At 62.9% G+C, this 110,742-nt stretch carries 115 protein-coding genes and 3 tRNA genes (1 of these 118 only partly in view); 50 read left to right on the top strand and 68 right to left on the bottom strand.

Annotated features, from left to right (window positions below):
- The 6 genes from FGK64_RS00580 to FGK64_RS00555 all read right to left on the bottom strand — a co-directional run.
- Positions 1-1,559 carry the 5' portion of a Hint domain-containing protein gene (locus FGK64_RS00580; RefSeq protein ID WP_138861871.1) on the bottom strand. It extends 19 nt beyond the left edge of the window, so 1,559 of the gene's 1,578 nt are visible here — the first part of the coding sequence; it begins with the start codon at positions 1,557-1,559; its stop codon lies off the left edge, out of view.
- A 168-nt stretch (positions 1,560-1,727) separates the two neighbouring features.
- A complete protein-coding gene (gene mmsB / locus FGK64_RS00575) occupies positions 1,728-2,603 on the bottom strand; it encodes a 3-hydroxyisobutyrate dehydrogenase (protein WP_138861870.1) in 876 nt (291 codons plus the stop codon).
- 12 nt (positions 2,604-2,615) lie between these two features.
- Positions 2,616-3,650 carry an enoyl-CoA hydratase/isomerase family protein gene (locus FGK64_RS00570; RefSeq protein WP_138861869.1) on the bottom strand — a complete coding sequence of 345 codons (1,035 nt, stop codon included), beginning with the start codon at positions 3,648-3,650 and terminating at the stop codon, positions 2,616-2,618.
- On the bottom strand, positions 3,647-4,789 hold the full coding sequence (locus FGK64_RS00565; protein ID WP_138861868.1) for an acyl-CoA dehydrogenase family protein: 1,143 nt from the start codon (positions 4,787-4,789) through the stop codon (positions 3,647-3,649). The genes FGK64_RS00570 and FGK64_RS00565 overlap by 4 nt, the downstream gene beginning before the upstream one ends.
- Positions 4,790-4,983: 194 nt before the next feature.
- Positions 4,984-6,114: a leishmanolysin-related zinc metalloendopeptidase gene (locus FGK64_RS00560; RefSeq protein ID WP_138861867.1), complete on the bottom strand. Its 1,131-nt coding sequence runs from the start codon at positions 6,112-6,114 to the stop codon at positions 4,984-4,986.
- 124 nt (positions 6,115-6,238) lie between these two features.
- Positions 6,239-6,892, bottom strand: a complete 654-nt coding sequence (locus tag FGK64_RS00555; RefSeq protein ID WP_138861866.1) for a hypothetical protein — start codon at positions 6,890-6,892, stop codon at positions 6,239-6,241.
- Between the two features lie 549 nt (positions 6,893-7,441).
- Between FGK64_RS00555 and FGK64_RS00550 the strand changes: the two genes are divergently transcribed.
- On the top strand, positions 7,442-8,083 hold the full coding sequence (locus FGK64_RS00550; RefSeq protein WP_171053933.1) for a VPLPA-CTERM sorting domain-containing protein: 642 nt from the start codon (positions 7,442-7,444) through the stop codon (positions 8,081-8,083).
- 299 nt (positions 8,084-8,382) lie between these two features.
- Positions 8,383-9,063: a VPLPA-CTERM sorting domain-containing protein gene (locus FGK64_RS00545; protein WP_138861864.1), complete on the top strand. Its 681-nt coding sequence runs from the start codon at positions 8,383-8,385 to the stop codon at positions 9,061-9,063.
- Positions 9,064-9,185: 122 nt separating this feature from the next.
- Here FGK64_RS00545 and FGK64_RS00540 read toward each other — a convergent pair whose 3' ends face one another.
- Positions 9,186-10,685, bottom strand: coding sequence for a CoA-acylating methylmalonate-semialdehyde dehydrogenase (locus tag FGK64_RS00540; RefSeq protein WP_138861863.1), 1,500 nt, complete (start codon positions 10,683-10,685; stop codon positions 9,186-9,188).
- A 110-nt stretch (positions 10,686-10,795) separates the two neighbouring features.
- Between FGK64_RS00540 and FGK64_RS00535 the strand changes: the two genes are divergently transcribed.
- From FGK64_RS00535 to coaD, 3 genes are all read left to right on the top strand, one after another.
- Positions 10,796-11,695 (top strand): LysR family transcriptional regulator, encoded by a 900-nt coding sequence (locus FGK64_RS00535; protein WP_138861862.1) that lies wholly within the window; start codon positions 10,796-10,798, stop codon positions 11,693-11,695.
- Positions 11,696-11,767: 72 nt separating this feature from the next.
- Positions 11,768-12,205 (top strand): CBS domain-containing protein, encoded by a 438-nt coding sequence (locus FGK64_RS00530; protein WP_138861861.1) that lies wholly within the window; start codon positions 11,768-11,770, stop codon positions 12,203-12,205.
- Between the two features lie 77 nt (positions 12,206-12,282).
- On the top strand, positions 12,283-12,780 hold the full coding sequence (coaD, locus tag FGK64_RS00525) for a pantetheine-phosphate adenylyltransferase (protein ID WP_138861860.1): 498 nt from the start codon (positions 12,283-12,285) through the stop codon (positions 12,778-12,780).
- An 83-nt stretch (positions 12,781-12,863) separates the two neighbouring features.
- Here coaD and FGK64_RS22095 read toward each other — a convergent pair whose 3' ends face one another.
- Positions 12,864-13,007: a hypothetical protein gene (locus FGK64_RS22095; RefSeq protein WP_171053932.1), complete on the bottom strand. Its 144-nt coding sequence runs from the start codon at positions 13,005-13,007 to the stop codon at positions 12,864-12,866.
- A gap of 91 nt (positions 13,008-13,098) precedes the next feature.
- A complete protein-coding gene (gene gap, locus FGK64_RS00520; RefSeq protein ID WP_138861859.1) occupies positions 13,099-14,100 on the bottom strand; it encodes a type I glyceraldehyde-3-phosphate dehydrogenase in 1,002 nt (333 codons plus the stop codon).
- A gap of 182 nt (positions 14,101-14,282) precedes the next feature.
- On the opposite strand from gap, the gene FGK64_RS00515 reads away from it, so the two are divergent.
- Positions 14,283-15,257, top strand: coding sequence for a DUF808 domain-containing protein (locus tag FGK64_RS00515; RefSeq protein WP_138861858.1), 975 nt, complete (start codon positions 14,283-14,285; stop codon positions 15,255-15,257).
- Positions 15,258-15,302: 45 nt separating this feature from the next.
- Here FGK64_RS00515 and FGK64_RS22425 read toward each other — a convergent pair whose 3' ends face one another.
- On the bottom strand, positions 15,303-16,715 hold the full coding sequence (locus tag FGK64_RS22425; RefSeq protein WP_138861857.1) for a VPLPA-CTERM sorting domain-containing protein: 1,413 nt from the start codon (positions 16,713-16,715) through the stop codon (positions 15,303-15,305).
- A gap of 151 nt (positions 16,716-16,866) precedes the next feature.
- Positions 16,867-18,885, bottom strand: coding sequence for a transketolase (tkt, locus tag FGK64_RS00505; protein WP_138861856.1), 2,019 nt, complete (start codon positions 18,883-18,885; stop codon positions 16,867-16,869).
- A 262-nt stretch (positions 18,886-19,147) separates the two neighbouring features.
- Between tkt and FGK64_RS00500 the strand changes: the two genes are divergently transcribed.
- Together FGK64_RS00500 and FGK64_RS00495 are read left to right on the top strand one after the other, a co-directional pair.
- Positions 19,148-19,690: a hypothetical protein gene (locus tag FGK64_RS00500; protein ID WP_138861855.1), complete on the top strand. Its 543-nt coding sequence runs from the start codon at positions 19,148-19,150 to the stop codon at positions 19,688-19,690.
- Positions 19,690-20,091 carry a cell division protein ZapA gene (locus tag FGK64_RS00495; protein WP_138863017.1) on the top strand — a complete coding sequence of 134 codons (402 nt, stop codon included), beginning with the start codon at positions 19,690-19,692 and terminating at the stop codon, positions 20,089-20,091. The genes FGK64_RS00500 and FGK64_RS00495 overlap by 1 nt, the downstream gene beginning before the upstream one ends.
- Positions 20,092-20,251: 160 nt before the next feature.
- On the opposite strand, the gene grxD is transcribed toward FGK64_RS00495, so the two are convergent.
- From grxD to FGK64_RS00475, 4 genes are all read right to left on the bottom strand, one after another.
- Positions 20,252-20,623, bottom strand: coding sequence for a Grx4 family monothiol glutaredoxin (gene grxD / locus FGK64_RS00490; protein WP_138861854.1), 372 nt, complete (start codon positions 20,621-20,623; stop codon positions 20,252-20,254).
- A 91-nt stretch (positions 20,624-20,714) separates the two neighbouring features.
- Positions 20,715-20,957, bottom strand: coding sequence for a BolA/IbaG family iron-sulfur metabolism protein (locus tag FGK64_RS00485; protein ID WP_138861853.1), 243 nt, complete (start codon positions 20,955-20,957; stop codon positions 20,715-20,717).
- 107 nt (positions 20,958-21,064) lie between these two features.
- Positions 21,065-21,844 carry an exodeoxyribonuclease III gene (xth, locus tag FGK64_RS00480; RefSeq protein WP_138861852.1) on the bottom strand — a complete coding sequence of 260 codons (780 nt, stop codon included), beginning with the start codon at positions 21,842-21,844 and terminating at the stop codon, positions 21,065-21,067.
- Positions 21,845-21,918: 74 nt separating this feature from the next.
- Positions 21,919-22,242 carry a HesB/IscA family protein gene (locus FGK64_RS00475; RefSeq protein ID WP_138861851.1) on the bottom strand — a complete coding sequence of 108 codons (324 nt, stop codon included), beginning with the start codon at positions 22,240-22,242 and terminating at the stop codon, positions 21,919-21,921.
- A gap of 82 nt (positions 22,243-22,324) precedes the next feature.
- On the opposite strand from FGK64_RS00475, the gene FGK64_RS00470 reads away from it, so the two are divergent.
- The 8 genes from FGK64_RS00470 to FGK64_RS00435 all read left to right on the top strand — a co-directional run bounded on the left by FGK64_RS00470 (position 22,325) and on the right by FGK64_RS00435 (position 30,989).
- Positions 22,325-23,491: a deoxyguanosinetriphosphate triphosphohydrolase gene (locus FGK64_RS00470; protein ID WP_138861850.1), complete on the top strand. Its 1,167-nt coding sequence runs from the start codon at positions 22,325-22,327 to the stop codon at positions 23,489-23,491.
- Between the two features lie 60 nt (positions 23,492-23,551).
- On the top strand, positions 23,552-25,402 hold the full coding sequence (locus tag FGK64_RS00465; RefSeq protein WP_138861849.1) for a cation:proton antiporter: 1,851 nt from the start codon (positions 23,552-23,554) through the stop codon (positions 25,400-25,402).
- 53 nt (positions 25,403-25,455) lie between these two features.
- Positions 25,456-27,201 (top strand): arginine--tRNA ligase, encoded by a 1,746-nt coding sequence (argS, locus tag FGK64_RS00460; protein ID WP_138861848.1) that lies wholly within the window; start codon positions 25,456-25,458, stop codon positions 27,199-27,201.
- A gap of 83 nt (positions 27,202-27,284) precedes the next feature.
- Positions 27,285-28,262 carry an SPOR domain-containing protein gene (locus FGK64_RS00455; RefSeq protein ID WP_138861847.1) on the top strand — a complete coding sequence of 326 codons (978 nt, stop codon included), beginning with the start codon at positions 27,285-27,287 and terminating at the stop codon, positions 28,260-28,262.
- Between the two features lie 10 nt (positions 28,263-28,272).
- Positions 28,273-29,277, top strand: coding sequence for a beta-N-acetylhexosaminidase (gene nagZ / locus FGK64_RS00450; RefSeq protein ID WP_138861846.1), 1,005 nt, complete (start codon positions 28,273-28,275; stop codon positions 29,275-29,277).
- Positions 29,270-30,061, top strand: coding sequence for a segregation and condensation protein A (locus FGK64_RS00445; RefSeq protein ID WP_138861845.1), 792 nt, complete (start codon positions 29,270-29,272; stop codon positions 30,059-30,061). Before nagZ ends, FGK64_RS00445 begins: the two co-directional genes overlap by 8 nt.
- A gap of 2 nt (positions 30,062-30,063) precedes the next feature.
- Positions 30,064-30,723 (top strand): SMC-Scp complex subunit ScpB, encoded by a 660-nt coding sequence (gene scpB, locus FGK64_RS00440; protein ID WP_138861844.1) that lies wholly within the window; start codon positions 30,064-30,066, stop codon positions 30,721-30,723.
- Between the two features lie 23 nt (positions 30,724-30,746).
- Positions 30,747-30,989 (top strand): hypothetical protein, encoded by a 243-nt coding sequence (locus FGK64_RS00435; RefSeq protein WP_138861843.1) that lies wholly within the window; start codon positions 30,747-30,749, stop codon positions 30,987-30,989.
- Positions 30,990-31,143: 154 nt separating this feature from the next.
- Here FGK64_RS00435 and FGK64_RS00430 read toward each other — a convergent pair whose 3' ends face one another.
- The 9 genes from FGK64_RS00430 to FGK64_RS00390 all read right to left on the bottom strand — a co-directional run bounded on the left by FGK64_RS00430 (position 31,144) and on the right by FGK64_RS00390 (position 37,689).
- Positions 31,144-31,761, bottom strand: a complete 618-nt coding sequence (locus tag FGK64_RS00430) for a DUF1236 domain-containing protein (protein ID WP_246057639.1) — start codon at positions 31,759-31,761, stop codon at positions 31,144-31,146.
- Between the two features lie 134 nt (positions 31,762-31,895).
- A complete protein-coding gene (locus FGK64_RS00425) occupies positions 31,896-32,975 on the bottom strand; it encodes a 2'-deoxycytidine 5'-triphosphate deaminase (RefSeq protein WP_138861842.1) in 1,080 nt (359 codons plus the stop codon).
- A 52-nt stretch (positions 32,976-33,027) separates the two neighbouring features.
- Positions 33,028-33,104 (bottom strand) — tRNA-Pro (locus tag FGK64_RS00420).
- An 82-nt stretch (positions 33,105-33,186) separates the two neighbouring features.
- On the bottom strand, positions 33,187-34,194 hold the full coding sequence (locus FGK64_RS00415) for a MerR family transcriptional regulator (RefSeq protein WP_138861841.1): 1,008 nt from the start codon (positions 34,192-34,194) through the stop codon (positions 33,187-33,189).
- An 11-nt stretch (positions 34,195-34,205) separates the two neighbouring features.
- On the bottom strand, positions 34,206-34,508 hold the full coding sequence (gene ihfA, locus FGK64_RS00410) for an integration host factor subunit alpha (RefSeq protein ID WP_138861840.1): 303 nt from the start codon (positions 34,506-34,508) through the stop codon (positions 34,206-34,208).
- Positions 34,509-34,608: 100 nt separating this feature from the next.
- Positions 34,609-35,580: a beta-ketoacyl-ACP synthase III gene (locus FGK64_RS00405; RefSeq protein WP_138861839.1), complete on the bottom strand. Its 972-nt coding sequence runs from the start codon at positions 35,578-35,580 to the stop codon at positions 34,609-34,611.
- Positions 35,577-36,713, bottom strand: a complete 1,137-nt coding sequence (gene plsX / locus FGK64_RS00400; RefSeq protein ID WP_138861838.1) for a phosphate acyltransferase PlsX — start codon at positions 36,711-36,713, stop codon at positions 35,577-35,579. The genes FGK64_RS00405 and plsX overlap by 4 nt, the downstream gene beginning before the upstream one ends.
- A 20-nt stretch (positions 36,714-36,733) precedes the next feature.
- Positions 36,734-36,940 carry a 50S ribosomal protein L32 gene (gene rpmF / locus FGK64_RS00395; RefSeq protein ID WP_138861837.1) on the bottom strand — a complete coding sequence of 69 codons (207 nt, stop codon included), beginning with the start codon at positions 36,938-36,940 and terminating at the stop codon, positions 36,734-36,736.
- A 212-nt stretch (positions 36,941-37,152) separates the two neighbouring features.
- Positions 37,153-37,689: a YceD family protein gene (locus FGK64_RS00390; RefSeq protein WP_138861836.1), complete on the bottom strand. Its 537-nt coding sequence runs from the start codon at positions 37,687-37,689 to the stop codon at positions 37,153-37,155.
- A 114-nt stretch (positions 37,690-37,803) separates the two neighbouring features.
- Here FGK64_RS00390 and FGK64_RS00385 point away from each other — a divergent pair, with 114 nt between their 5' ends.
- The 3 genes from FGK64_RS00385 (at position 37,804) to FGK64_RS00375 (ending at position 40,931) form a co-directional block, all read left to right on the top strand.
- Positions 37,804-38,241 carry an outer membrane protein assembly factor BamE gene (locus FGK64_RS00385; protein ID WP_246057638.1) on the top strand — a complete coding sequence of 146 codons (438 nt, stop codon included), beginning with the start codon at positions 37,804-37,806 and terminating at the stop codon, positions 38,239-38,241.
- An 86-nt stretch (positions 38,242-38,327) separates the two neighbouring features.
- Positions 38,328-39,062 (top strand): GNAT family N-acyltransferase, encoded by a 735-nt coding sequence (locus tag FGK64_RS00380; RefSeq protein ID WP_138861835.1) that lies wholly within the window; start codon positions 38,328-38,330, stop codon positions 39,060-39,062.
- A gap of 57 nt (positions 39,063-39,119) precedes the next feature.
- Positions 39,120-40,931: an ABC-F family ATP-binding cassette domain-containing protein gene (locus FGK64_RS00375; protein ID WP_138861834.1), complete on the top strand. Its 1,812-nt coding sequence runs from the start codon at positions 39,120-39,122 to the stop codon at positions 40,929-40,931.
- A gap of 2 nt (positions 40,932-40,933) precedes the next feature.
- Here FGK64_RS00375 and FGK64_RS00370 read toward each other — a convergent pair whose 3' ends face one another.
- The 3 genes from FGK64_RS00370 to tyrS all read right to left on the bottom strand — a co-directional run bounded on the left by FGK64_RS00370 (position 40,934) and on the right by tyrS (position 44,015).
- A complete protein-coding gene (locus FGK64_RS00370) occupies positions 40,934-41,527 on the bottom strand; it encodes a hypothetical protein (protein WP_138861833.1) in 594 nt (197 codons plus the stop codon).
- A 60-nt stretch (positions 41,528-41,587) separates the two neighbouring features.
- Complete coding sequence (locus tag FGK64_RS00365; RefSeq protein WP_246057637.1) at positions 41,588-42,463, bottom strand: GNAT family N-acetyltransferase; 876 nt, start codon at positions 42,461-42,463, stop codon at positions 41,588-41,590.
- Between the two features lie 301 nt (positions 42,464-42,764).
- A complete protein-coding gene (gene tyrS, locus FGK64_RS00360) occupies positions 42,765-44,015 on the bottom strand; it encodes a tyrosine--tRNA ligase (protein WP_138861831.1) in 1,251 nt (416 codons plus the stop codon).
- A 63-nt stretch (positions 44,016-44,078) separates the two neighbouring features.
- Here tyrS and FGK64_RS00355 point away from each other — a divergent pair, with 63 nt between their 5' ends.
- Together FGK64_RS00355 and FGK64_RS00350 are read left to right on the top strand one after the other, a co-directional pair.
- On the top strand, positions 44,079-45,206 hold the full coding sequence (locus FGK64_RS00355) for an anhydro-N-acetylmuramic acid kinase (RefSeq protein WP_138861830.1): 1,128 nt from the start codon (positions 44,079-44,081) through the stop codon (positions 45,204-45,206).
- Between the two features lie 108 nt (positions 45,207-45,314).
- On the top strand, positions 45,315-46,733 hold the full coding sequence (locus FGK64_RS00350) for a protein adenylyltransferase SelO (protein WP_138861829.1): 1,419 nt from the start codon (positions 45,315-45,317) through the stop codon (positions 46,731-46,733).
- On the opposite strand, the gene FGK64_RS00345 is transcribed toward FGK64_RS00350, so the two are convergent.
- From FGK64_RS00345 to gltX, 4 genes are all read right to left on the bottom strand, one after another.
- Positions 46,730-47,614 carry a DMT family transporter gene (locus FGK64_RS00345; protein ID WP_138861828.1) on the bottom strand — a complete coding sequence of 295 codons (885 nt, stop codon included), beginning with the start codon at positions 47,612-47,614 and terminating at the stop codon, positions 46,730-46,732. The two genes, FGK64_RS00350 and FGK64_RS00345, sit on opposite strands and share 4 nt — an antisense overlap.
- 43 nt (positions 47,615-47,657) lie before the next feature.
- Positions 47,658-48,620: a calcium-binding protein gene (locus FGK64_RS00340; protein ID WP_171053931.1), complete on the bottom strand. Its 963-nt coding sequence runs from the start codon at positions 48,618-48,620 to the stop codon at positions 47,658-47,660.
- A 176-nt stretch (positions 48,621-48,796) separates the two neighbouring features.
- A complete protein-coding gene (gene gltA, locus FGK64_RS00335) occupies positions 48,797-50,092 on the bottom strand; it encodes a citrate synthase (protein ID WP_138861826.1) in 1,296 nt (431 codons plus the stop codon).
- Between the two features lie 110 nt (positions 50,093-50,202).
- Positions 50,203-51,600: a glutamate--tRNA ligase gene (gene gltX, locus FGK64_RS00330; RefSeq protein WP_138861825.1), complete on the bottom strand. Its 1,398-nt coding sequence runs from the start codon at positions 51,598-51,600 to the stop codon at positions 50,203-50,205.
- Between the two features lie 91 nt (positions 51,601-51,691).
- On the opposite strand from gltX, the gene FGK64_RS00325 reads away from it, so the two are divergent.
- The gene (locus FGK64_RS00325; protein WP_138863014.1) at positions 51,692-53,746 is read left to right on the top strand and encodes a ComEC/Rec2 family competence protein; all 2,055 of its coding nucleotides are present in this window, start codon (positions 51,692-51,694) and stop codon (positions 53,744-53,746) included.
- On the opposite strand, the gene lexA is transcribed toward FGK64_RS00325, so the two are convergent.
- The 7 genes from lexA to FGK64_RS00290 all read right to left on the bottom strand — a co-directional run bounded on the left by lexA (position 53,740) and on the right by FGK64_RS00290 (position 59,268).
- Positions 53,740-54,432 carry a transcriptional repressor LexA gene (gene lexA, locus FGK64_RS00320; RefSeq protein ID WP_138861824.1) on the bottom strand — a complete coding sequence of 231 codons (693 nt, stop codon included), beginning with the start codon at positions 54,430-54,432 and terminating at the stop codon, positions 53,740-53,742. The two genes, FGK64_RS00325 and lexA, sit on opposite strands and share 7 nt — an antisense overlap.
- A gap of 94 nt (positions 54,433-54,526) precedes the next feature.
- A complete protein-coding gene (locus FGK64_RS00315; protein WP_138861823.1) occupies positions 54,527-55,699 on the bottom strand; it encodes a molybdopterin molybdotransferase MoeA in 1,173 nt (390 codons plus the stop codon).
- Positions 55,700-55,708: 9 nt separating this feature from the next.
- On the bottom strand, positions 55,709-56,182 hold the full coding sequence (moaC, locus tag FGK64_RS00310; RefSeq protein WP_138861822.1) for a cyclic pyranopterin monophosphate synthase MoaC: 474 nt from the start codon (positions 56,180-56,182) through the stop codon (positions 55,709-55,711).
- Positions 56,182-56,994, bottom strand: a complete 813-nt coding sequence (trpC, locus tag FGK64_RS00305) for an indole-3-glycerol phosphate synthase TrpC (RefSeq protein ID WP_138861821.1) — start codon at positions 56,992-56,994, stop codon at positions 56,182-56,184. The genes moaC and trpC overlap by 1 nt, the downstream gene beginning before the upstream one ends.
- Positions 56,991-57,668 carry a uracil-DNA glycosylase gene (locus FGK64_RS00300; protein WP_138861820.1) on the bottom strand — a complete coding sequence of 226 codons (678 nt, stop codon included), beginning with the start codon at positions 57,666-57,668 and terminating at the stop codon, positions 56,991-56,993. Before FGK64_RS00300 ends, trpC begins: the two co-directional genes overlap by 4 nt.
- Positions 57,665-58,690: an anthranilate phosphoribosyltransferase gene (trpD, locus tag FGK64_RS00295; protein ID WP_138861819.1), complete on the bottom strand. Its 1,026-nt coding sequence runs from the start codon at positions 58,688-58,690 to the stop codon at positions 57,665-57,667. The genes FGK64_RS00300 and trpD overlap by 4 nt, the downstream gene beginning before the upstream one ends.
- Entirely contained in the window at positions 58,687-59,268 is a 582-nt protein-coding gene (locus FGK64_RS00290) for an anthranilate synthase component II (protein WP_138861818.1), read from the bottom strand. Before FGK64_RS00290 ends, trpD begins: the two co-directional genes overlap by 4 nt.
- Before the next feature lie 199 nt (positions 59,269-59,467).
- Between FGK64_RS00290 and FGK64_RS00285 the strand changes: the two genes are divergently transcribed.
- On the top strand, positions 59,468-61,267 hold the full coding sequence (locus FGK64_RS00285) for a divergent polysaccharide deacetylase family protein (protein ID WP_246057635.1): 1,800 nt from the start codon (positions 59,468-59,470) through the stop codon (positions 61,265-61,267).
- A gap of 145 nt (positions 61,268-61,412) precedes the next feature.
- Here the strand turns inward: FGK64_RS00285 and FGK64_RS00280 are convergent, their stop codons facing one another.
- From FGK64_RS00280 to FGK64_RS00260, 5 genes are all read right to left on the bottom strand, one after another.
- Positions 61,413-62,198 carry a glycoside hydrolase family 25 protein gene (locus FGK64_RS00280; protein WP_138861817.1) on the bottom strand — a complete coding sequence of 262 codons (786 nt, stop codon included), beginning with the start codon at positions 62,196-62,198 and terminating at the stop codon, positions 61,413-61,415.
- 72 nt (positions 62,199-62,270) lie between these two features.
- Positions 62,271-63,782 carry an anthranilate synthase component I gene (gene trpE / locus FGK64_RS00275; RefSeq protein ID WP_138861816.1) on the bottom strand — a complete coding sequence of 504 codons (1,512 nt, stop codon included), beginning with the start codon at positions 63,780-63,782 and terminating at the stop codon, positions 62,271-62,273.
- A gap of 10 nt (positions 63,783-63,792) precedes the next feature.
- Positions 63,793-65,637: a peptidylprolyl isomerase gene (locus FGK64_RS00270; protein ID WP_138861815.1), complete on the bottom strand. Its 1,845-nt coding sequence runs from the start codon at positions 65,635-65,637 to the stop codon at positions 63,793-63,795.
- A 97-nt stretch (positions 65,638-65,734) separates the two neighbouring features.
- Positions 65,735-66,907: an aminotransferase gene (locus tag FGK64_RS00265; RefSeq protein WP_138861814.1), complete on the bottom strand. Its 1,173-nt coding sequence runs from the start codon at positions 66,905-66,907 to the stop codon at positions 65,735-65,737.
- Between the two features lie 68 nt (positions 66,908-66,975).
- Entirely contained in the window at positions 66,976-67,572 is a 597-nt protein-coding gene (locus tag FGK64_RS00260) for a TetR/AcrR family transcriptional regulator (protein ID WP_138861813.1), read from the bottom strand.
- Positions 67,573-67,625: 53 nt separating this feature from the next.
- Between FGK64_RS00260 and FGK64_RS00255 the strand changes: the two genes are divergently transcribed.
- Complete coding sequence (locus FGK64_RS00255) at positions 67,626-68,069, top strand: VOC family protein (RefSeq protein WP_138861812.1); 444 nt, start codon at positions 67,626-67,628, stop codon at positions 68,067-68,069.
- Positions 68,070-68,076: 7 nt separating this feature from the next.
- Here FGK64_RS00255 and gpt read toward each other — a convergent pair whose 3' ends face one another.
- Positions 68,077-68,580, bottom strand: a complete 504-nt coding sequence (gpt, locus tag FGK64_RS00250) for a xanthine phosphoribosyltransferase (RefSeq protein WP_138861811.1) — start codon at positions 68,578-68,580, stop codon at positions 68,077-68,079.
- Between the two features lie 111 nt (positions 68,581-68,691).
- Here gpt and FGK64_RS00245 point away from each other — a divergent pair, with 111 nt between their 5' ends.
- Positions 68,692-69,204 carry an SRPBCC family protein gene (locus tag FGK64_RS00245; protein ID WP_138861810.1) on the top strand — a complete coding sequence of 171 codons (513 nt, stop codon included), beginning with the start codon at positions 68,692-68,694 and terminating at the stop codon, positions 69,202-69,204.
- A gap of 32 nt (positions 69,205-69,236) precedes the next feature.
- Here the strand turns inward: FGK64_RS00245 and fabI are convergent, their stop codons facing one another.
- Complete coding sequence (fabI, locus tag FGK64_RS00240; protein ID WP_138861809.1) at positions 69,237-70,043, bottom strand: enoyl-ACP reductase FabI; 807 nt, start codon at positions 70,041-70,043, stop codon at positions 69,237-69,239.
- A gap of 139 nt (positions 70,044-70,182) precedes the next feature.
- Here fabI and pdxH point away from each other — a divergent pair, with 139 nt between their 5' ends.
- The 4 genes from pdxH (at position 70,183) to FGK64_RS00220 (ending at position 72,036) form a co-directional block, all read left to right on the top strand.
- A complete protein-coding gene (gene pdxH, locus FGK64_RS00235; RefSeq protein ID WP_138861808.1) occupies positions 70,183-70,788 on the top strand; it encodes a pyridoxamine 5'-phosphate oxidase in 606 nt (201 codons plus the stop codon).
- 123 nt (positions 70,789-70,911) lie between these two features.
- Positions 70,912-71,448 carry a cold-shock protein gene (locus FGK64_RS00230; protein WP_138861807.1) on the top strand — a complete coding sequence of 179 codons (537 nt, stop codon included), beginning with the start codon at positions 70,912-70,914 and terminating at the stop codon, positions 71,446-71,448.
- The gene (locus FGK64_RS00225) at positions 71,445-71,915 is read left to right on the top strand and encodes a DUF192 domain-containing protein (protein WP_138861806.1); all 471 of its coding nucleotides are present in this window, start codon (positions 71,445-71,447) and stop codon (positions 71,913-71,915) included. The genes FGK64_RS00230 and FGK64_RS00225 overlap by 4 nt, the downstream gene beginning before the upstream one ends.
- A 44-nt stretch (positions 71,916-71,959) precedes the next feature.
- Positions 71,960-72,036 (top strand) — tRNA-Pro (locus tag FGK64_RS00220).
- A 183-nt stretch (positions 72,037-72,219) separates the two neighbouring features.
- Here FGK64_RS00220 and FGK64_RS22420 read toward each other — a convergent pair.
- A complete protein-coding gene (locus FGK64_RS22420; RefSeq protein WP_246057634.1) occupies positions 72,220-74,022 on the bottom strand; it encodes a calcium-binding protein in 1,803 nt (600 codons plus the stop codon).
- Between the two features lie 183 nt (positions 74,023-74,205).
- Here FGK64_RS22420 and FGK64_RS00210 point away from each other — a divergent pair, with 183 nt between their 5' ends.
- Positions 74,206-75,939, top strand: a complete 1,734-nt coding sequence (locus FGK64_RS00210; RefSeq protein ID WP_138861805.1) for an alpha/beta fold hydrolase — start codon at positions 74,206-74,208, stop codon at positions 75,937-75,939.
- Between the two features lie 65 nt (positions 75,940-76,004).
- On the opposite strand, the gene FGK64_RS00205 is transcribed toward FGK64_RS00210, so the two are convergent.
- Positions 76,005-76,379: a hypothetical protein gene (locus FGK64_RS00205; protein WP_138861804.1), complete on the bottom strand. Its 375-nt coding sequence runs from the start codon at positions 76,377-76,379 to the stop codon at positions 76,005-76,007.
- Positions 76,380-76,973: 594 nt separating this feature from the next.
- Between FGK64_RS00205 and FGK64_RS00200 the strand changes: the two genes are divergently transcribed.
- Positions 76,974-80,642 carry a vitamin B12-dependent ribonucleotide reductase gene (locus FGK64_RS00200; RefSeq protein WP_138861803.1) on the top strand — a complete coding sequence of 1,223 codons (3,669 nt, stop codon included), beginning with the start codon at positions 76,974-76,976 and terminating at the stop codon, positions 80,640-80,642.
- A gap of 372 nt (positions 80,643-81,014) precedes the next feature.
- Positions 81,015-81,974 (top strand): calcium-binding protein, encoded by a 960-nt coding sequence (locus FGK64_RS00195; protein WP_138861802.1) that lies wholly within the window; start codon positions 81,015-81,017, stop codon positions 81,972-81,974.
- 42 nt (positions 81,975-82,016) lie between these two features.
- On the opposite strand, the gene FGK64_RS00190 is transcribed toward FGK64_RS00195, so the two are convergent.
- Entirely contained in the window at positions 82,017-82,544 is a 528-nt protein-coding gene (locus FGK64_RS00190) for an RNA polymerase sigma factor (RefSeq protein WP_171053928.1), read from the bottom strand.
- Between the two features lie 263 nt (positions 82,545-82,807).
- Here FGK64_RS00190 and FGK64_RS00185 point away from each other — a divergent pair, with 263 nt between their 5' ends.
- On the top strand, positions 82,808-83,050 hold the full coding sequence (locus tag FGK64_RS00185) for an EF-hand domain-containing protein (protein ID WP_138861800.1): 243 nt from the start codon (positions 82,808-82,810) through the stop codon (positions 83,048-83,050).
- 103 nt (positions 83,051-83,153) lie between these two features.
- Here FGK64_RS00185 and FGK64_RS00180 read toward each other — a convergent pair whose 3' ends face one another.
- Complete coding sequence (locus FGK64_RS00180; protein ID WP_138861799.1) at positions 83,154-84,347, bottom strand: pyridoxal phosphate-dependent aminotransferase; 1,194 nt, start codon at positions 84,345-84,347, stop codon at positions 83,154-83,156.
- Between the two features lie 323 nt (positions 84,348-84,670).
- Between FGK64_RS00180 and cysS the strand changes: the two genes are divergently transcribed.
- From cysS to FGK64_RS00165, 3 genes are all read left to right on the top strand, one after another.
- On the top strand, positions 84,671-86,035 hold the full coding sequence (gene cysS, locus FGK64_RS00175; protein WP_138861798.1) for a cysteine--tRNA ligase: 1,365 nt from the start codon (positions 84,671-84,673) through the stop codon (positions 86,033-86,035).
- A gap of 105 nt (positions 86,036-86,140) precedes the next feature.
- Positions 86,141-87,760 carry a citramalate synthase gene (gene cimA / locus FGK64_RS00170; protein WP_138861797.1) on the top strand — a complete coding sequence of 540 codons (1,620 nt, stop codon included), beginning with the start codon at positions 86,141-86,143 and terminating at the stop codon, positions 87,758-87,760.
- A gap of 26 nt (positions 87,761-87,786) precedes the next feature.
- The gene (locus tag FGK64_RS00165) at positions 87,787-88,563 is read left to right on the top strand and encodes a squalene/phytoene synthase family protein (RefSeq protein ID WP_138861796.1); all 777 of its coding nucleotides are present in this window, start codon (positions 87,787-87,789) and stop codon (positions 88,561-88,563) included.
- Between the two features lie 79 nt (positions 88,564-88,642).
- On the opposite strand, the gene FGK64_RS00160 is transcribed toward FGK64_RS00165, so the two are convergent.
- Positions 88,643-89,884 carry an MFS transporter gene (locus tag FGK64_RS00160; protein ID WP_138861795.1) on the bottom strand — a complete coding sequence of 414 codons (1,242 nt, stop codon included), beginning with the start codon at positions 89,882-89,884 and terminating at the stop codon, positions 88,643-88,645.
- Positions 89,885-89,961: 77 nt separating this feature from the next.
- Here FGK64_RS00160 and FGK64_RS00155 point away from each other — a divergent pair, with 77 nt between their 5' ends.
- The 4 genes from FGK64_RS00155 to FGK64_RS00140 are packed head-to-tail and all read left to right on the top strand — an operon-like array spanning position 89,962 to position 92,356.
- Positions 89,962-90,729: a cobalt-precorrin-6A reductase gene (locus FGK64_RS00155; protein ID WP_171053927.1), complete on the top strand. Its 768-nt coding sequence runs from the start codon at positions 89,962-89,964 to the stop codon at positions 90,727-90,729.
- Entirely contained in the window at positions 90,726-91,358 is a 633-nt protein-coding gene (locus FGK64_RS00150) for a DNA-3-methyladenine glycosylase family protein (RefSeq protein WP_138863011.1), read from the top strand. The genes FGK64_RS00155 and FGK64_RS00150 overlap by 4 nt, the downstream gene beginning before the upstream one ends.
- Positions 91,355-92,020, top strand: a complete 666-nt coding sequence (locus FGK64_RS00145) for an alpha/beta hydrolase (protein ID WP_138861793.1) — start codon at positions 91,355-91,357, stop codon at positions 92,018-92,020. Before FGK64_RS00150 ends, FGK64_RS00145 begins: the two co-directional genes overlap by 4 nt.
- 36 nt (positions 92,021-92,056) lie before the next feature.
- On the top strand, positions 92,057-92,356 hold the full coding sequence (locus tag FGK64_RS00140; RefSeq protein ID WP_138861792.1) for a putative quinol monooxygenase: 300 nt from the start codon (positions 92,057-92,059) through the stop codon (positions 92,354-92,356).
- On the opposite strand, the gene FGK64_RS00135 is transcribed toward FGK64_RS00140, so the two are convergent.
- Positions 92,353-92,913, bottom strand: coding sequence for a pseudouridine synthase (locus FGK64_RS00135; protein WP_138861791.1), 561 nt, complete (start codon positions 92,911-92,913; stop codon positions 92,353-92,355). The genes FGK64_RS00140 and FGK64_RS00135 overlap by 4 nt on opposite strands.
- A gap of 255 nt (positions 92,914-93,168) precedes the next feature.
- Between FGK64_RS00135 and FGK64_RS00130 the strand changes: the two genes are divergently transcribed.
- Positions 93,169-93,753, top strand: a complete 585-nt coding sequence (locus FGK64_RS00130) for an HNH endonuclease (RefSeq protein ID WP_138863010.1) — start codon at positions 93,169-93,171, stop codon at positions 93,751-93,753.
- A 62-nt stretch (positions 93,754-93,815) separates the two neighbouring features.
- Here the strand turns inward: FGK64_RS00130 and rocF are convergent, their stop codons facing one another.
- Genes rocF through FGK64_RS00115 form a run of 3 tightly spaced genes read right to left on the bottom strand, consistent with a single transcriptional unit; the run spans position 93,816 to position 95,835 of the window.
- The gene (rocF, locus tag FGK64_RS00125) at positions 93,816-94,742 is read right to left on the bottom strand and encodes an arginase (protein WP_138861790.1); all 927 of its coding nucleotides are present in this window, start codon (positions 94,740-94,742) and stop codon (positions 93,816-93,818) included.
- Positions 94,743-94,798: 56 nt separating this feature from the next.
- Positions 94,799-95,260: a disulfide bond formation protein B gene (locus FGK64_RS00120; protein WP_138861789.1), complete on the bottom strand. Its 462-nt coding sequence runs from the start codon at positions 95,258-95,260 to the stop codon at positions 94,799-94,801.
- On the bottom strand, positions 95,257-95,835 hold the full coding sequence (locus FGK64_RS00115; RefSeq protein ID WP_138861788.1) for a YqaA family protein: 579 nt from the start codon (positions 95,833-95,835) through the stop codon (positions 95,257-95,259). The genes FGK64_RS00120 and FGK64_RS00115 overlap by 4 nt, the downstream gene beginning before the upstream one ends.
- A gap of 134 nt (positions 95,836-95,969) precedes the next feature.
- Between FGK64_RS00115 and FGK64_RS00110 the strand changes: the two genes are divergently transcribed.
- Positions 95,970-96,053: transfer RNA gene (locus FGK64_RS00110), tRNA-Leu, on the top strand.
- A gap of 77 nt (positions 96,054-96,130) precedes the next feature.
- On the opposite strand, the gene FGK64_RS00105 is transcribed toward FGK64_RS00110, so the two are convergent.
- The 11 genes from FGK64_RS00105 to FGK64_RS00060 form a co-directional block, all read right to left on the bottom strand.
- Positions 96,131-97,174 (bottom strand): tyrosine-type recombinase/integrase, encoded by a 1,044-nt coding sequence (locus tag FGK64_RS00105; RefSeq protein ID WP_138861787.1) that lies wholly within the window; start codon positions 97,172-97,174, stop codon positions 96,131-96,133.
- Positions 97,171-97,377, bottom strand: a complete 207-nt coding sequence (locus tag FGK64_RS00100) for a helix-turn-helix transcriptional regulator (protein WP_138861786.1) — start codon at positions 97,375-97,377, stop codon at positions 97,171-97,173. The genes FGK64_RS00105 and FGK64_RS00100 overlap by 4 nt, the downstream gene beginning before the upstream one ends.
- Positions 97,374-97,574 carry a DNA replication initiation control protein YabA gene (locus FGK64_RS00095; RefSeq protein WP_138861785.1) on the bottom strand — a complete coding sequence of 67 codons (201 nt, stop codon included), beginning with the start codon at positions 97,572-97,574 and terminating at the stop codon, positions 97,374-97,376. Before FGK64_RS00095 ends, FGK64_RS00100 begins: the two co-directional genes overlap by 4 nt.
- Positions 97,575-97,610: 36 nt before the next feature.
- Complete coding sequence (locus FGK64_RS00090) at positions 97,611-97,802, bottom strand: hypothetical protein (protein WP_138861784.1); 192 nt, start codon at positions 97,800-97,802, stop codon at positions 97,611-97,613.
- A gap of 101 nt (positions 97,803-97,903) precedes the next feature.
- Positions 97,904-99,760 carry a ParB/RepB/Spo0J family partition protein gene (locus tag FGK64_RS00085; RefSeq protein WP_138861783.1) on the bottom strand — a complete coding sequence of 619 codons (1,857 nt, stop codon included), beginning with the start codon at positions 99,758-99,760 and terminating at the stop codon, positions 97,904-97,906.
- Positions 99,757-100,071 carry a hypothetical protein gene (locus FGK64_RS00080; RefSeq protein WP_138861782.1) on the bottom strand — a complete coding sequence of 105 codons (315 nt, stop codon included), beginning with the start codon at positions 100,069-100,071 and terminating at the stop codon, positions 99,757-99,759. Before FGK64_RS00080 ends, FGK64_RS00085 begins: the two co-directional genes overlap by 4 nt.
- Entirely contained in the window at positions 100,068-100,223 is a 156-nt protein-coding gene (locus FGK64_RS22090) for a hypothetical protein (protein WP_171053926.1), read from the bottom strand. Before FGK64_RS22090 ends, FGK64_RS00080 begins: the two co-directional genes overlap by 4 nt.
- Positions 100,220-100,501 carry a hypothetical protein gene (locus FGK64_RS00075; protein ID WP_138861781.1) on the bottom strand — a complete coding sequence of 94 codons (282 nt, stop codon included), beginning with the start codon at positions 100,499-100,501 and terminating at the stop codon, positions 100,220-100,222. Before FGK64_RS00075 ends, FGK64_RS22090 begins: the two co-directional genes overlap by 4 nt.
- Complete coding sequence (locus tag FGK64_RS00070) at positions 100,498-100,707, bottom strand: hypothetical protein (protein ID WP_138861780.1); 210 nt, start codon at positions 100,705-100,707, stop codon at positions 100,498-100,500. Before FGK64_RS00070 ends, FGK64_RS00075 begins: the two co-directional genes overlap by 4 nt.
- A gap of 263 nt (positions 100,708-100,970) precedes the next feature.
- Positions 100,971-101,300: a helix-turn-helix domain-containing protein gene (locus FGK64_RS00065; protein ID WP_138861779.1), complete on the bottom strand. Its 330-nt coding sequence runs from the start codon at positions 101,298-101,300 to the stop codon at positions 100,971-100,973.
- A complete protein-coding gene (locus tag FGK64_RS00060; protein WP_138861778.1) occupies positions 101,261-101,917 on the bottom strand; it encodes a hypothetical protein in 657 nt (218 codons plus the stop codon). The genes FGK64_RS00065 and FGK64_RS00060 overlap by 40 nt, the downstream gene beginning before the upstream one ends.
- Before the next feature lie 54 nt (positions 101,918-101,971).
- Here FGK64_RS00060 and FGK64_RS00055 point away from each other — a divergent pair, with 54 nt between their 5' ends.
- Entirely contained in the window at positions 101,972-102,430 is a 459-nt protein-coding gene (locus FGK64_RS00055) for a hypothetical protein (protein ID WP_138861777.1), read from the top strand.
- Positions 102,431-102,468: 38 nt separating this feature from the next.
- On the opposite strand, the gene FGK64_RS00050 is transcribed toward FGK64_RS00055, so the two are convergent.
- Entirely contained in the window at positions 102,469-102,693 is a 225-nt protein-coding gene (locus tag FGK64_RS00050) for a hypothetical protein (protein ID WP_171053925.1), read from the bottom strand.
- 625 nt (positions 102,694-103,318) lie between these two features.
- Entirely contained in the window at positions 103,319-103,804 is a 486-nt protein-coding gene (locus FGK64_RS00045; RefSeq protein ID WP_138861775.1) for a hypothetical protein, read from the bottom strand.
- Positions 103,805-104,137: 333 nt separating this feature from the next.
- Here FGK64_RS00045 and FGK64_RS00040 point away from each other — a divergent pair, with 333 nt between their 5' ends.
- From FGK64_RS00040 to FGK64_RS00015, 6 genes are all read left to right on the top strand, one after another.
- On the top strand, positions 104,138-104,809 hold the full coding sequence (locus FGK64_RS00040; RefSeq protein WP_138861774.1) for a helix-turn-helix domain-containing protein: 672 nt from the start codon (positions 104,138-104,140) through the stop codon (positions 104,807-104,809).
- A gap of 55 nt (positions 104,810-104,864) precedes the next feature.
- Positions 104,865-105,431, top strand: coding sequence for a hypothetical protein (locus FGK64_RS00035; RefSeq protein WP_138861773.1), 567 nt, complete (start codon positions 104,865-104,867; stop codon positions 105,429-105,431).
- On the top strand, positions 105,428-106,084 hold the full coding sequence (locus tag FGK64_RS00030) for a hypothetical protein (RefSeq protein ID WP_138861772.1): 657 nt from the start codon (positions 105,428-105,430) through the stop codon (positions 106,082-106,084). The genes FGK64_RS00035 and FGK64_RS00030 overlap by 4 nt, the downstream gene beginning before the upstream one ends.
- A gap of 187 nt (positions 106,085-106,271) precedes the next feature.
- Entirely contained in the window at positions 106,272-107,618 is a 1,347-nt protein-coding gene (locus FGK64_RS00025; protein ID WP_210236529.1) for a DUF3696 domain-containing protein, read from the top strand.
- Positions 107,615-108,109, top strand: coding sequence for a hypothetical protein (locus tag FGK64_RS00020; RefSeq protein WP_138861770.1), 495 nt, complete (start codon positions 107,615-107,617; stop codon positions 108,107-108,109). The genes FGK64_RS00025 and FGK64_RS00020 overlap by 4 nt, the downstream gene beginning before the upstream one ends.
- Positions 108,110-108,460: 351 nt before the next feature.
- A complete protein-coding gene (locus tag FGK64_RS00015) occupies positions 108,461-109,279 on the top strand; it encodes a hypothetical protein (RefSeq protein ID WP_138861769.1) in 819 nt (272 codons plus the stop codon).
- A 479-nt stretch (positions 109,280-109,758) separates the two neighbouring features.
- Here FGK64_RS00015 and FGK64_RS00010 read toward each other — a convergent pair whose 3' ends face one another.
- The gene (locus tag FGK64_RS00010; protein WP_171053924.1) at positions 109,759-110,208 is read right to left on the bottom strand and encodes an SRPBCC family protein; all 450 of its coding nucleotides are present in this window, start codon (positions 110,206-110,208) and stop codon (positions 109,759-109,761) included.
- 260 nt (positions 110,209-110,468) lie between these two features.
- Here FGK64_RS00010 and FGK64_RS00005 point away from each other — a divergent pair.
- Positions 110,469-110,742, top strand: a 274-nt coding sequence (locus tag FGK64_RS00005) for an HNH endonuclease (protein WP_138861767.1), incomplete at its 3' end; no start/stop codon positions are given.

Genomic DNA, 110,742 nt, shown 5'->3' with positions numbered 1-110,742 from the left:
ATGAGCGGAGCGCATTCCCTTCGTTTCAGAATGGGACGCGCCGCAGGGCCGTATCCGGCGCCGACAGCGTCCATCTGGGGAAACAGGCGGAGGATTTCGGCCTGTGTTGCCGCGTCGAACCCCGGCAAAGTGCAAGGGCCGGGCAGATAGCTTTCGGCGGCGACTCCGTTCGCGATCACGATCTGATGGCGGTCGAACAGCAGGTGGAAATACGTCACCTCGACCATATCGTTGACGCGAATAATGGTGTCGTCATTCACCAGATCGACCGCTTTGACCAGAACTTCGGAGGTGCCATACAGCAGCTCGGCCCAGGCGTTTGCCAGAAGTATCCGATGCTGAGGAGATACCAGCAGATCGCGACGGGCACCGAACTGCCCGGCGCATAGTCGCACCGGTCGGAATTCGCCCGTAGCGGCCACCCGGCGCGATCCGATCCATCGGATCGGCTGAGGCGCCCCATCATGCAAGGTCACGCTCATTCCGCGTTCAAGATGTTCAATAGGTACCGGGCCATATGGCGTGTCGATCAACGTGCCCTTGGTGAAACAGGGAATCTGGGTGATTTCTACAAGCCCGGTGTCGGTGTTGCCGCTTTGATCCTCGACCGAGTAGTTGAAATAGACCGTTTCGCCGTCGCTGTCGGATTGCACGGTCAAGGTGCCGTCAGGGTTCAACGTGATGATCTGGCCCGAACCCAGCGTGACACTATCGCCCGCGCTGACGGGAACGCCCTGAATGTGGGTGATGGTCAGCGCACCACCGCTGGACATATCGTTCGACAGAACATCAAGTGTTTTGGTGTCGTTGGTGCCCAATTCGATTTCATCGTCGCGCGCCACGATGTTCGACTGTATCGAACCACCTGCGATCAGCAGGTTGGTGTCATAATTGGAATCGCCCACATCAGCGACGCCGATTTTAAGCGTGTTGACCTCTCCTGACTTGACGGGGGCAACAAAGGTTAGCGTGACGGTGAACCCGTCCATCTCGGTGTTGTAGGCATCCTTGGTGTTGTCGAAATACAGGTTGTCGGTCACGCCGCCGTTGATGTTCCCGATCGAGGCCGAACCATCGCCGATTGATACTTCGGCTTGTACCCCATTGATCCAGACGCCGATCACATCGTTGAAATTCGAGGCAATATATTCGGGGTATTCCTCGGAGCTCAGCACAAAGTCGATCGTCATCAGATCGCCCTGGGGTACGAATTCGATCTCTAGGAACGAGGCGTCGTAGGTCTGGGTGCCGGCCAGCGAATTGAAATCGGCGTCGTTGTCGACACCTTGCGTATTCGTCGAAGTACTGGCCGAGGTGTTGGTGTTTGTCGAGCCGTCGGAGTTGGTGAAATCTGTTGCCCGGCCAGTTGACAGGATCACCCCGGTGTCGCCCGGTGTGGCCTCTGCCGAGACGGTGTCACCGTTGGAATAGGTGCCGGAAGATCGGGTATCGCCAGAATAGCTGGCACCAAGAATGGTCATGCCGCCGCCAAAGATGGTCTGTGCCATCTGCAGCGCGCTGGCATTCGTATCGATAGGTAGCTCGGTTGCCGTGGGCATGGGGTTCTCCGACGTCGCACACGAAGTGCCAGCTGTCGGGATGCCCGGTTTGTCCGGTAAATTTTCGCAAAATTCCGGGTAACTTTAGGGCAAATTGTCTAGGCCTGCCAAAATCTTGCCTTGGATCACGGTAGAGTGGGGCGGCCACAGGGGCCGCCCGTTGGGCTATCACGCGTCGCGCGTGCGCTTTTCGAACCGGGGCAGCATGGCGCTGAAATCCATGCCTGCACCGTTCTCGCTTTCGACGAATTGTGCGTAAAGCGCCTGTGCCAGTGCACCCATCGGCGTGTCGGCATCGGCGCTTTCGGCGGCCTGTTGCGACAGGCGCAGGTCTTTCAGCATCAGATCGGCCGCGAAACCCGGTTTATAGCCGTTGTCGGCCGGGCTTTGCGGGCCAACGCCGGGGGCAGGGCAATAGGCGTTCATCGTCCAGGAATAGCCGGAAGAGGTACTGACCACGTCGAACATCTTCTGCCGGTCAAGGCCCAGCTTGTCGGCAAGCGCAAAGGCCTCGCAGGTGGCGATCATGGTGACGCCAAGGATCATGTTGTTGCAGATCTTGGCAGCTTGGCCTGCGCCTGACTCGCCGCAATGCACGGCTTTCTGGCCCATGATCTCGAACAGCGGCTCGGCCCGGGCAAACCCGGCATCCGACCCGCCCGCCATGAAGGTCAGCGTTCCGGCCGAGGCGCCACCAATGCCGCCCGACACCGGGGCATCCACCGCCAGCAACCCGGCATCCTGCGCCATCTCGGCCACGGCGCGTGCGCTGTCGACATCCACGGTCGAACAATCGACGAAACAGGCGCCGGGGCGCATCGAGGGGATGATGTCGGCCGCCACGGCGCGCAGGATCGCACCATTCGGCAGCATGGTGATGACCACATCCTGATCGATCACCGCGGCGGCGGCGGTATCGACGGTTTCAACGCCATCCACGCTGACCCCGGCGGTGTCAAAGCCCTTTACGTTATGGCCTGCCGCCGCAAGGTTCGCCGCCATCGGCGCACCCATGTTTCCAAGTCCGATGAATCCGATGTTCATGTCTGCTCCTCCTCAGGCGTCAAATGTCAGCTCGTCCGCATCCAGCGGGGCAAGCATGGCCGCAATGTCTTGGTCCGTCACGTCACCCAGCGCGTGGCGCCAAGTTGGGCTGCGGTCCTTGTCGATGATCTGGGCGCGGATGCCTTCCAGGAAATCGCCCTGTTGCATCGACCGCCACGTAAAGCGGTATTCCTGTTTCAGCGCATCCTGCATCGCGGGGCCGTCGCTTTGCAAGTGGCGCAGGATGGCGAGCGTTCCGGCCATGGAAATGGGCGAGCTGCGGTCCATCGCTTTCAGCGCGCTGGTAGCCAGGTCGCTGTCGGACGCGGCCAGCGCGGCGCGGATGGCCTCGACGCTGTCATGGGCGAAGAGGGTGTCGATTTCGGGCCGGGTATCGGCGAACGGGTCGCTCACCGGCTGCGCGGCGGCGGCCAGCGTGCCGGTATCGCCATCTGCCTCAAGCTCGGCAATCAGAGAAGCCCAATTTTCACGCGCGATCAGGTGGTCGGCAAAGCCTGCCGCAATCGCCTGGGGCGCGTCCATCCGGTGCCCGGTCAGGCCAAGCCAGGCGCCCAGTTGCCCGGGCGCGCAGGCCAGCAGGTAGGTGCCGCCCACGTCGGGCACCAGTCCGATGCCGCATTCGGGCATCGCCATGCGGGTGCTGTCATCGACGACCCGGTGCGCGGCATGGCAGCCGATCCCGACGCCGCCGCCCATCGTGAAGCCTTGCATGAAGCTGACAACCGGCTTGGGATAGGCCCGAATCCGCGCGTTCATGCGGTATTCGTCGCGCCAGAAATCGCGGGCGTGGTCAAAATTGCCCGCCTTGCCCGCGTGATACAGGTCGGCAATGTCGCCGCCTGCGCAGAACGCCTTGTCGCCTTCGGCGTCGAAGATGACACAAGCGACACCGTCGTCTGTGGCCCACTCCTTCAACGCGGCGTCGATTTGCAGAGCCATGTCATGGCTGAGCGCATTCAGCGCCTTCGGCCGGGTCAGGGTGATGCGCCCGGCGCGGCCTGCTTTGCGTATGCTGATATCGCTCATCGGTCGGCCAGCATGTAGCGCGCGGTGATCATACGCATGATTTCATTGGTTCCTTCGAGTATTTCGTGCACCCGCAGATCGCGCACCAATTTCTCGATCCCGTAATCGGCCAGATAGCCATAGCCGCCATGCAGTTGCAGGCACTGGTTCACGATGCGCGAACCCGCCTCGGTCACGAATTTCTTGGCCATGGCGCAGAATTTCGTGGCATCGGGCGCGCCCTGGTCCACCTTCCACGCCGCCTGCCGCAGGAAGACGCGGGCGGCCTGCAATTCAATCTCCAGATCGGCCAGGCGGAATTGCAGCGCCTGGAACTGGTCGATGCTTTGGCCAAAGGCCTTGCGCTCGCCCATGTAAGCCAGCGTCTTGGTCAGCGCGGCCTGCGCGGCCCCCAGCGAACAGGCCGCGATGTTCAACCGCCCGCCATCCAGCCCGATCATCGCATATTTGAACCCGTCACCCTCGGTGCCGATCAGGTTGGCGCCGGGCACGGCGCAATCGTCGAACTGCACCTGCGAGGTCGGCTGACTGCGCCAGCCCATCTTGTCTTCATAGGCGCCAAAGCTCAGCCCCGGGCTGCCTGCTTCAACAAGCAGGGTCGAAATGCCCTTGGGCCCGTCATCGCCGGTGCGCACCATGCAGACGTAGGCATCGGAATAATTCCCGCCCGAGATGAACGCCTTGGTGCCGTTCAGCGCGTAACCTTCGTTGGTGCGTGTCGCGCGCGCCTTCAGCGCCGCCGCGTCCGAGCCCGAGCCCGGTTCGGTCAGGCAATAGGACAGCACGGTTTCCATCGACACGGCCTTGCCCAGCACGCGCGATTTCAACTCGTCGCTGCCAAAGCTGTCGATCATGCGGGCGCACATATTGTGGATCGACAGGAAGGCTGCGACCGACGGGCAGGCCATCGAGAGCGCCTCGAACACCAATGTCGCGTCCAGCCGCGACAACCCCGCGCCGCCCGACTCTTCGCTGACGTACAGCCCGCCAAACCCCAATTCGCCAACTTCTGGCCAGAAATCCTTGGGGATGGTGCCCTGCGCCTCCCATGTGCGGGCGTTGGGCGCGATGCGATCCTCGCCAAAGGCGCGGGCCATGTCGAAAATGGCTTGCTGTTCCTCGCTCAGTGCAAAGTCCACTGGCTATCCTCCCCTTGTTCGGCGCTCGCGAACCGGCGCGATGCCGGTCCGGGCCTGAATTGAACATGCGTTAAATTTTAGCGCCTTGGGGGAGGGTCACAACCTGCATTTCTGCAAAACGGGGATGCATGGGCAGGGGAAACGGCAAAGGGGCGCCGATGGGCGCCCCTTCAACCGTGCGATTGCGTGTCTGTTTATGCGACGAAGTAATTCTCGGCGTCGAAGATGGTGTCGTACCCCATGTCTTCCAGCGCCGCGATCGTCATATCCGAGACGTGGTTGTTCGACGGGTAAAGCGAAGGGGTCATCACCTCGCGCGTAAAGGTCGAATGGTCCCAGTGTGACCCGTCACTGGCCAGCAGAACCCCAAGAGCCGATCCCGGATCGTTTGCTGCCGCTTCGGGGAACAGCGTGTTATAGGCCAGCGTGGCGTTTTCGCCGGTAAAGCGGGTCTGGCCGTTGATGGTTTGCACAAGGCCCTGTTCCTGCCATGTGGTGCCAAAGCCAAGGGCGTGCAGCATCTCGTGGAACACGACATCATGGAAGATTTCGCTATCGGCGCTGTTATAGGCGTCTGACGTGTCGATCCGCAGGAACCCGTTGCTGGGCAGGAAGGTGCCCGGGCGTTCTGTCAGCGTGCCGCCGATTCCCAGATAGCCGCCCGATCCGTCGATGCTGTTCGCAATCGCCAGCAGGTGGAAATCATCGACTCCGTTGTAAGACGGCAGATCGGACAGGATGATATCGCTGAGGTCTTCGGCCACATCTTTGACGACCGATTTCATGGCTTCGGTCCAGTCGCCGGTGAACTCGATGGTCATGTTGAAGCCATCGGGATTGTCCATGCCGCTGACATAGACGTTCGGCTCGGTCGAACCGGGATTGGTTTCGCCACCCGTGTCGGTTCCGCCCGTGTCGGTCCCGCCGGTATCCGTGCCGCCCGTGTCTGTTCCGCCGGTATCAGAACCACCTGTATCCGTTCCGCCGGTATCCGTGCCACCGGTATCGGTGTCGGGTTCGTCCGGTGTCTTGTCCTTGCGGCCCTTGCCCTTTGTTGTCGTGGTGGTGCCGTCTGTGCTGCCACTGTCGGAATTCCCACCGCCTTTTCCGGCGGGGCGGGCATAGGCCAGGTCATCCGGGTCAACGACTACGTCCCCGATGATGATATCATCGACGACCGGCTGTTGCAGAAGCGCGCTCTTGGGGCTTGCGTGGGCTGGTCCGTCACCAAAAAAGCTGTCGATCAGCGCCTTGTCGAATCCGTTGGGTAGCAGGTCAGCCTCTCCGCCAAAGGCGGAGTTGCCAAAAAACTTTGCTTTCTTCATTCCTGAGATACTCGCTCGATTGCCGTGCCCCCGGCCGGGGCTTTCTATGGCACGTGTTTTTGGCAAAAAAAGGGCGCCCTGCAAGGACGCCCTTCTTAAAATTCAAATCAAAGCGAGGTTTCGCCTAGGCGCGCTTCTTGAAGCGACGCACTGCAACGCCAAGGCCAAGGGCCGACAGCAGCAGCGGCAGACCAGCCGGAACCGGAACCACGTTCACGCCGGGGCCACAGATTTCGGTGGTCGGATCGCACGAACCGCGGCCGTAGAGCGACACGTGGCTGATGCCACGCGGATTCGTGTTGCCAAACAGCATAGATTTCCATTCGCCGCTGGCACCATCGATCACGTACCCGACCTGCGCGGACGGGTCCGTGTTACGGTCTTGACCGGCTTTGAAGACCAGCACGAACTCCGAGTACATCTGGGTTACGGCGTTCGAGAACACTTCCCAGCTGCCGGTCAGCGGGTTGTTTGACGTTCCGCTGAACGTGTCGCCAGTGATTTTGAAGTTGCTGCCAGTGCCGTACGGATCAACTTTGCCAAGATCAACCCAGTCGGCATGGCCGTCGAAGTTGGTCGCATTGAACTCGTTGATGTCGTTCGACACGTTGCCATCAGTGCCCGTCAGCACGAAGCACGCGCTGGTGTTGGTCACATAGTCGGTCACGTCAGGCGAGAAGCTCGAGCAGCTTGTCGCGGCCGGTGCCGCCATTGCAGCCGTACCTGCGAAAAATGTTACCGCGCCAAAAGCGACTGCGGCGAGGGTAGTCTTCAACATAATAATAGTCCCCCTTTCTGAGGGTAACACAAGACAGCCAGTCAATCCGGCCACGGTTTACCACGGAACTTATACGTCGAATGTTTGGAAAATTCAATCTGGCGTTAAGGAAGGTGAACACAAATTATGGCTGAAAGGTGGCGAAATCTATGTGCGAAGCGGCGCTATCATTCGTTTTGGCGTAGTAATTGCGCGCGGACACGCCCTAAGGTTGTGTTTGGCGCGTCATGTGCGACCCCGACGTGATTCGGGGGTAAAGAAAGCAAGCTGCAATCATGGCGAGAGTGTGGCGTAAATCCGCTCATTTTCCGGTGGTGACGGTGCTGTTTAATTGGTTGACGTTGCGTCACTTGAAACTTTATCCGGTTTTGCGGGTTCGTGCAATTGCTGCCGTAATTTCAAGTGCTTAAGTCATATTTGCTTGCCGGTGCAACATGGCCCGCAACGCTGGGTTGAAGGCCCAGTCTCGCGATTTTGATCCAAATGCATAGAGTGAGGTCAGGGTCCGGACATTTCGATCGGGCTATGTGCATGTACAAGGTGGGACACATGATCAATTTGAAAATATCTGCATTGGCTGGCGCGTTGGCCATTGGCCTGGCGTCTATGGCTTCGGCGGCGTCCGTGACGTTCAACTTCGCCGACAAGGATCGCACCAAGACACCGTCGATCGAGATGACCGACGCCAGCGGTCTGAAGCTGACGACGACCGCTGCGCGCTACTCGTACCTCAGCGGCAACTACATCGATCGCAACCTGGGCGGCAAGGTAAAGACGGACAAAGACGCCGGTCTCAGCGTGCTGACTGGCAGCAACGACAGCCATTGGATCGACGGCGGCGGCACCTACAACGACGTGGCTGTTCTGACCTTCTCGAAAAACGTCGAGGTCAAGAGCCTTCTGCTTTACGGGTGGGACAGCGGTGACAAGCTTGGCTTCAGCACTGATTTCACCAAAGCTGGCCCCGGCGGTTGGGTCTCTTACGGTGGGTCGCTGCCCTCCGTGGGCGAATCCAGCGTTTTCTACCTGTGGTCGCACTATGACTCGAAAGTGGAATTCAAGCTGAAGGCGATCACGGTCGAATATGAAGAGTCGACCAACCAGACCCCCGTACCGCTGCCGGCGTCGGGCGTTCTGTTGCTGGGCGCTCTGGGTGGGGCTGCTGCGCTGCGCCGTCGCCGCAAAGCCTGAGTCCTATCTCCTACGATTTGAAAAGGCGGCCCGTGTGGCCGCCTTTTTTCGTCTGAGTCGCAGCGAAAAGCTGGGCGACTTTGTGTCAAAGTTTCGTGTATGGCGACAGTTCGGGCGCTAACGCGAAACTGTTGTGGCGATTTATCCACAGATCCGTGTGGATTTCCCCAAAAAGCCGGTATTTTCAACCTGACGTTTAGTAAATTGCAGGTTGGCCTTGCTGCGGTTCGCGTGAAAGTGGTAAAAATATGTCCAATTGGTGACGAAGACCTTGGTATTGAGTTCGGAAGGACAATCAAATGAAGAACCTCATCGCGGCAGCGGCTCTGGCTGCGGTTTCAGCGGTTACCGGCACAGCGGCCTCCGCAGCCTACATCAGCTTTTCGCAGGATCGTGGCTGGACCACTGGTGGCCTGAGCTTCGGTAACGGCACGCAAAGCGTGACCGTCTCGTCGGGCGTCGTTGGCGCACAGGGCATGATCACCGCAGGCGGGAACATCCGCAGCTACGCGGGCCACGGCCTTGCAATCTGCTCGGGCGTTCTGGGCAACGGCTGCTCGGGCGACGCGCACTACATCGACGGCAACGGCGCGAAGGAAGCGGCGGTTCTGGATTTCGGCAATCTGATCGTTCAGATTCAGCGTATCCAATTCACCCACGTCGACAACGACGACACCTTCAGCCTGGGCGTTTACGGCAACGGCCTTGCCACCGCGCCGACCGACTCGCTGGTCAACAAGGGTCTGCCGAACGGTTCGTGGAGCACGTGGTCGTCGCTGCTGTCGGTTCAGTCCGGCTCGGTCTTCGGGATCGCGGCGCTGAACGGCACCGATGATTTCAAAATTCGCAAGATCAAGTTCAAGGTGCTGGGCGAACAGGCCGCTCCCCCTCCGTCGGCGGTTCCGCTGCCGGCTGGCGGCGTTCTGCTGCTGAGCGGCTTTGGCGTCGCGGCGCTGATGCGGCGCCGCAAGAAAGCCTGATAACGGGTTGAAATGAATGTGAAAGGGCGGTCCTTCCGGGCCGCCTTTTTCATTGGCCGCGTGTCAGGCAGAAAAAAAAGGGCGGCACAATGGCCGCCCTTCGCATTGGTTTCAACCACCGATCAATCCATCGGCTTGAAGTGGAATTCGCCGCCTTCCTTCAGCCCGCTGGGCCAACGCGAGGTGACCGTCTTGGTGCGGGTGTAGAACTTGAAGGCATCGGGCCCGTGCTGGTTCAGATCGCCGAACACGGATTTCTTCCAGCCACCAAAGGTGTGATAGGCCAGCGGCACCGGGATCGGCACGTTCACGCCCACCATGCCGACATTCACGCGCGAGGCGAAATCGCGGGCAGTGTCGCCATCGCGGGTAAAGATCGCGGTGCCGTTGCCATATTCATGGTCCATCGCCAGCTTCAGCGCCTCTTCATACGAACCCGCGCGCACGGTCGACAGGACAGGGCCAAAGATCTCTTTCTTGTAGATGTCCATGTCGGGCGTCACCTTGTCGAACAGATGCGCGCCAACGAAGAAGCCGTTTTCATAGCCTTGCAGGTTGAAGTCGCGGCCATCGACAACCAGTTCGGCGCCCTGGTCCACGCCGGACTGCACCAACCGCAGGATGTTTTCCTTGGCGGCGGCGGTGACGACCGGGCCGTAATCTACATCCGCGCCAGCGGTGTAGGGGCCAACCTTCAGCTTTTCGATACGCGGCACCAGTTTTTCGATCAGACGGTCGGCGGTTTCATCCCCCACCGGAACCGCCACCGAAATCGCCATGCAGCGTTCGCCTGCCGCGCCGTAACCCGCGCCGATCAGCGCGTCGGCGGCCTGATCCATATCGGCATCGGGCATCACGATCATGTGGTTCTTGGCGCCACCAAAGCACTGCACGCGTTTGCCCTGCGCACAGCCGGTGCCATAGATGTATTCGGCAATCGGGGTCGAGCCGACAAAGCCGATCGACTGGATCACATCGTGATACAGGATCGCATCCACCGCTTCCTTGTCGCCGTTGACAACCTGTAGGATGCCTTTTGGCAGACCGGCTTCTTCCATCAGCTCGGCCAGCATCAGCGGAACGGACGGGTCCCGCTCGGACGGCTTCAGGATAAAGGCGTTGCCGCAGGCGATGGCCGGGGCGAACATCCACATCGGGATCATCGCGGGGAAGTTGAAGGGCGTGATACCTGCTGTTACGCCAAGCGCCTGGCGCATCGAATACATGTCGATGCCGGGGCCCGCGCTGTCGGTATATTCGCCTTTCAGCAGTTGTGGTGCGCCGATGCAGTATTCCACCACTTCCAGCCCGCGCTGCACGTCACCGGCGGCATCGGGCAGGGTCTTGCCGTGCTCGCGGCTCAGCGCCTCGGCCAGCTTGTCCATGTCGCGGTTCAGCAGGTCGACGAATTTCATGAGCACGCGCGCGCGGCGCTGCGGGTTGACAGCCGCCCATGCGGGCTGGGCCTCGGCGGCGATCTGAACGGCGCGGTCCAGCTCGTCCGCGCTGGCCAGCGGCACCTTGGCCTGCACTTCGCCCGTGGCCGGGTTCATCACGTCGGCAAAGCGCCCCGACGTGCCTTTGACGTGTTCGCCGCCAATGTAATGGGTCAGTTCCTGCATTGTGGACCTCCTCGGATCTGTGATTTGGGCGCACCATAGGCTTGCAGTTTTCCCCTGAACAGGGGCAAGACGTCAAAAGGGCTTTGCGTTCATGCAAGGGAGAAGACACAATGGCAGACCCGCAATGGGATGATCTGAAGGTGTTCCTGGCCGTCGCGCGCGAGGAAAGCCTGTCGGGCGCGGGCCGCATCCTCAAGATGGATCCGGCCACCGTGGGGCGTCGCGTGGCGCGGCTTGAGGCGGATATCGGCCTGCCGCTCTTCGTGAAATCACCACAGGGCTATGCGCTGGCCAGCGGGGGCGAACGCCTTCTTGCCCATGCCGAGGCCGCCGAACAGGCCATGCGCGCAGGCATCGATGCGATCACCGGCAGCGACGGGCGGTTGTCGGGGCAAATCCGCATCGGCGCGCCCGATGGCTGCGCCAATTACCTGCTGCCGCAGGTCTGCACCGATATCGCGCGTGATAACCCCGATCTGGACATCCAGATTGTCGCCTTGCCGCGCGTCGTCAACCTGTCTCGGCGCGAGGCCGATATGGCCGTCACGGTCAGCCCGCCGACGGCGGGGCAGTTGTTGGTGCAGAAGATCACCGATTACCACCTGCATCTGGTGGGCGCCGAACGCTATCTGGCACAAGCGCCCGCCATTCGGGGTATCGACGATCTGCAAGGCCACCAGATGATCGGCTATATCCCCGACATGATCTTTGATGCCGAACTGGATTACCTGCGCGAATTGCGTCTCCAGCGCCTGCACCTCGCCTCGAACTCGGTTCCGGTGCAGTTGCAGATGGTCGCCCGGGGCGCGGGCCTCTGCGTTGCACATGATTTCGCCCTGCCGTCACATCCGGGTCTGGTGCGCCTGCTGCAGGATCAGATACACCTCCGCCGGGCCTTCTATCTTGTGCGCCATCAGGGCGATCAACGCTCGGAACGTCTGAACCGGTTTGCACAGGCGCTCAGCGACGGGCTGCGCGGCGAAGTGGCCCGCCTTGAACAGCACGCTTGACTTGTCCTGACGTCGCGGCAACGCTGAAGGGACGGTAAGCCAAAGTTCAGCGCAAGTCGGAAGGACATACCCATGTTGGTTCAGCAAATCCTGAAACAAAAGGCAAAACCCGGCGTCCTCAGCGTGGCCTCCACCGCCCGCGTGGCCGAGGCCGCCACGATCCTCGCCCAGAACCGCATCGGCTCGGTCGTGGTCTCGGACGACGACGGCAAGACAGCGGTCGGCATCCTGTCGGAACGCGACATCGTGCGCGAACTGGCCTCCAAGGGCGGCGCCTGCCTCGAACAGCCGGTCAGCGCCTATATGACCAGCAAGCTGCAGACCTGCACCAGCCAGTCCAGCGCGCAGGATATTCTGGCCCGCATGACAGAAGGCCGGTTTCGCCACATGCCCGTGGTGGAAGAGGGCACACTGGTCGGGCTGATCACCCTAGGTGATGTGGTCAAGGCGCAACTGTCCGAACTTGCGATGGAAAAACAGGCGCTTGAAGGCATGATCATGGGGCATTAGGCCCGGCTTTCCCTTGATCTTGGCGCTGCAATGGTGTTTGCAGGTGCAGCATGACACTTGGGGCAGGGGAGGCCGCAATGCGGATCGCACTTTATCCGGGCACATTCGACCCGATCACGCTGGGCCATATCGATATCATCCGCCGCGGCGCCGCGCTGGTCGATCGTCTGGTGATCGGCGTCGCCATCAACCGCGACAAAGGTCCGTTGTTCTCGCTCGAAGAACGCGTCGCCATGATCGAGGCCGAATGCCAAAAGCTCTCCGAGCAGACCGGCACCGAAATCGTCGCGCATCCGTTTGAGAACCTCCTGATCGACTGCGCCGCCGATGTTGGCGCACAGATGATCGTGCGCGGCCTGCGTGCCGTGGCCGATTTCGAATACGAATACCAGATGGTCGGCATGAACCGCGTGCTGAACAACAAGATCGAAACAGTCTTCCTGATGGCCGAAGCCAAGCATCAGGCCATCGCCTCCAAGCTGGTCAAGGAAATCGCCCGCCTTGAAGGGGACGTATCCAAATTCGTCACCCCGCAGGTGAACGAGGCGCTCAAGGCCAAACTCGCCAGCCTCTGACGCCGCCTACCGGCTTCATTATTCCGAAAATACTCCGGGGGAGTCCCGCAGGGACGGGGGCAGGGCCCCCTTACCTGTACGCGCTATCGCCAGAACGCCAGCCATTCCAGAAACTGGAACAGTTTCTTGCCCAGAAACACCACGTGACCGCTGCCGAACAGGATCAGGTCCAGCCCAAGGGCAAGCACGATCAGAATGGCCAGAACCAGGGCGATGGGATTGGTCATGACTGCCTTTGCAACGTCCGCGCGCCTGAAACGAAAGCGCCCCGCCAGTTAGCCTGACGGGGCGCCGGATCTCAAGGTTGCAGGCGACAGATCAGCCAAGGCGGCCCATGTGGGTTGCCACATCCGCCATGCGCACCGAAAAGCCCCACTCGTTGTCGTACCAGGCCAGCACGCGCACCATGCGGCCGTCCACGACGCGGGTCTGGTCGGGCGCAAAGATCGAGCTTTCTTCGGTGTGGTTGAAATCGATCGACACCTTCGGCTCGGGGTCATAGGCCAGCACCTTGCCGATCGAACCCTTGGCCGCTTCGGCCACAACGGCGTTCACCTCTTCGGCGGTTACGTCACGGGCGGCGCGGAAGGTCAGATCGACGGCGCTGACGTTCGGCGTGGGCACGCGAATGGCCGAGCCGTCCAGCTTGCCTTTCAGGTTCGGCAGCACTTCGCCCAAGGCCTTGGCGGCACCGGTCGAGGTTGGGATCATGGCCATGGCGGCGGCGCGGGCGCGATACAGATCGGAATGGCGACGGTCCAGTGTCGGCTGATCGCCGGTATAGGAATGCACGGTGGTCATGATGCCGTGTTCGATGCCGATGGCCTCGTCCAGCACCTTGGCCAGTGGCGCCAGGCAGTTGGTGGTGCACGACCCGTTCGACACCATGTTGTCGGCCTGGGTCAGCGTGTTGTGATTCACGCCGAACACGATGGTCTTCTGCACGTTCTTGGCGGGCGCGGAAATCAGCACCTTCTTGGCGCCACGCTCCAAGTGCACCGAGGCCTTGTCACCATCGTTGAAGTTGCCGGTGCATTCCAGCACCACGTCGCAGCCCGACCAGTCCAGCTCTTTCGGGTCATAGGTCGAGAACATCTCGATCTCGCCACGGCCCAGATCCAGCGTGCGTTCGCCGACGCGGATGTTGTTGTTGAACCGGCCGTGGATGCTGTCATAGCGCAGCAGGTGGGCGGCGGTTTCGATGGGGCCGGTCGCGTTTGCCTTCACGACCCGGATGTCGTTGCGGCCGCTGGCGGCGATGTGTGACAGGGTGCAGCGGCCGATCCGGCCAAATCCGTTGATACCGACATTAATGGTCATGACAAGCTCCGGCAAAAAAACTGGGGTTAGGGCGGATATAGCCCCGTGCGCGCAGCATCAAAAGCAAAAAAGCATCGGAAAATGAATGTGTTAGCGCAAACTGTGGCTGTTAACGCTCACGCTTGCCCTGCTGTCGCATTGCGCTAGGCTAAGGACGGCAGGATCGACAAAAGGACAGGTGAATGAGCGGCCTTCTGGCACTGTTGGATGACGTGGCGGGAATCGCCAAGGTTGCGGCCGCCTCGGTCGACGATGTGGCGGCACAGGCGGCCAAGGCCGGGGCTAAGGCGGCGGGTGCGGTGATCGACGATGCCGCCGTCACGCCAAAATACGTGCACGGCTTCGCCGCCGCGCGCGAGCTGCCGATCATCTGGCGCATCGCCAAGGGGTCATTCAAGAACAAGCTGCTGTATCTGCTGCCAGCGGGGCTGCTGCTGTCGCAATTCGCGCCCTGGCTGATCCCGCTTCTGCTGATGCTGGGCGGGGCCTATCTGTGCTTCGAAGGCGCCGAAAAAATCTACCACGTCCTGTGGCCGCATCATCCGCACGAGGTGTTCCCCGAGGATAAACCCGGCGATCCCGCGCATCTGGAAGAAGAGAAGGCCGCAGGCGCGATCAAGACCGATTTCATCCTGTCCGCCGAAATCATGACGATTGCACTGGCAGAGATTCCGCCAAGCAACCTCTGGATGGAGGCGGCGACGCTGGCCGTTGTCGGCATCGGCATCACCGTCGTGGTTTACGGCAGCGTTGCGCTGATCGTGAAGGCCGACGATGTGGGGCTTTACCTGGCCGAGAACGGCCGCCTGTCGCCCACGCGTGCGCTGGGGCGCGGGATCGTGCGGGCAATGCCCTGGCTGATGAAGCTGCTCAGCACGGTCGGAACGGCGGCGATGCTGTGGGTCGGCGGGTCGATCATCATCCACGGGTTGGGAGAGCTGGGCTGGCACGGGCCCTACGACTGGATCCACCACATCGCGGTGCAGGTCGCCGATGCGGCAAAGCAGGCGCATGGCTTTGTGGAATGGGCCGTGACCGCAGCGTTCGACGGGGTGTTCGGGCTGTTGCTGGGCTTTGCCCTGATCCCGCTGGCGACCAAGGTCATCGTGCCGCTGTGGGAAAAGATGACAGGCAAGAAACCCGCCGACGCGCATTAACGCGCGGGGCAGGCGGGCCGCTTGGGCCCGCCCGCTTTGTCAAACTCAGGCCTTGCGGCGGCGCAGGGTGGCAAACCCGCCCAGACCACCCAGCAACAGCGCCATGCCAGCAGGCAGCGGCACTTGCGAGGCCGGAACGGCTGCGGCCAGCGCGCTGGTGGAATAGCTGTCGCCGTTGCCGAACATCCAGTTTTCAAAGTTGGTAAATTGCGCGGTGACGACGCCATTGGCGGTTTGCAGCGCCAGGTCGACCAGCGTGCCGTCAAAATCAAAGCTCAGCAGATCGGTCAGCGCATAGCTGCCCAGCACCAGGGTATCGAACCCGTCACCACCGTCGAACAGCCCATCGCCCAGCACGCCCGAAGTCAGGCTGGCCACGGTCAGAAGATCGTCGCCACCGCCGAACACCACATCGCCCATCACGACGCTGGCACCGGTCAGAGTGACCGAGCTGTCGCCTTGACCGGGGGCCAGGGAAATCGCCACGCCGCTGCGGCCATAAAGCGTGCCGCTGTTCACGACGTTGATTTCCGAGGTTGCGTTTTCGTCGGCGCCAAGGGCGAAGCGGCCTTCGATATAGCCTGCGTTTTCGACATACAGCGGGTTGGCGGCGCGCACCGGATCGCGGCTGTTGTCGAACACGTCGTCGACGTCAATCCCGGCGCCTTCCGGCCCGGTCGAGATGATGCTGGCACCCGCGTAGTTATAGATTTCGCCTTCGTCGATATCGACGCCGTCATCGCTGCCCAGGATCAGGCCATAGTTCTTCACCGTGCCCGAGGCCAGCTGTGTGCCGTCTTCGTCGTCCACGCCATCGCGCAGGCGAATGGTGCCATAGTTGGTCAGGGTGAAATCGTCGCGTGCTTCGATCACCTCTTCGCCACCTTCGATGGTGCCGTAGTTGACGACGCTGGACCCCTGGCCGCGCACTTGGATGGCCCGGCCTTCGACCGAGGAAATCAGCCCGTGGTTCTCGATCGTCGAATTTGGCGCGGCCTCTTCGGTGCGGATGGTCTGACGGCGCGACGTGATGACTCCGGTGGCTTCGTTCACGACGGTCAGGCCGCCGGAGAACCCGTCCAGCATGTGAATCGCGCGGTCGCCGCTGTGGATGGTGCCGCTGTTGGTCACGGTCAGAGTGCTGCCGATGCCGGTGATCGCGTTGGCGTCCTTGTCGGTATCGGTGTTCTGGATGGTGCCCGCGTTATTCACCGTGACATCGATGCCGTTCAGCTCCAGCGCGGCCACGTCCTTGTCGGTGCTGGTGACATCCGCACCCGAGGTGACGTTGACCGTCAGGGTGTCGCTGGCATCGCTGACCGGGTCGGTGGCGGGCTGATCGCAGGTCAGCACCGGGTTGCCGCCGACAAGAGCGGAAGAGCAGGTGGCAGCGGCGGCCACACCGGGCAGGCCAAGCGCGACAAGCGCGGTGGTGGTCAGGAACAGGGAACGGGACATGCAGGAAACTCCGGTTGCAAAATCGCCGCGCAAAGGGCGCGGCGTTCCCGGGGCTGATGCCTGCAGTATGTAACGGTTCTGTGAGGGATTTGTAAATTGTGGCTGAAATGTGGCAGCCCCGGCAGGTGTGCCCGCCGGGGCCGACAAGGGCTTAGCCCAGCAGCGATTTCGCCTTGGCAACGGTCGCCTCGGCGGTGATGCCGAATTTCTCGAACAGCTCTTCCGCAGGGGCCGATGCGCCAAAGCTGTCCATGCCGATGAAGCCGGCTTTGTTCGCGCGGCCACGTTCACCCAGCAGCCAGCGATCCCAACCCTGGCGCACGGCGGCCTCGATCCCGATCCGAACCGGGCCGGCGGGCAGCACGCGACGGCGATAGGTTTCGTCCTGCGCCTCGAACAGCTCCATGCAGGGCATGGAAACCACGCGGGTGCCGATGCCCTCGGCCTCCAGCGTGTCGCGCGCGGCCAGCGCGACCGACACCTCGGACCCTGTCGCGATCAGGATCACCTGCCGCTTGGCCTCGGCCTCGGCCAGGATATAGGCGCCCTGCGCGGTCAGGTTCTTCTGGCTGTGCTTGGTGCGCACGGTCGGCAGGCCCTGACGGGTCAGCGACATCACGCTTGGCGTTTTCTGCGAGGTCAACGCCAGTTCCCATGCCTCGGCGGTTTCCACCGTGTCGGCGGGGCGGAACACCCAGGTGTTGGGCGTGGCGCGCGAAATCGCCAGATGCTCGACCGGCTGGTGGGTCGGGCCATCTTCGCCAAGGCCGATGCTGTCATGGGTCATCACGAAGACGCTGGGCACCTGCATCAGCGCGGCAAGGCGCATCGCGGGGCGGGCGTAATCGGTGAAACACATGAAAGTGCCGCCATAGGGGCGCACGCCGCCATGCAGCGCCATGCCGTTCATCGCGGCGGCCATGCCATGTTCACGGATGCCATAGTGGATGTACCGGCCCTTGCGGTTTTCGGGCAGGAACACGCCAAGATCGCCGGTTTTCGTGTTGTTCGACCCGGTCAGGTCAGCCGATCCACCCAGCGTTTCGGGCATGATCGGGTTCACCACCTCCAGCACGCGCTCTGAGCTGGCACGGGTTGCCAGTTTCGGCTGGCTTTCCGAGATTTGCTTCTTCAGTGCGCGAATGGTCGCCTGCAACCGCTTGGGCGCCTCGCCCGACTGGATGCGGTTGAAGTCTCCCTGTTTGCGCTCGCTCAGTTCGGCCAGCCGCGTCTTCCACTCGGCGTGGTCGCTGGCGCCCCGGCTGCCGATGGCCTCCCAGGCCGATTTGATGTCGGCGGGCACCTCAAAGGGGCCGGTGCTCCAGCCGTAGGCCTCTTTCGCGGCGATCAGCTGCTCGGGGTTGGTCAGCGCGCCGTGGCCTTTCGAGGTGTCCTGTGCGGCATGTCCCAGCGCGATATGCGTCTTGCAGGCAATCATCGAGGGCTTCTTGCTGGTCTTGGCCTTTGTGATCGCGGCGTCGATTTCTTCCGGGTTATGGCCGTCGATCTCGATCACCTGCCAACCGGCGGCGCGGAAGCGGGCGGGCTGATCGGTGGCATCGGAAATATCGACCGGGCCGTCGATGGTGATGTTGTTGTTGTCCCAGAACACGATCAGCTTGCCCAGACGCAGCCGTCCGGCCAGCGTGATCGCCTCTTGGCTGATGCCTTCCATCAGGCAGCCGTCACCCGCAATCACATAGGTGTGGTGATCGACGATCTTCTTGCCGAATTGCGCCCGCTGCACTTCCTCGGCAATGGCGAAGCCGACGGAATTGGCGATGCCCTGGCCCAGCGGCCCGGTGGTCGTTTCAATGGCGCGCGCCAGGAAATTCTCGGGGTGGCCCGCCGTCTTGGCGCCCATCTGGCGGAAGTTGCGGATCTGATCCAGCGTGATCTCGGCGTCGCCAGTGAGATAGAGCAGCGAATACAGCAGCATCGAGCCGTGGCCGGCCGACAGGATGAACCGGTCGCGGTCGGGCCATTCCGGGGCGGAGGCGTCAAATTTCAGATGCTTTTCATAGAGAACCGTCGCCACATCGGCCATGCCCATCGGCATGCCGGAATGGCCGGAGTTGGCGGCATGAACGGCATCCAGCGTCAGAGCGCGGATTGCGGTGGCCTTGCCCCAATGTTCGGGGTGGGCAGTGCGAAGAGCAGTCAGATCCACGGGCTTCGGTCCTTTGTTTAGGCAGCGATTGGCCTGCTCAATAGCAGCGAGAGGCCAAAGATCAAGCATTGGCGCCATTTACCGCGGGACATCACTTGAGAAGCGCCCGGCAAGCCGCTGAATTCTAAGGGGAGGTATTTTGCCAAGGCTTTCGCTAAACTGATCGAAACCCGCCTTGGGTGCCGATTCGCTTGGCAGATCTGGGCGCGAAACAGGCAGACACGGCGGCGGCCAGTTGGCAGCCCTTAGACAGGTGAGAGGCATGAGCGATATCGACGCGTTGCAATCCCGCATCTCGGCGGCGCTGGACAGGATCGGCACGGGGCTCGATGCCCTGTCGAATGCCTCCAACGCAGATGATGGCCGCGATCTGGCGGCGGAACTGGAAGACGAAAAAACCGCCAACGCCCAGCTGAAAGAACGGCTGCGCGTGCTGAACCAGAAACATTTCGACGAAATCGAGCGCATCCGCGCCGAGGCCGTTGACAGCACCGAAGCCGACGACCTGCGCCGCGAAGTCTCGGCCCAGGCCGACGCGCTCGCTCAACTCGACGGCGAATTGCAACGGCTGCGGCAGGCCAACGAACAACTCCGCCAGTCCAACATGGCCCTGCGCGAGGCGAACGAGGCCGGGGTCGGCGAACCGCATCTGATCAACAAGGCGATGCTGGCCGAACTCGAAGGGCTGCGCGCCACCCGCGCCGCCGATGCCGCCGAAGCGGCCGCCATCCTCGCCCGGCTTGATCCCCTGGTGAATGGGGTGGCACAGCCCGATGCCTCTGACACGCAGGAAAGGACCACATGATGCCGGAAGTGACGATTCAGATCGGCGGCCGCGCCTTCGAAGTCTCCTGTCAGGCGGGTGAGGAAACCTATCTGCACACGGCGGCCAAGATGCTGGACGACGAAGCGCAGGTGCTCTCGGATCAGATCGGACGTATGCCGGAAAGCCGCATGTTGCTGATGGCCGGCCTGCTTTTGGCTGACAAGACCGCCTCGGTCGAAGACCGCATCCGTGATGTCGAAGCAAAACTTGCCGAGGCAGAAGAGGAACTTGCCCGACTGCGCAATGCACCCGCCGCAGAACCCGAACGGGTAGAAGTGGCCGTTATCCCGCCATCGCTAACCGACGCACTGACAGAAATGGCAGCGCGTGCCGAGGCGCTGGCTCAGGACGTCGAAGCCAAAGCTGGCCTCGCATCCTGATCATCGGTGTCGAAATTCGCGCTGCGCGCGAAGCCTCCGGCGGGGATATTTATATCCCAAAGAAGCAGGGGACCCGTCCCCATTTCATTATTCCCGAAATACTCCGGGGGAGTCCCGCAGGGACGGGGGCAGCGCCCCCATCTTCGCGTGCTGTAGGCGCTTAGCCGTTGGCTTCGCGGATCTTGTTGGCGGCGTCCTTGTCGTAGGACACGCCCTTGCTGTCGAACAGCGTGTCCAGCTCGCCCGAGAGCGTCATCTCGGTGATGATGTCGCAGCCGCCGACGAATTCGCCTTTGACATAAAGCTGCGGCACGGTCGGCCAGTCAGAGAAATCCTTGATCCCTTGGCGAATGCCTTCATCGGCCAGAACGTTCACATCTGCAAAGTCGACGCCCATGTAGTTCAGCACACCGGCGACGCGGCTGGAGAAGCCGCATTGCGGCATGGATTTGGTGCCTTTCATGTAAAGCACCACGTCGTTTGCGCTGATGGTGTCCTGTATCTGGGCGGCGATATCTGTGGTCTCGGTCATGGCGTGTCCTTCGGTCCTGAGGTCAGGGGGTGGCTTGTCCCAGATATAGGCAGCCTACGGCGCCGGGTCCATAGGCGCGCGGTGGGCCGGTTTATTCCGGGGCTTTCGTCGTCAGTGCCAGCGCGTGCAATTCACCGCTTGATCCATCCATCTTGCCTTTCAGCGCGGCATAGACGGCGCGTTGCTGTTGCACGCGGTTCTGGCCGCGAAAGCTCTCGTCGATGACCTCGGCGGCATAGTGGTTTCCGTCGCCGGCAAGGTCGGTGATCGTGATCTGCGCGGCGGGAAAGCTGGCGCGGATCAGGTCTTCGATTTCATGGGCCTGCATTGCCATGGTATGCGCTCCTGTTCGTTCTCTTCCGGTCTAGGGCCTGACGCGAAGCCGTGCAACCGGATCGCGCCCCTTTGCCCTGCGTTTGGACCGCGCCGGTGTGGCGCTGCTCAGATGTCGATCTCCGCCCAGACGGGCACGTGGTCTGACGGTTTGTCGAACCCGCGGATTTCCTTGTCGATGCCCACGTCGCGCAGCAGATCGGCGCATTGCGGCGTCAGCAGAAGGTGGTCGATCCGAATGCCATCGTCGCGATTCCAGGCTCCGGCCTGATAATCCCAGAAACTGTAGTGCCCCGGGCCGCCCACGCGCGCGCGAAAGGCATCGGTAAACCCAAGGTTCACGATCCGGCGAAACGCCTCGCGGCTTTCCAGCCGGAACAGCGCATCCTCGCGCCAGGCGTCCGGGCGCTTGGCATCCTCAGCTTGCGGAATGATGTTGTAATCGCCCGCCATCAGCGCGATTTCCTCGCCGTCCAGCAGCTGTTGCGCGCGGGCGCGCAGCCGTTCCATCCAACCCAGCTTGTAGTCGTATTTCGGCCCTGGAGCCGGGTTGCCATTGGGCAGGTACAGCCCGCACAGGCGGATCGCCTGCTTTCCCACGACCGTGGCCTCGATCCAGCGGGCCTGTTCGTCACTGTCATCGCCGGGCAGGCCGCGCGTGACATCCTCGAGTGGGAGTTTCGACAGGATCGCAACCCCGTTGAAGGATTTCTGCCCGTGGGTTTCGACCTGATAACCGCGCTCTTCGAACAGCTCGCGCGGGAAGGCCTCGTCCACGGATTTGATTTCCTGCAACAGAACCACATCGGGTTGCGCAGAATCGAGCCAGTCGGGCAGGGCGGCCGCGCGAGCCTTGATACCGTTGATGTTGAAGGTCGCGATCTTCATCTGCCGCACTCCGTTCCGCCTGAGCCTGGTGTCTTTCTATGGCGCAGGCGGCCCGCAGGGGCAAGGCGGCAGGCCTACATGGAAAACGAGGTGCCGCAGCCGCAGGAGGAGGTCGCGTTGGGGTTTTCGATCACGAAGCGCGCGCCGATCAGTTCCTCGGTGAAATCGATCACCGCGTTCGACAAGAACGGGAGCGACACGGAATCAACCACGACGCGTTCGCCCTGGCCTTCCAGCACCAGATCGTCGTCTGCCGGGGCGTCCAGCGCGATCTCGTACTGGAAACCGGAACATCCGCCGCCTTCAACCGCGATGCGCAGCGCCTTGCCCTGTTGGGCTGCGCCGATCTCGGACAGGCGTTCAAAGGCGCGGTCGGTGACCTTGGGGGGCAGTTGCATCATCACGCTCCGGGGGGCGGTTTCATTATGGTAACGCCTGCAATATAGAAACCTCAGGGACAGGCGACAAGGATCAGCAACAATGCGCGCGCCGTATGCCTCGGATCCGCAGGCGAGCAGGGGACGGCTCGTCGCGGAAGAGGAAAGCAGTTTCCGGTCGTGTTTTCAACGCGATCGCGACCGGATCATCCATGCCAGCGCCTTTCGGCGGCTGAAGCACAAGACGCAGGTGTTCATCGAACACGAGGGCGATTATTACCGCACGCGCCTGACGCACTCGATTGAAGTCGCGCAGGTGGCGCGCACGATCTCTGGCGCGCTGGGGCTGAACCCCGAATTGACCGAGGCGGTCGCGCTGGCGCATGACCTGGGCCATCCGCCCTTCGGTCACACGGGCGAGGATGCGTTGCATGTGCTGATGGCGCCCTATGGCGGCTATGACCACAACGCGCAGGCGATCCGTATCGTGACCGATCTGGAACGCCATTACGCCGACTTCGACGGGTTGAACCTGACGTGGGAAACCCTTGAAGGCATTGCGAAACATAACGGCCCGGTCACGGGCGACCTGCCCTGGGCGCTGGCCGCCTATGACGCGCGCCACGATCTGGAACTGGCCACCTATGCCAGCGCCGAGGCGCAGGTGGCGGCGATCGCCGATGATGTGGCCTATAACCACCACGATCTGCATGATGGCCTGCGGGCCGAGCTGTTTTCGACCGATGAACTGGCCGAACTGCCCATTCTGGATCGCTGTTTCGCCGAGGTGGACCGGCTCTATCCCGGGCTCAACTACTATCGCCGCCGTCACGAGGCGCTGCGCCGGTTCTTTGGCGTGCTGGTCGAGGATGTCATCAACTTCGCCCGCGTCCGGCTGGCGGAAATCGACCCGAAGTCGGCGGCGGACGTGCGCCATGCCGGGCGCGGGTTGATCCGGTTTTCCGATCCGGTTTTCAATGACTTGAAGCAGATACGTGAGTTTCTGTTCCACCGCATGTACCGCGCGCCTTCCGTTGTTCTGATGCGCGAGAAGGTCACGCAGGTGGTGCATGATCTGTTCCCGCATTACATGGCGCATCCCGATCAACTGCCCAAGCAATGGCGCAAGGATGTCGAAGAGGCGCGGAATGAAACCGCGCTGGCGCGGATCGTGTCGGATTACGTGGCCGGGATGACAGACCGCTTTGCAATTCAACAACATGCGGCCATCGTGGGAACGAAGATCGTTCCCGACGGTTCCTATCAGTAGGGCTGTCTCGGGCGGCTCGAATGGCCGCCCTAGGGCGGCGCATAGCAGGGGCGGATACGCATGGTTGATGGGGCGGCGGGGCAGATGTCTCCGGTGATGGCGATTGCGCTGGTTGGCGCGCTGGGGGTTGGCGCGCAATGGCTGGCGTGGAGGCTGAAACTTCCGGCCATCGTGTTGATGCTGCTTGCGGGTATCCTGATCGGCCCCGTGGCTGGCGTTTTCGACCCTGAACGCGACATCGGCCCGCTGGTGCAGCCGATGATTTCCATCGCCGTGGCGATCATCCTGTTTGAGGGCGGCCTGACGCTGAACCTGCACACGCTGAAGGGCGTGGCGCAGGGGGTGCGGCGGCTGGTGTTCGTCGGCGCCCCGCTAGGATGGCTGCTGTCGACGCTGGCGCTGCATTATGTCGCCGGGCTGTCGTGGGAATCCTCGGCCGTGTTTGGCGGCATCATGGTGGTGACTGGCCCCACGGTGATCGCGCCCTTGCTGCGTCAGGCGCGGCTGTCGCGTAAACCCGCCGCTCTGTTGCAGTGGGAGGCCATCGTCAACGACCCGATCGGCGCCATGGCAGCGGTGCTTGCCTTTGAAATCGTCGTGCTGCGCTACTCTGCGGCGGAATCGACGGGGGTTGCGGCGTTCCATCTGGTCAGCGGCATCCTGATCGCCATTCTGGTTGGCGTGGCAGCGGGCATTCTGGTGGCCTGGGCTTTCCGGCGCGGCAAGGTGCCGGAATACATGAAGGTTCCGGTGCTCTTCGTGATGCTGCTGGTCGTCTTTACCATGCCCAACGCGCTGCTGCATGAAAGCGGGCTGCTGGCGGTGACGGCGATGGGCGTGCTGATCGCCAATGCCAACCTGCCGTCCTATGACGAAATGCGCCGCTTCAAGGAACATGCGACGATCCTGCTGGTGTCGGGCGTGTTCATCCTGCTGGCGGCGGGGCTGGATTTTGGCGATCTTGATCTGCTGACATGGCGCGCGGCGCTGTTCCTTGGCGTTGTGATCCTGCTGGTGCGCCCGGCCACGGTGCTGCTGTCGCTGATCGGCAGCGATGTGGGTCGCAAGGAACGTGTCCTCGTGGCGCTGACCGGGCCGCGCGGCGTGGTTCTGGTGGCTGTTGCAGGGCTGTTTGGCGAGCGGCTGGCCGACTTGGGCGTGGTGGATGGCGCGCTGATCGCACCTCTGGCCTTTGCGCTGGTGGCGGCCACGGTGGTGGTGCATGGCTTTACCCTTGGCCCGCTGGCCCGCGCCCTGGGTCTGACCGGGGCGCAACGGCCCGGCATCCTTCTGGTGGGCGGGTCACGGTGGAGCACGGCACTGGCCGAGGCGATCAAGCGTACCGAAACGCCGGTGTTGATCGCAGACCGCAACCGGGGCCACTTGCGCCCGGCGCGCGCCGCTGGCATTCCGACATTCTTCGGTGACATCCTGTCGGAACTGGCCGAGCTGCATGTCGAATACTCCAGCTACAAGCGGCTGGTCTGCGTCACCGACAACGACGCCTATAACACCTTGGTCGCGACCGATCTTGGGCCCGAACTGGGCCGCGACAACGTGTTTCAGCTGCACCGAGAGAACGAAGAGTCGACCCGCAACTCGCTGCCGGCGACGCTGGGCGGGCGCCAATTTGCGCAGGGGCTAAGCTATGATGAACTGGCCAGTCGCCATCGCGAAGGCTGGGAATTCCGGGTGACGAAACTGACCGAGGCCTATGGGATCGAAGAGTTCTTGAATGCCCGCCCCGAGGCCGTCATCATTACCGTGGTCTACCCCAAGGGCGAATTGCGGTTCCCCAAGAAGGGCACCGAAATCACCGGAGGTGACGGCGCACAGGTCGTCCATTTCTCGCCACCCAAACGCGACAGCGCAGACCCTGCGCCACAGGCCGCGGCAGACGACAGCCGTTGACCTTGCGGGCGCGCGTGATACACCGCGCGCTGACGGACGATGGGAAGACCGAGATGAACATTTTTGCCGATATTCGCGCGCTTGTCGTCGATACGATCGCTGCGATGACCGAAGATGGCGTGCTGCCGCAGGGGCTGAACACCGATGCTGTGACGGTGGAACCGCCGCGTGACGCCGCGCATGGCGACATGGCAACCAATGCCGCGATGGTGCTGGCAAAGCCCGCAGGCATGAAACCGCGCGACATCGCCGAAGCCCTGGCCGAGCGGCTGGGCCGTGACGGGCGCATCACCTCGGCCGAGGTGGCGGGCCCCGGTTTCCTGAACCTGCGTCTGGAGAATTCGGTCTGGCATGACGTGATCGGCGCGGTTCTGAACACCGGCACGGATTATGGCCGTTCAACTATGGGGCAGGGGCGGCGCGTCAACGTGGAATACGTCAGCGCCAACCCCACCGGCCCGCTGCATGTGGGCCATACGCGCGGCGCGGTGTTTGGGGATGCGCTGGCCAGCCTGCTGGATTACGCGGGCCATGACGTGACGCGCGAATATTACATCAACGACGGTGGCGCGCAGGTCGATGTGCTGGCGCGTTCGGTTTACCTGCGCTACCTCGAAGCGCATGGCCAAGACGTGGCCTTTCCCGATGGCACCTACCCGGGCGATTACCTGATCGCCGTGGGCGAGGCGCTGAAGGACAAGGTGGGCGATGCCTATGTCGACGCCCCGGAAGAGGACTGGCTGGAAGAGGTGCGCGATTTCGCCACCGACGCCATGATGGAGCTGATCCGCGAAGATCTGGCCGCGCTTGGCGTGAAGATGGATGTGTTCTTCAGCGAGAAATCGCTGTACGGCACCGGCCGGATTGAGGCCGCGATCGAGGAGCTGCGCGGCAAGGATCTGATCTATCGCGGCGTGCTGGAGCCGCCGAAGGGCAAGACGCCGGAAGATTGGGAACCCCGCGAACAGACGCTGTTCCGTTCGACCGCGCATGGCGATGACGTGGATCGCCCGATCATGAAATCCGATGGCGCCTGGACCTATTTTGCGCCGGATATCGCCTATCACTATGACAAGGTCAGCCGCGGCTTTGACGCGCTGATCGACGTGTTCGGCGCCGATCACGGCGGTTACGTCAAGCGGATGAAGGCGGCTGTCTCGGCGCTGAGCGGAGGCACCGTCCCGCTGGACATCAAGCTGTGCCAGCTTGTGCGCCTGTTCAAGAACGGCGAACCTTTCAAGATGTCAAAACGCGCGGGCAACTTCGTGACGCTGCGCGATGTTGTCGAACAGGTCGGCCCGGATGTGACCCGGTTCGTGATGCTGACCCGCAAGAACGACGCGCCGCTGGATTTCGATTTTGCCAAGGTGCTGGAACAAAGCCGGGAAAACCCGGTGTTCTACGTGCAATACGCCCATGCCCGCGTGATGAGCGTGCTGCGCCGCGCGGCCGAGGCCGGGGTCGAGGCGGGCGACGATACGCTGCGCGGGGCCGATCTGTCGGGGCTGACGCACGAGTCCGAGCTGACCGTGGCCCGCAAGCTGGCCGAATGGCCGCGCCTTGTGGAAATCGCGGCGCGCACCAACGAACCCCACCGCGTGGCGTTCTTCCTGTATGAACTGGCTGGCGATTTCCACGCGCTGTGGAACCGCGGCAACGATCAGCCCGAGCTTCGCTTCCTGCAAGAGGGTGAAACCGCCACCAGCCAGTCGAAAATGGCATTGGCACGTGCCGTTTCCGTTGTCATTTCGGGTGGTCTTGGTATTCTTGGCGTCACACCGGCGCAGGAGATGCGATAGTCAATTTCGCCCGACGCGCCGAAAGCAGGCAATCAAATGACATCGGTGGCCCGCCATGGAGGGACCCCGGGCAGCGAGGCGAGATGGCAGATTTTGACGACACCGAAGAGGTGACTCTGGACGAGTCTGCCCCGCAAAAGGCGGGGCTGGGCGGCTTGGTCAATGTGGTCGGGGCGGTGGCCTCGCTTGGGCTGGTGATCGGGATTGGCGTCTGGGGCTACAAGCTGGTCGTGCGCGATGTCAGCGGCGTGCCGGTGGTGCGCGCCTTGGAAGGCCCGATGCGGGTGCAGCCGGAAAACCCCGGTGGCCAGCCCGCCGACCATCAGGGCCTTGCCGTAAACGCCGTCGCCGCCCAAGGCACCGCCGCCGCTCCGGCGGATCGCTTGTTGCTGGCGCCGCGCCCCGTATCGCTGACCGAAGATGACATTACCCCGGGCGAATTGCGCGCGCTGAAAGAACAGGAAGAGGCCGCCGTCGCCCGCGCCGAAGCCGCAGCCGCCGCAGCAGCAAAAGAGAAAGAGCAGATAGCCGAGTCGACGGGCGATCCAACCATTGATGCGCTGGTGGCGCAACTGGTGGGTCGCAACGCTGATGGCGCCCCTGCCGATATCGTGCAACCCGAACCGCTGGATGCCGTGTCGGCGGATGAGATGCTGAAACCGGAACCCGCGGTGCTGAAGGGCCCGGGTCTTCCGCGCTCTCTGCGCCCCGCGGCGCGCCCCGTCAGCCTGTCGGACGCGCCAGTGTCGCGCACGCCCGTGACCAGCGCGCCGGTCGTTACCCGAGAAGTCGCCGCAGATACGCTGCCCGCCGGAACATGGCTGGCCCAACTTGGCGCCTTTGACAGCCCCGAAGTCGCACGTACCGCATGGGACAAGCTACACGACCGCTTTGCCGAATACCTTGGCGACAAATCGCGCGTGATCCAGCAGGCCAGCAGCGGTGGGCGCAACTTCTACCGCCTGCGTGCCATGGGCTTTGACGATATCAACGATGCGCGGCGGTTCTGTTCGATGCTGGTCGCGGAAAACGCCGACTGCATCCCCGTCGCCACGCGATAAGGAGCCTGTGATGGCGTTTGGCGCAACGATACTGGATGCCGAGGGGCTTCGCCTGACCCCTTCGGAAATCGCGTTCTTCCGCGAGGCCGATCCGTTCGGATTCATCCTGTTTGCCCGCAACATCGACACGCCCGACCAGATTCGCGCCCTTTGTGATGATATGCGCAGCGCCGTGGGCCGTGATGCGCCCATCACCATCGACCAGGAAGGCGGCCGCGTGCAGCGCCTGCGCGCGCCACTGGCCCGGGTCTGGCTGCCGCCGCTGGATCACGTCACCCGCGCGGGCGAGGGGGCAGAGCGCGCCATGTACCTGCGCTATCGCCTGATCGCGCATGAATTGCACGCGCTGGGGATCGACAGCAACTGCGCCCCGATGGTCGATGTGGCCGCGCCGGAGACCCACGATTTCCTGAAGAACCGCTGCTATGGCACCGATCCGGCGCAGGTCGCCCGGTTGGGCCGCGCCGTGGCCGACGGGTTACTGGATGGCGGCGTGCTGCCGGTGCTGAAACACATGCCGGGCCACGGCCGCGCCACCGCCGACAGCCATTTCGACCTGCCACAGGTCGGCGCCGACCCAGAGGCACTGGACGATACCGATTTCGCGCCGTTCCGCACCTTGAACGACCTGCCGATGGGCATGACCGCGCATGTGGTCTATGAGGCGCTGGACGGGGCGCCCGCCACGCTCTCGTCCAAAGTGATGGATATCATCCGCGACCAGATCGGGTTCGACGGACTGGTGATGACAGATGATATTTCGATGAAGGCGCTGCAGGGCGATCTGGGCGACCTCACGCGCGACTCGCTGGCGGCGGGCTGCGATGTTGTTCTGCTGTGCAACGGCACCCTCGCGGAACGGGAACAGGTGGCCAATGCCGCGGGCCGCATGACCGACCGGGCGCAATCCCGCGCACTGGCGGCGCTGGAGGCCCGGCGCCCGCCGCGCGATCTTGACATTGCTGCCTCAGAGGCGGAACTTGTCCGACTGATGCGCGGACAGGTTTATGACTGACACTCCACAGGATTTGTTTCCAGAGGCCACGCCCACCGTGGCCGAACGCATGGCCGCCGAGGCGCTGATCGTTGATGTCGAAGGCTTCGAGGGCCCGCTTGACGTTCTGCTGACCCTGTCGCGCACGCAAAAGGTAGACTTGCGCAAGATCTCGGTGCTGGAACTGGCGCATCAGTACCTGGCCTTCGTGCAGAAAGCCAAGCAGCTGCGCATCGAACTGGCGGCCGACTACCTCGTGATGGCCGCCTGGCTCGCCTTCCTGAAATCACGCCTACTGCTGCCGCCGGACCCCACCGAAGATGGCCCCACGGGCGAAGAACTGGCTGCGCATCTCGCATTCCAGCTGGAACGCCTGCAAGCGATGCGTGACGCTGCAGCCCGGTTGATGGCGCGCGACCGGCTGGGGCGCGATTTCTTTGCCCGAGGCCAAGTCGAAGAGGTCACCCGCGTGCGCTCGGTGCGCTATACGGCGACGCTGCTTGATCTGATGCAGGGCTACGCCCGCATCCGCACCCGCGACGAATTCCGCCCCTTCGTGATGGACCGCGACAAGGTGTTCACCATGGAACAGGCGCTGGAACGGATGCGCGGGCTAATCGGATACGCCGCCGACTGGACCGACATTGCCAGCTACTTGCCCGAGGGCTGGGGCAGCGATCCGGTGCGCCGCCGGTCGGCCACGGCGGCGACTTTTGCAGCCTCGCTGGAGCTGGTGAAGGAAGGCCACCTGGAAATCCGCCAGTCCGACACCTTTGCCCCCATCCACCTGCGCAAACGCTCATGACGATGCAGCCCCCCACCGAGGAAGAAGAACAAAGCCTGTTCAAGGCCCCGCCCATGGGCGAACAGGAACGCATGGTCGAGGCGATCCTCTTTGCGACCCCCGAAGCGGTGACCGTGAAGGAGCTTGAATCCCGGATGCCGCACGGCTGCGACGCGGCCGAGGCGCTGGCCCATCTGCGCAAACGCTATGAAGGGCGCGGTGTGCGCGTGGTGCGCATCGACGACGCCTGGGCCATGCGCACGGCGCCCGATCTGGGCTACCTGATGCAGAAGGAAACCGTCGAAACACGCAAACTCTCGCGCGCGGCAATCGAGACACTGGCGATCATCGCTTACCACCAGCCTGCCACCCGCGCCGAGATCGAGGAAATCCGCGGTGTGTCCGTCTCGCGCGGCACCATCGACCAGCTGCTCGAGATGGAATGGATCCGCTTTGGCCGCCGCAAGATGACTCCGGGCCGTCCGGTTACCTTCGTGGTGACGCCGATCTTTCTTGATCACTTCGGTCTTGAAAATGCCCGTGATTTGCCTGGCCTGAAGGAACTGCGCGCCGCTGGCTTGCTCGAGAACCGCCCGCCTGTCGGAAGTTTTGCTATGGGACCCGATCGCGAAGAGGACGAAGAGGACGAAGCACCGGGCCAGTCCGAACTGTTCGAGGATTAGAGCCTCACCGAAAGGAGATCGCCATGAACCTGAACCAGATCGTCAACATGTTCCTGAAGATCGTGATGCGCAAAGCGATCAACTCGGGCGTCAATGCCACGGTGCGTGCAGCCTCACGTCATTCAAAAAACAAGCAACCCACCCAGTCGGAGACGGCGGTAAGTCGGCAGGAAGATGAGGGACAGGCTCGCCGGCTGGCCGAACGCGACGCGATCCGCGAAAAACGCCGCGCACGCCGCGCTGCCCGCAATGATGCGCGTGACTGAGAAGGCCAAGCTGCCCGCAATCGCGCAGCTCCCGGCGGGCATGACTGTGGCCTTGAACCAGCAGAACGTCCACGCCGGTTTCATTATTCCGAAAATACTCCGGGGGAGTCCCGAAGGGACGGGGGCAGAGCCCCCATCCTGACGTCATCGCAGCTTACCGCATCACGGTGACGATACGTCGGCTGCCCTGATCAACCAGAACCATCTGGCCGTTCACGTTGGCATAATCATAGGCCACCTCGGGCACCGGAGTCAGGACCACGTTGGCCGGAATGCCAGCACCCACAACAACTTCCCCGTCAAGATAGATCGGTTCGACAGGGTTTTCCTGAATGAATAGCACGGTACGTTCATCGGGGGCGTATCCCGGCACTGCTTTCGGGCCGTTCACGATCAGCTCACCTTGCTTGTCGCCAAAGCTTTCGCCAAGCTCGGTCACCGTACCGTTATTCACCGATTGGTAGGTGATCGTCTGGACTTCGAGCGGAGCGATATTGTCGTAGATGACAACAGGATCCTGGCCGAGCTTTGCGGTCAGGTAGGGCGAATAGGCCCAAGCCTCGGTTCCAGCCAATGAAACCTTGCACCATTGGCCAGATTCCACACAGCCCTGCACATCAAGCGTGCTGTTGGGCTGGGCGACTGCCAGGACCGGGTACTGCGCGCCCGGACCCGCGCGCAGGTTCAATTCGGTGGTGGTATCGGCTGTCAGAGCCGCGGCTGGGCCAGCAAGGGCAATCAGTGCGACGGCAAGTTTCGGGGCGATGGTCATGGTATCTCTCCTTGATCGCGTGCCGGTCCCGGATCGTTCCGGGCCGGTCTATTGCACGATCAACGCCGACCCCGGCCCGGGCGTTCCCGATACCAAAATCCGCATAGGCGGAAAATGGCCGCCAACAGGGGCGGTTAGCCTACCGACTTGAAGTGTTTCGCCAGCTTCAGCCCTTGGCCCTGATAATTCGAGGCGATGCCCGCGCCGTACAGCTGCGTTGGCGTTTCGGACATGCGTTCATACACCAGCCGGCCGACAACCTGCCCGTGTTCCAGCACGAATGGCGCTTCGTGGCAGCGCACTTCCAGTACCCCGCGCGAGCCGGTGCCGCCGGCGGCGGCATGGCCAAAGCCCGGGTCGAAGAAGCCCGCATAATGCACGCGGAATTCACCGACCATGGCAAGATAGGGGGCCATCTCTGCCGCGTAATCAGGCGGGATGTGAACGGATTCGCGGCTCACAAGGATATAGAAAGCCCCCGGATCCAGAATGATCGACCCGTTGGTGGCGTGCACCTCTTCCCAGTAATCGGTCGGGTCGTAGTGCCCGATCCGGTCCAGATCGATCACGCCGGTGTGCGGTTTGGCACGATAGCCCACAAGGGTCGATCCGGGCAGCGCCAGATCGACGGAAAAGCCAAGGCCCTGTTCGATCACCGGCGGCGTATCGACCAGCGGCATCCTCGCGTGCAGCGCGGCCAGGTCGGCGTCGCTCAGCACCGATTGGCCCTTGCGGAACCGGATCTGGTTGAGCCGCATTCCCGGCCGCACCAATACAGAAAACGAGCGTGGGCAGATTTCAGCGTAGACGGGTCCACTGTAGCCGTCTGTGATACGATCGAATTCGGTGCCGCCATCGGTGATCGTGCGTGTCAGAAGGTCAAGCCGCCCGGTCGAGCTTTTGGCGTTGGCAACGGCTGTGATCCCTTCAGCCAGATCCAGCCGCTCCATCAGGGGGACAAGATAAACACAGCCCTTTTCCAGAACCGCGCCAGCCGAAAGGTCGATCCGGTGCATTTCGAATTCTTCCAGCCGCTCGGCCACGCTGCGGCCTTGTCCGGCCAGAAAGGACGCACGAATGCGATAGGCCACGGTGCCAAGGCGCAGATCTAGGCTGGCAGGCTGCACCTGATCGGGAAGGATCGCGGGGGCGGCGGCGATTTCGCCGCGCGCGATCATCTGTTCGATTGTCTGGTTCGGGCAAACACCGGTCACGCCGCATCCTCCTGCATCTGCGGGATGGCGGCGTGGTATCGTCGGCAAGAATTGGTCGGGCTAGCAGGACTCGAACCTGCGACCTTCCGTCCCCCAGACGGACGCGCTACCAGGCTGCGCCATAGCCCGACGATGGGCGTTACATAGCGGTTTTCAGATCGGGCACAAGGGAAAAACACGGTCCTGAACAGAGGATTTTCCCAAAGGTTTTTCAGCGTCCGGCCACGGATGTCGCGCGCTGATGCCAGGCGCGCAGGTCGGCCAACACGGCGGCAACCTCGGGCAGATGTTCAGGCGCTATCGGCGCTTCTGCGGCCAGCCGAGCGAGGGGGCCGGGCACATAGGCGATCTGATCGTCGGACGGCGGGTCTGGCGCATCAATGATGATGGGTTTGGGAGAGGCTTTGGAAGCGGCCCTCTCCACATCGGGCTCATCTCCGGAGGGGGGCGCATCAGCCTCTGGCGTCAGCCGGCGATTCAGGAATGATGGCAGCGCAGCTATGTCGTCCTCGGGTTCCGACACCGCAAGCGCGGGATCGGCAGGCTGTTCCACGCTGTCAGCAGTTACAGCGACTGAATCCGGCGTGTCCGCCGTGGCAGAGCCAAGACCGAATTCCTGAAAATCATCATCGGCATCGGCCACGTCGATGTCGGTGGCAGGCGGAGCGTCGATATCGCGGGCCGAAAGCGGCGCCAGTTCATCTTCGCCGGCGTCGGGTTCAGTGGTATCTGGCAATGCGTCGTCGGCCGGGGCGTCTTGTGCTTCCATACGCGACAGCAGGCTGTCAGCGTCTTCCGGTACAGGCCGGGACGGCGAATCGGCCGCCGGGGTCTGACTTTTGGGGAAGGGGACGACCATACCTTCAACGGGTTCGGCCGGAACATCGATATCAATCTCGATATCGGTCTCGGCCTCGACAAAGTCAGAGCCATCAAGCCCGTCGTCAACGGGGTGTGACATGGCGGCCACCGCGGCGACGCCCTGTTCGCGCAGCATCTTCTGGGCGCCTTTGATCGTCATGCCGTCTTCATGCAGCAGCTTCTTGATCCCGCCCAAAAGCAGCATATCGTTCGGGCGATAGTATCTTCGCCCGCCCGCACGTTTGACGGGTTTCACCTGACTGAATTTGCTTTCCCAGAATCGCAGTACATGCGCCTGAACGCCAAGCCATTCCGCAACTTCGCTGATGGTGCGGAACGCGTCAGGTGATTTCGACATAATGGCTCCTGTCAGGCCTTGTTGCCGCTGGCAACACGATCCTTCATGAGATGCGAGGGGCGGAACGTCAGCACGCGGCGAGGTTGAATTGGCACCTCTTCGCCGGTTTTCGGGTTGCGGCCGATCCGGGCCGATTTGTCGCGCACGCTGAAGGTGCCAAACGACGAAATCTTGACCTGCTCGCCACGCACCAGCGCGTCGGACATATGTTCCAGCAGGCTTTCAACCAGCTGCGCACTTTCGTTGCGTGACAGGCCGACTTCGCGAAAGACGGCTTCGCTCAGATCCATCCGCGTCAGTGTCTTTTCGCTCATGACATTCCCCTGTTGTTTCGAAAAAGCATAGGGGTAGGGCAATTTACCTGTCAATATCAGGGAATTGGCAGAGACGGTTAAATGCGGAAAGCCGCCCGTCCTACCAGCGCAGCACCACCGCACCCCAGGCCAGACCGCCGCCAATCGCCTCTGTCACAAGCAGATCGCCCGGTTTGATCTGTCCCCGGCCTTTGGCAACCGACAGGGCCAGCGGGATCGATGCAGCCGAGGTATTTCCATGATCTTGCACGGTCACGACGACGCGGTCCATCGGAACGCCCATCTTTTTCGCGGTGCCCTGGATGATTCGTATGTTGGCCTGATGCGGCACGATCCAGTCGACATCCGCGTTGGTCAGGCCCGCCCGCTCCAGCGCGGTTTCCGCCGTCTTGGCGAGCTTTTCAACCGCGTGGCGGAACACCTGATTGCCCTGCATCCGCAGGAACCCGGTGTTTTGCGTGGCCACACCGCCATCGACATACAACAGGTCGCGATAGCGCCCGTCGGAATTCAGGTCCGTCGCCAGAATGCCGCGATCGTCCGAGGTGCCCGCGCCTTCCGTGGCTTCCAGAACCAAAGCCCCGGCGCCATCGCCGAACAGCACGCAGGTCGATCTGTCGGTCCAGTCCATGATGCGGCTGAAGGTTTCCGCGCCGATCACCAGCACCCGGTCGGCCTGGCCCGAGGCGATCATCGCATTGGCATTGGCCAACGCATAAACGAACCCTGCGCAGACGGCCTGCACGTCGAAGGCAAAACCGCGGGTCATGCCCAGTGCGGCCTGTACCATCGTGGCAGCCGAGGGGAAGGTCATGTCGGCGGTCGAGGTGGCAAGAATGATGGCGTCAATCGAATCAGCTTCGATTCCGGCATCGGCCAGCGCATTGCGTGCGGCATGGGTGGCAAGCGCCGAGGTGGTTTCGCCCTCGGCGGCAAAATGGCGCCGCTCGATGCCCGATCGGCTGCGAATCCATTCGTCACTCGTGTCCAGCGTCGCTTCGAATTCAGAATTCAACACCACGCGCTCGGGTAGGTAGTGCCCCACACCCTTCACTACGGCTCGGCGTGTCATGCCCGTCCTTCTTTTTGTTCATCCGCCGTTTTTTCAGGCGTTTCGCGGGCATTTTGGGTAAGCTCTGCGGCGGATGCAACCCGCGCGGCCAGTTTTTCCGAAAAACCGGATTGCGCCAGCTTGAACGCCAGCTTGATCGCGGCCGAAACGCCGGTGGCGTCCGCGCCGCCGTGGGATTTCACGACCGTGCCGTTCAGCCCAAGAAACACGCCGCCATTCACGCGGCGCGGATCAATGCGCGTTTTCAAACGGTTAAGCGAGGTCAGAGCGAGCAGCGACGCCAGTCGGGACAGGAACGAATACCGGAATGCCTCGCGCAGCAGGTCGCCGATCAGCCCGGCGGTGCCTTCGCCCGTCTTGATTGCGACATTGCCGGTGAACCCGTCTGTCACGATCACATCCGCGACATCGCCGGGAATGTCCGAGCCTTCGACGAATCCCACAAAGTCAAAGCCACCGGCGGCGGCGCAGGTGGAGATCAGGCCATGTGCCTCTTTCAGCTCGGCCCGGCCTTTGTGTTCCTCGGTGCCGACATTCAACAGCCCGACCCGCGGGCGTTCCAGCGCCAGCCCGGTGCGAGCATAGGCGGCGCCCATCAGCGCAAATTGCAGCAGGTCGCCCGCGTCGGCGCGCACATCGGCGCCCACGTCCAGCATCACGTTGAACCCCTGCGGATTGCGCGAGGGCCAGAGAATGGCGATGGCGGGGCGGTTCACGCCGGGCAGGCGACGAAGGCGCAACATCGACAGCGCCATCAGCGCGCCGGTGTTACCACAGGACACGGCCGCCGCGGCCGCCCCATCGCGCACCGATTGCACGGCCGACCACATGGAGGTGCCGTTGCCGTGGCGCACCACGTGGCTCGGCTTGTCCTCCATCGTAACCACATCGGGCACGTCGCAATAGTCGACCCGCCCGTCCAGCTGCGCCGACCGGCGCGCGACAAGCGGCTCAAGCTCGGCCCGAGGGCCGTGCAGAAGGAAAGCGATATCAGGATTGATGGCGGCGGATTCGGCCATGCCGGCCACCACCGCCTGAGCACCGGAATCCCCGCCCATGGCATCGACGGATATCACGATCCGTCGCGCCTTCTGCGCGGGGTATGCCGGTGCAGTCTGGGGCTGGGCCGTCATGCGATTGCCCGCCGTTCGACTTATGCCGCGTCTTCGTCCAGATCGATTTCATCAACCTGAGCAACGACTTCTTTGTCGTCGTAGTGGCCGCAGGCTGCGCAAATGTGGTGCGGGCGCTTCAGCTCGCCACAGTTGGAGCATTCGTTCGGGTTCGCGGCGACAAGCGCGTCATGAGCGCGACGATTGTTGCGGCGCGACTTGGAAACTTTGTTCTGTTGGACAGCCATGTCTCAACCTTTGTTGCTGCGGTCCGGGGCGATCAGCCTGCCGGGCCAAGTTGCGTTTGCGTCCGTTCGGTGCGGTGTGACGTGCGTTTAGGGCCAGGCCCGGGCATTGTCCAACCAAATTTACGGTGAGCGCGCGAAAATAGTGCGATTCTTTAGAACCGCAAGCCGATTTTGGCGGTCATGGCGCGGCATATTTGCCCGAGTGTTCCGGGTCAATCCTTGTCTTGCAATTTGTCCCGCAGGCTGGCCAATCCGGCAAAGGGTTTCACGTCGTCATCGCTCAGCGGGGCGATTCCCGGTGCGGCCACCGACATCGTGCCAACCTCGGCCCCGTCCTTGCGTGGATAAAGTGGCAATGCCAGCGCCAGGGCTTCGGCCATGACCTGTGCCGGGTCGATCACCGTGCCCAACTGCTCTTGCGTGTCATCTTCGGGCATCTCGACCTCTTCGGCGTCAATCTCGGGCATCTCGGCCAGGTAGGTACGGCGCACGTCGGTGTCGATCCGGGTGGTCACCGGCTCCAGCGTGACCACGCAGGGCTGCACAACCGTCGCGCCCAGTTTCGCCTTCAAAACCCAGTCGCGCCGGCCCTGTCCGGTAATCGTGCCGGAAAAGACAACCTTGCGCAGGTCGATCACGTCCAGCTCCTCTGCCAGTGCGCGGAGCCACGCCGGATCGGGGCGCAGCTCGAACGGGGTCGGGCTGTTCTGGGGCAGATCGGCGACGCGGAAGGCCTTGGAGTTGGTCATGATACAGCTTTCGTTTCTTGAACCGGTGGCGCAGAGCCGGTAATCGGGATAAAAGCCGGAAGGCTGCAAGGCAAGAGGGGCCAAAATACCGTGATCGTGTCGTTTGGAAGAACTGTGCGCCGAATCTGCATCCCCGTTCTGGCGCTTGCCGTTGCCGGGTGCATCACCCAGTACCGCGACCATGGCTATATGCCCAATGACGAAGACCTGGCCAAGATCAGTGTCGGGCGCGATACCCGCGACAGCGTGACCGAGGCCGTGGGTACCCCCGGGGTCAGCGGCGTTCTGAACAACGATGGCTATTATTATGTCGCCTCGCGGATGCGCCACTATGGGGCGACCGCGCCGAAAGAGGTGTCGCGCGAGGTTCTGGCGATCAGCTTCGACAGCCGGGGCATCGTGCGCAACATCGAGCGCTTCGGGCTGGAGCAGGGCCGCGTGATTGCGCTGAACCGCCGCGTGACGGACAACGGCGAAACCGACCGCACCTTCATCCGTCAGTTGCTGGGCAACCTTGGCAACATCGGCCCGGGCGCGATTCTCGACAACTGATCGGCCAGAGGCTGGCACGGGTCATGGCGCTGTCATATCCTGAGGGTAGGACGCGGCCAACGCGCCATCAGCCCCGGGAGTTGCCCATGCCGATCACGCTGTCGCCGTTCAGCCGGGGCCGCTATCGCGTGACGCTGACGCAAGATGAAGATGCGATAGCCGCTGCACGTGATCTGCGGGGGCGCTGTTTTGGCCTGGGTGGGCGCGACGGTGATGCCTTCGATTCGGTCTGTGTCCATGTTCTGGTGCATGACATCTCGGACAACGCTCTTGTCTGCTGTTTTCGGATGTTGGTGCTGACCGGTGGTGAGGAAATCGAAAGCTGCTACTCGGCTCAGTATTACGATCTGTCCGGTCTGCGGGGGTATGCAGGCCGGATGGTGGAAATGGGCCGATTCTGCATCGACCCTGGCCGCCGCGATGGCGATATCCTGCGCGTTGCCTGGGGCGCGATGGCCCGGTTTGTGGATGAAAACGGCATCGACATGCTGTTTGGCTGCGCCTCTTTCGCCGGGGTGGAAACCGATCATTATCTTGATGCCTTCGCCATGCTGCGCGCGAAACACCTGGCGCCGAAACGCTGGCTGCCGCGGGTCAAGGCGCCTGATGTGTTCCGCTTTGCCGCGCGGTTGCGGCGCAAACCTGACCCGAAGAAGGCGCTTCTGGTGATGCCGCCCCTGCTGCGCACCTATCTGGTTATGGGGGGATGGGTCAGCGATCATGCGGTGGTGGATCGGCACATGAACACGCTGCACGTGTTTACCGGCGTGGAAATCGGCGCAATCCCTGCGGCGCGGAAACGGCTGCTGCGCGCGGTCTGAGAGCCGCAGCGCACGCGCCCCGTTGACGGCACCACGGCGCGCAGGTAGCTGGCGGCTATGGCGCGCGTACCTCTTTTACAACTCTCTGGCATCTCGCTGACCTTCGGCGGCGATCCGGTGTTTTCCGACCTTGATCTTGTTGTCCAGCAGGGCGACCGGCTGGCGCTTGTCGGGCGCAACGGCTCGGGCAAGTCCACGCTGATGAAGGTGATGGCCGGGCTTGTCGAACCCGACAGCGGATTGTGCGTCGTCGGCCCCGGAGAGACCGTTGGCTATATGGAGCAAGAGCCCGATATGGCGGGCTGCGCCACGCTGGGCGATTTCGCGACGCGCGGGCTGGATCCGGGCGAATTGTATAAGGTGGAACGCGCGGCCGAGGGGCTGAAGTTCGATCCTGACCGTGCCGTGCCGACCGCCTCGGGCGGGGAGCGGCGACGTGCCGCGCTGGCCGGATTGATGGCGCGCGCGCCCGATCTGATGCTGCTGGACGAGCCGACCAACCACCTTGATATCGACGCGATCACCTGGCTGGAGAACGAGTTGAAATCGACCCGCGCCGGGTTCGTGATGATCAGCCACGACCGCGCGTTCCTGCGCGCCCTGTCGCGGGGCACGCTATGGATCGACCGTGGCACGGTGCGCCGCCACGAGAAGGGGTTTGAAACCTTCGAGAGCTGGCGTGACACGATCTGGGAAGAAGAAGACCAGCAGCGCCACAAGCTGAACCGGCTGATCAAGTCAGAAGCGAAATGGGCTGTTGAGGGCATCAGCGCCCGGCGCAAGCGCAATCAGGGCCGGGTGCGTGCGTTGCAGGCGCTGCGCGACGAACGTGCCTCGCAAATCCGGCGCGAAGGCTCGGCCGGGCTGGCGTTCGACTCGGGCCAGAAGTCGGGCAAGATGGTGATCGAGGCCGAGGGGCTGAACCTTGCCTATGGCGGCGTGCCGATCCTGCGCGATGTCTCGCTCAAGGTGCAGCGCGGCGACCGGATCGCCTTTGTCGGACCCAATGGCGTGGGCAAGACGACGCTTCTGAAGGTCTTGCTGAAACAGGTCGAACCGGATTCGGGCAGCGTGCGCCACGGCACCAACCTGGACATCGCTGTCTTCGATCAGGCGCGCGCCCAACTGGACCCGGAGATGTCGCTGTGGGAATCGCTCACCGGCGATGCCGACATGCGCGTGTCGGGGCAGGCCGATCAGGTGATGGTGCGCGGCACTCCGCGCCATGTTGTGGGCTATCTCAAGGATTTCCTGTTCGACGAGGCGCAGGCCCGCGCGGCCGTGCGCTCGCTTTCTGGGGGGGAAAAGGCGCGGCTGCTGCTGGCGCGGCTGATGGCGCGGCCCAGCAACCTGCTGGTGCTGGATGAACCGACCAACGATCTGGACGTGGAAACGCTCGACCTGCTGCAAGAGGTGCTGGACGACTACGACGGCACCGTGCTGCTTGTCAGCCACGACCGTGATTTCCTGGATCGCGTGGCAACGGCAACGGTGGTGATGGAAGGCGCGGGGCGCGCCGTGCTGTACGCCGGGGGCTACAGCGATCAGGCCGCCGCGCGCGCCGCCGAAGCGCCGGCGCCAGTGAAAGCGGCGGAAAAGCCTGCCAGCGCCGCCGCACCCAAGCGCGAGAAACAGGCCAAGGCGGGGCTGTCGTTCACGGAAAAGCACCGGCTCGAGGCGCTTCCGGCCGAAATCGCGCGGCTTGAAGCCGAGATTGCCAAGCTGGAAGGGCTGATGGCCGACCCGGAATTGTTCACCCGCGAGCCGCTCAAGTTCAGGAAAGCCACCGAAGCCCTTGTGGAGCGGCAGAAAAAGCTCTCCGACGCGGAAGAGGAATGGCTGCTGCTGGAAGATAAGGCTGGGGCCTGACCCTAAAGGCGGATCATTGCCTTGTATCCGTTGTTCAACGCCCTGATCGAGGTTGGTGGCGTCAGAACTGTAACTTTGCCAGAGGTTGGGCGCGGGCGCGCCGGGCCATAGCCTGCCGGGCTGAACGGATACAGCGATGCTCCCACTACAAGGCAGGGCGTTTCATCTTGGAGAATGAACGCCCCGTCGGGCAGGTCGGCCAAATCCATGACATGCCGGTTTTGTTGCGCGAGACGGGGCACCGCGCGCTCGGCGTGCATCTGCGCATCCAGCACATCCACCGTACCCCGGGCCCCGACGGCGGCGCGATAGGCCAGATAATCGGCGCGGCGGCATTCGCCACAGGGCCGGTGCCCGGCGGCCAGCGCAACTGCCTCGTCGTGAAAGAACAGTTCGGTATAATGGCCGGGTTGCATCAGCGCACGGCGGCGGTTCTTGAAGCGCAGGACACAGGTCACCCACGCCTTGTGCCGCCAGCGCGCCGGGCCAAGCTGTCCGTCGGCATCGTGTAGAATGCCGCGATTGCCCATAAACGCCCCGCGTGCGGGATGGGCCAGGATATCTCCGGTCGGTTGAACCCGGTTTTGTCGGGGCATCGGTGGACTCCGTCGCCTGTCCGCCTGAGTATGCGCGCAATCGCCGCGCCGTCCAGACCGCTATGCCAGCGGTGCCATCGCGCGCCTGTCCAGCACGGCCAAAGGCGACAGCAGGCGGCCCAGCCGGGGCAGCCACAGCCACGTGCCGCCAAGCGGCCGGGGCACCGCCCCCGAGCCGAGCTTGAACCGTGCCAGCCCCGGCGCGTTGCGCGTGTCGATCGGCCCAAGATCCAGCCGCACATGCCCTTTGCCCGCACAGTATTCAGCGGCCGCCCAAAGCAACACGGCCGGTGCGGAATGGGCGCGCCCGAGATCGCTTGACTGCGCAATGTGATAGCTGGCCGTCGCCCCATGGCGCAGGATCAGCACGGCGGCGGCCTCGTGCTTGCCCAAGTGGGCGGTAAACAGTTTCGCCGCGCCGGGATTGGCGCGGTTAAAGGCCAGCGTCATCCCCGTGGGCCAGCCGCGATAGCCGCGTCTGGTTCGCATGGTCTCTTCTGCGCGGAACAGCCAATGGCCTGCATCCTCCGGCATCGACCGGCGGGTGATGCGCAACGGCTGTTTCAGACCGTGACGCAGCCGATTGCGCCATTTCTGGTGCATCGCGGCCATCATCGTATCGGGATCGGTCAGTGCGAGTTCGGCTACCCATTGCGGTGTCATCACGGGCACCGCGCCAAAGTCGGCAAGGTATGGCGCCGGATGATCGGGCGCGAGGATCACCGCGCCGCGCAGGGTTCCTGCACCGGCCAGATCGCGGAGCGCAGCGCGCGGCAGGTAGGCGCGCGGCAGCATCGTGACAGGAATGCCGCCCGGCAAATGTCGGCGGATGGCCGTGGTGCCGGGCGGCACATCCAGTTGCAGCGTTTGGCGCCCGAAAAGCGTCAGCGCCGCGCCATAGCTGGCGTGCTGGTGGAGGGGCACGGGGCGCGGCATAGGATAGGCCTGATCGAACATGGCGAGGGTTTACCCGATCTTAACCTAACATGAGGTTAACTCTGGCCATGCAACGCCACTCACGACCCGAACGAAGACATACCTCAAGGCTCCGGCCCACTTCGGCCTTGCCCACACGCCCGACTCGCGCGGCGGCGCTCCTCCTCGCTGTTGCGGTGTCGATCCCGGTTTTCGTGATTTTGACCGTGATCGAGCGGGCCCTTTAAGGGCAAAGATATGGCTGGCCTATCGGGCCGGGTTGCCCTCTGCGCCAAACCCTTGGGGCGCAGAGGGCGACACGTCAGCCCAGTTGCACCAGCGCGTGACGCTTGCGCCCGGCCGACAGCTTGACGGGCGAGGCCAGCGCGGCCGCATCCAGCATCAGCCCCGCGTCGGTCAGCGGGGCGTCGTCGATGCGCGCGCCGTTCTCGGCGATCAGCCGCTTGGCTTCCTTGCCCGATTTGGCCAAACCCGCGCGCACGATCACCTGAACGATGGAAATGCCATCGCCCACCTCGTCCTTGGCCAGGGTCAGCGTGGGCAGATCGTCCCCGATCCCGCCACGTTCGAACACCTCGCGCGCAGTCGCCGCGGCTGCGGCGGCAGCCTCGGCCCCGTGGCACAGCGTGGTCACCGCATTGGCAAGAATGATCTTGGCGTCGTTGATCTCGGAACCGGCCAGCGCACCAAGACGGTCGCATTCGTCGATGTCGATTTCTGTATACAGCTTCAGGAACCGGCCCACGTCGGCATCGGTGGTGTTGCGCCAGAACTGCCAGAATTCATAGGGCGCGCGCATATCTCCGTTCAGCCAGATCGCGCCATCGGCTGTCTTGCCCATCTTCTTGCCGTCGCTGGTGGTCAGCAGGGGCGTGGTCAGGCCGAAAATCTGGGTGTCCAGAACGCGGCGCGTCAGGTCGATCCCGTTGACGATATTGCCCCACTGGTCGGACCCGCCGAACTGCACCAGACAGCCATAGCGGCGGTTCAACTCAAGGAAATCATAGGCCTGGAGGATCATGTAGTTGAATTCAAGGAACGACAACGATTGTTCCCGGTCCAGCCGCGACTTGACGGATTCGAATGACAGCATCCGGTTGACGCTGAAATGGCGCCCGATGTCGCGCAGGAATTCCAGGTAGTTCAGGTGATCCAGCCATTCAGCATTGTTGATCATCAGCGCGTCGGTGGGGCCATCGCCATAGTCCAGGTACTTGGCAAAGACCTGCTTGATCCCCGAGATGTTGTCGTCAATCTGCGCCGGCGTCAGCAGGGGGCGTTCATCGGCGCGAAAGCTCGGGTCGCCCACCTTGGTGGTGCCACCACCCATCAGGGTGATCGGCTTGTGCCCGGTCTTTTGCAGCCAGCGCAGCGTCATGATCTGGATCAGGCTGCCGACGTGCAGCGATTTCGCCGTCGCGTCAAAGCCGATATACCCCGGCACCACACCCGCGGCCAAAGCCTCGTCAAAGCCTTGATAATCGGTGCAATCCGCGAGAAATCCGCGTTGCATCATCACAGCCATGAAATCCGATTTGGGGTGGTAGGTCATCTCTTGCCTCGGAACGTTGAACAGGGGCAGTGTATAGGCGCGGGGCAGGCAAAGGAAAAGGCCATGAATAAGGTGGCGGGGCAGGCGGGACCGATCTGGGCGCTTGGCGCAATGAGCGGCACGTCGCTTGATGGTGTGGATGCGGCACTGGTGCTGACCGACGGGCATGACATCCGCGGCTTTGGCCTCTCTGGCTACCGGGCATATTCCGAGGCGGAAAAGACGGTGCTGCGTGCGGCGCTGGGGCGCTGGAGCGGGCCCGAAGTTGACCGCGCCGCCGAAGTGGTGGAGCGCGCGCATATCGAGGCGCTGGCCCCGTTTGGCACCGCCGCGCTGGTCGGGTTTCACGGCCAGACCCTGGCGCATGAGCCGCGTGGACGCGGAACGTTGCAGGTGGGCGATGGCGCGGCCTTGGCGAAGGCGCTGGAGGTGCCGGTGGTCTGGGATTTCCGCAGCGATGATGTGCGCATGGGCGGCGAAGGCGCGCCGCTGGCGCCGTTTTTTCACCATGCCTGTGCACGTTTCATCAAGGCGCGTGAACCATTGTGTTTCCTCAACCTTGGCGGGGTTGGCAACCTGACCTATGTGGACCCGTCGATGCCGCGCCCCGAGATGCAGGGCGCCTTGATCGCCTTCGACACCGGTCCGGCGAATGCGCCCATCAATGACCTGATGCAGGCCCGGCGCGGGCTGGACATGGACCGCGACGGCGCGCTGGCCGCGCAGGGCCAGGTGGAAGAGGGCGCGCTGGAGCTGTTTCTGGCCGAAGGATACTTCTCGCGGATGCCGCCGAAGTCTTTGGACCGGAACGATTTCTCTGAAATGATAGAGCTGGTCGGCGAGTTGTCGGATGCCGATGCGGTGGCGACGCTGGCGGGCATGTGCGCCGCGGCGGTGGTGCAGGGGCTGGACCATTGCCCGACGCCGCCCTCGCGGGTGCTGGTGACCGGAGGGGGGCGGCGCAACCCGGTGATCATGGCCATGCTTCAGGCTGCGATCGACGTGCCAGTGGAACCTGTCGAGGCGGTCGGGCTGGATGGCGACATGCTGGAGGCGCAGGCTTTCGCCCATCTGGCGGTGCGGGTGGCGCGGGGCTTGCCGACGTCCTGTTCCGGAACGACGGGGGTGCGGGCGGCAGTTGGCGGCGGAATCCTCTCGCGGCCCGAAGCCCGCGCTGTCGTCGGCGGGTGATGCCCGGCGGGCGTCGCGATGTGAGTATTTTTCGAATAGTGAAGCAGGGGGCTGGCAGGCCAAGCGGTCGCCGGTGGTATCTGCAGCATTCATGGTTATGTTGGGCCTATGGATATGAGTTTTCAGTTCGACAACAGTTACGCGCGCCTGCCCGAAGGGTTTTATGCACGCCAGCGGCCCGAGCCTGTCGGGGCGCCGCATCTTGTGGCCTATAACGGGGCGCTGGCCCGGGAATTGGGGGTGTCGGAGGAACCGGGTTCAGATGCGGCAGCGGTTTTTGGCGGCAATTCGGTGCCGGAGGGGGCCGATCCGCTGGCGCAGCTCTATTCGGGGCACCAGTTTGGCACCTATAACCCTCAGCTGGGCGACGGGCGCGCTGTGCTGCTGGGCGAGGTTGTCGGGGGCGATGGACAGCGGCGTGACATCCAGCTGAAGGGATCGGGGCGGACCCCGTTTTCGCGGATGGGCGACGGGCGCGCCTGGCTGGGGCCGGTTCTGCGCGAATATCTGGTTTCAGAAGCGATGCATGCGCTTGGCATTCCAACCACGCGCGCGCTGGCCGCGGTTGAAACCGGCGAGACGGTGCTGCGCGAGGCGCCTTTGCCCGGGGCGGTGCTGACACGTGTGGCAAAAAGCCACCTGAGGGTGGGCAGCTTTCAGGTGTTTGCTGCGCGCGGGCAGATCGAGAACCTCGCTATGCTGACCGATTACGCCATTGCGCGGCATTATCCGGGGGCCGACGGCCCGCTGGGACTGTTGCGGGCGGTGCGCGATGCGCAAGCCGAGTTGGTGGTGGCTTGGATGGCTGTGGGATTTATCCATGGGGTGATGAACACCGACAACTGCGCGATATCGGGTGAAACCATTGATTATGGGCCTTGCGCCTTCATGGATGAGTTCAGTTCGGGGCGGGTGTTCAGCTCGATCGACCGGACCGGGCGCTATGCCTATGGCAATCAGCCGGGCATCGTGGTGTGGAACATGGCGCAGCTGGCGACGGCGCTGATTCAGCAATGCGAGGATGTGCAGGCGGCGGCCGATGAGGCGACCGAGATCGTGCATGCGATGCCCGAATTGCTGCGCGCGGCGTGGCTGCGCCGGTTTGCGGGCAAGATCGGGATTGCCGAGGTGCAGGACGGAGACGAGGCGCTGATCACCGATCTGCTGACGCGGATGGCGGGAAATCAGGCGGATTTCACCAATACCTTCCGGGCCCTGGCGCAGGGGGGCGCGCGTGACCAGTTTGTGAACCCGGGTGATTTCGACGATTGGGAGTTCCGCTGGCGGCAGCGGATCGCGGAAGAAGAAGCGCCCGAGGCGCGGATGCTGGCGGCGAACCCCGCGTTCATTCCGCGCAATCACCGGATCGAACAGATGATCGCGGCGGCGGTCGAGGGGGACTATGCGCCGTTCGAACGTTTGTTGGGCGTCTTGGCGCGGCCGTATGAAAACCAGCCCGACGCCGCCGATCTGGCCGCGTCACCGCTGGAGGGCGAGGTGGTTGCGGCCACCTTCTGTGGCACCTAGGCGCGGGCGGGACGGTTGATCAGGAAAATGCCGGCCGCCACCAGAACCAGTGCGACCAGCACGGCCGGTCCGATGCGTTCCCCCAGCAGCGCCCAGCCAAAGACCACCGCCAGGACAGGCGACAGGAAGCTGAAGGCCGCGACGCTGCTGGCGCGATAGATCGTCAGAAGCCAGAACCAGCTGAGAAAGCCAAGGCTGGCCACGCAGATGGCCTGAAACGCCAATCCGGCCCAGTGGATCGGTTCAAGCTCGCGGACCAGCGGGCCGAACAGCGGCGCGGCCAGCAACAGCAGCGGGGCCGAGAACAGAACCTGAGCCATCAGTTGCGAGGCGGGCCGGAGCTCTCCCAGCGGGGTCATGCGCACCATCAGCGCCACTGCTGCCCAGCCCAAAGTGGCCACCAGTGCCAAGAGATCACCAGCCAGTGAGGCCTGGCCGTTCGAGCGATCGAACAGAGCCAGAACGACGCCGGCCACCGCCAGCGCCAGCCCGGCGCTGCGAGTCCGCGTCAGCTGCTCGCCGGGCAGCCAGAGGTGTGCCGCCACCGCCAGCCAGACCGGCATGGTGTAGAAAATGACCGAGCAGCGCGACACGGTGGTCAGGTCAAGCGCGAGAAACAGACAGGTGAATTCGAAAGAAAAAATCGCCCCGGCCAGCATCGCCCAAGGCAGGATGCGGCGGGGAATAAGGATGGGCTGGCGCCGCCAGACCATCCAAAGCAGCAGCACCAAAGAGGCCCCGGCCGAGCGCAGCCCGGCCTGAAACACCGGGTTGAACCCACCTCCGGTGACCTTGATGACCACCTGATTGAACGCCAGCAGCGACGCGAACCCGATCAGGGCCGCCGCCCCGAATGCATCGATTGCGCGTCTCTCCTCCATGGGCGGACTAGGCGCCGTTCGCGGGGCGCTGTCAATAGTGCGCTCAGGCTGCCCGTTCGAGCGCTGCGACAGAGACGGTATTCGGGTCGGTCCCTGCCAAGGTGGCCACGATACGCCCATCGACCACGATGTTGGCGGCGCCGTCTACGCCTGCCTCGACGGTGATCGTGGGTTCGGTGCCGCCGTTGGGGTATTGGTAGACGATCACATCGTCGGCCACGTTGTAATCGGTGATATGAACCGGCGCGGTCGGTGTGCCTGTCAGAATGAAATCATCTTCGCCTGCGCCGCCTGTCAACGTGTCGCCCGACTGGCCGTAAAGGATGTCATCGCCTTCGCCGCCGTCCAGCACGTCAGGCGCGCCATCGTCGGTGTCCAATTCGTAATCCACGCCATTGGGCAGGGTCGGCCCGTCGCCGACGGCGAAATCGTTGCGGATGTCGGCGAGTTCGTCGTCCGTCAGGTCTCGGGTGAAGGCATTCGAGCCGGTCAGGATGTCGTTGCCGTAGCCCCCCAGCACGGTGTCCGACCCGTTGCCACCGGCGACCAGATCGTCTTGCAGGCTACCGCGCACAAGGTCGTCTCCGTCGCCGCCAAGTACCAGATCGTCGCCCGGGCCGCCGCTGACCACGTCGTTGCCCGCACCACCCGATGCAACATCATCGCCTTCGTCACCGAAGACATGGTCGTTGCCTGCGCCGCCCAACACCAAATCTTCGCCATAGCCGCCATGGATCAGGTCGTTGCCGGTGCCGCCATTGATGGTGTCGTCCTGTAACCCGCCCGAAAGTGTGTCATTGCCGCCCAGTCCGTTCAGCGTGTCATCGCCCGCGCCGCCGCGCAGGGTGTCATTGCCTTCGGTTCCTGTCAGCAGGTCGTCGCCGTCGGTGCCTGACTCGTCGATGCCTTTGGGGCCGGCGGCCTGATCGTCATCATCATCCAGCGCCTGAAACAGTGCAAAACAACCGGCAAGCCCTAGCATGCCGAGAATAACCAGTTCACCCATCAGACCACCTAAATGTTGCCACATTCCTATGGGACGCGCCGGTGATTCCGTCAATCACCAGCTGCTTGGCGTTTCTGTTTCGTGAATAATCGAGGGGGGGCGTGGGATTGATGCCTGAAATGCAATATGCCCGGCCGCTTGGGCCGGGCATGTGCATGTAAGCAATCGTTGTGACTTCAGCGGTTTTCGATATCGCTGTAATCGCGCGCGGTTTCGCCAAGGTACAGCTGGCGCGGACGACCGATTTTCAGCTGCGGATCGCTGATCTGTTCCTTCCACTGCGAAATCCAGCCGACGGTGCGGGCCACCGCGAAGATCGGCGTGAACATCGACGTGGGGAAGCCCATCGCCTCGAGGATGATGCCCGAATAAAAATCGACGTTCGGGAACAGCTTCTTGTCCTTGAAGTACGGATCTTCCAGAGCCTGCTTTTCCAGCTCCTTGGCGACTTGCAGCTTGGGGTTGTCTTCCACGCCCAGCAGATCAAGCACTTCGTCAGCCGACTTCTTCATCACGCTGGCGCGCGGGTCGAAGTTTTTATAAACGCGGTGGCCAAAGCCCATCAGGCGGAACGGGTCGTTCTTGTCCTTGGCGCGGGCGATGAATTCGGGAATCCGGTCGACCGAGCCGATTTCTTCCAACATCTCCAGACAGGCCTGGTTGGCGCCGCCGTGTGCTGGACCCCAGAGGCAGGCGATCCCGGCCGCGATGCAGGCAAAGGGGTTCGCGCCCGAAGACGACGCCAGACGCACCGTCGAGGTCGAGGCGTTCTGTTCGTGGTCCGCGTGCAGAGTAAAGATGCGATCCATCGCGCGGCTCAGGATCGGGTTCACCTCATACTCGGCGGCCGGCACACTGAAGCACATGCGCAGGAAGTTCGACGCATAGTCCAGATCGTTGCGCGGATAGACGAAGGGCTGGCCGATCGAATATTTATAGGCCATCGCGGCAATCGTCGGCATCTTGGCGATCAGGCGGATCGAGGCGACCTCACGCTGCCACGGATCGCTGATATCGGTCGAGTCGTGGTAGAAGGCCGACATTGCGCCAACCACGCCCACCATCGTTGCCATCGGGTGCGCATCACGGCGGAAGCCACGGAAGAAGTTGTGCATCTGCTCGTGGATCATCGTGTGGTTGGTCACACGCGCCTCGAAATCCTCAAGCTCGGCGGGCGAGGGCAGTTCGCCATACAGCAGGATGTAGCAGACCTCGAGGAAGTGCGAGCTTTCGGCTAGCTGGTCGATCGGATAGCCGCGGTGCAGCAGTTCGCCCTTGTCACCGTCGATGAAGGTGATGGTGCTGTCGCAGCTTGCAGTCGAGGTGAAGCCCGGGTCGTAGGTAAACACCCCGGCCTGTGCATACAACTTGCGGATGTCCAGCACATCGGGACCGGCGGTTGGCGACAGGATCGGCAATTCGAATGTCTTGCCATCAAAGCTGAGTGTCGCGGTTTTGGTCGATTCTGTCATCTACATCCCTTCCTCTTGCGTAAACGGCCCGGTTTCACGGGCCTTGCTGGCATCCTGCCAGACACAGGTGGTATCGACGCAATATTACCCAATCATGAACATGGCCGGGGTCATGCTGCGTCGCTCAAGCGGGCCAGGGATTCATCCTTCCCAAGCACCAGCATCATATCGAATACGGATGGCGTTACGGACCGTCCGGCAAGGGCCGCCCGAAGCGGAGCCGCCAGTTTCCCGAACTTGGTGTCCTTTGCTTCGGCAAAGCCGTTCAGCGCGCTCTCCAACTCGTCACGGGTCCAGCTAACACTTTGCAAATGCGGCGTCAATTCCGACAGTATACCATCGGATACCGAAGCCAGCGCCTTTTGTGCCTTCTCGTCCGGTTGAATCGGCCGCGATTGCAGAACAAACGCCGCTTTTTCAAGCAGTTCGGGGAATGTTTTCGCGCGGTCTTTCAGGCAGAACATGGCACGTTCCAATGCATCCGACTGATCTGACGTCAGGGCAGGCAACCCGGCAGCCTCCAGATAGGCCTCGATCTCCTGCCGCAACGCAGCATCATCCCCCAAAGCAATATGCTGCCCAGAGAGGTTTTCAAGTTTTTTCGTATCGAACCGCGCCGGAGACCGTCCGATTCCGTCCAGATCGAACCAATCTCGCGCCTGTTCATCGGTAAAGAATTCGTCGTCGCCGTGGCTCCATCCCAGCCGGGCCAGATAGTTGCGCATTCCGGCGGCCGGATAGCCCATCGCCTGATATTCCTGCGCCCCCAGCGCGCCATGGCGTTTGCTGAGCTTCTTGCCGTCGGCGCCGTGGATCAGAGGGATATGCGCCCAGACCGGCACGGCCCAGCCCATCGCCTGATAGATCATCATCTGACGCGCGGCGTTGTTCAGGTGGTCGTCGCCGCGAATGACATGGGTCACGCCCATATCGTGATCGTCGACCACAACCGCAAGCATGTAAACCGGGGTGCCATCGCTGCGCAGCAGAACCATGTCGTCCAGTTGGTCGTTGCGGATGGTCACATCGCCCTGCACCTGATCGTGGATCACGGTCTCGCCGGTTTCGGGCGCCTTGATCCGGATCACATAGTCGCCTTCAGGGTGCGACTCGGGTGCCGCGTCGCGCCAGGGCGAGCGGAACAGGGTCGAGCGGCCTTCGGCGCGGGCCGTCTCGCGGAAGGCGGCAATTTCCTCTTGTGTGGAAAAGCATTTGTAGGCCTTGCCCTCGGCCAGCAGTTGCCGCGCGACCTCGGCATGGCGCGCAGCGCCTTCAAACTGGCTCACCACCTCTCCGTCGTGATCAAGGCCCAGCCAGGCCAGCCCCTGAAGGATCGCCGCCGTTGCCTCGGGGGTCGATCGCGCGCGGTCGGTGTCTTCGATCCGCAACAGGAATTTCCCGCCGCGCCCGCGGGCATAAAGCCAGTTGAACAGGGCCGTGCGGGCGCCGCCGATGTGCAGGAAGCCAGTAGGAGATGGGGCGAACCGGGTAACGACATCTGCGGACATGGGTGCGGATTTACCTTTTGGTAACGATGGGGGAGATAGCTTGGCGCCTGTCTAACGAGCCGAAGGGCGGGGGGCAAGCATGCGTGCCGTGATGGCCGCGACGGCAGCCTTGGATCGGGTGATCGCGGAGCAGCGGGGGGCGCTGTTTCCCTGGGTTCCGGTTTGCATGGCGATGGGGATCGGGCTGTATTTCGGTCTCTCTCGCGAACCCGAGGCGGTTGCCTATGCCGGTGTTGTGGCGGGGTCTTTTCTTCTGACGATGCTGGCGTGGCGCTGGTCCGGCGCGCTTGGCACGCTGGCCCTTGCGCTGGCGCTGATCGGCGCGGGGTTCACGCTGGCCGGTTGGCGGGCACATCGGCTGGCGGCGCCAGTGCTGGAATTTCGCATGTACGGGGCGGTCGAGGGGCGCGTCGTCGGGCTGGACAGGTCGGCCTCGGACGCGCCGCGCGTTACGCTTGACCGGGTGCGGCTGGCGGGCGTGTCGGCTGCACGCACCCCCGAGCGGGTGCGGATTTCGCTGCATGGCGATGCAGTGGCCGACGATGCGATGCTACGCCCGGGCACCCGCATCATGACAACCGCGAACATGTCACCTCCACAAGGCCCGGCCGAACCCGGGGGCTTTGATTTCCGACGCCACGCCTGGTTTCAATCACTTGGTGCGGTGGGCTATTCCCGCGTTCCGGTTCTGCGGGTTGCCGCGCCCGAACCCGCGCCGGACACTTTCATCTTCGCAATACGGCAGGCGATTTCGCTGTATGTCCGCGCCGAATTGCCGGGCGATATCGGCGGCTTTGGCGCGGCAATCACGACGGGCGACCGGAGCGGCATCCGGCAGGCCGCGCTAGACGCGCTGCGGGCCTCGAACCTTGCACATCTGCTGGCGATTTCGGGTCTGCACATGGGGCTTTTGGCCGGGTTCGTCTTTGGCGCGCTGCGGCTGGGCCTTGCGCTGGTGCCGGTCATCGCCCTGCGCTGGCCGACCAAGCGAATTGCGGCCTGTGGAGCTTTGATCGCGGCCACCGCCTATCTGGCGCTGTCGGGCGGAAACGTCGCGACGGAGCGGGCCTATGTGATGGTTGCCGTGGCGTTGGTCGCGGTGCTGTGCAGCCGCCGCGCGCTATCACTGCGGGCCGTGGCGGTGGCGGCGGTGATCGTCCTGTCCCTCCGACCAGAGGCATTGCTGGGCCCGGGCTTCCAGATGTCGTTTGCCGCAACGACGGCCCTTGTGGCTGTATTCAATGCCATGCGCGACGACAGGCTGCCGCGGCTTCCGGGCTGGGCACGGCCAGTTGCGGCCGTGGTGATTTCCTCGGCGGTGGCGGGGGCGGCAACAGCGCCAGTGGGGGCGGCGCATTTCAACACGCTGTCGCATTACGGGCTGATCGCCAACCTGTCATCCGTCCCCTTGATGGGGGTGCTTGTGGTGCCCGCCGCCGTTCTGGCACTGTGCCTTGCGCCACTGGGGCTCGACTGGATCGGCCTGTGGTTGATGGGGCTTGGCCTTCGGTGGATCCTTTGGGTGGCTGAAACTGTATCGGGCTGGGACGGGGCGCAAGGGTTCGTGGCGGCACCGCACTGGGCCGTGCTGCCGCTGCTGGCCTTTGGCGCGCTGGTGGTGGTTGCTTGGCAAGGGCGCGGGCGTTGGCTGGGTGCTGCGCCGATGCTGGCAGCGCTGCTGCTTTGGGCCCAGGCCGAGCGGCCCGAGATCCTGATCGCCGATACCGGAACTTTGGTCGGGGTTGCCACCGAGGCCGGCCGCGCGCTCAGCAAGGCGCGCGGGGCCGGGTTCGTCGCGGGGATCTGGCTGGAAAACGATGGCGACGGGGCCGGGCAGCAAGGTGCCGCGGCGCGCTGGCCCTCGGCCGGTAAAGGAGAGCCGCTGCGCATTGCACTGGGCCCGCACGAGATTATTCACCTTTCGGGAAAACGGATGGCAGCCACGTTCTCCGAAACAACACGCACCTGCGCGGCCGATCAGATCATCGTCTCGTCGGTCAAGCTGACGGTTGCGGGGCCGTGCCTGGTGTTTGACCCACCTGTGCTGCGCAAAACCGGAAGCCTTGCAATTCACCGGGGTCGGCTCGTCAGCGCGCGTGATGCCACTGGCGCGCGCCTCTGGAATACATCTCGGCGGCGTCAGTAGGTCCGGATCAGCCCAACCAGCTTGCCTTGGACCTTAACCTTGTCCTCGGGCAGAACGCGTGTTTCATAGGCGGGGTTCGCCGCCTCCAGCGCGATGGCATTGCCGCGCCGGTAAAAGCGCTTCAGCGTTGCCTCTGCATCCTCGACCAAAGCCACGACGATATCGCCATTGTCCGCCACCGAGGTTTCGCGGATCACCACGACATCGCCATCGTTGATCCCGGCGTCGATCATGGAATCGCCTTTGACTTCAAGCGCGTAGTGTTCGCCTTTCGACGACACCATCGCGCCCGGAACGGCCACTTGATGCGACACATGGCTGATGGCCTCGATCGGGACACCGGCGGCGATGCGGCCCATGACCGGCAGCTCGATGGCCGAAGCCACCACCGGCGCGGCATTGGCAGGGCGCGACACATCGGGTTTGTCGCCGTCGATCACGCGGGGTTGGAAACCGGCGGTGCCATTCATGCTGTCGGGCAGGCGGACGATTTCGATGGCGCGGGCACGGTGGGCCAGACGGCGAATAAAGCCGCGTTCTTCAAGGGCCGTTATCAGCCGGTGAATGCCTGATTTCGACCGCAGGTCAAGTGCGGCTTTCATTTCGTCAAAGCTCGGCGGAACACCGTCGCGTTGCACCCGCTTGTGAATGAATTCAAGCAGATCAAGCTGCTTTTTCGTCAACATATCGATGCCCCTATGCCCGGTTGTTCCACTTTGTTCTAGGCATGTTCCCGTTTTGTGTCAACGGTTTGATCGCGGTGTTGGCGTTATGCCGCAGCTACAGCGCGACATAGTCGACAATCTCGCCGCGCGTTCTGGCAGGATCATTTGCCGGCCGACGGATCAATGCATCGGCGCGCGACAACAGGCCCAGCATCGCGCTGTCCTGATCATTGAAAGCGTGGATCGTCTCGCCGTCGCGGACCGCGCGCATGTAATGTTCGCGCGGGCCGTTCTCAGCCAGGTCCTCTGACAACGTCGCGCGACGCAATATCGGCGCCTCGGGCGGGAAACCGGCCATCACACGGAGCATTGGGAGGATAAAGATATGTCCGCAAACCATTGCTGACACCGGATTTCCCGGAAGTCCGACCAGCGCAGAGCCCCCCAGGCGCCCCGCCATCAGCGGTTTGCCGGGCCTCATTGCGATCTTGTAGAACGACCGTTCCAGCCCGGCGCCTTGCGCCACTTGCCCGACCAGATCGTGATCGCCAACCGAGGCACCGCCGATGGTGACAATCAGGTCGGCGTCCTGCGCGAGGTTCAGCGCGGTTTCCAAAGACTCCGTCCGGTCGCGTGCTATCGGAAGAATGCGGACTTCGGCACCGGCATCCCCCAGCATTGCAGCCAACCCAAAGGTGTTGGAGACGGTAATCTGATCCGCGCCGGGCGTATCGTCCGGCATCACCAATTCGTCGCCGGTTGAGATCAGCGCCACGACTGGCCGCCGCCGCACAGGCACCTGCGCGACATGCATCGCGGCCAGCAGCGCGATGTCTGCCGGGCGCAGAAGGCGGGGCGCGTCGATGCTGTCTCCGGCCCGGAAATCGCCGCCGCGCGGGCGAACGTTTGTTTTGTGACCCGGGGTATCGGTTATCGTAATCACATCGCCGCGGCGGGTAATATCCTCTTGGATGACAACGAAATCAGCGCCTTCCGGCATTGGCGCACCGGTAAAGATGCGCACGGCCTGGCCTGCGCCGACCTTGCCGGGAAACCCGTGCCCCGCGGCGGATTCACCGATGACGCGGAACATCCCGTGCAGCTCGGCTTCGGCCGATTTCACCGCGTAGCCATCCATCGAGGAGGCATCGAAAGGCGGCTGATCGCGCCGCGCGGCCACGGGTCCGGCCAAGACGCGCCCGGCCGCGCGCCCAAGCGGCACACGCTCGACCGGCAGAACCGGGACAAGATCGAACAGAAGGGCCCGGGCGTCATCGACCGTAATCATGCGATACCTCTACTGAGCCTCGTAACGGCCTGATTTTCCGCCGTCTTTCAGGGTTACCCGGACGCCTCCGATCTCCATTGCCTTGTCGGCGGCCTTGACCATGTCATAGACCGTCAGCGCGGCGATGCTGACCGCGCTCAGCGCCTCCATCTCGACCCCGGTCTGGCCAGTTGTCTTGACCGTGGCGCTGATGCGCACGCCGGGCAGGCTGGCATCGGTGGTAAGATCGACCGAGACCTTGGTGATTGGCAGTGGGTGGCACAGCGGGATCAGGCCCGAGGTTTGCTTGGCGCCCATGATCCCGGCCAGCCGCGCGATGCCCATCACATCGCCTTTCCCTGCGCGCCCCTCGGCAATCAGGGCCAGGGTTTCCGGGGCCATGCGTACATGGCCTTCGGCAGTGGCAATGCGCGCGGTGCTGGCCTTGTCCGAGACATCCACCATATGCGCAGCGCCGGTGTCGTCGAAATGAGTCAGCGCCATCACATGGCTCCGGGGGTCAGGGGGTTGGCCAGCAGGTCGGTCGTGGCCTGCGCCACATCAGATTGTCGCATCAGGCTTTCCCCGATCAGGAAGCTGCGGATGCCGTAGCGCGCCATTTCGGACAGATCGTCCGGCGTCGACAGGCCGCTTTCCGACACGATGATGCGGTCGGTCGGTACCAGTTTCGACAGGCTGCGCGAGGTGTCCAACGATGTCTCGAAGGTTTTCAGATCGCGGTTGTTGATCCCGATCAACCGGCTGTTCAGCTTGGCCGCGCGTTCCAACTCGGCGGCGGTATGCACTTCGATCAGCGCATCCATGCCCCATTCGGTTGCGGCCTCTTCCAGCTCTGCAGCCTGCGCGTCCGAAACGCTGGCCATGATGATCAATATGCAGTCGGCCCCCAGCGCGCGCGCCTCGGCCACCTGATAGGTGTCATACATGAAATCCTTGCGCAGGACCGGCAATTCGCAGGCGTCGCGGGCTTCGGCGAGGAACGGTTTGGCGCCCTGGAAGGATGGCGTATCCGTCAGCACCGAAAGGCAGGTCGCGCCGCCTTGTTCGTAGGCCGCGGCCAAGGCGGCCGGGTCGAAATCGGCGCGGATCAACCCTTTGGACGGGCTGGCCTTTTTCACCTCGGCGATCAGCCCATAACCTTCGCGGGTGGCCTTGGCGATGGCGTCTGCAAAGGGGCGCACGGGAGAGGCGGCGCGGGCCTCGGCCTCGATCTCTTCCATTGGTTTCGCGGCCTTGTCCGCCGCGATTTCCTCAAGTTTGTAGGCTTTGATCTTGTCTAGAACGGTTGTTGTCATGATGCCTCCGGTTCGCCCCAGTTTATGGGCCGCGCGCCGCGGGCCTGCAACCACCCATTCACCTGCGAAAACGGGCGTGATCCAAGGAAGCCGCGATAGGCGGACAGGGGCGAGGGATGGGCCGTTTCGATGCGAAGGTGGCCGGGATGTTTCATGCGCCGCGCCCGGGCCTGCGCGGGTTTACCCCAGAGGATCAGCGCGCGCGGAGCGTCGTCCAGCCGGTCCAGCACCTGATCGACCAGCGTCGCCCAGCCAAGCCCCTTATGGCCGTTCGCCTTGCCCTGCGGCACGGTCAGCGCGGTGTTCAGAAGCAATACGCCCTGATCAGCCCAATCCTGCAGCGCGGTAGAGGGATGCGAAATACCAAGATCGTCCTGCAACTCTTTGAAGATGTTTCCAAGACTATCGAGCCTTCCGCCGAAATCCGGCGCGATGGAAAAGGCCAGCCCATCCGCCTTGCCGGGCGTGTGATAGGGATCCTGGCCCAGGATCACGACGCGGGTATCGTCGGGCTGCGTGCGCTCCAGCGCGGCGAACGCCTGCGACGCAGGTGGAAAGATCGGCCCGGGTTCTTGCTGCAGCCGGGCTGCGATCCGATCGAAGTCGTCTTTGAAAAACGGAAGCCTGCCCCAATCGCCCAGTCGCGCGCGGCTTGGCCGATACGGGGGCGTCACGCCGAGGCGGAGGTTGTGATTGCGGCGACCTGATCGACCTTGGCGCGCGCGGCACCGCTGTCGATGCTTTCGGCGGCAATCGCGACGCCTTCGCGCAGGTCGGCCGCCGTACCCGCCACCACCAGCGCGGCCGAGGCGTTCAAAAGCACCGCATCTCGATAGGCCGAAGGCGCGCCGCCCAGCAAAAGACGCATGGCCGCGGCGTTTTCGGCCGGGCTTCCGCCGACAATCGCTTCAAACGGATGCACCGGCAGCCCGGCATCCTCGGGGTTCAGTTCGAATTCGGAGAGCGCCCCACCGTCATCCAGCGCGCAGACCCAGCTGACGCCGGTAATCGTCAGCTCGTCAGTGCCATCCGAGCCATGCACCAGCCACGCACGTTCGCTGCCCAATTGCCCTAGCGTTTCGGCCATCGGACGGATCAGATCGCGGGTGAACGCTCCGGTCAGCTGACGTTTGACGCCCGCCGGGTTGGTCAACGGACCCAGGATGTTGAAAATGGTGCGCGTGCCAAGTTCCGCCCGCACCGGCCCGACATGCGCCATCGCCGGATGATGCATCGGCGCCATCATGAACCCGATCCCCGTCGCAGCAATGCATTGTTCGACCACTTTGGGGCCGACCATCACCTTGATCCCGATCTCTGACAGCGCATCCGCCGCACCGGATTTCGAGCTGAGATTGCGGTTGCCGTGCTTCGCCACAGGCACACCGGCACCCGCGACCACAAAGGCGGTGGCGGTGGAAATATTCAGCGTGCCCTTGCCATCGCCGCCGGTGCCGACGATGTCGATCGCCCCCAGCGGAGCCCTTACCTTGTGGCAGCGCGCGCGCATCGCAGCAGCAGCGGCGGCATATTCATCCACCGTTTCACCACGGGTGCGCAGCGCCATCAGCAGGCCACCGATCTGGCTGGGTGTAGCTTCGCCTGCGAACAACAGGCCAAAGGCGGTTTCCGCCTCGGCCCGGGTCAGCGGGCGGTCGGCAGCGGCCCCGATAAGGGGTTTTAACTGGTCGCTCATGCCGGGACTTTCATCAGCTTCAGGAAATTGCCAAGCAGCGCGTGCCCATGTTCCGAGGCGATCGACTCGGGGTGGAACTGTACGCCATGAATCGGCAACGTTCGATGCGACAGGCCCATGATGGTGCCATCCTCCAGCGCTGCGGTGATCTCCAGCGCGTCGGGCAGGCTTTCGCGGTCCACCACCAGCGAATGATAGCGCGTGGCGGCGAAGGGGCTGGGCAGCCCTGCGAAGACGCCGCCACCGTCGTGTCGGATGGCGCCCATCTTGCCATGCACGATCTCGCCTGCGCGCACGACGCGCCCGCCAAAGGCCTGACCGATGGTCTGATGGCCTAGACATACGCCCAGCAAAGGGGTGCCCGACTGCGCCGCGGCTTGCGTCAACCCAAGGCAGATACCGGCGCGATCCGGGTCGCAGGGGCCTGGCGACAGCAGAATGGCCGCTGGGTTCATCGCCATCGCGTCGTCCACGCTCAGCGCATCGTTACGGCGCACCACGACCTCGGCACCAAGCTCGCCCAGATAGTGGACAAGGTTGTATGTAAAACTGTCATAGTTGTCGATCAGCAGCAGCATGGGGCATTCGGTCTTTATGGGCTGGAGGCGCGCAAGCCTTTGACGGTATGATATTCGCGACAACATGTTCAGGGATGGGCGCGGGCGTCAAGGGCGCACGTTTGCAGCTTGGCCGCGCGTCGCCCCGGGTACCAAAGCAGGGGCGGGTCTTGGCCAAAGCTCCGGTGCCGGTGAGTGCGGGATGAGGCAGGGCAGGCAGATGCGCGGATTTATCAGCGGGCTAATCTGGGGCGGTGTGGCGATGGGGCTGCTGGTGGCCACGGTGTCGCTGATTGCGCCGCTTGCGCCCCGGCCAGATGTGGCCAGCGAAATATCCGCGCCCGCGATGACGCGCCCCGAAGCGCCAGCCGCGGAGGTGCCTGCGCCGGGCAACGACGCAGACCTCGTCGATACGCCGCCCAGCGTGCCCCGCACGGCCGACAGCGACGGAACGGCGGATGTCGCCGGCCCGGCCGGGGATCCCACCAGCAGCGCGGGCAAGCCCGAAGTTGCCGTGGCACCGGAACAGCCGATTGCAGGGCCGGGCGTATCGGGCGCGCCCGATATTGGAAACCCCAGTGACAGTCCGCCAAACATCGCAGATCCGTCAGCGGTGGCCTCTCCCGGTAACCAGACCCAAGCGCCCGAAGTCGAGACAGCGACGGTTCCAGAGGCGCCCGGGGTCGGCCGTGCCCCTCAACCGGTCCCGCAACCGCAACCAGAGAGCGATGTGGCACAAGGCCCGGATCAGGAGATGCCTGTTCTACCCACTGATCCGGTTGTGATGCCTGAACCAAGCATGGATGCGGCGCCGGCGGTTTCGCTCACTCCCGCGTCGAAGCCTGCCGATGCCGTACCGCCCATCGCGGCCCAAACCTCCAAGCAGGAAGGTACCGCACCGCAGATCGAGACCACCCGCGCGCCCGCCAGACATACGTTCGCCGTCGAGCCCCCCGTTCTCCCGGCCGAGTCGGATGCGCAGCCAGAGGTTGCGCGTGCATCGGTCGCGCCGCCGCGCGACCCGGCTGTGTCCGAGGCCAAGCCCGACCCGGTACCAGAGGCATCAGAGGCGCCGGAGGCTGCAACAAACCCGGCCCCGGCGGAACAGTCCGACGTTGCGACAAGAAACAGCTCTCTGCCTGTCATTGAACCAGCATCGGAGAGCGATCAGCCGGATGACGGGTCCGCCCCCCGGACCGCAACACTGCCTCAGGCGGGGGCGCCAGACACAGCGCTGGTCCCGCGCATCGGTCAACCGGTGATCCCGCTGACCGACCGCACAGAGGCACCTGCCGCGACACCCACGGTCGAGCCGCCCGAGGCTCCAGCGGCGGATGCGCCCGCGATTGCACGTTTTGCGGCGCCCTTCGATAATCCCGAGGACAAGCCCCTGATGAGCATTGTCCTGATCGACGATCCGCGCGCCATTGGAATAGAGGCCCTGCGCGAGTTTCCCTATCCGCTGACCTTTGCGGTTGATCCGCTTGACCCGGATGCTGCCGCGCGCATGGCGCGCCACCGCGCGAATGGATTCGAGGTCGTGGCACTGGTGGATTTGCCGCAGGCCGCCACCGCGCAGGATGTCGAAGTTGCGCTCTCGGCCAGCTTGACTGCGCTGCCGGATACAGTCGCCCTGCTGGAAGGAACGACAAGTGGCTTCCAAGGCAACCGCGCTCAATCCGATCAGGTCAGCGCCTATGCGCAGGCAACCGGTCGTGGCTTGATTACACAGGGCAACGGGTTGAACACGGCTCAGAAACTTGCCTTGCGCAACGGGGTCCCGGCGCTGCCTGTGTTCCGTGACTTCGATGGCGCAGGCCAGACACCGACTGTCATGCGCCGCTTTCTGGATCAGGCTGCATTCCGTGCGCGGCAGGAAGGCGGCGTGATCATGCTTGGCCGGGTGCGGCCGGATACCATCTCGGCTCTTCTCCTCTGGGGCTTGCAGGATCGCGCCAACCGTGTCGCGCTTGCTCCGGTCTCGGCTGTGCTTGCGAAAGCCGTGGACGACACGCGCTGATCCGCGCGGATCGCGCTTCGCGGGATGCCTCCGGCGGGGATATTTCAAGCCCAAAGAAGCTTGGGGTCACATTGCGTTCTTTGGGCCTCAAATATCTCGGGGGAGTCCCGCAGGGACGGGGGCAGAGCCCCCTTCAACCCCTGCCTCAGAGCCCCCAGTTGCGCCAGGCGTCCTGGCTGCCTCGAAACACGTTCAAATCGGTATTGCCGCGCACGCCCGGAACGATACCAGTGCCTGTGTATTGCCAGAACGTCCATCCTGCGCCGGGATAGACCTGCCCGGGGTGGCCTGCGACCGAGCGCAGCCAGAATTCGGTGCCGCCCAGCCGTCCGATCCCGGTGTCCTTGAAGAAATCCGGCGTGGTGTAGATCACCGGGCGCTTTCCATAGTGACGTTCAAGGATATTCAGGAAGGTGCGCGCCTCGCGACGGACTTCGGCGCCATCGGGGCGGCGGCGGCAGGTGGGCGAGCGGTGGTTCCATTCCATGTCCAGCACATGCGGCAAGGAGCTGGCATCGCGTGGGACATTACGGATGAACCAGCGGGCTTGTTCCTCTGCCGGGCGGCAGAAGTAGAAATAATGATACGCACCGTTTCGAATTCCGGCCTGCCGCGCGCCCGTGCGATGGGCGCGATACATCGGGTCCAGATGGTCGCCGCCTTCGGTCGCCTTGATATAGGCGAATTGCACGCCCGAGGCGCGCACGCTGCGCCAGTCGATATCGCCCTGGTAGCGGGCCACGTCGATGCCGTGGATGACATAATGCTGGGGCGTGCGCCCGGTCCATTCGTGGGGTTTGGAATCGTCGAAAACCGGAGCTTCCACGATGTGACCGGCGGCGTCGACCACGGGTGGGTGGGGCGTGGGCGCCCGCGATCCACAGGCGGTCAGGGCAGCAAGGGCGAGGGCGGAGAAAAGGGCAAGGCGCATAGCCACACCTTGGCGGCGGGACCGGCTCCTGCGCAAGCCTGTCTTTGGGCCTTGCGCAGGGTTTCGCGCGCGCTAGCGGTTGCCGCCGGTGCGGAACCGGGCGGCATCGGCCGCGGCGCGGCGGATCGCGTTCGATTTATGCACGGTTTCCTGATATTCGGCCTCGGGGTCGCTGTCATAGACCACGCCACCCCCGGCCTGGATATACAGCTTGCCGTTCTGCGTGATGGCAGAGCGCAGGGCGATGCACATGTCCATATCGCCGCCCGCGCTGAAATAGCCAACACCGCCGCCGTAAAGCCCGCGTTTCTCGGGTTCCAGCTCGTCGATGATCTCCATCGCGCGGACCTTGGGCGCGCCGCTGACGGTGCCTGCGGGCATCCCGGCAAAGAAGGCATCCAGCGCGTCTTTGCCGTCGTCCAGCTCTCCCACCACGTTCGACACGATATGCATCACATGGCTGTAGCGTTCGATGATGAACTGTTCGGTCGGGCGCACGGTGCCAATCTTCGAGACGCGGCCGGTGTCATTGCGGCCCAGATCCAGCAGCATCAAGTGTTCGGCGCGTTCCTTGGCATCGGCCAGCAGCTCGGCCTCGAGCGCGCGATCCTGTTCCGGCGTGGCACCTCGGGGGCGGGTGCCGGCGATGGGGCGGATCGTCACCTCGCGCCCGAAGACGCGCACGAGGATCTCGGGGCTGGCGCCGATCACCTGGAAGCCGCCGAAATCGAAATAGAACATGAAGGGCGACGGGTTCGTCCGCCGCAGTGAGCGGTAGAGCGAGAACGGCGGATGCCGGAACTCCTGCGTCCAGCGTTGCGAGGGCACCACCTGAAAGATGTCACCGGCGCGGATGTATTCCTTGGCGGTGTCCACGGCGGCGCGATAGCCCTCGGGCGTGAAGTTCGAGCTGGGCGGCGCCATGTCTTCCTCGTCGCCCAGATCGCGGCTGTCGCCGGGCATGGCGCGTTCCAGATCGCGCACCGCGTCCATCACGCGCTCAGCGGCCTGCGCATAGGCGGCGCGTGCCGATTGCGCCTCGCTGACCCAGACGGGCGAGACCACGGTGACCTCGCCCTTCACCCCGTCCAGCACCGCCACGACCGAGGGGCGCAGCATCATCGCATCGGGCGCGCCGATCGGGTCGGGGTTGATGTGGGGCAGGTGTTCGACAAGGCGCACCATGTCATAGCCCAGATAGCCGAACAGCCCGGCCGAGGCCTGCGGCAGGTCGTCTGGCAGGTCGATCCGGCTCTCAGAGATCAGAGCGCGCAGCGCGTCCAGCGGGTTGCCCTCCATCGCGGTGAAGGCCTCAGGATCGAACCGCGCCTGCCGGTTGACCTCTGACGTGGTGCCCCGGCAGCGCCAGATTAGATCGGGCTTCATGCCGATGATCGAGTAGCGCCCGCGCACCTCGCCGCCGGTGACTGATTCCAGCATGAAGGCATCGGTCTGGTTGCCGGCCAGCTTCAGCATCAGCGACACCGGCGTATCCAGATCGGCCGCAAGCCGGGTATAGACCACCTGGTTTTCGCCCGCTGAATAAGCACGGGCGAAGCTGTCGAAATCCGGTGTCAGGGCCATGGTCTGTCTCTTAGTTGAAACCGGCGAGAACCGCGTTCAGCGCCTGTTCGTCGATCCGTGCGCCTGCGCGCAGCTGGGCATCGCGTGCGAAGGCGGCAAACAACGCCTGTGCCAGTGCTTGGTCCATCTGGTTCGACAAGGCCTCGCGGGTGCGGCGGATGTCGTCGCTGTCTTCGGGGGCGTCAGTGGCGTCAAGACGCACAAGGAACACGTCGGTTTCGCCCTCGATCACGCGGGTCTCGCCCACCTCCATCTGGAACACCTGCTCCATGAAGTTTGGCGGCGTCGCGTCGATATAGGCAGACCGCATCAGCCCGTTTTCGACGTTCACGGGCAGGCCGGTCGATTCAAAATCGCCCGCTTCGGTCACCTCTGCTGACAGGGCTTCAGCGCGCGCGGCCAGCGCCTCGCGGGTTTTGGCGTCGGTCCAGGCTGTGGCAACGGCCTCGCGTGCGTCATCAAAAGGTTGGGGCCGCTCGGGCAGGATTTCATCCAGCCTCAGGGCAAAGATTCCGCCATCGTCCAGGAACGCGATTTCGGGGAAATCGCTTTCAGTGACCTGCGCGGCGGTGTCGTCGAAGGCGGCATAGGCGGCAATGCCTTCGCCATTGTCCGGGGTCCAGTCCAACTGGCCCAGCGTCATTTCGGTTTCCTTGGCCACGTCTTCCAGCGTGGCACCCCCGGCGAGCATGTCTTCGATCGGTTCGGCGCGGGCTTCGATCTGGCGGCGGGCCTGTTCGGCGGCCAGTTCGTCGCGTAATTCATCGCGCACATCGTCGATGGGCGTATCGCGGGCGGCCAGAATGCCGTTGATGCGGAACAGCGCCGGGCCCAGATCTGTTTGCAGCGGGCCGACAACTTCGCCTTCTTCGGCGGCAAAGACGGCCTCTGCCGCGGCGCCCAGATCGGCAGTGGTTACATCGCCCATGTCGATATCGGCCAGATCAAGACCACGGTCTGCGACCAGCGTCTCGAACGTGGTGCCGCCGACTTCCAGTTGGGCCTTGGCCTCACTCGCGGCCTCTTCGTTGCCGTAGACCAGCCGTTCCACCAGACGACGGTCGGGCAGCTGGTATTCTGCAGCGCGATCTTCGAACAGTCGCTGAATGGCGGCATCGTCCACCTCGACGCTGTCGATCACCTGCTCGGGCGTCAGCGCGACATAGGTGATACGGCGCGTCTCGGCCAGGCGGAACATGTCGGGGTTTTCATCATAGAAGGCTTGCAGCTCTTCTTCGGTCGGCTCGGCCAGCGGCTCTTCCAACGTGTCCGGGCTGAGCGTGGCATAGGTAAAGCTGCGCCGCGCGCCGACGAAATCGATCAGAAGGTTCGTCAGCACCGGGGGCATCACCACGCCCGAGGTCACGGCCGCCTGCACCAGAGTGCGCGCGCTCTCGGCCCGCAGATCTTCCTCGAACTCGGTTTCCTTCATGTTCGCGCGATCCAGCGCAAAACGATAGGTTTCGCGGTCGAATTTGCCATCAATGCCTTGAAACGCCGGGATCTGCACGATCTCGCGCTGCAGGTTTTCATCGCCCGACGAAATGCCCAGACGCTGGGTCTCATCGTCCAGTGCGGCCAGTTGCACAAGGCGGGCCAGCACGGCGCGGTCCAGTCCCAGCTCGCGGGCGCGGGCCACCGTCATGGCCTGGCCGGTCTGGGCCTCAAAGGCCTGCATTTCGCGCTGAAGTTCGCGCGCGTATGCGTCGATCGTGATCGGTTGATCGCCCACTTTGCCAATGGTGCGGATGTTGCCGCCCAGATTGGTGGCGCCGAACCCGGCCAGGCCGATGATCAGCAAGCCAACGATGATCCAGACAAAGGTTCTGGACAGATTTTTAGCGCGCGCGGCCATGTGCTCTCCCTTGTGCACGTGGGGGCCCGTTGGGCGGACTCGGTACGTGCCTGTCGAATTTGGACCTGTCTAATCTGCGCACCCCGGGGGGGCAAGGTCAGATGGCAAAGCCGGACAGGCGGTTGACCATCGTTTCAATGCCCGCGCTGTCCAGATTGGCAAAGGCGATGCGCAGGTGGCGCGCGCCGCTGGTGTCTTCGGGCGGGACGAACATGGTGGCAGGCAGCAGCAGGATGCCCGCCTCGCGCACCAGCCGCTGGGCCACCTCATCGGCGGGCGCGTCAAACGGATGTTGGACGTAGGCGAAATAGGCGCCAAGGCCGCGCATCTGCCAGCCCTGCGCGGCCAGTCTGTCAAAGCCGCGCGCGATGGCGGCGCGACGGGTGAGGATTTCCTGTCGTTCGCCCGCCAGCCAGTCGTCAAGGTGGCGCAGGCCCCACAGCGCGGCGTGCTGACCCAGCTGGTTGGGGCAGATGGTGACGCTGTCGATGAACTTCTCGACCTCGGACAGAAGCGGAGGATCAGCGATGATCGCACCGACGCGGTGGCCGGTCAGGCGGAACGCCTTGGAGAAGGAATACAGGTGGATCAGCGTATCGCGCCAGTCGGGATCGGTGAACAGATCATGCGGCGCGCCGCTGCGGCTGTCGAAATCGCGATAGGTTTCATCAAGGATCAGCTTGATCCCACGGCTACGCGCCAGCGCCATGAAGGCGGCGATCAGCTCGGCCGGGTATTCCACGCCGGCCGGGTTGTTGGGTGACACCAGCGCGATGGCGCGGGTGCGCGGGGTGATCAGCGCCTCGGCCCGGACGGGATCGGGCAGCAGGTCGGGCCCGGTGAACAGGGGCAGGGCGCGCACGCCCGACATGTCCAGATACATCTTGTGGTTGAAGTACCACGGCGTCGGCAGGATCACCTCGTCCCCTTCGACGGTCAGAGCGTCCACCACGGCGGCAAATGCCTGATTGCAGCCTGCGGTGATGGCGACATCCTGCGCGGCAATCGTGCCGCCATAAAGGCGCGACCATTTCTGCGCCAGTTCAGCGCGCAACTCGGGCAGGCCCAGATCGGGGCCATACAGATGCGCGGCATCGTGGGTCAGCACCACCTCGGCAAGCGCCTCGCGCAGCGCGCGCGGTGGCGGCGCGACCGGGGCGGCCTGGCTGACGTTGATCAGCGGACGCTCGGGCGGGAATGTCACCCCGTCCAGCCAGCGCGACGCGGCAATGATCGGCGGGGCAAAGGTGGCGTTGGTGCGGCCGGTCATGGCGGGGCTCCGGGAATGGGCGGTGTCGGGCATGGTGTAACCTGCGCCGCGGCCAAAGGAAATGCCGCCTAAGCGGGGCGTTCAAGTGCCGCAAACGCCGTGGCAACCAAAGCGCCGGGCAAGGCGCGGTCCAGCGGCTGATGCCCGGCCAGCAGGCGAAAGAAGATCGGGCCATAGATCATGTCGAGCAGCGTTTCCATGTCGGGCGGTGCGTGCAGGCGGCCCTCGTGCAGGAACCGCAGGATCAGCTGTCGGCCTTCCTCGCGGCTGTGAAGGATCACCCGGTTGCGAAAGGCGCGCGACAACTCGCTGTCGGCATCGGCCGAGGCCAGCATCTGTGCAATCTGCCGCCCGCGCGGGGTGGCGAAAGCCGTGACAAGGCGATCCAGCTGGCGGATCAGCGCGGCGCGTGGTGTGTCGCGTGTGTCGGGCAGGGCGGTGGTGCCGATATCGGCCAGCAGCGCCTCCATCGCCAGTTCGCGCGCGTTCGACCAATGCCGGTATAGCGTCGGCTTGCCCGTGCCCGAGGCGGCGGCAACGGCCTCGATCGTCAGGCGGCCGATCCCGTCCTCGTCAAGAATGCGGCGTGCTTCGATCAGCGCGCGGTTGCGCGCGGCGGCCGATGGCGGGCGGCCCGGTTTGCGGGGTTTGGCGGCTTGACTCATTTCGAAACGAAACGTAACGTAATTAAACAGCCCTTGCAACAAGGACATACAGCATGGTGCGTGAACAGACTGTAACCCCCTACATGTGCGTGCGCGGTGCGGAAGCAGCCATTCAGTTTTACAAGGACGTGTTCGGCGCGCGCGAGTTGTTTCGCCTGACCGATCCGGGCGACGGGCGCATCGGCCACGCCGAATTGGTCATTGGCGGGGCTGAAATTTACATCGCTGATGAATACCCCGATTTCGGTGCTTTGGGGCCGGATGCGATTGGCGGCACGCCGGTGACGCTGCACCTGTCGGTCACGGATTGCGATGTCGCTTGTGCCCGCGCCGAAGCGGCGGGCGCCATCGTGCTGCGCCGCCCCGCCGATCAGTTCTTTGGAGAACGCACCGCGCAGATACAGGACCCTTGGGGCCACCGCTGGTTTCTGGCGCAGTGGATCGAGGATGTGACCCCAGAAACCATGCAGGCCCGCTGGAACGGGTCTGCCGGTTAGGGCCGGATCAGTCTTTGCCGCGATAGGGCTCGACATATTGCAGGGCCATGTCCCAAGGGAAGAAAATCCAGGTGTCCTGGCTGACGCCGGTGATAAAGGTATCGACCTGCGGCTCTCCGCTGGGCTTGGCATAGACTGTGGCGAAATGCGCCTTTGGATACAGGCTGCGGACCAGCTCCAGCGTCTTCCCGCTGTCGACCAGATCGTCGACCACCAGAATGCCGGTGCCGTCGCCCATCATGTCGGCATCGGGGGATTTCAGAACGCGTGCTTCGGACCTGTCCTGATGGTCATAGGATTTCACGCTGATCGTATCGACGGTGCGGATGTCCAGTTCGCGCGCGACGATCATCGCGGGTGCCATGCCGCCCCGGGTGATCGCGACGACAGCGCGCCACGCGCCATCATCGGGGCCGCGACCGTCAAGGCGCCATGCCAATGCACGCGCGTCGCGATGGATCTGATCCCAGCTGACGTGAAAGCCTTTTTCGTGCGGCAAACGGTCCGTCATCGCCATTCCCTCCAGAATTTTTGCAACTGATTAGCGCAGGGCGCGTTGTAAGGGAAGCGCCCCAACCTGTCTGAGGTTGGCGGGCGAATTTATCAAGTGATCGGAAAAATGGTGGCGCGCTATAATTTGCACACGAATTGGAAGGCGCGCGCGGACTGCGAAGAGGTCTGTGATATACTGTTCGACGATCTTAGTTTTCCGACGTGGTGGAAGGGGGTCATCCTTGACGTAACACCGCTGGCCCGCGGCGACGATTTCGGCGTCGGGCGGCGCGCGGCTTTCCGGGCCAAGCTGAAATGGCCGGCCACCGTAAAATGGGTGTCAGAAGTGACAAAGACCGATCTGCCCCATCGCTGGACGATCCGTGCGCGTGGCGACGTAGCCGGCCGCGGGGAATGGATTTTGCGGCAGAATGGTGGTGTTGCCGACATCGAAAACCGCTGGGCGTTTGAATTCGGCAAGCCGGGTTTACGGCGACTGTCGCCGCTGATCTGGCCAATCGTGCAGTCGAATTATCGCTGGGCGATGGCGCGCGGGCTGGATGGATTGGGCGCGGAACTGACCGAGCGCCGCGAAAAGGCGGCGCGCGAAGTAGCGGCGCGCAGCGTGCTGGAGGACGACTAGCCCGCCTGCCGACCGTGCGCCGCGACCAAAATCTAGCCCTTTGTAATATCGGGCGCGTCGACCGCCTTCATCCCGACAACGTGGTACCCGGCGTCGACATGCAGCACTTCGCCCGTCACCCCGCCGCCCAGATCGGACAGCAGGTAGAGCGCCGAGCCGCCGACATCGTCGATGGTCACGTTGCGGCGCAGGGGCGAGTTGTACTCGTTCCACTTCATGATGTAGCGGAAATCGCCGATGCCGCTGGCCGCCAGCGTCTTGATCGGGCCGGCGCTGATCGCGTTCACGCGGATGCCGTCCTTGCCCAGATCCTCGGCAAGGTAGCGCACCGATGCCTCGAGCGCGGCCTTGGCGACGCCCATCACGTTGTAGTGCGGCATTACGCGCTCGGCGCCGTAATAGGTCAGCGTCAGGCAGGAACCGCCCTTGGTCATCATCTTCTCGGCGCGCTGCACCACGGCGGTGAAGCTGTAGACCGAAATATCCATGCTCATCTGGAAGTTCGCGCGCGAGGTATCGACATAACGGCCGCGCAATTCGTTCTTGTCGGAGAAGCCGATGGCATGAACCACGAAATCCAGCGTGTCCCAGTGCGATTGCAACTCGCTAAACAACGTGTCGATCGAGGCTTCGTCCGATACGTCGCAGGGCAGAACGATATCGCTGCCCAGCTGTGCCGCCAGCGGATCGACCCGCTTTTTCAGCGCCTCCCCCTGGTAGGAAAACGCCAGCTCGGCCCCGGCATCGGCCAGCGCGCGGGCAATCCCCCAGGCGATCGACTTGTCGTTGGCGAGCCCCATGATAAGACCGCGCTTTCCGGTCATAAGCTGGTTTGACATGCTGCGATCCACCCTGATTGCTGCCCCACGTGCCGGTCCTTTAGGCCATCGGATGGTCCGCTTCAAGCCTGCGCGGGCTTGCCCCCGTCGGCTGCGCACCCTAGCGTTGCGCGAAAACCAGAACGGCAGGAGAGCAGCCATGGCGGAACGCGACGGAATCTTTGCGGGTGACGATCCCTTTGCCATCGCGCGCGACTGGCTGGCCGCCGCGCAGGATAGCGAAGTGAACGATCCGAACGCGATGGCGCTGTCGACGGTCGATTCGGACGGGCTGCCGAATGTGCGCATGGTGCTGTTGAAAGACATCGAGCCCGACGCCTTCGTCTTTTACACGAACTATGGCAGCATAAAAGGTGCCGAACTTGCGGCTTCGGGAAAGGCCGCTTTTGTGATCCATTGGAAATCGCTGCGCCGCCAAATCCGGGTGCGTGGTCTGGTCGAGAAAGAAGACGGCGCCAAGGCCGATGCCTATTTCGCCTCGCGATCCTTGCAAAGTCGTCTGGGAGCGTGGGCGTCGGAGCAATCGCAACCGCTGAAAAGCCGGGCCACCCTGATGGCCGAAGTGGCAAAGGTGACGGCGACGAAGGGCCCGAACCCGGCGCGCCCGCCGTTCTGGGGTGGGTTTCGGATCACGCCACTCGAGATCGAATTCTGGGCAGACGGTGCATTCCGTCTGCACGACCGGTTCCGCTGGCGGCGTGCCGATCCGACGGCATCGTGGGGTATCCAGCGGCTTAACCCGTGACATATCGAATGTTCGGGCCTACAATTACCTGCAATGCGCCGCTAAATTTCGCTTGAAACCCTCTACCAATGTCGCGCAGATCGGTGTTAACTATGGGGATATCTTTTCGTTTGCGGGTGCCGTGTGGCTGAAGATTTGAACAGCATGTATCACGTGCGTGGGCAGGTTAAGTGGTTTGATCCCACAAAAGGCTTTGGCTTTGTCGTATCCGACGAGGGCGGCCCCGATATCCTATTGCATATCAACGTGTTGCGTAACTTCGGCCAAAGCTCGGTTGCGGATGGATCGAGGGTCGAGGTGGTGACGCACCGGACCGAACGTGGTGTCCAGGCAGTTGAAGTCATTTCAATTGCTCCGCCAGAGCGCGATGAAACGCCGGTATTGACGGATTTCGCCGATCTTGATCCCGAATTACTGGCGCAGGCGCCTTTGGAACCGGCGCGGGTAAAATGGTTCGACAAGGGTAAGGGATTTGGCTTTGCCAACATCTATGGCCGCCCCGAGGATGTCTTTTTACATATCGAGGTTCTGCGCCAGTCCGGATTGGCCGATCTGCAGCCGGGCGAGGCGCTGGCCGTGCGAGTGATCGAGGGCAAGCGCGGCCGCATGGCGGCCGAAGTGCAGGCCTGGGAATACGAACTGACCCAGAAAAAGCAATGAAACTAACAGGTTTTTTTGTTGCCGCGGCGCTTGCGCTCTGCGGCGGTGGGCTTCACGCCGAAACGTGTCGCGACGACCGCGTGCAGCTGCGTGGCGACTGGGGAAGTGCAGGTTTCAGCGTCGAAGTCGTCGATACCGTAGAGGATCGCGCCCGCGGGCTGATGTTCCGAGAGGAAATGCCGCGCGGTGCGGGTATGTTGTTTGTCTATGACACGCCTGGCCCGGTCAGCTTCTGGATGAAGAACACGCTGATCCCTCTCGACATGGTGTTCGTCGACGACGCGGGCACGGTGCAGCGGGTGCATTCGAACGCGATCCCGGGCGATCTGACACCGATTGACGGGGGGGACGACATCCTTGTGGTGCTGGAAATCAACGGCGGGCTGGCCCAGAGGTATGGCATCGGCCCCGGCAGCCAGCTGCGCCATCCCGTTTTTTCCGACAATGGCCCGGTTTGGCCCTGTTAGGGCTTTTCAATTCGCCACCACCAGTCTAGACGGGGCGCATGGTTCGGGGCGTGGCGCAGCCTGGTAGCGCACCTGTTTTGGGTACAGGGGGTCGGAAGTTCGAATCTTCTCGCCCCGACCATCTTCCACAATCGCAGAAAATATTTGCGTGCTGACGAGCTCTGCGTCGCACGTGCTCAAAGTGGTTCGCGCCCAAAAAAGTTCGGCCCCTAAAAGGTTCGGGCCGGCGACACTCTTGCCAGTGCCGCCGACCCGATGGGGTATTAAATGCTTTGGTAAGTGAAAATTCGGGGAAAACTGTTTTTTAGATAAAGGCGATGTCGTCGGACAGCTTTGCAAAAGAATTGATGCCCATGATCGTCAGCTCATGGTTGCCGAAATCAAAGAACAAGCCTCCGTCGATCTTTTCGGCCATCTCGCGCAAATCCGCCTTGGTCAGATCGTCCTGACCAGCCCCCAGATCACGGTCGAAGACCACGGTGTCCTTGTTGTTCCGGAAGTCGGTGATCCGGTCTTTGCCGGCAGAGAACACGAAGATGTCGTTGCCCACCTTGCCCGTCATCACATCGTTGCCAGCACCGCCGTCGATCCGGTCGTGGCCGCCACCGCCGATGATCTTGTCGCGGCCCGCACCGCCACGCAGGTCGTCGTTACCCGCGCCGCCATTGATAACGTCACGCCCGCCGCCGCCATCAACGTAATCCGCCTTTGCCTTTGTCGAAAAGCGTTCGTCCTGGTCGGTGCCGGTGATGTGCTGCGCCTTCTTCGGCCCGTAGGCTGTAACGCCCATCACCTTGGCCATGACGGAATTGCCGTCATTGTCGCCGTTGCTGGCGGTCCACGTCAGGGCGATGTCGCCATTGTTCAGCGTGGTCAGGGCCGCGTCGAACTGTTCGCCGGGGGCGTTGTCGTTGACCATCGTCGCCTCGTCCAGCTTCCAGCCGTCCTTGCTGAACCGCTGAAGCATTACGTTGTCGTTGCGGCCCGAACTGTCGGTCCAAGTGATGGCAAAACCGCCGTCCTTCAGCGCGGTGATTTCCGGAAGCGTCGGGGTATCGCTGTTGACATCAACAACGATCTTGCCCGCGCGGGGGGTGAAATCATCGTTGAACACCTGAACATAGGTGTCGAAGTTCCAGTTGGCCGTGTTTGCGGCGCGTTCGTCGCGCTCTTGCCAGGTGATGGCAAAGCCGCCGTCCTCCAGAACTGCCACATGGGGGCGCGTCGCGCTGCCGGTGGCGCCTGAACCGTCAACAACGAAACGGCCACTGTAATCGGTGTTCAGCCGGTCGTCGTAGTTGAACGAGCCGTCGGTCAGATCCTGCTGGAAGATCTGAAAGATGATGTCGCCGCCGCTGCCATCGGCCGAATCCGACCGGCCCGAGACCACGATATATTCCTCAAGCGATCCAAACCGGCGGTCGGTCACCTCGCGCAGGAACGCCGCATCGCCCCAGGTCGTGCCGCCAAAGGGCTCGGCGATCCCGAACAGTTCTTCGCCGCTGACATTTGTGCGGTAGGTATTGGCATCGACGCTTTCGACCATAAAGGCATATTCGTCGCGCGGTTCGTCCTTGCTGTACCACGAGGTCAGGAACCGGTCGCCGCCCAGCGAAGTCACCGAAATGTCGATCAGGTCGTCGTTGAAGTTGCTGTTGCTCTGCTTGTTCTCGCGCTGAACTTCGTAGGGAATGTAATTTTCCCCGGCGCCCGTCGCCTCGAACCCGAAGAGTTTGGATCGCACTTCATAATTCACGCCCGGAAAGGTCGTCGGCACCGGGGGCGTGGTGGCATCGGGCGATAGCGCCATCTGCATGGTCGACTGCCAGACCCACATACCGCTGCCATCTTCGTTGAAAGCCACATCGGGGCTTTCCTGATCGCCGTCCGTCAGGTCGGCAATGGAAATCTCGCCGCCAACCTTCTGGCCGGTGGCATTGAAATTCTGACCATAGACGCCCCACAGGAATCCATCCTGCCCGTCGCTTTGCCATACAACCTGAAATCCGCCTGTCGCTGGGTTTGCGGCGATGTTCGCCGTCTGCTGGTCATCTGCCTGATAGGTGTTGACCCGGAATTCCGCGCCGCGCTGTGAAAAAGCAGCCATGATAATCTCCTGATAAAAACCGAGGGACCCACCGTCTTGGTCTTTTGAAATCTCCCTCGCGCCACGTTTTTGCCCGTCGCGGGGCCTGCGACATTATCAATTTTGATAGGATCGCAACGATTTTTACGGGTAATCTTGTTGCAGGGTCGGATTCGGCGGGAACATCAAGAGGATAGGCGGCAGATGGAGCCTGAAAATTCTGGCACACAGGCTCCGGTGCCCGGTGATGGGCAGGCGCTGTTCGCCGAGTTGGTACAATTAACCTACGCCACTATCGCCGAACCCGAAAAGTTCCACGATCTGATCGAGCTGTGGGAGCAATGCCTAACTTCGCATATCGTGGCCGATCAGGTCGGGGACACCACGGAATTTGCCGGTCACCTGAACAGTGCTCTGCAGATCTTTGATCGGATCGGCCGTATCCAACGCGACACCGATCGCGCCAAGCGACTGCTTGAATCTTTTTCGATGCCTGCGCTGATCTGCGGCGCGCAGCGCAATGTGCTGCACATCAACAGCAGGTTGCGCGCCCAACTGGGCGAAGGCGATCCGCTGGAGCTGCTGGCCAACAGTGAGTTGGGCGATCAGGTCGCCAATTGGCCCGACGGCCAGACGGTGGCCTTTGCCCAGACGCCGGATGCGACGACCGCCATCGTAACCCGGCTGCCAGCGACCTTCGGGGGTGATGTCAGCGCACAGCGCAGCTTTCTGGTGATCTTCAGCGATATCAGCGAAACCAATGATGTCTGGGCCATGATCGCCGAGAAATACGGGCTGACCCAGGCCGAAACCCAGGTGCTGATCCTGCTGGCCCAGGGGCGCAAGGCAGAAGAGATCGCCGGGCTGCGTAAGGTGTCGATCAACACGATCCGTGCCCATATCCGCGGGTTGCTTGAAAAATCCAACAGCCCGACCCAGGCCGATCTGGTGCGCTCCAGCGTGTTCCTGATCAGCCAGGTACAAAGTCTCAATATCGTGTCACAGGCGCTCTACCCGGCGGCGGCCGCGCCCGAGCCCCGCGAATCGCGCCTGATCCTGCCCAGCGGCCGCATGATCAGCTATCGCGAATTCGGTGCCCGCGACGGGCGCCCGGTGCTGTATCTGCACGGGATGATGGCGGGGCCCGATCTTCCCGAACCTGTCAAGGCAGAAGCCCGCCGCCACGGCCTGCGCATCCTCGCCCCCTCGCGCCCGGGATTTGGCAAGACCGATACCATCCCGGCCGAGGGAATCGAACTGGTGCGCCAATCCTGCCGCGACTTGCTGGCCTTCATCGACACGCTCTCGTTGAACCGCGTCTTCGTGATTGGCAATCTCTCGGCGGTTGGCATCGCGGTGAACTTTGCCGACCGGTTTCCGGATCGCTGCGCTGGCGTGCTGAACGCCGGTTACAGCGGCATCGTCACCGACGATCTGATCGCGGGCATGTCCACGATGTCGCGCGCCTTCGCCCGGACCTATCAACGGTCGCGCACCGCGATCCGCTTCCTGACCCGCGCCGCCATTGCGTCAGTCGATTTCCTGGGTGCCCACCGGATGATGCAGCGCCACCTCGGCGCCTCGCCAGTCGATCTGGCCTACTGCGAAAGGGTCGGCTGCCTCGACCTTATGGCGGAAGGTCTGCGCCATGCCATCGCGCAGGGGGGCGACGCCTTTATCAAGGACGGCTACCTTGCGGTATCGGACTGGAGCGAAACCATCGCCGCGCTTCAGGGCCGCGTGCCGGTGTCGGCGCTGCTTGGCGTCGAAGACAAAATCGCGCCGCACGCCCTGATCCGCGAACACCTCACGGAGCTGCCGCATTACAATGTGGAATATATTGAGGACGCCGGTCAGCTGGTGCTGTTTCAGGCCTGGACCCGGGTGATCGGCCATATCGACGCCGCCTTCACAACGCGCCCGGCGCTGCCTGAATAAGTGCCGCTTTCATTATTCTCGAAATACTCCGGGGGAATCCGCAATGCGGATGGGGGCAGAGCCCCCTAATTCGGTCGCCCGCCCGCGCTTTGCAGCAGCCGGTTGATGCGGCTGGTGATCTGGGGAGAGCGATGCACCACCCGCACCGGCGCCTGCGCCCGGCGCGGCACATACAGGTAGGTGTCGAAGTCCACCACGTATCCCGGATCGTCGTGGCGGCTGCGCACCCGCATCACCAACTGGGGCAGATCGTCGACCGTGCCATCGTATTGCACGATGATCGAGGCGGTCGGCCCCGGCGGCAGGAACGACCGGCACTCGACATCGTCGCGCCCATAGCGGCGGAAGGTGTCGGCGGGTTCCTGACAAACCGATTCCATCGCCGAGAACAGAAGGTCGGGATAGGAATCGAACCGGGCGCTATGACGGGGCTCACCCATATCTTGTGGCGCGCACCCCACAAGCCACATGATCAAAACTGTGGCAATCGCTCTCATCGGATCAGGCTCCTGCATAGGGCGGCACATTTGCGCAACACCGCGGCGCGGATCGTGGCGGGCACCCGGACGCGCGGGGCCTGCGTTGGGGCTTCGCCGTTTCGCTGATCGCCAGACTAGAGCCAAACGCCGGTGAATTCACGACAATTCTGGACGGGTCGCAGCGATGTCGCACCCCTGTGGCTGTGCATGAGCATGTGGAGGAATCGTGGGTATCCCGAGGGGCGCTGGGGGCAGGTTTCCGTCAAGTGAAAAGAATCCGGATTTGCCGAAAAACGCAGTTGACCACATATGCCAATCTACGCCAGATTGTGGGAGCCGGTTCGATAGCCACAATATCTGGTGTGAAACCAGAAGCGGCGCGAACCAGTACGGGACGGACAAGCGTAACATCGACATTGGCCACAGGCCAACACCCCTGATCCGGGGAACGATCCGGCTTTGCCATTCCGCACGCGGCGCATCCCGCATGACGGGGCAGGGCAGTCCGGCGTACCGGGCGCCTTTTGGGAATTGCTGAGAAAGAGGCAGCGCAAAATGAAGATCGAACGTACATTCACCAAGGCCGGGCAGGATGCATATGCAGAGCTCGACTTTGTCCACGCGACCTCGGAAATCCGCAACCCCGATGGCACCACCGTGTTCCGTCAGGACGATATCGAGATCCCGTCGTCGTGGAGCCAGGTGGCGAGCGATGTCATTGCGCAGAAATACTTCCGCAAGGCCGGTGTGCCCAGCGTCCTGAAGAAGGTGCGCGAAAAGGACGTTCCCGAATTCCTGTGGCGCTCGGTTCCCGACGAGGGCGCGGAAATGGGCGGTGAAACCTCGTCCAAGCAGGTGTTCGACCGGCTGGCCGGGGCCTGGGCCTATTGGGGCTGGAAAGGTGGCTATTTCACCACCGAGGATGACGCCCGCACCTATTACGACGAAATGCGCTATATGCTGGCCACCCAGAAGGCGGCGCCGAACAGCCCCCAGTGGTTCAACACCGGCCTGCATTGGGCCTATGGCATCGACGGCCCCGCACAGGGACATCACTATGTGGATTACAAGACAGGCAAGCTGACCAAGTCGAAATCTTCCTACGAGCATCCCCAGCCGCACGCCTGCTTTATCCAGGGCGTGCAGGACGATCTGGTGAACGAAGGCGGCATCATGGACCTGTGGGTGCGTGAGGCGCGGCTGTTCAAATACGGCTCGGGCACCGGCACCAACTTTTCGCACCTGCGCGGCGAAGGCGAAAAGCTGTCGGGCGGCGGCAAATCCTCGGGCCTCATGGGCTTTCTGAAGATCGGTGACCGCGCGGCTGGCGCGATCAAGTCGGGCGGCACCACGCGCCGCGCGGCCAAGATGGTGATCGTCGATGCCGACCACCCCGATATCGAGGATTTCATCAACTGGAAGGTCATCGAAGAGCAGAAGGTGGCCAGCATCGTCGCCGGCTCGAAGATGCACGAAGCCAAGCTGAACGGCATCTTCGCGGCGATCCGCGCCTGGGATGGCGCCGAGGCCGACGCCTATGACCCGGCCGTCAACGACAGCCTGAAGCAGGCGATCCGCGAGGCCAAGAAGGTCGCGATCCCGGAAACCTATATCAAGCGGGTGCTGGATTACGCGCGGCAGGGCCACAGCAGCATCGAATTCCCGACCTATGACACCGACTGGGATTCCGAAGCCTACAACAGCGTCTCGGGCCAGAACTCGAACAACTCGATCCGCGTCACCAACGCCTTCCTGACGGCCGTCGAGAAAGACGCCGACTGGGAGCTGATCAACCGCGTCGACGGCAAGGTCGCCAAGGTGGTGAAGGCGCGCGCGCTCTGGGAACAGGTCGGCCATGCCGCATGGGCCTGTGCCGATCCGGGCATCCAGTACCACGACACCGTGAACGAATGGCACACCTGCCCGGAAGACGGTGAAATTCGCGGCTCGAACCCGTGCTCGGAATACATGTTCCTGGATGATACGGCCTGCAACCTTGCATCTATGAACCTGCTGACCTTCCTCAAGGACGGCGAATTCCAGGCGGATGACTACATTCACGCCGCCCGTCTGTGGACGCTGACGCTGGAAATCAGCGTGATGATGGCGCAGTTCCCGTCCAAGGAAATCGCGCAGCTGTCCTATGACTTCCGCACGCTGGGCCTGGGTTATGCCAACATCGGCGGCCTGCTGATGAACATGGGCCACGGCTATGACAGCGCCGAAGGCCGCGCGCTTTGTGGTGCGCTGACCGCGATCATGACCGGCGTCGCCTATTCCACCAGCGCCGAGATCGCATCCGAGCTGGGCCCCTTCGCCGGGTACGAGCGCAACAGCGAACACATGCTGCGTGTCATCCGCAACCACCGCAACGCCGCCCACGGCGCGACCGAAGGCTATGAAAAGCTGGCGGTGAAGCCGGTGGCGCTGGACCACGCGAACTGCCCCGACAAGCGGCTGATCGACCTTGCCCGCGCGGCCTGGGACGAAGCGCTGGAGCTGGGCGAAAAGCACGGCTACCGAAACGCCCAGTCGACCGTGATCGCGCCCACCGGCACCATCGGTCTGGTGATGGATTGCGACACCACCGGGATCGAGCCCGATTTCGCGCTGGTGAAGTTCAAGAAACTGGCCGGTGGCGGTTACTTCAAGATCATCAACCGCTCGGTTCCGGCGGCGCTGGAAAACCTCGGCTATACCTCGGCCCAGATCGAGGAAATCGTGTCCTACGCAGTGGGCCATGGCACCATCGGCAATGCGCCTGCGATCAACCACACCACGCTGGCCGGTCACGGCTTTGGCGCGAACGAGCTGGCCAAGATCGACGCGGCGCTGGAATCGGCCTTCGACATCCGGTTCGTGTTCAACCAGTGGACGCTGGGTGAGGAATTCTGCAAGAACGTGCTGGGGATCCCGGCTGAAAAGCTGAACGATCCCACCTTCGACCTGCTGAAATCGCTGGGCTACTCCCGCAAGGACATCGAAGCGGCCAACGATCACGTCTGCGGAACGATGACGCTGGAAGGCGCGCCGCACCTCAGCAAGGATCACTATCACATCTTCGATTGCGCCAACCCCTGCGGCAAGAAGGGCAAACGCTTCCTGTCGGTCGACAGCCACATCCACATGATGGCGGCGGCGCAGTCCTTCATCTCGGGCGCGATTTCGAAGACGATCAACATGCCCAATGATGCCACGATCGAGGATTGCCAGAAGGCCTATGAACTGTCGTGGTCGCTGGGGGTGAAGGCCAACGCGCTGTACCGTGACGGCTCGAAACTCAGCCAACCGCTGGCCGCCGCGCTTGTCGAAGACGATGACGAAGCCGCCGAGGTGCTGGAATCCGGCAGCCAGCAGGAGAAGGCCGCCGTTCTGGCCGAGAAGATCATCGAGAAGGTGATCGTCAAGGAAATCGTTCGCAGCCACCGCGAGAAGATGCCCCAGCGCCGCAAGGGATATACCCAGAAGGCCGTCGTGGGCGGGCACAAGGTGTACCTGCGCACCGGCGAATACCAGGACGGCACCCTGGGCGAGATCTTCATCGACATGCACAAGGAAGGCGCTGGCTTCCGGGCGATGATGAACAACTTTGCCATAGCCGTGTCGGTCGGTCTGCAATACGGCGTGCCGCTCGAGGAATTCGTGGATGCCTTCACCTTCACGAAATTCGAACCCGCCGGCATGGTGCAGGGCAACGACAGCATCAAGAACGCGACCTCGATCCTGGACTACGTGTTCCGCGAACTGGCCGTGTCCTACCTCGACCGCACCGACCTGGCCCATGTGAAGCCCGAAGGCGCGACCTTCGACACCATCGGCCGGGGCGAGGAAGAGGGCGTTTCTAACATTTCGGAACTGACCGAAACCGCCGCCAGCCGGTCTTTGGAAGTGCTGAAGCAGATCAGCTCGACAGGCTACCTGCGCAAGCGTCTGCCGCAGGATCTGGTGGTGCTGAACGGCGGGCAATCGGGGGCCACGGCCTTTGCGGGCTTCGGCGATCCCTCGGCCGCGCTGGCCACGCTGGTGCCCGACACGGCCACCGTCGCGACCACGACAACCACCACCGCCGTCAGCAGCGGCACCGTCCCGATGGACGCCCGCGCCAAGGCCCGGATGCAGGGCTACGAGGGCGACCCCTGCGGCGAATGCGGCAACTACACCTTGGTGCGCAACGGCACCTGCATGAAATGCAACACCTGCGGCGGCACGTCCGGGTGTAGCTGAGGAACCGCGCCCTGACGGGCGTGCAGGGGGCGCGGGCTGCCACGCGCTGAACGGCCCCCGCCGAATTTCGAAGTCGGGCAGGTGATCTGGCCGCTTCACCACGAACGGGGCAGGATCTGGCGGCCTTTTTGGTGCCGATCTGTCCTGCTCCGGGGGAAACCCTTGGTTTCCTTCGGAACACGGGGCGGGTGCGCTCGCCCCTGACGACACTCAGGCCGCAGGCAAAAACACACCGGGCGGTAAACTAGATGAGCCTGAGTGGCGAAACTAACGGGGGGCATCGCGCCCCCCGATTTTTGTTATGCCTTCGTTTTCCGTAAAGGCTTTTGCGTCACGCTGCGGGCAATCAGGCCCAGAAGGGAACAGCGCAGAATGCCGATTACCGTCGTCATGCCGAAAGGCGCCACCGGATTTCTGGACGATCTGGCCGCCGTTCTGGAATTTCTGTCGTTCGACGCGGTGCTGTTGGCCTACAGCGCCAATTTTCTTAGCCTGCAAGGCAGCTTTGGTGGGGTCGGCACGACTGTTTTGGTAACGGGCACCGGGTTTCAATTTGATGGGACGGCGGGATCTATCACCGAAGGAACGATGGCAGATATCACACTGTCTTCCGATGCCGGGTCTGTGTCCTATACCGATCTTGGGATCACGATGGCAGACCTGACACCGCTTATGGTGGCCGAAGCTGATGGATCTGACGCCAATGCCGTTGAATCCTTTCTAATGACGCGCGCCTGGGACGTTACCTTTGGCGACGAGGCGGATGTGGTGGTCAAATCCACGACAGTCGGCGACGGACTTTCGCTTGATCTGACCGGCAACGACATTCTTGACGGGCAGGCGGGCGACGATGTGCTGTATGGCGGCGGCGGCGATGACCGGCTGTATGGCGGCAACGGCCACGACAGGCTGATCGGCGGAACCGGCGATGACGATCTGGCGGGCGGGCTGCATGACGACAGGTTGCTGGGCGGCGCGGGCAGCGACCTGTTGCTGGGCCAAGACGGGCGCGATGTGCTGAAAGGCGGCGGCGGTCTTGATTACCTGTCAGGCGGGGCGGGCAATGACCTGTTGTTTGGGGGTGCCGGGCAGGATGTGTTCCGATTCGAGGATAACGGGGGCACCGATCGCATCCGCGATTTCGACGCCACTGCCGCGCGTGAAGTGATTGATCTGTCGGCCGTCACCGAAATTGTGCGCTTTAGCGATCTGGTGAGCCGCCACTTGTGGCAGAAGGGCGATAATGTGGTGATTAACGACCGTCATGGGACCAAGATCATCCTGCCGGATATGGTATTGGCTGATCTTGAAAAAAGCGATTTCATGTTCTGAAGCCGCAGGCGGCCCCCGGGGCAGGGGCCGCGCGCGTGGGGCTTACACTGTGTGATCGGCCCAAAGCGACTCGGCTGGCGAATCCGCAGACATGCCCAGATCTCCGCGCAGCGCGGCGCGGGCGCGTGCAAGGCGTGACATGACCGTGCCGGGAGGCACCCCTGTGCGGCGCGCCAGTTCCGCCGGGCTGGTTTCGCCCTCGGCAATCAGCGCCATGAGCCCGGCCTGCGCCTTGGGCAGGCGCGCCAGTGCCGCACGCAGATCGGCGCAGGCCAGACGCTGGGGCGCGTCGGGCAGGGTGGTCGCCATGTCATCGGTCAGTTCTTCGCCCTCGGTCTGTCGCCGCCAGCGCGAGCGGGCCATGTTGCGCAGCGAGGTCATCGCATAGGCGTCTAGATTGTCGATCCGCGCTCCGGCAGAGGCACTTTGCCAGACCTTCACGGCAGTATCCTGCGCCAGATCCGCGGCCTCGTCCGGGCAGCGCGACAAACGCCGCGCGCGCTTGTGCAAGGTCTTCAGCAATATGTCGAAACGGTCCGGTGTGATCGCATGGGTTACGTCACGGGGCATCATGTTCGCCTTTCGGTTGTTGCCATGGCTCAACAGATACGCAGTCCGAACCCTCTGAAAAGCCCGGGGTTTTCCGCCGAGCGGCCAATCGCGGATGGAACCGGCGAGGCTTTGCCGCCAGATACATGCGGTTTCGGCGGAACTCGGCGCGTGCACTGAAACCGCCCACTGTGCAGGGACGCTAACCGCGTTTGGGGCGTCTTACTGGTCGAAGCAGGTGGAAACGCCGGTTTCGCAAACACAACCGATAACGGAGTGAAACGATGAAAACCTATCTTGCAATGAGTGCCATTCTTGCCACCGCAATGGGCAGCGCAGCTTTCGCCGCGACCGAGCTCGACGCAAACGCCGACGGCATGGTGACGCTCGAAGAAGCACAGGCGCAGGTTCCCGAAATCACCGCCGAAATCTTTTCCTCGCTTGATGTAAACGCTGACGGTGCGCTGGATTCCGAAGAGGTGGCCGCCGCACAGGACGCGGGCATCATGCCGAAAACCAGCGGCTAAACCCGCTGGCAGGCGGCCGGTTCATTTCCCGACGCCCCATCGGACACCGGCTGCCCCTTACCCTCGCCCCCGGATGGCTTTTGCCTCCGGGGGTTCGTTTTTGTCACGCCACACTTGCCGCAAATTCGCAAAGCGTGCCAAGCGCGCGTTCGAAGGCTGTATCTTCGACCGTCATGGCCACCCGGATGTGCCCGGCGGCTGAGGCGCCAAAGCTCTCGCCGGGCATGACGGCGATATGATGCGTGTCGAGCAGGCGGTTGGCAAAGGCCTCGCCGCTAAGCCCGGTGCGGCGGATGTCCAGCATCAGGTACATCGCCCCCTGCGACGGGATCGACCCGACAAGCTGTTGAGCGCCCAACACCTTTTGCGCGATCGCGCGACGGCGGCGGAAGGGCGCGCCGATGTCGTCTTCCAGCTGTTGCCCGGCGTTCAGCGCGAAATCGGCCGCCGCCTGAATATAGCCGGGCACGCCGTATGTGGTGTTTGTTGCAAGGTCGATCAAATGGGCAATGCCCTGTTCCGGCCCAACGATCCAACCGACCCGAGAGCCGGTCATAGCGTGGCTTTTGGACATGGAGCCGATCACCAGCACGCGATCTGCCATCCCCGGCAGCTGCCGGGGCGAGATATGGTCTCCCTCCCAAACTTGAGTGTCATACACCTCGTCCGAGATCAGCCAGAGATCGTGATCGCACGCCGCCCGTGCGATGGCTTGCATCGTGTCGGCGCCATAGATCGCGCCGGTGGGATTGTTGGGCGAATTCACCAGCAGCGAGCGGGGCGTGCTGCCAGCGGCGCGGGAGGTTTCCACCGCGCGGTCAATTTCGGCGCGCTGCGGGGCAAAGGCATCGCGCGACCGGGTCGGGATGATACCGGGCCGGGCGCCGACAGCACGGATCGTGCCGGGATAGGTGGCATAGTAAGGGTCGATCATCAGGGCGGTGTCGCCTGCATCATTGGTGGCGTGATGGGTCGCAAACAGCGCTGCCTGTCCACCCGGCGTGATGATGACGTTGTCGCGGGTGGTGGGCACACCAGTGCGCGCGGTGACCCGCTTTGCCACCGTGTCGCGCAATCTGTCGGTGCCCGGCACCATCGCATAGCCCGTGTGCCCGGCGCGCGCGGCACTGTCCATCGCCGCAAGGATCGACGGGTCGGTGCGGATGTCGTGTTCGCCGATCGTCAGTTCGGTCACCGGGGTTCCCTGCGCGATCATCCGGCGCGCCTTGAGGAAGACACCCCAGCCGTCATCGCCGCCGCCGTTGATTGTGGTGATCCGGGTCGAGAGCCGCGCCATGGTATATCCTTTCGTCGCCTTTTTGCGGGACAGGGTCAGAGGCGGGCGACATTGTCAATTGCGGCGTCCACTGCTGTGCACCGGTCCCCGCGGTGCGGGCGGCGGCGGCCCGCGTCCTGAGTATTTTTGGAATAATGAAACAGGGGGTGCTTGATCGGGGCGAGGTTCGCGCGTATCAGGGGCGTCATGAACCGTATTTGCATCATTATCTGCTGCATTATTTCCTGCTGAATTTCAGCGGGCCGGTTTTCTTCGTTTACATCCCATGAACAAGTTGCCAAGCCCGCGCCGGGAGAGCTGTGGCATCTTGCGAGGACCCTGGGATGACGAAGATCACGTTGCACAATACGATGAGCCGGCGCCGCGAGCCGTTCGAGCCCATCGATCCGGCGAATGTACGGATGTATGTCTGTGGTCCGACGGTCTATGACCGGGCGCATCTGGGGAATGCGCGCCCTGTCGTGGTCTTCGATGTGTTGAACCGGCTGCTGCGCCATGTCTATGGTGAGGGCTGCGTGACCTATGTGCGCAATTTCACCGATGTGGATGACAAGATCAACGCGCGCGCCGCCGAGTCCGGGCGCAGCATTGGCGAGATCACCGGCGAGACCACGCAGTGGTTCCTGGAGGATATGGCCGCGCTTGGGGCGCTTGAGCCCGATGCCATGCCGCGCGCGACCGAGTACATTCCGCAGATGGTGGCGATGATCGAAGGGCTGATTGATCGCGGCCATGCCTATGCGGCTGAGGGGCATGTGCTGTTTTCGGTCGCATCGTGGCCCGAACGCTATGGGCTGCTGTCGGGGCGCAGCGTGGAGGACATGATTGCCGGGGCCCGCGTCGAGGTGGCGCCCTACAAGCGCGATCCGATGGATTTCGTGCTGTGGAAGCCGTCGAGTGATGACGTGCCCGGTTGGGAGAGCCCCTGGGGGCGGGGGCGTCCGGGCTGGCATATTGAGTGCTCGGCCATGAGTTATGAATTGCTGGGGCCGAGTTTCGACATCCACGGTGGCGGCAATGATCTGATGTTCCCGCATCATGAGAACGAGATCGCGCAGAGTTGCTGCGCCCATCCCGAGGGGGAGTTTGCCCGTGTCTGGCTGCACAACGAGATGTTGCAGGTCGAGGGTAAGAAGATGTCGAAGTCGCTGGGGAATTTCTTTACCGTACGTGACCTGCTGGATCAGGGCGTGCCGGGTGAGGTGATCCGGTTTGTCTTCCTGAGCACGCATTATCGCAAGCCGATGGATTGGACGGCGGAGAAGGCGCGCGAGGCGGAAGCGGTGCTGCGCAAGTGGCGTGGCATGGTCGAAGGGGTTACTCCGGGCGCGGTTGCATCTTCTGTGCTGGCGGCATTGGCCGAAGATTTGAACACGGCGGGTGCAATTGCGGAATTGCATCGGCTCGCGGGTCAAGGAGACGCAGCTGGTTTGGCCGCTTCGGCTCAATTGCTGGGTCTTTTGGATGATCGAATGGGCGGTTGGGTCGCAGGCGCCGATCTTACGGCTTTTGTGGAAGAGCTGTCAGCGTTGAGAGCCCGTGCGGTGGAGAGCAAAGATTTTTCTCAAGTCGATGCGTTCAAGGCGGCGCTGATGGCCGCTGGGGTCGAAGTGCGGATGAGCAAGGCGGGGGTCGAGTTGAGCCCGGCGGCCGGGTTCGATGCGACGAAGCTGGAGGGGTTGGTGTGACCGTCGTGATGCAACAGGCCGAAGGGCGGGGGGCTGTTTGCCCCCCGTGCCCGCCGAGGATATTTGAGCCTCAAAGAAATTGTGTTCCGGTGGGAGGATCGCAGGATGCGTGAGCGGCTTTATCTTTACGACACCACGTTGCGCGATGGGCAGCAGACGCAGGGCGTGCAATTCTCGACCCAGGACAAGATCGAGATTGCCGAGGCGCTGGATGCCTTGGGGATTGATTACATCGAAGGTGGCTGGCCCGGAGCCAACCCTACCGACAGCGCGTTTTTCGAGGCCGCACCCAAGCTGCGTGCAAGGATGACGGCGTTTGGCATGACCAAGCGGGCCGGACGCTCGGCCGCGAATGACGAGGTGCTGGCGGCGGTGATGAACGCGGGCACCGGCACGGTCTGTCTGGTCGGCAAGAGCCACGATTACCATGTCGAGGCGGCGCTTGGCATCTCGCTGGACGAGAACACCGAAAACATCCGCGCCTCGATCGTCCATATCGTGGGGCAGGGGCGCGAGGCGTTGTTCGATGCGGAACATTTCTTTGACGGTTACAAGGCCAATCCCGCCTATGCGATGGAGGCGGTGCGGGCGGCGTTCGACGCCGGGGCGCGCTGGATTGTGCTCTGCGATACCAACGGCGGCACGCTGCCGGATGAGATCGCGCGCATCGTGGGCGAGGTGATCGCGGCGGGCATCCCCGGCGACCGGCTGGGCATCCACACGCACAACGATACGGAAAACGCTGTGGCAGGCAGCCTCGCCGCCGTTCTGGCTGGGGTGCGGCAGGTGCAGGGCACGCTCAACGGGCTTGGCGAACGCTGCGGCAATGCGAACCTGACCTCGCTGATTCCGACTCTGGTGCTGAAAGAGCCGCTCGCCAGCCGGTTCGAGACCGGGATCACGGTGGACAAGCTGGAGGGCATGACCGGGATCAGCCGGATGCTGGACGATATCCTGAACCGCGTGCCGCTGCGGCAGGCGCCCTATGTCGGGGCTTCGGCCTTTGCGCATAAGGCCGGTCTGCATGCCAGCGCGATCATCAAGGACCCGGGCACCTACGAACATGTCGATCCCGGAGTGGTTGGCAATGAACGCATTATCCCGATGTCGAACCAGGCGGGCCAGTCGAACCTGCGCCGTCGTCTGGCCGAAGCGGGGATCGAGGTGGATAAAGGCGACCCGGCGCTGGGTGACATTCTGAACCGGATCAAGGAGCGTGAAGACGAAGGCTATGCCTATGACAGTGCGCAGGCCAGCTTCGAGCTGCTGGCGCTGGAACAGCTGGGCCGGGCCAAATCGCATTTCGATGTCGAACGCTATCGCGTGATTTCGGAACGCCGACGCAATGCCAAGGGGCAGGTCGTGGTGGAATCCGAGGCGGTGGTGACGGTGCAACTGCCCGATGGCAGCAAGCGCACAGGGTATTTCAAGAACGAACACCCGCAGGATCTGCACGATGACGGGCCGGTGAACGCGCTTTGGCAGGCACTAAAGACCGACCTCGGCCCCTATCAGGAGCGCATAGAAGACATTCGCCTGACGGATTTCAAAGTGCGTATTACCAATGGCGGCACCGAAGCGGTGACCCGTGTGATCATCGATTTCCAGGATGCGCGCGGGCGGCGGTGGTCCACGGTGGGAGTGTCGCCGAACATCGTCGACGCAAGCTTCGAGGCGCTGCTGGATGCGATTCGGTGGAAGCTGCAACGCAACGGCGCGGCGTGATCGCAGGGTCATTGCGGAGAATATAGATGGAGTTTGACGCCAACCTGATCGCCTGCGCGCGCATCGTCGAGCAGGGCGATCCGGATCGCTTCCTCGCGGCCATGGCGGCACCGGTGCAGGCGCGCCGGGTGCTCTTCCCGATCTATGCCTTCGGGGTGGAAATCGCCCGTGCCCCTTGGGTCACGCAGGAACCGATGATCGCGGAAATGCGCCTGCAGTGGTGGCGCGATGCGCTCGAGGAAATCGCCAGCGGCGCCCCCGCGCGTCGGCACGAGGTGGTGACGCCTCTTGCCGAACTCCTGACGCCCGGCATGGCGCGAGAACTGGATAAGACCATTGCGCGCCGCCGCTGGGATATCTACCGCGAACCCTTTGCCGACAGCGCGGACTTCGACAGTTATATCCACGCCACGACCGCGCTGCCGATGCGGGTGGCCGCTACTCTGCTGGGTGCAGGCCCGGAAGCACCGATTCACGACATAGGCTATGCCAGTGGGATCGCGAACTGGCTGGTCGCAACGGCAGAGCTTGCCGCGCGGGGCCGTGTGCCGCTGCTCGACGGGCGGCCCGAAGCAGTGCGCGCGCTGGCATCGGATGCGCTCGACCGGCTGGCTCTTGCGCGCCAGCGCCGGTTTGCTATTTCCCCGTCGGCCCGGGCCGCGGTACTCGCAGCATGGCAGGCGGATCCGCTGCTAAAGCTGGCGCGCGCACATCCCGATCGCGTGGCCGATGGAACGCTGCGATTGCCCTCTCTGCGCAAACGCGCCCGTCTGGCTTGGGTGGCGGCAATCGGGCGCTGGTAGGTCCACGCGCCAGGGTCTTTGTTTCATTATTCCAAAAATACTCGCATTCGGGCCGATCGCCCGGGCGAGACTTCGGCGGTTAGCGCTGCCGCGCCACCCCGCGCGATTGCAGCACCAGCCAGATCAGCGCGCCGCCCGCCAGAACCAGCGCCGGGGCCATGGCAAGGTTGACGGCCGTCCAGCCCTGCACCGCCGAACCACCCGAGCAGTTCATCAATCCGCCCGATGACAGCGAGGCGACAGTCACGCCGCCAAATACGATCAGGTCGTTCAGCCCCTGCATCCGGCCGCGTTCGCTGGGCGCATGGGATCCGGCCAGCATCGACGTCGCGCCGATGAACCCGAAATTCCATCCTATGCCTAGCAGAACCAGCGCGACAAAGAAGTTTTCAAGCTCGACTCCCTGCAGCGCCACTACACCGGCGCCAGTCAGGATGAGCAGGCCAAGTCCCATGATCCGCTCGACCCCGAAGCGCGTGATCAGGTGGCCGGTAAAGAAAGAGGGCGCATACATCGCCAGCACGTGGCCCGTCACCACATCGGCGGCGTCGCCTTTTTCGAACCCACATCCGACCACCGCCAAGGGCGTTGATGTCATCACCAGGTTCATCAAGGCATAAGATACTGTGCCCACGATCACCGCCACGGCGATGCGCGGCGTTTTCAGCAACTCCCACCGGCTGCGGCCCTTGGGGGCGTCTTCAGCCTCGGGCGCAGGGCGCGGAATATCGAGCAGCGGAAACAGCAGGAAGCCCAGCACGTTGACCGCGATCACCGCCAGATAGGTGCCCAGAAACGGGATCACATAGGCATCGGCGGTAAACTTGAAAATCTGCGGCCCGATCATCGCCGACAGCAGACCGCCCGCCATCACATAGGAAATTGCCTTGGGCCGGTAGGCATCCGACGCGGTATCGGTCGCGGCAAAACGGTAAAACCCGTGCGCGCTCATATAAACGCCGGTAAAGAGCGAGCCCAGCAGGAACACCGGGAACGACCCTAGGTACAGCCCGACTGCACCCAGAACGCCGCCAAGAATGCCGCCGGTCGCGCCAATGAAGAACCCCGCGCGTCGACCGAACCGCTGCATCGCAGCCGACAGCGGCGTGGCCGTCAGCATCGAGCCGAGCACGATCAGCGAAATTGGCAGCGTTGCCAGGCAGGGGTTCGAAGCCAGCGATTGGCCCGCCAGCCCGCCCGCGGTAAAGATCATCGGCATCTGCGCGCCAAGAAACGCCTGGGCGATCACCAGGATCACGACATTGCGCTTGGCGCGGCGGTCGTCCGAAGCGGGGGCGGTGGGGGCGGGATTACTTACCATGTTCAGGTGAATATGCCTGTAATTTGAGCGTGGCAAGTGGGCTTGCGCCTGCTTGGGCGGCGTTTATGGTTCGCCCGATGTCATCGCATTTGCCGCCCGTTCCGATCCTCCCGCGCCACCTGCTGCTGCTTGCCGGCTCGGGCGAAGCGCGCGCCATTGCGGCTGGTCTGGCGGATCGGGGCGATCTGCGCGTCACCGCTTCGGTTCTCGCGCCGTCGCTGGCCGGCCCGCTGAAGGTGCTGACCCGGACGGGCGGCTTTGGCGGCGACGACGGCTTTGCGCAGTATCTGGACCGCGAAGGCGTCACCGCCGTTCTGGATGCCACCCATCCCTTCGCCGCGCGGATCGGGCAACGCTCGGCCCCAATCTGTGCCGCGCGGGGCATTGCCTATGCCCGGGTGCTGCGCCCCGCCTGGCAGGCACAGCCGGGCGACCGTTGGACTCATGTGCCGGACGAGTCTGCCGCCGGAGCGTTGTTGCACGCGGGGCAGCGAGTGTTTGCCACCACCGGGCGCGCCACGATGGAGGCGCTGGTGATGAAAAGCCCGGCACAATTCCTGCTGCGCCGCAGGGCGGCGGAACCCAGCCCTCCGCCAGTGGCCAACGTGAGCTATGTCATCGGGCAAGGGCCATTCTCGGTTGATGACGAAATCGCCACGCTGCGCGCCCATCGTATCGACGTGCTGGTGGCCAAGAACAGCGGCGGCACGGCCAGCCGCACCAAACTGGACGCTGCGCGCGCGCTTGGCTTGCCGGTGATCTTGGTCGACCGGCCCGACCAAGTGCAGGCGACCACGCTGACCACCGTCGCGCAGGCGCTGGCATGGGTCGAAAATTTGGCATGAGCGTGGGCCGCATCATCCGGGGTGACGCCTGCGTTGCCGAAGGCGCGGAATGGCTGGCCGCGCGCGATCCGCGCATGGCCCGTGCGCTGGAGCTGACCGGGCCGTTGCCGCTGCGCCTGCGCCCGGACGGGTTCGACCAGCTGCTTGGGGCCATCGTCAGCCAGCAGGTCAGCGTCGCCTCGGCTGCCGCGATCCGCGCGCGGATGCAGGCGGCTGGGTTCGACGATGCCGAGACGGTCGCCAGCGCACGTGAAGAAGACCTGCGCGCCGTGGGCCTGAGCCGTCAGAAGATCCGCTATGCCCAGGCGCTTGCGCAGGCCGGGCTGGACTATGCCGCTCTGCGCGACATGCCGACCGAGGCGGTGATTGCCACGCTGACGGCAGTTCCCGGCATTGGCCATTGGACGGCGGAAATCTACGCGATGTTCTCGCTGGGCCGCGCGGATGTCTTTGCGCCGGGCGATCTGGCCTTGCAGGAATCCGCCCGGGTGCTGTTTGATCTGCCCGAGCGTCCGCGCCCGCGCGCCTTTGGCCAGATGGCCGAAGCCTGGGCGCCGTGGCGGTCGGTTGCGGCACGGCTGTTGTGGGCCTATTACCGCGTGGACAAGAACAGGGAAGGAATAGGATGACACGGGTACTTAACGCCGGCCGGGTCGAGCCGCATTCGGGCGATACCCGATCGGTCGTGGTGTTTCTGCATGGCTATGGCGCGAATGGCGCCGATCTGCTGGGGCTGGCCGATCCGCTGGGTGAACATCTGCCCGACACGCTGTTCGTGGCCCCGGATGCGCCCGAAACGATCCCCGGAATGCCAAACGGCTATCAGTGGTTCCCGATCCCGTGGCTGGACGGATCAAGCGAAGAGGCCGCCGAACGTGGCATGGCCGCCGCCGTGCAGGATTTGAACGCCTTTCTTGATGCGCTGATGGTGGATGAAGACGTGCTGCCCGAGCAGGTCGTTTTATTCGGCTTTTCGCAGGGCACGATGATGGCGCTGCATGTCGCCCCGCGCCGCGAGGATGCGGTTGCTGGTGTCGTGGCCTTTTCGGGCCGGTTGCTGAGCCCCGAGACCCTGGCGGATGAGGTGGTCGTGCGCCCGCCCGTGCTGCTTGTGCATGGCGACATGGACGACGTGGTGCCGCCGCAATCGCTGCCCGCCGCCGCCGAGGCGCTGCAAGAGGCCGGGTTCACCGATGTTTATGCGCATGTGATGAAGGGCACCGCCCACGGCATCGCGCCCGACGGGCTGAGCGTGGCGCTGGCCTTCATGCGCGACAAGCTGGGCCTGTAGGCCCCGCGACCATATTTTAAGGGAGAGAGAGACAGAATGCTGATCGTCACCGGAACCATCGACGTGCCCGCCGAAAACGCCGACGCCGTCGCCGAAGCCGCCATTGCGGTGTCACAGGCCACCCGCGCCGAAAAAGGCTGCCGCGTTTACGCGTTTTGGCAGAGCGTGGAGAACCCCGGCCAGTTCCGGGTGTATGAGGAATGGGACGACCTTGATTGCCTCAAGGCGCATGGGGCATCCGACCACATGGGCACATGGCGCGCCGCGTTGAAGGATCTGGGTGTGCTGGGCCGCGATGTCGTGATGTTCGAGCCCGGTCCAATCACCAAGCTTTAAGGGCGCGGGCGCCGGGGCGGGTCCACCGTATCCCACGCCCCCGGCGCCAGCCCGTTCAGCGTATAGGGGCCAATCGCGGCGCGGATCAGGCGCAGGGTGGGGTGGCCCACCGCGGCTGTCATGCGGCGCACCTGCCGGTTGCGGCCCTCGCGCAGGATCAGCTCGATCCAGCAGTCGGGCACCGATTTGCGCTCGCGGATCGGCGGCACGCGCGGCCAGAGCCCCGGCGGCGGGTCGATCCGGCGCGCCTGCGCGGGCAGGGTGGGGCCGTCTTTCAGCGTCACGCCTTTGCACAGCGCGGCAAGGGCCGTGTCATCGGGAATGCGTTCGACCTGAACCCAATAGGTTTTTGCCATCTTGTGTTTTGGATCGGCAATGCGCGCCTGCAGGCGGCCATCGTCGGTCAGGAGCATCAGACCTTCGCTGTCGCGGTCCAACCGGCCGGCCGGGTAGACGCCCGGCGCGTCGATGAAATCGGCCAGCGTACGGCGGCTTTCACCATCGGTAAACTGTGGCAGTACATCATAGGGTTTGTTGAAGCGGATCAGGCGCGGCATGGGCCCTTGCTAGCCAAAGAACCGTGATTTGACAAAGCCGAATCCGGGCACACCTATGACCATGTGGATAAAGTGGCGAACCGTCATCTGCCTGTCATTGAGGCAGGCTAGAGGTTAACCGACATCTAGTGGTCACTCGGTGCTTGCCAGCGATGAACCACGATATATAGTTCTCTGGACTCCGGGCCTGCGCGGCAAGGGAATCGCCCTTGCGCGGGCCGGGAGACCGGACCCATGAAGGACGGAACCATAGGGATGCAAGGTGACTTCAGAACCGAATTCGTGCGAGAGCCCGGCGCGCTAAGGCAGCATCCGGCGCTGGTACTGAATGCGGATTACCGGCCGCTGTCTTACTACCCGCTGTCGCTATGGCCCTGGCAGGAAGCGGTGAAGGCGGCCTGGCTGGACAGGGTCGATATCGTGGCCGAATACGACGAGGTCGTGCGAAGCCCGAGTACCACGATCCGGATCCCGAGCGTGGTTGTCCTGAAAGATTATGTGAAACCTCAAAAGCGCGTGGCCTTCACGCGCTTTAATTTATTTCTGAGGGATGAATTCCGCTGCCAGTACTGTGGGAGCAAGGGCGATCTGACCTTTGATCACGTTGTGCCGCGTGCCTCGGGCGGCGTGACAAGCTGGCAGAACGTGGTGGCGGCCTGTTCGCCCTGCAACCTGAAAAAAGGGTCGAAATCGCTGCATCGCGCGGGGATGCACCTGCGCAAGCCCCCGCGCCAGCCTGCCGCCGAGGACCTGCGCAACATGGGACGAAAGTTTCCGCCGAACCACCTGCACGACAGCTGGATCGATTTCCTGTATTGGGATGCGGAACTGGAAGCCTGACGCGCGCGGCCTGATTGGCGGCACGCGGTTTTGAGTATTTGTGGAATGATGAAAGGGGCGCGTCAGGAATGGGCGCGCGTCGGTCTGTCGAAGACGCGGCGGCCGAGGGCCGAGGCGGCGAGGTCAACCATGACCTGGGCGGTGCGGCCGCGTTCATCCAGGAAGGGGTTCAGTTCGACAAGGTCGAGCGAGGTCATCAATCCGCTGTCGCAGATAAGCTCCATCGCCAGGTGCGCCTCGCGCACGGTGGCGCCGCCGGGGACCGTGGTGCCAACGGCGGGCGCGACCGAGGGGTCGAGGAAATCCACGTCGAGCGAGACATGCAGCGCACCATCGGCGTCGGCCACGCGGTCTAGGAAGGCAGACAGCAGCCGCGCGATGCCGTGTTCGTCGATGTCGCGCATGTCGTGGCGGTGGATTGGCGCGGATTCCAACGCGGTGCGTTCGGCTGGATCGACCGAGCGCAGCCCGATGATGCAGAGATTTTCCAGCGGGATCGGATTGGTGATGGCCGGAAAGGCGCCAAAGCCCGGCTGGCCGGTGACATAGGCCAGCGGCGTGCCATGCAGGTTGCCCGAGGTCGTGGTGTCAGGCGTGTGGAAATCGGAATGCGCGTCCAGCCAGAGAACGAACTGCGGGCGCCCCTTGGTTGCCGCGTGATTTGCAACGCCCGCCACGGTGCCCAGCGACAGCGCATGGTCGCCGCCCATGAAGATGGGCAAGCCCCGGCTCATGGCCTGTTCGGCGGTGCGGATCAGCCGGTGCGTCCATGCGATGGTCTGGTTTGGCCTGTAAAGGCGCGTGCCGTCGGTATCGGGGGTGTGCGAGGCGGGGCTGAGATTGCCCATGTCCTCGACCTTGAAACCCAGTTCGGCCAGAGCCTGCGGCAGACCTGCGGTGCGATAGGCATCGGGGCCCATCAGGCAGCCAGCAATGCGTTTGCCACTGTCGACGGGACAGCCGATCAGGATGCAGGTTTTCGCGGGCATATGCGGACTCCTTTGCCGTTTCGGGCAGTATCCATGTCTGGCGCCGGAATGCCAGCCTAGCGCGGGGCGCGGGCGGCGGCGATCCAGATCGCGGCCAGCGCCAGCGACGCCAGCACGTTCCAACTGGCCATTGACAGGCCAAGAAGCTGCCAGGCCACCTCGTCACAGCGGATCACGGGGGCATTCATGATTTGATCCATGAGCTGCTGCGGGGTCAGCCCGCCGATGCTGCCAGAGGTGCAGGTTGTGGGGCCTTCCCACCAGCCGCGCTCGACTCCGGTGTGATAGGCGCCGACCCCCGCGGTTGCCATTGCCGCCAGCGCACCGAGCCAGGCCAGCGCCGCACGGGGCAGAACCAGCGCCACGACTCCGATGGCGATAGCGGCTGCGTGTGGCCAGCGTTGCCACAGGCACAGCTTGCACGGGGCCATTCCGCCCAGGTGTTGAAACCCGAATGCGCCGAGGAGGAGGAGTGCCGAACCGGACGCGGCCAGAAGCATCAGGAATTTGCGTGTCATAGGTATTTCACCGCTACAAAGCCGCCAATCAGCAGCAGGACGAAAGCTGTGAACACCAGCCCCAGCCGCTTTTCGATAAAGTCGCGCACCGGCGCGCCGAATTTCCACAGCAGCGCCGCGACGATGAAGAAGCGCAGCGCGCGGGCCAGGATCGAGGTCGCGACAAAGGTGGCGATGGGCATTCCTGTCCAGCCCGACATGATCGTGATCACCTTGTAGGGAAACGGTGTGATCCCAGCGATCAGCACCGCCCAGAACCCGAAATCATTGAAGCGCGTGTTGAATTCGGCCATCGCGTCGGCTTTGCCCATGGCTTGCAGGATCGGCTGACCAATCCCTTCAAACGCCAGCGCTCCGATGGCATAGCCCAGCAATCCGCCCAGAACCGATGCGACAAGCGCCACCAGCGCCACAGCCCAGGCGCGCGAGGGTCGGGCCAGGATCATCGGAATCATCATCACGTCAGGCGGGATCGGAAAGACCGAGCTTTCGATGAAGGCAACAAAGGCCAGCCACCACATCGCCTTGGGGTGAGAGGCCAAGGCCATTGTGCGGTCGTAAAGCGGTCTGAGCATGGAGGGGCCGGATCCGTTCCTGTGTTGGAAGAGGTCAGACCATGCCACCCTGCCGCGGTCAACAGCGCGTGCATCGTCGCACGGGTTTTTGACACTAGACGCCGCCGGTTTGCGCGGTTAGATCGTGAGGCGAGGCCCAAGTGGCGGAATGGTAGACGCAGGGGATTCAAAATCCCCCGCCTTCGGGCGTGCCGGTTCGAGTCCGGCCTTGGGTACCAATGACTTAGCGGGTTTGCCTCGACCCACTAGCAAGACAACTCACACCCCTGACTCACACCGTCTGTTTTTGTTCTGTTCATGTTCTTCGCTCTTGGGCGGACTTGGACAGGCGCAATCTGCTGGCCTTTGAGCGGTAGTAGGCGACCATTTCGGCAGATTGATTCGTCACGGCCTGGATCTCGGCATCAGTGCATCCGGCCTCTGCCAGCTGGACGATGGCCAGCTTTCTCAAACCGTGCAACGTGAACGGCTTGGCTTTTGGCCCGAGGCCGTTGCGCCAGGTTCGGAACGCCTTTTCGATGGCATCGTACCCCAGCGGCGCGGTCAGGTTTTTCGCAAGCACATGGGCACCGGCACGGCGCCTGTCTGCAATAAATTGCCTCAGCGCAGGAGGGCAAAACACTTCAATGAATTCGCCGCCTTTTTCATCGAGCACGGTCATGGTCTCACCGTGAAAATGGTCAAAGCGCATGGTGATGGCTGCGTTCGGGCGTTGCCCGGTCGCGCGAATGAGTTCGGCCGCTGCTCGCACGTTGTCAGGTGCGGTGTCGAGCTTGTTCACCAACCATTCCGGCCAGGGCAGAAATTCGCGCTGCTTGCCGAAGAGGTCGATACCCGATGCCGGGTTGTCGCCCAAAGGCCAATCCCGCTTATTCTTGGCGTAGTTCCACAACAGGCTGATGGTCTGGATATACCAATCGGCTTTACGCGGCGTTTCGGCCAGGCTGTCGTGGATCGCCCGGACGCCTTGCCGGGTCGTGTGCCGCACGTCTTTTGCCGCATTCTTCATCAGGATCGCGTCCATCGTGCGGCGATAAGACACCTTCGTACTATCCGCCAATCGGCCCTGAATGCGGGGGTCGGTACGCCAGGCAATTACCAGTTCGCGCCAGGTGTACTTGGCGGGCAACTGCTGACGTTCATGGTTGCCAGCTTGGCAGCGCCAGTAGAGTTCGTCCAGAAGGGCTGCGTCACCTTTCCAGTCGAGCTTGACCGTTTTCTGGCGCTGTCGGTCGCCCTCGCGCCATGACACCCTGTGATAGGGCACCCACACATTCTTGCGGCGGTCGTACTTCCAGACGAGGCGCGGCTTGGCGATCCGGGGCTTCGGGGGCTTCACAGCTCAATGTCCTCGCTGGGCAGCGCCGCATCTCCGTTCAGGATGGCTTCAAGATCAGAGACTCGCCAGCGATCGAACCCGCCTACGCGGACTGGTCGAGGCAATGCACCCTTCGACACCAGATCGCGAAATTCCTTGCTGGTCAGATCAAGCAGCTGGGCGGCCCTGGTTTCGCGGACGCAGATGGGTTGGAAGTGTTTCACGATGGATTGAGCCTTCCGCTGGTCAGTTTCTCGATTTGTGCCTGATCGCGTTCATGGCGTCGTGCAAACTCGTCTAGAAGTTTGCGGACGCGTTCATTTTCCGTCGTCAGGTCGGCGTTGCGCTTCGCGACTTCCCCGAGCTGGCGCGACAAAGACTCGATCTTCAATTGTAGGACGGACATCATTGCTGCTTTCATGTCAGTTCTTTGTCCGTCGTGAAGGCCTCCACAATCCTAATTCCTCGGTGGATTGTTCATCACGTAGGTGTGCAGGGCGGGGTAGAGCGGGTCGTCGACGAGGTCGATGTTGAACACGGTGTCGATGTCGCGCTCGATGTGGCGGGTCAGGGTGACCTGGATGGCATTGATCGCTTTGCCGCCATTCTCGACGTCGATCTTGATGGTGTAGGTCTTGGGCCGCTTCATCCAATCGCTCCCTTGGTTGATGCCCCCGCCGCCCCGGATGAGGAAATGGGCGACATGCCCGCGGCGGGGGAGCGCAGCACCGCGCTGCGCGTTCCGGTGTTTCACTTCGCTGCGCGTTGCAGCTCGGCCGGCAGCCAGGCGTCGATCGCGGCGGCTTGCTCGCGGGAGAGGCCGAGGGCTTCGCGGGCGCTGGCGTCCTGGAACAGCCGGGCGAGCTCGTCTGCCTTTTCGGCTTTCTTCAGCCTGGCGAAGGCCACGGCTTCTTCGGCCTCGGCGGTCAGGGCGGTGAGCTCCTGCCAGAGACCGTCCAACCGTCCGGCAGGCAGGCGCTTGAAGTATCCCGGGGCGCAGGGCGTCCAGACCTTGCGGATCGCGGTGCCGGTCAACTCGGCCAGATGATCGGCCAGCGGCGCCTGGTCGGAGGTCATGCGATTCAGCGTGCGCACGAAGTGCCGGGTCAGCACCTGGTTGCGGTGCTTCTTGCCCTTGGCCTGGAAGGCCGTGAACTGGTCGACCGGGTTGTCCGTCTTGTTGAACTCTGTGGCATTGCTGGTGTCGGCTAACCGCGCGTCGATGGTGACATGCTGCGCGGCCTCGGGCGTGATCTGCTGATCGGACAGCTGCACGGAGAAGGGGCTGCACCACGCCGGGGCCCGGCGCTCGATCTGCCAGGCCAGCAGGTCCAGCACCAGCTCGGGCTTGTCGAGCAGGGCAGTTTGCAGCGCCAGCAGCTCGATGCGGTGCAGATCGTCCAGCGCGGCCTGCGGCAGGGTTTTTTCGGCGGCGGGAGCGGTACTGCCGGTCTCGGTCGTATCGTGTGCCCTTGACTTTGCCTCTCGGCGATAGGCGCCCTCGATCGTCAGGGTGCCGTGGCGGTCGACCAGCACGACGATACCGCCGGCTTCGCGATCCTCGTCGCTGTAATCGCCTTTGGCACGGTCGCGCAGCGCCTCGATCTCGGCGCGCTCGGTGTCGTTCAGCCCTTCGGAGAACTGGATATCCTCCAGCTCGGCCAATCGGTCCCGGTCGCCGGTCGGCAGCTCGACGGCTGTCCGCTGGATACGCTCGCAGCCTGACGTGAGGCTGTGGTCGCTCCATTGGTCATAGCTGACCTTCACCCAAGCCCAGCCCTGTTCCGCGCGCAGGGCCTCGGCCCGTTCATCCAGCGTGGCGACGAACAGCTGATGCAGCAAATCGGCGTCGGTCAGGTAGCAGCAGTCGGCGAAAAGATCGTCGATCATGGTGCCACCTGCGGCGCGATAGGCCTCGAGCCCGACGAAGATCGCGCGGCGGTCGGTGCTGGCCACGCTGTCGGGGGTCAGCTGGCGGCGCACCCGCTCGGCCGTCCAGTTGCCCGCGCGGGCGGTGGTGAGCGTGGCGAGCTGCTCGGCATGGCTGGGCGCCAGTGTCAGAGCCTTGGCGACATCGAGGCTGATGTGGCCCTCGCGCAGCGCGCTGAGCGCTTCGGGAATCAAATCGGCCAGCGCCAGCCGTCGGCGCACATGGGCGACGCTCTGCGCAAAGGCGCGGGCGATCATCTCGGGGCTGTTGCCCTGATCGGACATGGCGGCATAGGCGCGGATTTCGTCGGCGGGGTGCAGCGGCTTCTGCGTGGCCGATTCCGTGCCCGCCCAGGCGCGGGCGACAAAGGCATCGTCGGTCACGCGCACCGGGATCGCGGTGAAGTCGATCGGCTGGGCGTCCATCGTACCGCTGCCGTGCTCGGCCAGGTGCTGCAGCCCGCGCAGGCGGCGCCCGCCGGCGACGATGCCGATACCCGGCCGATCCGGATCGGCATAGCCGGTCAGGTTCTGCAGCAGCCCGTTCACCGCGATGCTGGCGGCCATGGCGGCGGTATCCTCGGCCGAGCCGTTCTGGCGCGGGTTGATGTCGTGCAGGTAGAGATCGGCCAGCGAGATAAGCCGGGTCTCGGCTGCGGGGGTGACGTGCGTGTTCATGTGCGGTCCTTTTCAAGGCGGAGATATCCCGGCGGGACATCCGAGGTGTCGCCGGATTGCCAGCGCACGCGGATCAACGGCAGCGCGTTCGGGTCCTGGGCGAAGCCGACGACATGGCCCAGATCGCGGCGGTTGCCCTCGGCCTGGAATGACTTCACCCATGTGACGACGGTGCCCAGCGTGAACTGCCACAGGCGCGGGTGCGGGAAGGGATCGATGTAATCCGTCGCCCGGGCCGGCTGGGGGGAGTCGTGAGTGGTGGCCGGCCCGGGCGGGTTGGCGCGGGAGGCGCCAAACGAGGAGGCGGTCATCGGATCGCGGCCCAGATCAGGCCGCAGACCACGAAAGCCGCGCAAAGGATGATCCAATGGGCGCCGTGGCGGCCCAGATGGCTGGAGGGATCGGGGCGCTTCAGGGGCAGGCGGACGGGCGCGCGGCGCACGGCCTTGTCGAAGTCGGTCATGCCGCCACCCCTGTCTGCGCGCTGATCTCCATGCGATGCGCGGCCTTGATCCAGTGGGCGATGGCCTCGGCCATGTCGCCGCCCGCGTGGTAGACGCCGAGACAGCTGACCTCGGCATAATGCGTGCCACCCTGCACCGTGCGGGCGGGCACGAAACACCCGCCGGTGTCGATGCAGGCCGCGCGCATGGCCTCGGCGCGCTCGGCAACGGGCAGCAGCTCGAGCTCGCTGGCCAGCACCAGCCGCGCATGACGGATTCCCGTGGCGACGGCACTCATACCCGCGCCTGCGGCAGGATCAGCGGGGACGGGCCGGTACGCCCGATGCGGGCGGCATGGGCGTGGATGCGGACCACCAGATCATCCTCGGCACTCGCAGGGCCAACCGGGCCGCGCGGCGCGTCAGGCAGCGCGCGGATGATACTGGTCAGCGCAGCAAAGCGCGAGGGCGAAGCCGGGGGCGGGCAGTTCGAGTTGTCGGGCATGGGTGGCCTCCAATCGGTGTGATTGGACAGCATATGAAATGGACAAAACTTCCATAGTCAAGTGAATAATGGAAAATATTTCCATTTGTTTTTGCTTCTTTTCCTTTCGCAAAGGCCAATGTCTACCTTGCGACCATACGATAAGGGAGGATTTGGATGCGAATGCCGTTACACGATCGGTTCGTCTTGTGGGCGGCGGATCGCTGGGATGTATCGATCGATGACGTCTACCGGTGGCGTGTCTTTCGGCTGCTCAGATCGGTTCAGTTTGCCTGGCGCTGTGTGCTCTGCAGATGTCGCAGGACTTTTTCTGGCAAATCGCCCAAGCGACCCCGGTAAATGTAGTCGAGTGTGACGCCATATGCTTCACAAACCGCTACGCCCATCTCCATCTTAAGGGGCTTCGTGCCCTTCTCGATTTTCGAGTAGCTTGATGGGTCGACGCCGATTGAGCGGGCAAAGTCGCCACTGGCCATGCCGTAAGCTTCGCGTACATTTCGAACGCGCGTGGCTACGTTGGCGAGGTCAACAGCTGGGTTGGCATTGGCTCTGTTCATGGCGCGAACGAACGAATTTCTGGAAAATATTTCCATAAAAATTTTTTCCACACTTGACCAATGGAAGAAGTGTCCATTATCGGTGTGGTGCTATGACCTTCTCTTACGTTGTTGATCTCATCAAGCTGTGGCCGTCCCGATCGGAACTTGCTTCTGATCTCTCCGCAGCGCTGGCCGGTGTGGGGAGCGCAATCACTGTTGGGCAGGTCTACAAATGGGGGCAGTACAATTCGATACCAGCGCGCTACCATGCCGCCTTTGTCGAGGCGGGACGCTCGCGAGGCTATGCGATTACGCACGAACTTGTCGCTAAGCTGCACGACATTCGGCCTGTGCCATCCGAAAGCGATGCCGCGTGACCACGGCGGCGCCATACTGGCCATCATTTCATTGGCATTCCGTTCGCGCCTCCCATTGGGCGTGGATGGAGAGGGCGGACCGAACCCGTTGGATAGCTGCGTCGGTCCGCCTGCTAATGTCGTTGCTGGAAGGTCGACGCGGCCAGGATAGCCAGAAAACAGCCATTTTGTCGCGAGAAGATTTATTTCTCTTAAATCAGATGCTTGCGCGGCGGTTTTCCCATCTGTGCGCGCAAGCCGCCGCGCAATGACGGTAAGATCAGCAAATGGGTAACTCGGTTCAAACTCGCCCATACTGTGCCTCGGGTTTTGTCCGCGAACAAGCGAAAGGGCGCTAAGGGTTTTCGCATGAGAGCAACCAAAGTCGGAACGATTCAGGATGCGGTGGCGCGATGCTATCGGGCAGTCGGTGGGGTCGAGGCTGTCGCAGAACAGCTCGGCCTTGCCAATAGCACGGTGTCTTACGGCACCGAGGTGAACGAATCGCGGCCGGGCGGCATCGGGGTGAATTACCTGGTGCGGCTGGCGCTGCACGACAGCCGCTGCGCGGTACCGCTTGCCGAGTTCTTCGCAGATCACGCGGGCGGGGTTTTCGAGCCGGTCCTGAGCCAGGCGGATGTGATCAGCCTGTACGCCCGCTGCGGTCTGGTCGCAAAGGAATGCGGCGAGGCGCAGGCGGCGATCATTCGCGCGGCGGAAACCCTGAAGGCCGGGCACCTGGACGAAGCCGAGCGCGAGATCGACGAAGCGATCGCCGTGCTCGTGAAGGCGAAGGCCGATGTGCGCCAGAAACGGGGCGCGGCGTGATGGATGCACATTTCCCTGAAATTTACCCTGCCAGGCCGTCAATGCAGGCGGCGCGGGGCTTGTGCCCGCGAGTAGGCGATCAAGCGATCGGCGCTCTGAAGGTCTTTCAGGAACCGGTCGCGCAGCAGCGTGATCACGCTTCCGCATCCGTCGCAGAGGAAGTGGCCGTTGGATTTGATCCACGCCACCGACCTCTCGATCTCAAGGCCGCATACAGGACAGGGGACTTCGATGCTTTGCATGTCGAACCGTGATGTTGCCATAGGTCACCTCGCGCCGAAGGTTCCAAGCTGTGGGCTGCGGTCTGAGCCATTTGTGTCTGACGTCGTCTTGAAATCTGGCGTTCGATTGTTTTCGAATTGCCAACAATTGAACCTGCGCTCGGCAGGCCAACTCGTTCCGGCAGGCCGCAATTGTCTTGGAAGAAGCGCGACCTGCCAAACGAGAGAGTCCAATTGGATAGGACTACGCACAATAAAGCACATTATTGGTGATTCGCTCGACAGGTCTTTGTCAACACTTCGTGGACAATGTTTCGGCGAGGCCTCGGAGCAACGAGTCGAGTTCAGTAAATACTTGGCGCTCGGTTTTCAGAAAGCCCATGGCGACAGCCGAATTGGCAGTGGTAGCTTGGCTCCAATTGGAGCTGACAAGCTAGCTGCTCGGTGCCGGGGTTGGATCGGAGAACCCGGTGACTGTGGCAGACTTGCGCTGGTCCGCGAGCCAAAGCAAGACACGTCTTTCCAATGCCGCGCGCGGAGAAGACCCGCCCGGGGGCGCGGTGCGCGTGCATGCCCCCGTAACCTCCCTGTTGGACCTGGGCGGGCGTTTCGGCGTCCGCCCCTTTTTCCACAGGTGCGCCAGATCGTGTTACTTAGGTGTTCCGGTTCAGTCCGAAGGCCCGTTCGCGATCTTCATTCTCGTGTCGTGCGCGACCGCGGGCTCGTCTTCGCTGCTCCAGGTGAAGACCAGCTCGAGATCATCATCGACTGCGCCATATACCAAAATATCTCCGAGCTGGACTTCTTGCCATTCGGGCTCCAACTCTTTGAGAGGCGAATGTGCGGGCGAGTTCCATGTCACGGAAGCCGCGGCGTTTTCAGGCGAAAGAATCTCAGGAAGCTCCGGGAAATCTTCGTATTTTTGCGACGAAGCTTCGCGGAAGCCGATAAGTCGGATCGGGCTGTCTGGGACGACGCCGATACTGAGCAGTGTGGTTCGGACCTCGGCGGGAGAGCGCATGCTGAAATAGATCTTTTCCCACTCGGCATGACCTGTCAGCGAAGTTCGCCAAGCATCGATTGTGGGTTGGTGCGCCGCAGCGCCGGTGATGGCGGCCTTCAAGTCTGTAATATTATCGATCAGTTTGCGCATCGAAGATTTAGGCATGGGCTTGGCTGTCCAGAAGCAATTGGATGGCTAGCAAGTCAGATTGCAGGTTCCGCGGGGTTGGGCGAGCAGAAATGCTCATCCAAGGAGGAGTATCGCACTGCGGCCATCAAAATTCCAGCACGTGTCGCCAATTTTATCGCTCGAAACGAGAGGCGACTGACTGCACCGGGTCGCTTCCGCCGTCTCAAGCGCGGGCCGTTGGCAAGCATCTCATCGCCCCGTTCGGGAGCTCTGTCGCGGCTTCGGCCAGTGCAACGCGTTAGATGGTTAAGACTGGGTAAACGGCCGCAAGAGCCGCAGAGAAGGGCATAGAGCATGAGCCACAAGGCAACCAACTGGCTGTCGAGCCTGCCGGCCGAGGCGCTTGGCAACAGCGAATTCCGGGTGCTGTTTCACCTGTGCGACTGCCACAACCCCTCGCGCGGGTGCTTTCCGACGCAGGAGTACCTGAAGGAGGCCACTGGCGTCTCGAACGGCACGCTGAACAACGCGCTGAACGGGCTGGAAGCGAAGAAGCTGATCGCGCGGCATCGGTCTTTCGACAACAAGACCAGGCGCCAGCGGCCGACCCGATACCTGCTAGGCTTCGAGCTGCCGAAAGAGGGCGAGCCGTCTCCAGAATTTGGAGACGGACCCGGGGGCGACCCGACTCCAGAAACTGGAGACGGCACCGGGCAAAAGCCGTCTCCAAAAACTGGAGACGGAGCCGACTCCAACTTTGGGGGGGAGCCGTCTCCAACTTTCGGGGCGAGCCGTCTCCAGCCGGCTGGAGAGGAACCTGTAAAGGAACCAGTAAAGAACCACGCGATGCGCCGGGGCTTCTGCGAAAAAACGCGCAAAGCGGCCCGGTTCTGGGCAGAGCGGATTTCCGAAAACGGGTTCGTCTCGCCAAACGCGATTTCCGACGAAGTGGCGGCCTGCATGGTTGCTGAGAAACTGATCGAGGCCACCCGGATCGCAGACATCCGGGGGCAGGGCGCCCGGTAGCGGGCTGATGCGGCAAAGCCGTCTCCAGAAATTGGAGACGGGTCAGGAGGCGAGCATGGAGCAGGAGACGAAACGCGACCGGGTGCGCAGGCTGGTTCTGACGCCCCTGGCCGAGGCCGGGTTCCGGTTTCCGAGAGGCACGAGCGACGATGCCGGCAAGCGCGATCTTGATCGGCTGGCGGATGGGCTGGGCTATCTGCCCGATGACAAGCTGGATGCGCTGCGCGTGTCGCTGATGACCAAAGGGCAGGGCACGGCGCGGTGCTTCTGGCCGAGCTATGCAAGCGTGATCGGGCTGGCCGAGGCGTTCCATCCGCGCCCGCTGACCGAGGTGCCCGAGATTTTGCGCTGGTTCAAATCGGCCGCTGGATCGGCGGCGCTGCAGGGCGGGCGGCTGGTGGCCGAATACCGGTTCTGGGAGCGCAAGAAGCGCCCGCCGGTCAGCGACCAGGATCGCCGCCGCGTGGCCGAGGTCGCGTCCGATTGGCAGCGCCGCGCTGCGCTGACGCGCGAGCGGCTGGCCGATGGCCGCGGCGTGGCGCAGGACGATCAGGCCTGGCTGAACTGGTACGAAAAGACCGAGGCGATGCTGCGCGCGATGGTCAATGGGGTGGAGGCATGATGGCGGCCCGCGCCATCCAGCCGGCGCGGGGAAGCGCGCCTGCCACGCCCGTGTCTATCCGCGAGCTGCTGGAATGGGCGTTCGGGCGCGAGCTGGCGCGGCTGGACTTCGACGAGATCGGGGCGGTGCGCGGCGATCGCCGTGTCGGGGTCGGGACGGAGTACCTGCTGATGCAGCGCCAGCTGCTGGGCTGCCAGATTGATGGCGGCGGCCGCTCAGAGCCGCATCCGGATGCCGATACCGTCGCCTCGGCCCTGGCCGCGCTGCCTGAGGGACACGGCGGCCGCGCAACGGCTCTTTGGATAGCCGATCTGGCGCGGGCCGGGATGGCGCCGGAATGGCGTTACGAGGAGCGGAAAACCTGTGAGCCAGTCGCATGGCGCGCCTGCAAGCACGGAACGCGATATGCCGTCACCGAGAGTGCAGGTCAGGTGCAGTACGTCCACCGCGGTCGATTGCGCCAAGCCGAGTTGCGCGTCTGCCCCGTGAGGTTCCGTGATCCGGCACCCCTAGCCGCCCGGGCCCGCCGCGACTACCTGCGCTGGTGGGGTGCGCTGTTCGATCTGCAGCAGACGTTCCGGCTGTACGGCGGGTTGACAGCGTTTGTTGTGACAGAGGCGATGCCGGTGATGGAGCCTTGGAGGAAGGGGTAAGGTGGGCGGGAAGCCGTCGTTCACTGCGCCTTGTCCCAATGACTGCAACCCACCCCTTCACTGCGCAGGAACTCGTATGGTGTATAGGTCAGCGCTTGCGAGCAGTTCACGACGGTCGATGTGTCTGATGCATGAATTTGTTGCAGTACTGAACGAGCAGCCTTAGTTCTGATGTATGTACTCGCGCTTGAAGCTCACCAATTTCAAATCATGGAAATCTGCCGACATATCCATGGGGCAGATTACCGGATTGTTCGGAACAAACTCCTCAGGGAAGACCAGCCTGATCCAGTTCTTGTTGCTTTTGAAGCAAACCATGCTCGCTACAGATCGGAACGTTGCTCTTGATCTGAATGGGCCATACGTTGAACTTGGCACCATGGCCGATGTGCTATTCAAACATGAAGAGCGAAATCGACTAACCTTCCAGCTCGACATTCAACTAACCCATCCCATGGAGATCGTTGACACGGCAGCAAGTCGAACCGCAGCAATGGTAAAATCCGATGATTTTCGCCTGGCGGCTGGGATTGTTTCTCAGAACCAAGCCCCGAAGGGCGACATGCTCGCATATAGGCTTGGTGACGCGATGTTTTGGCTCGACCGGAGCGAAAAAGAAAAATCAAAATTCCGCCTGCGGTCTTCGGGAGTAGATGATTTCAAGTTTACCAGAACTCCCGGCAGAGTGTGGAACTTACCCGGCCCAATGAAGGCTTATCAGTTTCCCGACCAAGCGCGAACATACTTCCAGAATGCAGGTTTTTTAGCCGATTTGGAGTTCAATCTCGAGGAAAATCTCGACAACCTTTATTACTTGGGTCCACTTCGTGAGGACCCGCGTCGTGATTATACGTGGACCAGATCGACACCAAACGATGTTGGTGAGCGCGGCGAGCACGCTATCGAGGCCATTATTTCGGCTCAAGATCGAGGCGAGACTCGCAATTTGAAGCCGAAGGGGAGACGAAAGCCGTTCTCCGAAATGATAGCCTATTGGCTCAAAGAAATGGGTCTAATTTACAGTTTTAAAGTCGTCGAGATAGCTCCAGGCTCAAATCGATGGCAGGCGAAAGTGCGGACACATAGAAACAGCAGTGAGGTGCTTCTGACGGATGTTGGTTTCGGCGTGTCGCAAGTCCTGCCTGTGATTACGCTTCTCTACTACGCGCCGGAGAACTCGACGGTTATCCTTGAGCAGCCAGAAATCCATCTGCACCCATTGGCACAAGCAAGTCTTGCTGACGTGATCATCAACGCTGCAACGCATAGACATATTCAGGTAATCGTCGAGAGCCATTCTGAACATTTACTGCTTAGGCTGCAACGGAGAATAGCCGAAGAGACCATATCCTCAGAAGACGTCAAGCTCTACTTCTGCGACGCCAGCAAAGGCTTTTCGACTGCTGAGCCTCTCAGGCTGGATCTTCTGGGCAACATTGAGAATTGGCCGGACAAGTTCATGGGCGATGCCTTTACCGAAACCGCGAAAGCCGAACTGGCCCGCATTAAACGAAGTGCACGCAGCAAAACATGAGCCAATGGGTGGTTGATACAAACGTGATGATAGTCGCCAATGGTCGGCACGATGGCGAGAGAGCCGTCTCTGCAAACTGTCGTGCCGCATCAGTTGAGTTCCTATTGGCGCTACTGAGTGGAAACAACTGCGTTCTCGTCGATTTTGCTGACGCAGTTCTGACCGAGTATCGTAAATATTTGAATCCAAATGGCCAGCCCGGCGTCGGCGACAGGTTCTTGCAGGAACTGTACCGTGACGTCAACCGCATCCATAGAGTCGAGTTGCCGGTTGGCGCAGACGGTGAGTATGCCGATCTGCCTCCGGAAATAGTGGCATCTGGATTCGACCCGAGCGACCGCAAGTTTGCAGCGCTTGCCGTCAAACAGGATGCTCCGGTGGCAAATTCAGTGGATAGCGACTGGCTTGAAGACCTAGAGGTACTAACCGACTGCGGCGTTAAATTGCATTTAGTTTGCGGCGCTGATCAGGCGTTTTGGTACGAAGGATGAAAGCTGAGTGAACGTTTTAGCTCTTCTTCAATTCATAGGAATTTCACTGGGCGAGCGGAATGCCAAGCTAAAGATTAATGTCCGAATTTGAAAGGCAACGATGCAGCGCGATACATGCACTAAATGACTGTAACGGGTCGAGAGTGAGGCCCGCTGCGGTCCTGAAGGCGTTCGGTTCGCTGCGGCGGCCGCAGGTCTGCTTCGAGCCCAAAGTTTTGGACGCTAAATCGTGTACCTATTTCGGCAAAGCGCAACCAAACAGGCGTTGCATAGCTGTTTATTTGGGGTGGTCTAAAGTATCTTCCATGCTGGCGCTATCTTTATTTTCACATGAGTTGTTTTGGAATTCTGATGCCAAAGAAAAATTCAAAAACTGGACGCTGTGCGCTTACTGGTTCATACGGAAAGTTTGTAAAGTGTCACATATTACCACAAGCTTTTACCCGCCCTGCAGTCAAAGGCGAAGCTCTGTACCAATCGAGTAAAGGGAGGGGGGAGCGAAGAAGATGGTCCAGTTGGTATGACCAAAACCTAGTTACAAGGGAAGGAGAAGACTTTCTTTCTGAAATAGACGATGCAGCTATCAAGTTACTTAGAAGGCATCAACTTGTCTGGAGCGGCTGGACTGTTTTCCGTCCGCATTTCGAGAGGGTCGCGGTTACGCTACCAGACCATGGCTATCGAAAGGTGAAAATTGCCGAAGTATCCAAATTGATCCGCTTTGCGCTTAGCATTGCTTGGCGAGCGTCCGCGTCGTCGCTTCCAGATATGGCGGAAGCAAAGCTCGGAGTGGAGGAACAAGAAAGGTTAAAGGAGTTTGTACTAGGAGAGCCGATTGTTGGCGCTTCGCCATTTCCTATTTCGCTGACGCAGCTTTCAACAGTTGGGATGATGCACAATCAGTCTCCGGGGATCAACGAGAAACAAATTTCTAACCTCGAAGGCATCAAAGATCAGTTCGTGAAGATAATGCGAATTTATTTGGATGGCCTTATTTTGCATGTACATTTATCTCATATCCCCCAAGAACATGTTGCGGGCAATCCACTCTTTTTGGGCAGTGCCGACCATGCACTCATCACGTCTGTTACTTACGAGGCATCTTTTCAATATGAAAACATGCTGCACTTAATGCGTGAATGCCATCCTCCACTGATCGAAGGAGGCTGACTGCGTGTGCTCTGGGCATTGCTGCGGCCATTGGCGTAACCGCAACGAAATGGTGCTTTGTCCGCACTGCTGACCTTGGGCATCTGGACTATACTGCGCGGTGCCATGAAGGTTCGGTAGGGGGAAGATGCGCTGCGGCAATGGTGATCCTGGCCAATGACCGGTGTGGGCCGAGTTCGCAAGTTTTACTCAGTCACAGGCATCGCAAAGCGCTGCTCCGTCTGGTACGGAACCGCCACAGTGTAGGCACTTCGGAGCATTCGCTCTTCTCTCTTTTTCTTCCCGCTTGTGCTGGTCGTCGGCCCATTTCTTCGTCGCTTCGTTTGACATGTCGCCGCTCCTGCTTCTCGCTCCGTCAACATTTGGGGTCTATTCTAGACAGGCTGGATGGCGAAAGTTGGGCATCGTCCGGCCGCCTTGAGTTGCGTTGGGACTGCCGAGCCATCTGGCATAACACCAGCTAGACAACCTAAAGTTTGCTAACTCTGCTCCGCTTGCATCTCGGCGAGCATCCTGACGCGTGGTTCGTGGCGCTTTCCGTAGAGGTACTTTGCCCAGAGCGCGAAAGCCCATGTCATCCAGCCTGCATCGATCTCGATGACATCGCGCAGCACGCTGCCGGATTGGGTCGGCTCTACCGTCAAGGTGTGCCGCCAAGACTTGACGCCGGCGCCCTGTTCGAAGGACCGCAAGATCATGGCTTCATCGTCGCACTCAACAACTTCCATGTAGTACGGCTGAGGCGGCAATCTTCCGAACAGGGATACCTGGACTGTGATCTTCTGGCCTTCGTAAACCCGGCCGCTTGGCAAGCCTTCGAAGGTGACGATGCCGTCCATCACGTCGCCGAGTGCGTCCAGGTCGGTTGCCAGCGCCCAGACGAGATGCGCGGGTGCATCGTACTTGTGCTCTAAAGTAACTGTTCGCATCAAATCTCCGACAGCTTTGCCATTGCCCCTGTGGACGCGACAGGTCTGATGACTCAGGAAAACACACTACAAACAGCGCGCTGGGGCTTTGACTGCTCTCGCCCCTGATCGCGTTACTAGCAAGCCGAAGGCGGCCTGGCCACGGCCCCCACCACAAACCCCGTTGACGTGAGAATCTCACTGGGTTTACAAAAAGCCAGCAACTGATTTGCGCCCGGACGGATGACCCGCCCGGGCGTTTTGCGTTTCCGGGGTTCTGAATGGGTGCATTGAAAGGACGCGGCTTGCCGTCTCGACTGAAGCCGGCGCGCTCGCGCGTCCAGTCGCGGCCACCGGCCAGCCCCGGTGAAGACGCCGCGCGCCGCTCGAAAGACTGGCTCAACACCGCGCGCTGGCAACGGCTGCGTCGGCTGGTGCTGGCACGGGACAATCACATCTGCCAGCAGACCGGCGTGCTGCTGGTTGCCGGCAGGCGGGAGCCGAACAGCGCGGTGGTCGATCACATCAAACCGCATCGCGGCGACCCGGAACTGT

The organism is Arenibacterium halophilum (assembly GCF_005938225.1).
GTDB classification, from domain to species: domain Bacteria; phylum Pseudomonadota; class Alphaproteobacteria; order Rhodobacterales; family Rhodobacteraceae; genus Arenibacterium; species Arenibacterium halophilum.
This window is presented reverse-complemented; position numbering and strand designations above follow the sequence as displayed.

Bases quoted from the DNA above. Each gene is read 5' to 3' on its own strand.
- FGK64_RS00045 (WP_138861775.1), bottom strand. From the start codon at position 103,804: ATGCGCAAACTGATCGATAATATTACAGACTTGAAGGCCGCCATCACC.
- coaD (WP_138861860.1), top strand. From the start codon at position 12,283: ATGCGGATCGCACTTTATCCGGGCACATTCGACCCGATCACGCTGGGC.
- grxD (WP_138861854.1), bottom strand. From the start codon at position 20,623: ATGACCGAGACCACAGATATCGCCGCCCAGATACAGGACACCATCAGC.
- FGK64_RS00055 (WP_138861777.1), top strand. From the start codon at position 101,972: ATGAGAGCAACCAAAGTCGGAACGATTCAGGATGCGGTGGCGCGATGC.
- cimA (WP_138861797.1), top strand. From the start codon at position 86,141: ATGCGTGAGCGGCTTTATCTTTACGACACCACGTTGCGCGATGGGCAG.
- FGK64_RS00155 (WP_171053927.1), top strand. From the start codon at position 89,962: ATGTCATCGCATTTGCCGCCCGTTCCGATCCTCCCGCGCCACCTGCTG.
- FGK64_RS00180 (WP_138861799.1), bottom strand. From the start codon at position 84,347: ATGGCGCGGCTCTCGACCCGGATCACCACAATCAACGGCGGCGGCGAT.
- gpt (WP_138861811.1), bottom strand. From the start codon at position 68,580: ATGACGGACCGTTTGCCGCACGAAAAAGGCTTTCACGTCAGCTGGGAT.
- fabI (WP_138861809.1), bottom strand. From the start codon at position 70,043: ATGTCAAACCAGCTTATGACCGGAAAGCGCGGTCTTATCATGGGGCTC.
- FGK64_RS00135 (WP_138861791.1), bottom strand. From the start codon at position 92,913: ATGCCGCGCCTGATCCGCTTCAACAAACCCTATGATGTACTGCCACAG.
- FGK64_RS00435 (WP_138861843.1), top strand. From the start codon at position 30,747: ATGAACCTGAACCAGATCGTCAACATGTTCCTGAAGATCGTGATGCGC.
- FGK64_RS00500 (WP_138861855.1), top strand. From the start codon at position 19,148: ATGAGCGATATCGACGCGTTGCAATCCCGCATCTCGGCGGCGCTGGAC.
- FGK64_RS00555 (WP_138861866.1), bottom strand. From the start codon at position 6,892: ATGTTGAAGACTACCCTCGCCGCAGTCGCTTTTGGCGCGGTAACATTT.
- FGK64_RS00415 (WP_138861841.1), bottom strand. From the start codon at position 34,194: ATGTCGAAATCACCTGACGCGTTCCGCACCATCAGCGAAGTTGCGGAA.
- FGK64_RS00200 (WP_138861803.1), top strand. From the start codon at position 76,974: ATGAAGATCGAACGTACATTCACCAAGGCCGGGCAGGATGCATATGCA.
- FGK64_RS00130 (WP_138863010.1), top strand. From the start codon at position 93,169: ATGCAAGGTGACTTCAGAACCGAATTCGTGCGAGAGCCCGGCGCGCTA.
- nagZ (WP_138861846.1), top strand. From the start codon at position 28,273: ATGGCGTTTGGCGCAACGATACTGGATGCCGAGGGGCTTCGCCTGACC.
- FGK64_RS00560 (WP_138861867.1), bottom strand. From the start codon at position 6,114: ATGAAGAAAGCAAAGTTTTTTGGCAACTCCGCCTTTGGCGGAGAGGCT.
- FGK64_RS00255 (WP_138861812.1), top strand. From the start codon at position 67,626: ATGGTGCGTGAACAGACTGTAACCCCCTACATGTGCGTGCGCGGTGCG.
- FGK64_RS22095 (WP_171053932.1), bottom strand. From the start codon at position 13,007: ATGACCAATCCCATCGCCCTGGTTCTGGCCATTCTGATCGTGCTTGCC.
- FGK64_RS00075 (WP_138861781.1), bottom strand. From the start codon at position 100,501: ATGAGTGCCGTCGCCACGGGAATCCGTCATGCGCGGCTGGTGCTGGCC.
- FGK64_RS00515 (WP_138861858.1), top strand. From the start codon at position 14,283: ATGAGCGGCCTTCTGGCACTGTTGGATGACGTGGCGGGAATCGCCAAG.
- FGK64_RS00040 (WP_138861774.1), top strand. From the start codon at position 104,138: ATGAGCCACAAGGCAACCAACTGGCTGTCGAGCCTGCCGGCCGAGGCG.
- FGK64_RS00380 (WP_138861835.1), top strand. From the start codon at position 38,328: ATGCCGATCACGCTGTCGCCGTTCAGCCGGGGCCGCTATCGCGTGACG.
- FGK64_RS00325 (WP_138863014.1), top strand. From the start codon at position 51,692: ATGGCCGCGACGGCAGCCTTGGATCGGGTGATCGCGGAGCAGCGGGGG.
- FGK64_RS00160 (WP_138861795.1), bottom strand. From the start codon at position 89,884: ATGGTAAGTAATCCCGCCCCCACCGCCCCCGCTTCGGACGACCGCCGC.
- FGK64_RS00290 (WP_138861818.1), bottom strand. From the start codon at position 59,268: ATGCTGCTGCTGATCGACAACTATGACAGTTTTACATACAACCTTGTC.
- scpB (WP_138861844.1), top strand. From the start codon at position 30,064: ATGCAGCCCCCCACCGAGGAAGAAGAACAAAGCCTGTTCAAGGCCCCG.
- FGK64_RS00210 (WP_138861805.1), top strand. From the start codon at position 74,206: ATGGAGCCTGAAAATTCTGGCACACAGGCTCCGGTGCCCGGTGATGGG.
- FGK64_RS00085 (WP_138861783.1), bottom strand. From the start codon at position 99,760: ATGAACACGCACGTCACCCCCGCAGCCGAGACCCGGCTTATCTCGCTG.
- FGK64_RS00455 (WP_138861847.1), top strand. From the start codon at position 27,285: ATGGCAGATTTTGACGACACCGAAGAGGTGACTCTGGACGAGTCTGCC.
- FGK64_RS00015 (WP_138861769.1), top strand. From the start codon at position 108,461: ATGCCAAAGAAAAATTCAAAAACTGGACGCTGTGCGCTTACTGGTTCA.
- FGK64_RS00535 (WP_138861862.1), top strand. From the start codon at position 10,796: ATGGCAGACCCGCAATGGGATGATCTGAAGGTGTTCCTGGCCGTCGCG.
- FGK64_RS00545 (WP_138861864.1), top strand. From the start codon at position 8,383: ATGAAGAACCTCATCGCGGCAGCGGCTCTGGCTGCGGTTTCAGCGGTT.
- FGK64_RS00470 (WP_138861850.1), top strand. From the start codon at position 22,325: ATGCGCGCGCCGTATGCCTCGGATCCGCAGGCGAGCAGGGGACGGCTC.
- FGK64_RS00205 (WP_138861804.1), bottom strand. From the start codon at position 76,379: ATGGGTGAGCCCCGTCATAGCGCCCGGTTCGATTCCTATCCCGACCTT.
- FGK64_RS00280 (WP_138861817.1), bottom strand. From the start codon at position 62,198: ATGCGCCTTGCCCTTTTCTCCGCCCTCGCCCTTGCTGCCCTGACCGCC.
- FGK64_RS00430 (WP_246057639.1), bottom strand. From the start codon at position 31,761: ATGACCATCGCCCCGAAACTTGCCGTCGCACTGATTGCCCTTGCTGGC.
- FGK64_RS22425 (WP_138861857.1), bottom strand. From the start codon at position 16,715: ATGTCCCGTTCCCTGTTCCTGACCACCACCGCGCTTGTCGCGCTTGGC.
- FGK64_RS00070 (WP_138861780.1), bottom strand. From the start codon at position 100,707: ATGCCCGACAACTCGAACTGCCCGCCCCCGGCTTCGCCCTCGCGCTTT.
- FGK64_RS00010 (WP_171053924.1), bottom strand. From the start codon at position 110,208: ATGCGAACAGTTACTTTAGAGCACAAGTACGATGCACCCGCGCATCTC.
- gap (WP_138861859.1), bottom strand. From the start codon at position 14,100: ATGACCATTAATGTCGGTATCAACGGATTTGGCCGGATCGGCCGCTGC.
- FGK64_RS22090 (WP_171053926.1), bottom strand. From the start codon at position 100,223: ATGACCGACTTCGACAAGGCCGTGCGCCGCGCGCCCGTCCGCCTGCCC.
- FGK64_RS00270 (WP_138861815.1), bottom strand. From the start codon at position 65,637: ATGGCCGCGCGCGCTAAAAATCTGTCCAGAACCTTTGTCTGGATCATC.
- FGK64_RS00485 (WP_138861853.1), bottom strand. From the start codon at position 20,957: ATGGCAATGCAGGCCCATGAAATCGAAGACCTGATCCGCGCCAGCTTT.
- tyrS (WP_138861831.1), bottom strand. From the start codon at position 44,015: ATGACCTACCACCCCAAATCGGATTTCATGGCTGTGATGATGCAACGC.
- pdxH (WP_138861808.1), top strand. From the start codon at position 70,183: ATGGCGGAACGCGACGGAATCTTTGCGGGTGACGATCCCTTTGCCATC.
- trpD (WP_138861819.1), bottom strand. From the start codon at position 58,690: ATGAGCGACCAGTTAAAACCCCTTATCGGGGCCGCTGCCGACCGCCCG.
- FGK64_RS00140 (WP_138861792.1), top strand. From the start codon at position 92,057: ATGCTGATCGTCACCGGAACCATCGACGTGCCCGCCGAAAACGCCGAC.
- FGK64_RS00550 (WP_171053933.1), top strand. From the start codon at position 7,442: ATGATCAATTTGAAAATATCTGCATTGGCTGGCGCGTTGGCCATTGGC.
- FGK64_RS00475 (WP_138861851.1), bottom strand. From the start codon at position 22,242: ATGCAACTGCCCCCCAAGGTCACCGACCGCGCCTTTGAACGCCTGTCC.
- FGK64_RS00080 (WP_138861782.1), bottom strand. From the start codon at position 100,071: ATGACCGCCTCCTCGTTTGGCGCCTCCCGCGCCAACCCGCCCGGGCCG.
- FGK64_RS00355 (WP_138861830.1), top strand. From the start codon at position 44,079: ATGAATAAGGTGGCGGGGCAGGCGGGACCGATCTGGGCGCTTGGCGCA.
- FGK64_RS00465 (WP_138861849.1), top strand. From the start codon at position 23,552: ATGGTTGATGGGGCGGCGGGGCAGATGTCTCCGGTGATGGCGATTGCG.
- trpE (WP_138861816.1), bottom strand. From the start codon at position 63,782: ATGGCCCTGACACCGGATTTCGACAGCTTCGCCCGTGCTTATTCAGCG.
- rocF (WP_138861790.1), bottom strand. From the start codon at position 94,742: ATGCCCGCGAAAACCTGCATCCTGATCGGCTGTCCCGTCGACAGTGGC.
- FGK64_RS00365 (WP_246057637.1), bottom strand. From the start codon at position 42,463: ATGCCGCGCCCCGTGCCCCTCCACCAGCACGCCAGCTATGGCGCGGCG.
- FGK64_RS00020 (WP_138861770.1), top strand. From the start codon at position 107,615: ATGAGCCAATGGGTGGTTGATACAAACGTGATGATAGTCGCCAATGGT.
- FGK64_RS00165 (WP_138861796.1), top strand. From the start codon at position 87,787: ATGGAGTTTGACGCCAACCTGATCGCCTGCGCGCGCATCGTCGAGCAG.
- cysS (WP_138861798.1), top strand. From the start codon at position 84,671: ATGACGAAGATCACGTTGCACAATACGATGAGCCGGCGCCGCGAGCCG.
- FGK64_RS00035 (WP_138861773.1), top strand. From the start codon at position 104,865: ATGGAGCAGGAGACGAAACGCGACCGGGTGCGCAGGCTGGTTCTGACG.
- FGK64_RS00145 (WP_138861793.1), top strand. From the start codon at position 91,355: ATGACACGGGTACTTAACGCCGGCCGGGTCGAGCCGCATTCGGGCGAT.
- FGK64_RS00285 (WP_246057635.1), top strand. From the start codon at position 59,468: ATGCGCGGATTTATCAGCGGGCTAATCTGGGGCGGTGTGGCGATGGGG.
- FGK64_RS00315 (WP_138861823.1), bottom strand. From the start codon at position 55,699: ATGATTACGGTCGATGACGCCCGGGCCCTTCTGTTCGATCTTGTCCCG.
- FGK64_RS00095 (WP_138861785.1), bottom strand. From the start codon at position 97,574: ATGAAAGCAGCAATGATGTCCGTCCTACAATTGAAGATCGAGTCTTTG.
- FGK64_RS00190 (WP_171053928.1), bottom strand. From the start codon at position 82,544: ATGCCCCGTGACGTAACCCATGCGATCACACCGGACCGTTTCGACATA.
- FGK64_RS00030 (WP_138861772.1), top strand. From the start codon at position 105,428: ATGATGGCGGCCCGCGCCATCCAGCCGGCGCGGGGAAGCGCGCCTGCC.
- FGK64_RS00225 (WP_138861806.1), top strand. From the start codon at position 71,445: ATGAAACTAACAGGTTTTTTTGTTGCCGCGGCGCTTGCGCTCTGCGGC.
- FGK64_RS00065 (WP_138861779.1), bottom strand. From the start codon at position 101,300: ATGGAAATATTTTCCAGAAATTCGTTCGTTCGCGCCATGAACAGAGCC.
- lexA (WP_138861824.1), bottom strand. From the start codon at position 54,432: ATGTTGACGAAAAAGCAGCTTGATCTGCTTGAATTCATTCACAAGCGG.
- FGK64_RS00050 (WP_171053925.1), bottom strand. From the start codon at position 102,693: ATGGCAACATCACGGTTCGACATGCAAAGCATCGAAGTCCCCTGTCCT.
- FGK64_RS00350 (WP_138861829.1), top strand. From the start codon at position 45,315: ATGGATATGAGTTTTCAGTTCGACAACAGTTACGCGCGCCTGCCCGAA.
- FGK64_RS00390 (WP_138861836.1), bottom strand. From the start codon at position 37,689: ATGACCAACTCCAAGGCCTTCCGCGTCGCCGATCTGCCCCAGAACAGC.
- moaC (WP_138861822.1), bottom strand. From the start codon at position 56,182: ATGGCGCTGACTCATTTCGACGACACCGGCGCTGCGCATATGGTGGAT.
- FGK64_RS00090 (WP_138861784.1), bottom strand. From the start codon at position 97,802: ATGAAGCGGCCCAAGACCTACACCATCAAGATCGACGTCGAGAATGGC.
- FGK64_RS00115 (WP_138861788.1), bottom strand. From the start codon at position 95,835: ATGCTCAGACCGCTTTACGACCGCACAATGGCCTTGGCCTCTCACCCC.
- FGK64_RS00540 (WP_138861863.1), bottom strand. From the start codon at position 10,685: ATGCAGGAACTGACCCATTACATTGGCGGCGAACACGTCAAAGGCACG.
- FGK64_RS00120 (WP_138861789.1), bottom strand. From the start codon at position 95,260: ATGACACGCAAATTCCTGATGCTTCTGGCCGCGTCCGGTTCGGCACTC.
- gltX (WP_138861825.1), bottom strand. From the start codon at position 51,600: ATGTCCGCAGATGTCGTTACCCGGTTCGCCCCATCTCCTACTGGCTTC.
- FGK64_RS00375 (WP_138861834.1), top strand. From the start codon at position 39,120: ATGGCGCGCGTACCTCTTTTACAACTCTCTGGCATCTCGCTGACCTTC.
- plsX (WP_138861838.1), bottom strand. From the start codon at position 36,713: ATGACGGCCCAGCCCCAGACTGCACCGGCATACCCCGCGCAGAAGGCG.
- argS (WP_138861848.1), top strand. From the start codon at position 25,456: ATGAACATTTTTGCCGATATTCGCGCGCTTGTCGTCGATACGATCGCT.
- FGK64_RS00495 (WP_138863017.1), top strand. From the start codon at position 19,690: ATGCCGGAAGTGACGATTCAGATCGGCGGCCGCGCCTTCGAAGTCTCC.
- FGK64_RS00260 (WP_138861813.1), bottom strand. From the start codon at position 67,572: ATGAGTCAAGCCGCCAAACCCCGCAAACCGGGCCGCCCGCCATCGGCC.
- FGK64_RS00345 (WP_138861828.1), bottom strand. From the start codon at position 47,614: ATGGAGGAGAGACGCGCAATCGATGCATTCGGGGCGGCGGCCCTGATC.
- FGK64_RS00405 (WP_138861839.1), bottom strand. From the start codon at position 35,580: ATGACACGCCGAGCCGTAGTGAAGGGTGTGGGGCACTACCTACCCGAG.
- FGK64_RS00370 (WP_138861833.1), bottom strand. From the start codon at position 41,527: ATGCCCCGACAAAACCGGGTTCAACCGACCGGAGATATCCTGGCCCAT.
- FGK64_RS00445 (WP_138861845.1), top strand. From the start codon at position 29,270: ATGACTGACACTCCACAGGATTTGTTTCCAGAGGCCACGCCCACCGTG.
- FGK64_RS00530 (WP_138861861.1), top strand. From the start codon at position 11,768: ATGTTGGTTCAGCAAATCCTGAAACAAAAGGCAAAACCCGGCGTCCTC.
- FGK64_RS22420 (WP_246057634.1), bottom strand. From the start codon at position 74,022: ATGGCTGCTTTTTCACAGCGCGGCGCGGAATTCCGGGTCAACACCTAT.
- gltA (WP_138861826.1), bottom strand. From the start codon at position 50,092: ATGACAGAATCGACCAAAACCGCGACACTCAGCTTTGATGGCAAGACA.
- FGK64_RS00150 (WP_138863011.1), top strand. From the start codon at position 90,726: ATGAGCGTGGGCCGCATCATCCGGGGTGACGCCTGCGTTGCCGAAGGC.
- FGK64_RS00265 (WP_138861814.1), bottom strand. From the start codon at position 66,907: ATGACCGGCCGCACCAACGCCACCTTTGCCCCGCCGATCATTGCCGCG.
- FGK64_RS00060 (WP_138861778.1), bottom strand. From the start codon at position 101,917: ATGGGCGAGTTTGAACCGAGTTACCCATTTGCTGATCTTACCGTCATT.
- xth (WP_138861852.1), bottom strand. From the start codon at position 21,844: ATGAAGATCGCGACCTTCAACATCAACGGTATCAAGGCTCGCGCGGCC.
- FGK64_RS00195 (WP_138861802.1), top strand. From the start codon at position 81,015: ATGCCGATTACCGTCGTCATGCCGAAAGGCGCCACCGGATTTCTGGAC.
- ihfA (WP_138861840.1), bottom strand. From the start codon at position 34,508: ATGAGCGAAAAGACACTGACGCGGATGGATCTGAGCGAAGCCGTCTTT.
- rpmF (WP_138861837.1), bottom strand. From the start codon at position 36,940: ATGGCTGTCCAACAGAACAAAGTTTCCAAGTCGCGCCGCAACAATCGT.
- FGK64_RS00185 (WP_138861800.1), top strand. From the start codon at position 82,808: ATGAAAACCTATCTTGCAATGAGTGCCATTCTTGCCACCGCAATGGGC.
- trpC (WP_138861821.1), bottom strand. From the start codon at position 56,994: ATGACAACAACCGTTCTAGACAAGATCAAAGCCTACAAACTTGAGGAA.
- FGK64_RS00340 (WP_171053931.1), bottom strand. From the start codon at position 48,620: ATGGGTGAACTGGTTATTCTCGGCATGCTAGGGCTTGCCGGTTGTTTT.
- FGK64_RS00570 (WP_138861869.1), bottom strand. From the start codon at position 3,650: ATGAGCGATATCAGCATACGCAAAGCAGGCCGCGCCGGGCGCATCACC.
- mmsB (WP_138861870.1), bottom strand. From the start codon at position 2,603: ATGAACATCGGATTCATCGGACTTGGAAACATGGGTGCGCCGATGGCG.